A 111,689-nucleotide genomic window follows, 5' to 3' on the forward strand; every position below is an offset into this window, starting at 1 on the left:
AAAAGCCGTCGAGCAGCGGCCAGACCTCGGCCGCTTCCAGCGGCGTGCCGCATTCCTTGCGCTTCAGCGCGCCGGCGAAGCTCGTATCTTCCATGCGAAAGATCACGCCATGTTCCTCGTCGACCCACTGCGCGAACGGAACGACCATGTGCATCAGCACCTCGTCGCAATCGGTGATGACGAGCGGGCGGGTCATTGCATTGGTCCTTCCAGTCCTTCGAGGCGGCGCGCGGCGGCGGCCAAGGCTTCGGCGTCTATATCGAGTGCTTCGGCGCAGGCGACAAGGTCGGGTTCGTGCGCGGCGAGAAAGCCGAGGATCGCCGCCAGCGTTGCGCGATCGCCCAGCGCGGCGCGCAGCCTCTCGGGCGACAGGCCGGTCATTCCAAGCAGCCGTTCGGCCCGCGGCTCGTCGGTCAGGATCCAGCCGAGCGCGTGCAGCGCCAGCGCCGCGTCGCCGTCATTCACGCCGAAAATCCTTCCCTGCGAAGCAATTGTGTCGCGCCGCCGATTCGCCTAAACCGGCCGCGGACGCAAGCGGGGAAAGCTTCAACATCATGGGAAAGACCGTTCTGGTCGTCGAGGATAATGAGCTGAACCTGCGCCTGTTCTGTGACCTACTCAACGCCCATGGCTATAGCGCGCACCCGGTGCGCGACGGCCGCGATGCGCTCGCCAAGGCGCGCGAAATAGCGCCCGACCTCATCATCATGGACATTCAGTTGCCCCACGTCAGCGGGCTCGAATTGATCGGCCAGATGAAGGCCGACCTGACGCTGCGCGCGGTACCGATCATGGCCGTCACAGCCTATGCCGGGAAGGGCGACGAGGAACAGATTCGCGCCGCGGGTGCCGAGGCCTATGTCTCGAAACCGATTTCGGTCATCAAATTCATCGAAAGTGTCGGCGCTTTCGCCTGATCCTGGTGTCGTGGCACCTGCCAAGGTAGCTCAGCGATTCGGCGGTATGAACCCGGCCGATCGAGTCGGGCCCGCAAGATCGGCGATCGTTCGCTCGAGGCATAGCATGCGGGTGTAGCCGCGCGCTGACAGCCGCATCGCCTCTGTCGCATGCGCCAGCACCGGCCGCCCCGGTTCGCCTGGTGTCGCGACTGCTTCCAGCAGCTCACCCTCGATCGCGGCATTGGTGCCTCGTTCCCGTGCCTCTTTACAGCATACCAACCAGTTGGTATGTAGACGTTCATGACCGCGACTCACTCTTCGTCCGACCCGGCTGCGGCCCCTCGCGCACCGCGTGGCAGCGCGCGCGACAGGCTGATCGCCGCCGCGCATCAGGAGGTGCGGCGTCAGGGCTATGCCGCGACCACGGTCGACCAGATCTGCGCCGCCGCCGGCGTGACCAAGGGCGCCTTCTTCCATCATTTCGAATCGAAGGAGGCATTGGCGGTCGCCGCGGCCGAAGCCTGGACCGAACGGGCACGGCCGATGTTCGACATGCTGCCGCATACGAAACTGGACGATCCGCTCGACCGGCTGCTCGGCCATATCGATTTTCGCTTTTCGCTGCTGCACGGCCCGGTCGACGGCTTCACCTGCTTCGTCGGGACGATGGTGCAGGATGCCTATGCCACCAGCGAGCCGATCCGGCTGGCGTGCGAGGCGAGCATCGCCGCCTATTGCGAGGCGCTTGCCCCCGACATCGAAGCCGCGATGCAGGCCTATGGCGCACCCGCGGGGATGAGCGCGCTCGATCTCGCGCGGCATATCCAGTCGGTGCTGCAGGGCGGCTTCGTTCTGGCCAAAACCACCAACGACCCGGCGATTGCCCGGGAAAGTGTCGCGCATCTGACGCGTTATGTCCACATGCTGTTCGGGCGGACCTGACGAAAAATCCCCCCAGGAAGAGGAGTGCCGCCCATGTCCAAGATGATTTTCGTCAACCTGCCGGTTCGCGACCTCGCGAAATCCATGGCCTTCTATGAAGCGCTCGGCTTCACCAACGAACCGCGCTTCACCGACGAGACTGCGGCGGCGATGGTCTGGTCCGACAGCATTTTCGTGATGCTGCTGACGCACGAAAAGTGGAAAAGCTTCACCGATCGTCCGATCCCGCCGACGAGCGCCAGCGAGGTGTCCCTCGCGCTCGCGATGGAGGACCGCGAGGCGGTCGACGCGATGATAGCCGCCGCCGCGGCGCACGGCGGCACCGCCGACATCAACCCGGTGCAGGATCATGGCTTCATGTACGGCCGAGACCTCCTCGACCCCGACGGCCATGTCTGGGGGCCGTTCTGGATGGACCCCGCCGTCGCGAACGGCGAGGCGGCTGTCCAAGCCGCCGGCGCCTAGGCCGCGCGCGCGAGGAGAGAAGCGATGCCCGTCGATCCCGAAGCGCCGATTATCCTCTCGGTCTTTGAAGCTTCGCCAGACCGCGGGCGCGGTCTGGCGCGCGACATGCCCGTGAGATGGGCACTCGAAGAGGCGGGGCTCGCCTATCGCGTCCGTCCGCTGCCTTTCGCCGCCATGAAGCAGCCGGATCATGTCGCGCGTCAGCCATTCGGTCAGATTCCCGCCTATGAGGAGGACGGCCTCGTCCTGTTCGAATCGGGTGCGATCGTGCTGCATATCGCTACGCGGCATGCCGGCCTGCTGCCCGACGACACCCATGTCCGTGCGCGGGCCATCAGCTGGATGTTCGCGGCGTTGAGCACGGTCGAGCCGCCGATCGTCAACTATGCAATGGCGTCCTTGGTGGAACGCGACAGCGACTGGTACGAACGGCGGCTGCCGATGCTCGTCGATGCGGTCGACGCGCGGCTCGCCGCGCTCGCGATGCGGATAGGCGATGCCGAATGGCTCGAGGGAAATTTCACCGCTGGCGATCTCATGATGATCGCCGTGCTCCGCCGGCTCAAGGCGTCCGGGTTGCTCGATGGGCACCCCCGGCTCGCCGCCTATGTCGCGCGCGGCGAGGCGCGACCAGCCTTTCGGCGCGCCTTCGATGCGCAGTGGGCTCTATTCGCCGATCGGTCCGAAACAGAAGGAGTCTCGTCATGAGCTTTCAGGCCTATCTCGACAATGTCGAGGCCAGGACCGGCAAGTCGGCCGAGGCGCTGCGCGCGCTCGCCATCGAACGCGGCCTTGCCGACGCGGGCGGGCTTGCTGCGGGCGTCAAGGCCGGCGCGGTGGTCGACTGGTTGAAGCAGGATTTCGGGCTCGGCCATGGGCACGCCATGTCGATCGTCGCGTTCATCAAGGGCAAGAGGGAGTAGGGCAATGGGCGTCAAATCCGATGCGGCGATCGAAATCACCGCTTTCGACTGGGTACCCGATTTCGCGCGCGGCTTCGTCCGCGACCTGCGTCCGCGCTGGGCGTGCGAGGAAATGGGCGTCGATTATGCCGAGCGGCTGATCAGCGCGGTCAACCGGCCCGCGGATCATTTTCTCGACCAGCCGTGGGGGCAGGTGCCGGTGCTGCGCGACGGCGATGTCCGCCTGTTCGAAAGCGGCGCAATCCTGCTACATCTCGCCGAAAAGGACGCCGCGCTGCTGCCGCGCGACGCGCAAGGGCGCGCGACGGTGACGAGTTGGCTCTTCGCCGCCTACAACAGCGTCGAACCGCTGATGTTCGAACTGTCGAACATAGAGATTTTCGCGGCGGGCGAGGAATGGGCACGGCTGCGCCGTCCCGGCCTGCTCGAATTCATTCGCACCCGGCTCGGCAAGCTTGCCGAGGCGCTGGGCGACCGGCCGTATCTCGCGGGCGACTTCAGCGTCGCCGATATCGCGATGGCGACGGTGCTGCGCGAAGGCATAGAAGCGGGCGTCGTTGCCGAACATCCTCGGCTCGAAACCTATCTCGCGCGCTGCCTCGATCGCCCCGCCTTCGGCCGTGCGCTCGCGTCGCAGCTCGCAGCCTTCACCGAGGAGCCGAGCGCCGCATGACCTGATCCCCCTGGAAAGAAAAATGGAGAGAGACGATGACCTATGTCGAAGGCTTTGTGCTGGCGGTGCCTGCCAATGCGAAGGACGCCTATCGCGACCATGCCGCCGATGCGGTGGCGCTGTTCAAGGAATTCGGCGTCCGCCGCCATGTCGAATGCTGGGGCGATGACGTCCCCGTCGGCAAGGTCAACGACTTCCGCACCGCGGTGCAGGCAAAGGAAGGCGAGGAGATCGTCTTTTCCTGGTTCGAATATCCCGACCGCGCGGCGCGCGACGCCGCGACCGAAAAGATGATGAGCGATCCGCGCATGCAGGCGATGGGCGCGGCGATGCCCTTCGACGGCCAGCGCATGATCGTCGCGGGCTTCGCCTCGATCGTCGAGGAGGGGCTGGGCGGCCCGATGGGGTATACCGACGGCTTTCTGGTCGCGGTTCCGACCGCCAATCGCGACGCCTATCGCGCGCTCGCCGAAAAGGCCGCGGTCGTCTTTCTCGACCATGGCGCGACGCGCGTCCTCGAATGCTGGGGCGACGATGTGCCCGACGGCAAGGTCACCGACTATCGCCGCGCGGTCCACGCCGGAGCGGACGAAAATATCGTGTTCAGCTGGATCGAATGGCCCGACAGGGAAACGCGCGTCGCGGGTTGGGACAAGATCATGGCCGACGATCGCATGCGGCACGACCCGGCCGACCAGTGTTTCGACGGCAAGCGCATGATCTACGGCGGCTTCGCGCCGATTCTCGACGCCTGACCTCAGCGCCTTTCCTTCCCCAGATGTGAAACGGAGAATGATGATGACGAACCCCAAGGGCAGCTTCATCTGGTACGAACTGATGACCGGCGATCCCGACGGCGCGGCACGCTTCTATGGCGCCGTCGTCGGCTGGACGATTGCGGGCGCCGCCGATCCCGCGGCGCCCGGCGGGGTCGATTATCGCATGATCGGGCGCAGCGACGGCGGCAATGCCGGCGGCATGCTGGCGCTCAATGCCGATATGCTCGCGGGCGGTGCCCGCCCCGGCTGGCTCGGCTATCTCTACACGCCCGACGTCGATGCGGCGGTCGCCGCGATCGTCGCCGACGGCGGCGCGGTCCATATGCCCGCGACCGATCTTCCGGTCGGCCGCATCGCGATGGTCAGCGATCCGCAGGGCGCGCCCTTCTATGTCATGAACCCCGCTCCGCCGCCGGGCATGGAGGGCATGACGAGCGACGTCTTTTCGGTGACGGAAGCGCAGCATGTCCGCTGGAACGAGCTGTCGACCGACGACCCCGACGCCGCGATCGCCTTCTACCGCCGCCACTTCGGCTGGGGGCAGGAGGGCGCGATGGATATGGGCGCGATGGGCAGCTACCGCTTCCTGCAACTCGGCGACATCGGCATCGGCGCGGTCATGCCGCGCATGCCGCAGATGCCGGTATCCGCCTGGACCTATTATATCGGCGTCGACGACATCGACCGCGCGCTGACCGCCGTTGCCGCCGAGGGCGGGCAGCTGCTCAGTGGGCCGCATGAAATCCCCGGCGGCGAATTTTCCGCAACCGGGCTCGACCCGCAGGGCGCCGCCTTCGGCCTCGTCGGCCCGCGCCGCTGAACCCTAAAGAAGGGAGAGAGACGATGGAGAATCAAGGACCGACCGGCGGACTGACCCCGCATATCGCGATCGCCGACAAGCGCGCGAGCGAGGCGATCGAATTTTACAAACAGGCGTTCGGCGCCGTCGAACAGGTGCGCATGCCGGCCGAGGACGGTGTGCGGCTGATGCACGCGCATCTGCTGCTTAACGGATCGTCGCTGATGATGCACGACGATTTCCCCGAATATTCGGGCGAGGCGATGGCCGCGCCGTCGGGCGTGACGCTGCACCTGCAGGTCGACGATGCCGACCGCTGGTACGACCGCGCGATCGCGGCGGGCGCGACGTCGGTGATGGCGCCCGACAACATGTTCTGGGGCGACCGTTACGCGCAGGTGAAGGATCCCTTCGGCCACCTCTGGTCGATCGGCCATCCGCTGAAGGGAGACGAATGATGGGCAAGCCCCCCGTGACGCTGTGCCTCTGGTACGACAAGGACGCCGAGGAAGCGGCGCAATTTTACGCCGCGACCTTTCCCGACAGCGCGGTCGGACCGGTTCACCGCGCCCCCGGCGATTTTCCCGGCGGCAAGCAGGGCGATGCGCTGACGGTCGAGTTCACCGTTCTGGGCATCCCGTGCGTCGGGCTGAACGGCGGCCCGATCTTTCCGCACAGCGAGGCCTTTTCCTTTCAGGTGTCGACCGAAACGCAGGAAGAAACCGACCGCTATTGGAACGCGATCGTTGGCAATGGTGGCGCTGAAAGCGCGTGCGGATGGTGCAAGGACAAATGGGGCCTCAACTGGCAGATCACCCCGCGCGTTCTGATCGAAGCGACGACGAGCAGCGACAAGGGCGTGGCCAAACGCGCCTTTGATGCGATGATGACGATGAAAAAGATCGACATCGCGGCGATCGAGGCGGCGGTGCGGGGCGACGCCGTTGGCGCGGCGTAACCCCTTCCTCTTCGCCTGGGCGCTCTGCGGCACGCTCGACATCCTCTATGCTGCGGCGTGGAGCGTGCTGGCGGGCAGCGATCCCGGGCGGATGCTGCGCGGCGTCGCCAAGGGCCCCTTTGGCGACGGTGCTGCCGACTGGGGCGCGGCGGGGGCGCTCGCCGGGCTCGTCACCCATTACGCGATCATGGCGGCGATGGTCGGCGTCTGGTTCGCCGCGGCGGCGCGAATCCCCGCGCTGCGCAGGCTGTGGTGGCTCAGCGGCACACTTTACGGTGTCATCCTCTATCTGGTGATGAACGCTATCGTGCTGCCACTGCGTTTCGGAGCCCCGTTTCCGCCTGCCGATCTCGCCCGGGGCGCGATCGCATTGTTTCCGCATATCGCCTTCATCGGCCTGCCGCTCGCTTGGCTGTCGATGGAGCAGGAGAATGACCGATGATCCTATATGGCCACCCCTTTTCCTCCTATACGTGGAAGGCGCAGATCGCCTTTTACGAAAAGGAGGTCGCGCACGAATTTCGGGCGATCGAAACCGCGCCGCCCTTCACCAATTATGACGAACTGCGGGCGCATTGGCCGGTCGGGCAGTTTCCGCTGATCGTCGATGACGGGCGCCAGCTGTTCGAGGCGAGCATCATCGCCGAATATCTCGATCAGCGCTCCGACGCCGGCCCGCGGCTGATTCCCGCCGATCCGCGGGCGGCGCTCGAGGTGCGCTTCCTCGACCGGATATTCGACAATCATTTCCAGGCGCGCTTTCAGGCCGCGGTCGCCGAATATCTGCCCTTCATCACCGAAACGCCCGATCTGGCCCGCGTCGCCCGCGCGCGCGATCAGCTCGAACAGGTCTATGGCTGGCTCGAGGCGCGGCTCGGCGATGGCGACTGGGCGACGCCCTACGGCTTCACGCTGGCCGATTGCGCCGCGGCGCCAGCGCTCTTCTATGCCGACTGGGTGCATCCGATCGATCCCGCCCACGCCAAATTGCGCGCTTACCGCGCGCGCCTGCTCGCGCGGCCGTCGGTGGCGCGCTGCGTCGAGGACGCGCGGCCCTATCGAAGCTATTTCCCCCTCGGCGCCCCCGACCGCGACTGAGCCTCCGCGTTCCGAACTGACTGGGGGCGTCCCGATATGCGGTTAACGCCGCGCTGACGGTGCTGCTTTGCCATTTGGGAACGGCGCGCGCGCGAAGGCGGGTCGATGGTTTCGCCTGTCGCCCCCGCCGCGCTCGCCCGGACGCTTCTCGTCGCGTTGTTCGCGGCGCTGCTCGCCTTCGCGCCGCAGGCGCGGGCGCAGCAACTCGTGACGGTCACGACCACGGTGACGACCACCGTGACATGGATCGATGACAACGCGTCCGACGCCGGGAATGCGGGCGCCCAATTCGCCGACGATGCGGACGAATTCGCGGCTGACGACGACACCGCCGCCCTGCTCGGCGATACTGCGGTTGCCGGCGAGGCCGATCTGGGCGCGACGCGGCGTTATGCGCCCGGCGCCGGGCTGGCGACGCGCGGCCCGACGCAGGCGCGCTTTGGCCCCTTTGCGGTCGTCGACGGTACGACGGCGCGAATGAGCGGCGATGTCGACGGTGCGACACCGCGCCAGTTCGCTGCGATGCTCGCGGCCTTTCCCGGGGTGAGGCGGCTCGAGATGATCGACTGCCCCGGCAGCCTCGATGAAGAGGCCAATCTGATTCTCGCCCGCGCAATTCGCCGGGCGGGTCTGGAAACCGTCGTCCCGAGCGGCGGTTCGGTGCGGTCGGGTGCGGTCGAGCTCTGGCTCGCCGGTTCCACCCGCCGCGCCGCTCCCGACGCCGAATTCGGTGTCCACAGCTGGGCTGACGAATATGGACGCGAGGCAAAGGACTATCCCGCGAGCGATCCGGTTCACGCCGAATATATCGGCCTCTACCGCGAAATGGGCATGGACGACGCCCATGCGCGCGCCTTCTATGCGCTGACCAACGCCACCCCCTTCGATCAGGTGCGCTATCTGACCCGCGACGACATGGCGCGCTTCGTCCCGCTGAACTGAACGCCGATCAATTTAAATCGTTGCCACCGCCTTCGCGGGAACGACGTGTTTTAGTCTTGTAACCCACCCGCCCGCTCCCCACATCGCCCGGCATGGCAAAGCGCGGCTTATACCAGCGATTGCGATCGAACGCGCAGGTGCGCAGCGCGCTCTTCTGTCTCGGTGGGCTGCTGATGATCGTCGCGGTGCTTATCGGCCCGCTGCCCGGCCCCGGCTTCATCATCCTGTTTCCGGTCGGACTGATGCTTGTCTTGCAGAACAGCGCGTGGGCGAAACGCCGCTATGTCCGCTTCAAGCGGCGCCATCCGCGCTATGGCGCCTGGACCGACCGTGTCATGCGCCGGGTCAGCGCCGCGCGCCGCCGCGCCCGCGCCGCGCTTGAGGCGCTCGATGCGGATTGATCGCGATCGGGCATCGAGAGCGATTGACTTTCGCCCGACTCTCGCTTATCCGCGCCTCGATCAGCGGCCGCCCTCGCTTGGCGGCCCTTTTTCGTTGCACCGATTGAAGAGAATTTGGGGATACCGCGATGAAGCGCACCTATCAACCGAGCCGCCTCGTGCGCAAGCGCCGTCACGGCTTCCGCGCCCGCAAGGCGACCGTCGGCGGCCGCAAGGTTCTCGCCGCCCGCCGCGCGCGCGGCCGCAAGAAGCTGTCGGCCTAATCGCCGACGCTTCGCCGCCAGCCCAAAAGGAGCTGGGGCTGGTGCGATCGCTTTCCAAACGCAGCGAATTTCTGGCCGCCAACCGCGGCCTTCGCTTTCCCATGCCCGGCTTTGTCCTGCTCGTGCGTCCGCGCGGCGACGGCGACGATGCGCCGGGCATAGGCTTTACCGTCAGCAAGAAGGTTGGCAACGCCGTCACCCGCAACCGGATGAAGCGCCGTTTCCGCGCGCTCGCCCGCGCGGCGATCCCCGCGCGGGGAATCGCCGGCGCCGACCATGTGATGATCGGGCGGCCGGGCGGCAACGACATCGCTTTTGCCGAGCTGGGTGAGCATCTCGATTCGGCGCTGCAGCGCGCGGCAAGGAAGCTGGCGAAATGACCGGCTGTCCTACATTGTTGCGATGGCATAGCGTCCAGACATGATCCCGCCCGCGCCACACCGCAAACCGCGAATCGCGGATGAAGTTGCGCAGTTTTCTGCGGATATGCGCGCCGGGCCCCTTCCCGACGCGGGTCATGGCGCGGCAGTTGGTGCAATCGCGTGTGAAGTTGCTCAGTTTTCCGGGTGTTTCCAATGATTGCCCGCTTGCTCATCTTGATCGCCCGTGCCTGGCAATTAGGCCCGTCGCGCATCCTGCCGCCGACGTGCCGCTATGCGCCGTCGTGCAGCGAATATGCGATCATCGCGCTGAAACGCCATGGTGCGATCAAGGGTGGCTGGCTGGCGACAAAGCGGCTATTGCGCTGCCATCCTTGGGGCGGCCACGGCTACGACCCCGTACCTTGATGCGGCATTTCCCCACATTGACCAGAAGAGAGACCGAAGAGCGTGGACGACAAGCGTAACCTGATCGCGGCAATTTTACTGTCGGTGGCGATCCTGCTCGGCTGGAATTTCGTTTCGGAGAAATTCTTTCCCACCCCGGCAAAGCCCGACGTGACCAAGACCGTCGCTGGCGCGCCCGGTGCGACCCCCGCGGCGCCACAAGGCCAGCCCGCCAGCGCGCCCCCATCCGGCACGCCCGCGGGCGCGGCGCCGGTCGCCAAGACGACGATTCTGCCGGTCGAGGCGGCGCTTGCCACGGGCAATCGGGTGCCGATCGAAACCCCGTCGCTCGCGGGGTCGATCAACCTTGTGGGCGCACGCATCGACGACATCACGTTGACCAAATATCGCCAGACGATCGAAAAGAATGCGCCGCCGGTGCGTCTGTTCGCGCCGGGCAACAGCAAGGCCGCCTATTTTGCGAGCGTCGGCTGGTCGGCGCAGGGGATCGAGGTCCCGGGGCCGACGACGCTGTGGGCCGCCAGCGGCACGAAGCTGACCCCGGCGACCCCGGTGACGCTCAGCTGGTCGAATTCGACCGGCCAGACTTTCCGCGTCGAGTATAGCATCGACGACAAGTATCTGATCACCGCGAAGCAGACGATCGCGAACGCGGGCAGCGCGCCGGTCGCGGCAAGCAGCTTCGCGCTGATCGACCGCCTCGGCAAGCCGACCGACCCGCACGAAAAGGACAGCTGGACGATCCACGTTGGCCCGACCGGCTATTTGGACGGCAAGTCAGTGTTCGATGTCGATTACAAGAATCTCGATGAAAGCGGCGCCTTCAAATATAATTCGGCGGCGTGGCTTGGCTTCACCGACAAATATTGGCTCGCCGCGGTGATCCCGGCGAAGGGCGAGCGCGTCACCGCGTCGATCACCGCTCCGGCGGCGGACAATTATCAGACGCTGTTCGCGCGCGACTTCAAACAGGTGGCGCCGGGAACGCAGGTGTCGACGACCAGCCGTATCTTCGCCGGCGCGAAGGAAGTCAGCATCCTGTCGCATTATCAGGACCAGCAGGGCATCACGCGCCTGTCGAACGCGATCGACTGGGGCTGGTTCGAATTTTTCGAAGTGCCGATCTTCAAGCTGCTCGACTGGCTGTTCCGCCAGATCGGCAATTTCGGCGTCGCGATCATGCTGCTCACCGTCATCATTCGCGGTCTGATGTTCCCGATCGCGCAGCGTCAGTTCCATTCGATGGCGCAGATGCGCCTCGTCCAGCCGAAGATGAAGGCGCTGCAGGAACGCCACAAGGACGACAAGCCGAAGATGCAGCAGGAGCTGATGAAGCTCTATAAGGACGAAAAGATCAATCCGCTCGCGGGCTGTCTGCCGATCGTCATCCAGATTCCGATCTTCTATGCGCTCTACAAGGTGCTGATGCTGACGATCGAAATGCGGCACCAGCCCTTCGCATTGTGGATTCGCGACCTGTCGGCGCCCGATCCGCTGCACTTCCTGAACCTCTTCGGCCTGCTGCCCTTCACGCCGCCGTCGCTGCTCGCGCTCGGGCCGCTCGCGCTGCTCCTGGGCATCACCATGTTCCTGCAGTTCCGCCTCAATCCGCAGGCAACCGATCCGGTGCAGCAACAGGTGTTCAAGATCATGCCGTGGATGTTCATGTTCATCATGGCGCCCTTCGCGGCGGGCCTGCTGCTTTACTGGATCACCAACAACTGCCTGTCGATCGCGCAGCAGCAGTGGATGTATCGCAAATTCCCGCAACTCCGGGCGGCGCCGGTAAAGTGAGCGAGATCGATCCGGCGGCCGAAGATCGCGGCGAACGCGCCCGCAAGCTGTTTGCGGGTCCGATCGCCTTTCTGAAATCGGCGCCCGCACTCCAGCATCTGCCTGCGCCGAGCGTCCCGGAGATTGCCTTTGCCGGCCGCTCGAACGTCGGCAAATCGTCGCTGCTCAACGCGCTGACCAATCGCAACGGGCTTGCACGCACCTCGGTCACGCCCGGGCGCACGCAGGAACTCAACTATTTCAACGTCGGCAATCCGCTGGTGTTCCGCCTTGTCGACATGCCGGGCTACGGTTTTGCGAAGGCGCCCAAGGACGTCGTCAAGAAGTGGCGTTTTCTGGTCAACGACTATCTGCGTGGGCGCCAGGTGCTCAAGCGGACGCTGGTGCTGATCGACAGCCGGCACGGCTTCAAGGATGTCGACCGCGAGGTGCTCGAAATGCTCGACACCGCTGCGGTCAGCTACCGTGTCGTGCTGACCAAGGCCGACAAGATCAAGGCGAGCGAACTCGCCGCGGTCCACGCCGCCACCGAGGCCGAGGCCCGCAAACATCCCGCCGCGCACCCCGAGGTGATCGTGACGAGCAGCGAAAAGGGCATGGGCATCGCCGAGCTGCGCACCGCGGTGCTGGAGGCGGTGGAGAGTTGACGAAATGTTTCCCCTCCCGCAAGCGGGAGGGGCAGCGAGACTTGCGAGCTTGCTCGCTAGTCGCAGCGGGGTGGGTGATTTCGCGACCGAAGCTCGCTCCGCTCGCGCCCACCCCTGGCCCCTCCCGCAAGCGGGAGGGGAATATGGAGACCGCATGAAACTCTTCATCGGGAACAAGGCCTATTCGAGCTGGAGCCTGCGCGGCTGGCTCGCCGCCCGGCACAGCGGTCTGCCGTTCGAGGAAGTCACCGTTCCGCTCTATGACGAGGACTGGAATCGCCGCCGCGAGGGCGATGAATTCGCGCCGTCGGGCGGCAAGGTGCCGATCCTGTGGGACGGCAATGATATCGTCGTCTGGGACAGTCTGGCGATCATCGACTATCTCAACGAAAAAACGGACGGCGCCCGCGGCTATTGGCCCGCCGACATGGCGGCGCGCGCAATGGCGCGGTCGATGGCGGCCGAAATGCATGCCAGCTTCTCGGCGCTGCGCCGCCACCACAGCATGAACATCCGCCGCATCTACCCCGCCGCGGAGCTGTTGCCCGAGGTGCAGGCCGACGTCGTCCGCATCCTCCAGATCTGGGCCGAGGCGCGCGCGCGGTTCGGGGGCGAGGGCGATTATCTGTTCGGCGACTGGTCGGCCGCCGACATGATGTTCGCGCCGGTCGTGACGCGCTTCATCACCTATTCGATCCCTCTGCCGCGCTTTGCCCTGCCTTATTGCCAGGCGGTCGTCAGCCATCCGCATATGCAGGAATGGATCGGCGGCGCGCAGGCCGAAGACTGGGTCATCGAACAGTTCGAAGGCGCGCAGCAGGACTGACGCACCGACACAGCAGCGCGCTCAGAAACTCTGCTCGTCGTAGATTTTCGACAGGTCGTGATGCCAGGCACCCTCGTACCGGTCGAGCAGGTCGTGGGCGGGGGATTTGCCGCTCTTGGCGATACGCCGCAGCGGTTCGAGGAAGCCGACCTCGTTATCGCCCATCGAATTGACCTCGCCCCGCGCCGCCAGGCCTGCCGCCGCGATGGCGAGGACGCGGTGCGCGAGTTCGCCGAGCGTCCCGCCGCCGGGTGCCGGCGCGTCGAGGCCCTCGCTGGGCACCGCATCGCGCAGCGCCTGCTGTTCTTCAATGCTCCAGCCCTTGACCAGATCCCATGCGGCATCGAGCGCCTGGCTGTCGTAGAGCAGCCCGACCCAGAGTGCAGGCAAGGCGCAGATTCGGTTCCACGGGCCGCCGTCGGCGCCGCGCATTTCGAGGAAACTCTTCAAACGCACTTCGGGGAAGGCGGTCGAGAGATGGTCGTTCCAGTCGGAAAGCCGCGGCAGTTCGCCCGGCAGGACCGACAGCTCACCCTTCATGAAATCGCGGAAGCTGAGACCCGCGGCGTCGATATATTGGCCGTCGCGGAAGACGAAATACATCGGCACGTCGAGCATGTAATCGACATAGCGCTCATAGCCGAAGCCATCCTCGAACACGAAGGGCAGCATACCGGTGCGCGCCGGATCGGTGTCGGTCCAGATATGGCTTCGGTACGACATGAAGCCGTTGGGGCGGCCCTCGGTAAAGGGCGAGGAAGCAAAGAGTGCGGTCGCGAGCGGCTGAAGCGCCAGGCTCACCCGGAACTTCTGCACCATGTCAGCCTCGCTCGCATAGTCGAGGTTGGTCTGGATGGTGCAGGTGCGCAGCATCATGTCGAGCCCCATGCTGCCGACGCGCGGCATATGGTTCAGCATGATCTTGTAGCGGCCCTTGGGCATGATGGGCAGTTCGGCGCGCGTCTTGTCGGGCCACATGCCGACGCCGAGGAACCCGAGCCCGAGCTCGGCGCCAACTTCCTTGACCTGCTTCAAGTGCCGGCCGGTTTCGGCGCAGGTCTGGTGCAGATTTTCGAGCGGCGCGCCCGACAGTTCAAGCTGGCCCGCGGGTTCCAGGCTGACGGTGCCGTCGCTGCCCGCGAGCGCGATGACATGGCCGCCCTCGATCACCGGCTCCCAGCCGAAACGCGTGAGCGCCATCAGAAGGTCGCGGATGCCGCCCGGTTCGTCGTAGCTTGGCGCCCGGTGATCGCTGGTACGATAGACGAATTTCTCGTGCTCGGTGCCGATCCGCCACCGCTCCTTGGGCTTTTCGCCCTTGATCATGGGGGCCGCGAGCTGGTCGCGGCTTTCGATGATGGGATCGTTTTGATCTGAAACCTGCCGCGTGCTCATGGCAGCGCATGTAAGCGGCCTCGCGGCATCTTGGAAGGGGTCAGTTGACGGTTACGTCGAAGACCGTTGCAAAGGCGCTGCCGGGGCCAAGTGCCGCGGTCGAGGCCGACACCGTTGTCCCCGCGATCGCGGCGCCGAACGGGTCGCTTTCGTCTGCCCCCGTGGCATTGTCGTCTTCCACGGTCGTCGCTCCCGCGCAGCTCGTGCCGCTGCGCAGCGAACCGGGAACGAAGCTGGTCGTCGCGGGCAGCGGGTCAGCGACGTAGATCGCCGTCGCAGTCGCGCTGCCGCCGTTGGTCACCAGCAGGCAATAGCGCATGGTGGCGCCGGGAATCGCCTTGGGATTGGTCGTGCCGTTGACCGGGTCGCTGACGATGCTGCTCGTCTTCGCGATCAGCAGATTGGCGATCGGACGGCAGAAATTGATGTCGTGAATCGCCATGCCCTGCTGCCCCGGGTTCGCCGGGGCAAGGCTGTGGCTGCCATATTCGACGGTGATGGTGTCGACCGGCGCGGCAAAGGTGACGACGACATTGCCGTTGGCGCTGCCGTCGGCGGAGGTCGCGTCGCCATAGGCGCTGTTGCCGACGACATAATTGGCGACGCCGTTGGTCAGCGTTGGATAGACGGTGGTGCCGTTGAAGCTGCCGGTGACGGTCACGCGGTCGGCGAACTGGCCCGAGGCATAATCGATGTCGAACAGCGTGAACTGCGCGCCCGGCACCGCGGTCGGCAGGCTGATCGTCGACGTGACGGCGCCCGCCTGGCTTGTGAAGTCGACGATCTCGAAGATCGAATTTTGCGCAGGCGACAGCCCGCCGGTGACGACATTCTGCCGCGTCGGCGACTGGCCGCCATAGGTGGCGTTGCTCAGAAAGCTGCCGCCGCTGATCGCGATGTTGAAGTTCATCGTCCCGATGGCGGTCAGCGCATAGCTGCCGCTCGTCGTGCCGGCAGACCAGCTCACGCTGTCCCAATCGTGCAGCGTCGATCCGGCCGGGCAGATCAGCACCGGCGCCACGCCCGCGACGCGGCTGCCCGAGACGGTGAAACTGGCTGCGGCATAATCATCTTCGCCGGTCGCGCCATTGCCCGGCGTCGAATCGATGTCGGGCGCCGAGGAGGCGGTGATTTCGGCGCTGTTGAGGATCGTCGCACCCGATGTCGCGTTGACCGTGCCGCTGATCGTCAGCGTGCGGGTCGCACCCGGCGGGACGCTGCCGACCGTCCAGACGCCGGTCGTACTGTTATAGCTGCCGAATCCGGCCGCGCTCGTGAAGCTGAAGCCTGCGGGCAGCGTGTCGAGCACGGTGACGCCCGTCGCGGTCGCCAGCGATCCGCTCGCATTGGTGACAGCCAGCGTATAGCTGATGCTCGATCCCGTCGCCGGAGCCGCGCTGCTGACGCTCTTGGTCAGCGACAGATCGGCATAGTTGGCGGGCAGGCTGGTCAGATACAGGTCGGCGCGGACGAAATTGCCATTGTCCGCCTGCGGATATTGATCGCAAATCTCGAGCCGCCATGTACCTTGCGCATTTTCGCCGTTGAATGCCGACAGCGGCGAATTGGGGCTGAAGTCATTCTGGTAAGGCGGCGCGCTGGTCGAATGGGTTACGGTATTGCCGTCGGTGTTGACCGTTTGCGCGCCGCCGTCGTTCAGCCGCACGTTGAAATTGTCGCCCGAAATATTGTTGGGGTCGCCGTTGACAAGCTGGACCCGCGTGCCTGCCGGCGATTGCAATGTGATCCTGAGGTCGCCGCGCCACGTATGGGTTGCGAGGACGCCAAGATCGACGTCACCGACGATATAGCTTGTCGATACCGTGAAATTGCGGACGAGCGGCGACGAACAGGGGGTGCCGCTGTTGATCACGCCGCCCGTCGTGTTGCTGTATGTCGTGGTGGTCTGCGCATGGGCAGCGGGTGCAACGACGAGCGCCATCGCCAGCCACAGGAACATGGTCCATGCCCTGATTGGCAGCGTCCGCTGGCCCCCACGCCAGCGTCCTCGGCTTTGGTCCCGCCGTTGCATGGCGACCCTCTGCCCGCGACATCCCTAATTTGCAGTTAATAACTGCCAGTTTGGCAGCATTCTTGTTTCAGTATGAAACAGCTTTTAACCGCCGCGCCAGTCGCCATGCTGTGCCATCCATAGCGCCGTTGCTGCAATCGCGGCGGTTTCGGCCCGCAAAATACGCGGTCCAAGTGCGATACGCTTCACGGCATCATGGTCGATCAGCATCGCGCGTTCGCGGTCGGTGAAACCGCCTTCGGGGCCGGTCAGAATGGCAGCGGGGGCGGGCGCCGCGACCGCAGCGAGCGGAACCCCGCCGGCTTCGTCGGCGAAGAGTAGCGTGCGACCCACCGGCCAGTCTTTCAACAGCTGCGGCAGTTTGGCCGGATCGGCGAGGTCGGGGAGCGCGGTCCGGCCGCATTGTTCGCAGGCCTCGACAATCTGTGCAGCGAGCCGCTCCTGCTTCACGCGCTCGACGATCGTGCGTTCGGTGATGACGGGCTGGAGCCGCGCGACGCCGAGCTCGGTTGCCTTTTCGATGATCCAGTCGAGCCGCGCTTTTTTCACTGGCGCGAAGCAGAGCCAAAGATCGGGCACGCGTTCGATCGGGCGCATCTGGTGTTCGATGCGGATCGAAAGCGTCCGCCTCGACGCTTCGGCGACCGCGCCGAGCCACTCGCCGCTGCGATTGTCGAACAGTAGCAGCGGATCGCCCGGTTTCGCGCGCATGACGTTAAGCAGATAATGGGCCGCCGCTCCGTCGAGCGCCACCATCGCGCCGGCGGCAAGCGGCGTGTCGGTATAGATTCGGGGCGTGCTGGCGGGCGGCCATGCAGGTGTCGCGGGCATGGCTGGGCGATAGCAGAGGCACAATCTTCGCGCATCTTTTGCTTTGTACAGTGCCGATTGTTCCGTTTCGGGCCAGAATCCCCGAAAAACCGCCATTCCCGGTCAGGCCGATTAGCGATTTGGTAAGCAGTTTCCCCCTAGGTGCAAGGCTACCAGCCGCGCATCTGGTGGGTCGCGCGGCCGGGCCAAGAGGGGTTTTAGACCATGCGAGGGACCGTTTTCAGCCGCCTGCGGGCCGGCATCTCGACCATCTGCCGCGATACGCGCGGCAACACGATGATGCTGACGGCGGGCGCGCTCGTTCCGATCGTCGCGCTCGTGGGGTCGGGCGTCGATATCGGCCGCGCCTATATGGCCGAGCTTCGCCTGCAACAGGCGTGCGACGCGGGCGTGCTCGCGGGACGCCGCGCGATGCAGGGCGGCGACTATGATTCGAACGCCGAAGGCGAAGCGAACAAGATGTTCGCCTTCAACTTCCCGTCGGGCATGTACGCGAGCAGCGGCGTCGATTTCAAATCGAAGGCGCAGGGGACGTCGAACGTCGTCGGCGAAGCCAAGGTTACGCTGCCCACCGATATCATGAAGATATTCGGGACCAAGCAATTCGACCTTGCGGTCAACTGCACGGCGAAGCTCGAAATCTCGAACGCCGACATCATGATGGTGCTCGACGTTACCGGATCGATGGCGACGACCAATTCGGGCGACACGGTTAATCGCATCAGCGCGCTCAAGACCGCGACGATGAACTTCTTCGACACGCTGACCACCGCCGATATCGGCGATGGCCGCCTGCGTTTTGGCGTCGTGCCCTACAGCTCGAGCGCCAATGTCGGCCAGATTCTCTATGCAAAGAATCCCGACTGGCTTTCGAACAATGTGCTGCTGCCTTCGCGCACGCCGATCTTCAAGATCACCTACGGCAATGGCCAGACCGTCGAAAATGGCTCGTCGACCGGCAATGTCAGCTATGGCAGCTGGTCGAACGTCAGCACGGTGAGCGGTCAGAACAGCAGCAGCTGCGGCAATCTGGAGCCGCCGGCCGATACGACGCCGTCGCCAAGCGGGTCGCCGACCGTCAACCAGACCGGGCAGACCTTTGACAGCAACGGCAACCGCGTCACGACCAACAACAGCTCGCAGACCTATACCTATTATAATTACCAGTACACCTGGTCGAGCAACAGGTGCCGCCTGCAGCGCCGCGTGGCGACCTATACGCGCACCTCGACGACGACGACCACCGAAGAGCCGATCCAGACTTTCGATAATAAATATCGGTACGAAGATCGCGTTTTCGATGTCACGCAGGCGAAGGCGGGCTCGGCGATCGTCACCGACACGGGCGACAGCGGCACCAACTATTCGGCCACCTGGGGCGGATGCGTCATGGAGCGCGAAACCGTCGCCTTCGGTCCGACGCAGACCGCGCCGGCCGGCGCCCGCGACATGGATGTCGACAGCGCGCCGACGAGCGACGACGGGACCAAGTGGAAAGTGCTGATTCCCGAAATCGCCTTCCCGCGCGCCAAAAATCCGTCGACGTCGGGCACGACGAGTTCGCTCAACGTCAGCAGCAGCAGCGTGTCGAGCGACAGCACGTCGGGCGGCAGCTGGCAGCGTTACTCCAAATATTGGAGCAGCGGCTGGGGCGTCTGCCCCGCGCCGTCGATGAAGCTGACGACGATGACAGCGAGCGACCGTTCCAGCTTCAACACCTACATCAACGCCTTGCAGCCCGTCGGCGGCACCTATCATGATTCGGGCATGGTCTGGGGCATCCGCCTCCTGTCGCCCGACGGCATGTTCGCCGACGAAAATGCCGAAGCGCCGAACAAGCGCCCGATCAGCCGCCATATCGTCTTCATGACCGACGGCGACATGTCGGCGAATATGGGGAATCTGACCTTCCAGGGCTATGAATGGACGATGCAGCGTGTCGGCGGGACCAGCGACAGCAATCTGACCGACCGGCACAACAACCGCTTCCTCCAGCTCTGCGAAAAGGCAAAGGCGAAGAATATCACCATCTGGGTGGTCGGCTTCGGCACCTCGCTGAACTCGCAGCTCACGACCTGTGCGACGCCGGGCAAGGCCTATGAAGCCTCCAACGCTTCGCAGCTCAACGACAATTTCCAGGCGATCGCACGCCAGATTTCGAAGCTGAGGCTCTCGCAATGATCCGGATACCGTCGCTCCTCCGCCGCCTTCGCCGCCACCAGCGCGGCACCGCGATCCTGGAATTTGCGCTGATCGCGCCGGTCTTCATCCTGCTGTTGATGGGCCTGTTCGATTATACGTGGCAGATGTACGCCAAGCAGGTGCTGCAGGGCGCCGTCAGCAACGCGGCGCGGGCCTCGACGCTTGAATCGGCGGCATCCAACCAGACGCTCATCGACGCGGCGGTGCGCGATCAGGTTCAGAATGTCTTTCCCGGCGCCCCGGTGACCTTCACCCGCAAATCCTATGAAAGCTTCAACGACGTCGGCAAGCCCGAACCCTTCACCGATGCCAACAACAACAACCGGTATGATTCGGGCGAATGTTTCGAAGATCGCAACGGCAACAATAGTTGGGATGCCGATCAGGGCGCGAACGGCAACGGCGGCGCCGAGGATGTCGTGCTCTATACCGCGAAGATGAAATTCGAACGCATTTTGCCGGTGTGGCGCATGCTCGGCCAGCCCCCGGAAACCTATCTCTACGCGACGACCGTGCTCCGCAACCAGCCGTATAACGTCAACACCGTGACGAGTAAGGTGATATGCAACTGAACCGCATCCTTGCCCACGCCCGGCGCCGCACCGCCCGGCTGGTGCGCTTCGCGCGCGACGACAAGGCCGTCGTGCTCATCGAAACCGCCTTCACGATGCCGCTGCTCGTGTTTCTGGGCTTCGGGGGGCTGGAGATCGCCAATCTGACGCTGGCGAACACGCGCATCAGCCAGGTGGCGCTGAGCGCCGCCGATAACGCATCGCGTATCGCCTATGGCAGTGACCTGTCGCTGCCGCGGGTGCGCGAAGTCGATATCAACGAGGTTTTCGCAGGCGTCGAGGAGCAGTCGCGCGGGCTGGACTTCAAGGCCCACGGCCGCATCATCCTGTCGAGCCTTGAGCGCAATTCGAGCGGCGGCCAGTGGATCCACTGGCAACGCTGCTATGGGAATTATCCGGTGAATTCGGCCTATGGTCTGCAAGGGACCGGCAAGACGGGCACCGCCTTTAAAGGGATGGGGAAACCGGGCGCGGAAGTCACTGCGGCTACCGGGACCGCCGTGATGTTCGTCGAAGTCACTTACCAATATCAGCCGCTTGCCTTCGCCGCCTGGCTTGGGCCGCGCGTCATCCGCACGACCGCGGCCTTCAATATCCGCGAAGGTCGCGATCTGCAGGGTCCGGCGGGCGGCGACGGCGTCTATAATCCGTCCCCCGCGGCCACGAAAATGACCTGCACCTGATCGACCGGGGCGCGGCCGGACGCCGATGCCCCATTTATTGTCGCCGCGCCCCCTGCTATCGCGCGGGCGGCGATGACAGCGACGCATACCCCCGACAGCCAGCATCAGGGCTTTCTGGCGATCCTGCCCGCAGGCATGCGCCCCTATGCGCTGCTTGCGCGCTTCGACCGGCCGATCGGCTGGTGGCTGCTCTACTGGCCCTGCGCATGGGCGCTGGCGCTGGCGGGCGGGGCCTGGTCGCATTGGCCGCTGCTGCTGTGGATGCTGCTCGGCGCGATCGTGATGCGCGGCGCGGGCTGCGTCTATAACGACATCGTCGACCGCGATCTCGACGCGAAGGTGGCGCGCACCGCGGTGCGCCCGGTCGCGAGCGGCGAAGTGTCGGTGCGCAATGCCCTGATGTGGACATTGCTGCTGTCGATGATCGGGCTCGTCGTGCTGCTGCGTCTGCCCCTGCCGGCGCAGATCGTCGCGGTGGCCAGCCTCGCGCTGGTCGCCGCCTATCCTTTCATGAAGCGGATTACCTGGTGGCCGCAGGCATGGCTCGGTCTTGTCTTCAGTTGGGGGGCGCTCGTCGGCTGGATCGCGGTCGGCGGCGGCGCGAACGATCAAGGCGGGCTGGCGCTGCCCTTCCTCTATGCGGGAACGATCGCCTGGGTGATCGGCTATGATACCATCTATGCGCTTCAGGATATCGAGGATGACGCGCTCGTCGGCGTGAAATCGAGCGCGCGCGCGATGGGGCGGCATGTGAAGGTCGGCGTCGCGCTCTGCTACGTTGTGGCGCTCGGCGGCTGGGCGGGCGCGCTGTTGAATGTTCGTCCCGATGCCCTTGTGCTTGTCGCCCTGATCCCCGCCGCGCTGCATCTGACGGGGCAGGTCGTCACGCTCGATCCCGACAATGGCGCCGACGCGCTCGCCAAATTCCGCAGCAATCGTTTTGCGGGGCTGCTGGTCTTCGCGGCGATGCTGGTGGTCGGCAGCGCCCCCTGACGCGGGCGCCTATTCGGCCGCAAGCAGTTCTTCGGCGCCGCCGAGGTCGACTGAGACGAGGCGGCTGACGCCCTTCTCTACCATCGTCACTCCGAACAGGCGATGCATGCGCGCCATCGTCACCGCATTGTGGGTGACGATCAGATAGCGGGTCTTCGTCTCGCGCGTCATTCGGTCGAGCAGGTCGCAGAAGCGTTCGATATTGGCGTCATCGAGCGGCGCATCGACTTCGTCGAGGACGCAGATCGGCGCCGGATTGGTCAGGAAAAGGCCGAAGATCAGCGCGACGGCGGTCAGCGCCTGTTCGCCGCCCGAGAGCAAAGTCAGCGTGCCGAGGCGCTTGCCCGGCGGCTGCGCCATGATCTCCAGCCCGGCCTCGAGCGGATCGTCCGAATCGACGAGTTCGAGATGCGCCTGCCCGCCGTTGAACAGCGTGGTGAACAGGCGCTGGAAATGTTCGTTCACCGTCTCGAAGGCGGCGAGCAGGCGAACACGGCCCTCGCGGTTGAGGTTGCCGATCGAGCCGCGCAACCGGTTGACCGCTTGTTGCAGCTCCTCGATCTCGGCGGCGCTTCGTTCGCGTTCGACGTCGAGTTCGGCAAGCTCGTCGGCGGCGACGAGGTTGACCGGGCCCAACCGCTCGCGTTCGCCGATCAGCCGGTCGTGCGCGGCCGACTCGGCATTTGCATCGTCGACGCCATCACCCTCGAACCCGACCTTCTGCGGTAGCAAGGGGGGCGGACATTCGAAGCGCTCGCCCGACAGGCGCCCCATCTCGATGCGGCGCAGCTCGGCATTTTCGGAGCGTGCCACCGCGCCGGCGCGTGTCTCGCGCGCCGCGGCGACGCGCTCGCGGATCGTCGTTAGCGCCGCTTCGGCCTCGCGCAGCGCCGCTTCGGCTTCGCGCTCCTGCGCCTCGGCGGCGCCCAATTTACCCCGCACCTCCGTCTGCCGGGCCGCAGCAGCTTCGCTATCGGCGGCGAGCTTTTCGGGCAGGCCCGCAAGCTTCGCGGCTTCGGCTGTCAGCGCGTCGGCGCGCTTGTCCATGTCGGTCACGCGCCGTGCCGCTTCGCCCGCGCGCGCCTTCCAGCTCTTGATCTCGGCGCCGACGACCGCGTGCCGCTCGCTGAGGCCGGCAAGGGCGCGCTCATGATCGGCGAGCGCGTCGCGTGCGCCATTGGCGTCGCTGCGCGCGCGGTCGGTTGCACTTTCTTCACCCTCAAGCGCCGCGCGGGCGAGACTGTCGTCGGGGAGCGCGGCGAGCGCCGCCTCCTTCGCGGTGAGGTCCGCAGCGGCGTCGCTCCCGGCCGCCGCAATTTCGGCGAGCCGACGGTCGAACAGCGCGGCGGCGTCGCGGTGACGGTCGAGCGCGGCCTGCGCCTGATCGGCGGCACGCAGCGCAGTGCGGCGTGCCTCGTCGGCGCTCGCGAGCGCCTTGCGCGCCGCGGCGGCGGCGTCGGTTCGCTCGGCAAGCTGCGTTGCCGCAACATGGCGCCGATCCTGCAATTCCTGAACCCCGAGTTCGACTTGAGGACGCTGTGCGGCGAGCGCGTCGAGGCGATTCTGCCGTTGCAGCCGCTCGGTCGCCGTCGCGCCGTCGCCGCGCGTGACGAAGCCATCCCAGCGGCGCATCACGCCGTCCAGGGTGACGAGCCGCTGCCCGACCGCGAGCGGCTGGCCGGTGTCGCGATCGGCAACCGCGATCTGGGCGAGCCGCCGCACGAGCGCCGGGGGCGCCTGGACGAACGCCGCGAGCGGTTGCGTGCCTTCCGGCAGCGCCGGGTCGTTCTTGTCGGCATCGGCGGCGCCCCAACTGCGCGTGGCGGCGCGGTCGGTCCCGGCGTCGAGATCATCGCCGAGCGCGGCGGCGAGCGCCGCCTCGTGGCCCGGCGTCACGCGCAGCCGGTCGAGGATGCGGTCGTCGTCGGTGCGGGCGGCGGCGAGCGCGCGTTCGAGCGTTGCCGCCTCGCCGTCGAGCGCGGCGAGCGCGGCGCGTGCTTCGGCAAGACCGGCATCGATTGCGCCAAGATCGGCCGCGATCGCTTCGCGGTCGGCCTCGGCCTCGTGCAGCGCGCTTTCCGCGGAAATTATCGCCGCTTCGGCCTGTTGGGCGCCGCGGACGCTTTCGGCCTGCGTCGCGGCGAGGGCGGCGCTGTCGCCCAGCGCGGCGATTTCGGCCTCGACCCGCTGACGGTCGCCGGCGATACGCCGGACGGCGGCTTCGGCCGTGTCGCGCGCCGACACCGCGATGCGGCGATCGGCGGCTTCGCTCGCCGCCTTCGCCCGTGCCTGCGCGAGTGCGACCTCTGCATCGCGGAGGCGTGCCTGGGCCGCCTGATGCGCCTCGACCAGCGCCGCCTTTCCCGCGTCGTGCGCGGCAATGTCCTGTGTGAGACGCTTCGCCTCGGCGTCGAGCGCGGTCAGGGCGGCATGGGCGTCGCGCGCCAATTCGCCCTCGCGCGCCCGGTCCTCGGCGAGCCGCGCCTGCTGCGCCGCCAGATCGTCGAGCCGTTGCCGCGCGGCACGTTCCTCGCCCTGCAGTCGGACAAGCGTCGCGGTCGCCTCGGCGAGCGCATCGCGCTGTGCCTGCGCCTCGGCGCGCGCGCTACCGACGCGCGTCGCCACTTCGACCTGCGCGGCGGAAACGGTTTCGAGTTCGGTCTGCGCGGCCTTCACGGCGGCTTCGGCGGCATCGGCTTCGCGGCGCGCCTGATCGGCGGCGGCGGCGGCATCGCGCCAGCGCGCGTAGATCAGCCGGCCTTCGGCGATACGGATATCGTCGCTGAGCTTGCGATATTTTTCCGCCGCCCGCGCCTGACGGCGCAGCGCATTTGCTCGCACTTCCATGTCGGCGACGATTTCGGACAGGCGATTGAGGTTGGTTTCGGTCGCGCGCAGCTTTTGCTCGGCATCCTTGCGGCGGACGTGCAAACCAGCGATGCCCGCCGCTTCCTCCAGCATCGCGCGGCGGTCGGTCGGCTTGGCGGCTATGACGTTCGCGATCTTGCCCTGACTGACGAGGGCGGGGCTGTGCGCGCCGGTCGCGGCGTCGGCAAAGATCAGCGCGACATCCTTGGCGCGGACGTCGCGCCCGTTGGCGCGATAGGCGCTGCCCGCGCCGCGTTCGATACGGCGGATGATCTCGAGTTCATGCCCTTCGCTCGCGTCGGACAGGCCCGCGACGACATTGCCTTCGGTATCGCAATGGATGGCCACCTCGGCAAAATCGCGCGGCGGGCGCTGCGATGTGCCGGCGAAGATCACATCCTCCATCCCGCCGCCGCGCATGGATTTGGGGCTCGATTCGCCCATCACCCAGCGGATCGCTTCGAGCAGGTTCGATTTGCCGCAGCCGTTCGGACCGACGACGCCGGTCAGCCCGGGTTCGATCCGCAATTCGGTTGGCTCGACGAAGCTTTTGAAACCGGTCAGGCGCAGGCGTCTTATCTGCACGAGGCCACCTCGTGCAGGTCAGCGAATCGGAGCCGGTGCAACCTTGCTGTCACATATCCCCCTGGCACCGTCATGGCGCGTGGGCGGTCGAGTCGCAAGGGGTGCCGCCCTCCCCGCCGCGACGGGGAGGGCTATTGTCTTCAGCGGGCGCCCATGGTGCGCAGGCGGTCGCGCAGCGGGCCCCAAGTGGTGATGCCCTCGGCGACCTGGCCATTGATGACGAAGGTCGGCGTGCCCTGGATCTTGAACTGTTCGATGCCCTTGTTGGTCATCTGCTCAAGCTTGCTGATATTGTCGACGTTCGACAGGCAGGCATTGATCTGGTCGGCGGTTACGCCGCGCGACTGGAAGAATTCTTCGAGCTTCCAGGCTTTGGCGAGCGCGGGAAAGCGCTGCGCGGGGGGCAGCGCCATCGCGGCTTCGCCGCCCTTGGGATTGGCCTGCGCGCCGGCGAACAGTTCGGCTTGCGAGGCAAAGACATTTTCCTGCAGCGGGAAATAGCGATCGACCGGGCCGCAATGCACGACTGCCGCGGCCATCGCGTCGAGCGGGTCGCGGATGAAGTTGCGCACTTCCAGGCTGACACGGCCGCTGTCGATGAAGTCGCGCTTGATCTCTTCGTGGCTTTCCTTCGAGAAATCGGCGCAGTGCGAGCAGGTCAGCGACGCATATTCGATGATCTTGATCGGCGCGTCGGGGTTGCCCATCAGATAGCCGCCCTCGGCGGTCTTGGTGACCGTTGTCGACCATTGCTTGCCCGCAGGCGCCGCGACCTTGGCGACGACCGCCTGTTCCTTCGACTGGTCGGTAGTGCCCTTGCCGCAACCGGCGAGCGCAAGGGCGCCGATCGAAGCGAGAAGGATGGGGCGAAGGGGCAATCTGGTCATTGGGGATAGTCTCCGGATAATTCGCGTGAACGGGCTTTTACGAGGCCTTCAGCGCCGCGTCGAGTTGCGTTTTGATCGCGGACCAGACGGTCACGTCGGTGTGGCGTCCATTGATGAAAAAGGCCGGCGTGCCGCGCACATGGTCGGCACCCAGGCCGATATTGGTCATGCCTTCGAGTTCGGCGCGCGTGACCTCGCTATCGAAACAGGCGTTCATCTGCGCCTCGGTGTAGCCGCGTTTCGCCATCAGCGCGCCGAGGCCGGTGTCGGCCGCGATCTTGCGCGCGCGTTCGCTCTCGGTGCCGACATACCAGCTCTTGACCATGGCTTCGGGCGCCTTTTGCACCTTCGTCAGCCAGACCGGCTGCGCCATGAAGATGGCGTGGTGGTTGGCCGCGAAGGCCTTGGCGCCGCCGCAGCGCGCCAGCAGCGCTGCGGTCAGGTCGACCGGGTCGCGAACGAGGTTGCGATATTCGAAGACCACCAGCCCCTTGTCGATATATTGGGCCTTGAGCGGGACGTCGCCGTCGCGCGCAAATTCGCCGCAGTGGGTGCACGTATAGCTGAAATATTCGACCAGACGCACCTTGGCGGCGGGGTTTCCGACGATATAGGCACCGATCGCGCTGGTGCTGATCTTCGACGACCAGGCCGGCGCCGGAGCGGCGGGCGCGGCGGCGACCAGCGACAGCGCGGCGATCGACAGGGCGCCGATGGCGGTGCGGCGGGACAGGGTGCGACCGGATATCTTGGGCATGGACGTGCCGTCTTCCTTCAACTGATGCGCGGGAGTTTCGGCGCGCTGGCAAGCCCGGCGGCCATGCGTTCGAGCACGGTCCTGAGTTCCGGATCGCCGATGTCGCGCAGGCTATCCCCCAGTTCGGCGGGTACCGGCTTCAGCATTGCCGGCTGCTGAACGGGGGCGGGGGCGGGCGCGACCTGACCATGCGTCATGCGCACGCTCGCAATCGCGGCATAGCCGAAGAAGCGATTGACCGCCGCGACGATATCGGGGGCGACATGCTGCAGCATGGGTGCATGCGCGCCGCTGATCGTCAGATGCAGCGTTCCGCCCGCCTTTTGTCCGGCGGGAAAGCGGATCATCGCAGGCTGGGTGACATCGGCGAGCCGATCGCCGACGATTTCTCGCCAGCGGCTGACGACCGACGACTGGATGAAGCCGAATTTGCGAAAGGCGGTCCGGCCGATTTCGGGAACCATATCGGCGATCGCGCGCGCCTCGCCGCCGCGCGGCCGCTCATAGCTGCGCGCCGGCGGCTTTTTGGCAGCCTTCTTCGTGCGCGCTTTAGGGGACTTGTCGCCGTCGCTGGAGCCTGCTTTCGCCATCGCCGCCGCCATGCCATAGGCGGGGGGTGAGCGTCCAGATGCCAGACCCCGATATCGCGGCCGACGCGGATTTCGCGCCGCGGCTGCTCGCCTGGTACGACCATGCGGCGCGCATCCTCCCCTGGCGTATCGCGCCAGGGAGCGTGGTGACGCCCGATCCCTACCGCATCTGGCTCGCCGAAGTGATGCTGCAACAGACGACCGTTGCTGCTGTCGCAGGCTATTTCGCCCGTTTTACCGCACGTTGGCCGAACGTCGCCGATCTCGCGGCGGCCGACGACGCGGACGTAATGGCGGCGTGGGCGGGCCTTGGATATTATGCCCGCGCCCGCAACCTGCTCGCCTGCGCGCGGGCGGTGGTCGCCGATCATGACGGTCTTTTTCCGGACAGCGAGGCGGGCTTGCGTGCCTTGCCGGGCGTTGGCGATTACACCGCGGCGGCGGTCGCGGCGATCGCCTTTGGTCGCCCCGCGGTCGTTGTCGACGCCAATATCGAGCGGGTGATCGCGCGCCACCGGCTGATCACCACGCCGCTGCCGGCGGCAAAGCGCGCGATCCGTGCCGCGCTGGCGCCGCTCGTTCCGGGCGATCGCCCCGGCGACTTCGCGCAGGCTCTCATGGATCTGGGCGCAACGATCTGCACGCCGCGCAGCCCCGCCTGCACCCGCTGTCCTCTCGCCGCCGACTGCGCCGCATTTGCGGCCGGCACCGCCGAATCCCTTCCGGTCAAGCCGCCCAAAAAGGCGAAGCCGCAGCGCCACGGAAGCGCCTGGTGGATAGAATCGGATGCGCGGCTGTGGCTGGTACGGCGCCCCGACAAGGGGATGCTCGGCGGGATGCGGGCATTGCCCGGCGGTACGTGGGACGAACCGCCCGCATCCGGCGACGGAGCCGTCTCCGTGCGGCACGGCTTCACCCATTTCGACCTCACATTGACGCTCGTCCGGCGCGGAGTTGAGGATGCCGCAGGGGAAGGTGAGTGGTGGCCGATTTCGGCGCTTGACGCGGCCGGTCTGCCGACGCTGTATCGCAAACTGGTCGACAAGATGCGGGAGAGTGACCGATGACGATGATGATTTCGCGCCGCGCGCTGCTCGGCAGCCTGGCGCTGGGGGGCAGCGCGACGCTGTTGCCGCGCGCCGCCTTCGCCTGGACCAATGCCGAGGCGCTCTATCCGGCGACCTACGCCTTCATCAAGGGATTCGTGGACCGCCGCGAACTCGCCGGCGCTATCGCTGCGATAGGCAAGGATCAGGCGCCGCCCGACTATCTGGGCGCAGGCAAGCAGGCGATGGATTCGCAGCGCGCTGTGGCTCCGGACACGATCTGGCGCCTCTATTCGATGACCAAGCCGGTCACCGGCATGGCGGCCATGCTGCTGATCGAGGACGGCAAGATGACGCTGGATCAGCCGATCGCCGATTTCCTTCCGGCCTTTGCGGCGATGAAGGTGCAGAACACTCCCGACGGATCGATCACCGACGTGCACCCCGCGAAGGGGCCGATCACGGTCCGCCAGCTTCTCACCCACACCGCCGGGCTCGGCTATAATATTGTCCAGAAGGGGCCGCTCCGCGACGCCTATAACGAAGCGGGGATATTGGGCGGGCAGGTCAGCCGTCTGCCGATTCCAGGCTTCCCGCCGACCACCCCCGCGCCGAGCCTGGCGGTTTTCGCCGACCGGCTCGCGACGCTGCCGCTCGTCTATGAACCCGGCACCCGCTGGAGCTATTCGGTCGGGCTCGACCTGATGGGCCGCGTGATCGAGGTCGTCTCAGGTCAGCCCTTCGACGCCTTTCTGAAGGCGCGCATTTTCGATCCGCTCGGGATGGCGAGCACCGGTTTTCGCGTCACCGGCGACGAAGAAGCGCGGTTGTCGACCAACTATGCGCCGCTGGGCGGCGTGCTGCTGCCGATCGACCCCGCGACGAGCTCGATCTACCTCGACCCGCCGCCGATGCCCTATGGCGGCGGCGGTCTCGTTTCGACGGCGCGCGATTACGACCGGTTCCTCGCCATGCTGCTCGGCGAAGGTGAAACCGGCGGCGTGCGGATCATGAAGCCCGAAACCGCGCGGCTCGGCATGTCGAACCTGCTCGCCGATTCGGTTGATCGCAAGAATACGTTCATCGACGGTGAGGGCTTTGGCGCCGGCGGCCGCGTGTCGCTGGCCGGATCGCCGACCGGCGAAGGCGTTTATGGCTGGGGCGGTGCGGCCGGCACCATCGCCTTTGTCGATCGCCGCCGCGGCTATCGCGTCGGCGGCTATACCCAATATATGCCGTCGGAGGCGCTGCCCTTCCAACGCGACTTCGGCAAGGCCTTTTACAAGGATGTGATGGCCTGATGCCGCTGCCGCTCGGCTTTACCGGGGCGCGGCTCGACCGCGCCGACCGGCTCCGCACCGATCCCGATGCTTTCGCGGCGGCGATCGCCGATCCGCGCGCGACCTGCCTGCTGCTTGACGGCATCGATCCGGTGCCGGGCAGCGGCGGCGGGCTGATATGGGAAGCGCTTGATCCGGCCGACGAGCGTGCGCTGTTGCTGCTCGGGATCGACGATAGCGGCGCGCCCCGCTTCGTGCGCGAGGCGCATGCCGGAGGGCGCGTCGATGCGCGTTCGCGCACCGTGATGCGGCTGCTCCCGATGCTGTCGCCCGAAGAAGCGGCGCTCTACGGCGGCGCGCGCAGCCTCGTCGACTGGCACGCGCGGCACCGGTTCTGCGCCGTTTGCGGTTCACCGACCGAATTGTTCCGGGGCGGCTGGGGTCGCCGCTGCGCCTCTTGCGGGGCGGAACATTTCCCGCGCGTCGACCCCGTTGTCATCATGCTCGCCGAATATGATGGCCGCGTGCTGCTCGGCCGCCAGCCCGGCTTCCCGCCGGGCTTCTTTTCGGCTCTCGCGGGCTTCGTCGAGCCGGGTGAATCGCTTGAGGAAGCGGTGGCGCGCGAATTGTTCGAGGAAGCGGGCATCGCCGTGTCCGATGTATCCTATGTGGCGAGCCAGCCCTGGCCCTTCCCCTCGTCGCTGATGATCGGGTGCCGCGCGGTCGCGCGCGACGCCGCGTTGACGATCGACACCACCGAACTTGAAGCGGCGATGTGGGTCGACCGTGCGGAGGTGCGCGCGGCGCTCGCCGGCGACATGGGCGCGAGCTTCATGGCACCGCCGCCGCTGGCGATCGCGCGCTATCTGCTGGAGGATTGGGCGGCCTGAGCCTTAGAGGCGCTTGCCGGTGATGCGGCTGATTTCGCGCGCCACCATCGATTCGACCATGGCCGGCAGATTGGCGTCGAGCCATTGCTTGAGCATCGGCCGCATCGCGTCGACGACGACATCCTCGAGGCTGCGTCCCCCTGCGGGCACCGTCGCGGCGGCCGCGGCCGCGGCTGGCGCCATCGCGGCGGTGAGCGCTTCGAGCGACTGACGCGCGGCATCGGCGCTGGCAACCGACACCAGCTCTTCCTGCGCGGTCGCGGCGCCGCTGTCGTCAAGGGCCGATTCGGCGACGGCGTCTTCTTCCTCTTCGTTGAGGTCGAGAATATCCTCGCTCGGCACCGCCGCACGCTGCGCGCGCGCCCCAGGGGCCTCGTCACGCGCGATGACGCGCCGGATCGACGACAAAATGTCTTCCATCGATGGCTCCCGCGACATGTCGCCCATGCTTGCCCCCTAAGTTCGACCGGAAATACCGGTTAACCATGTTCATACCGGCGCGCGGGCGGGCTTGCCAAGTCTTATTGTTGGGGAAGCGGCTCCACGGCAGGCACGCTGGCATCGGCGGCGGGGACGCTGCGCGTATCGGTGGCCTGCTGCTGCGGCTTCGGATCGTCGGCCCAATCCCAGATCTGACCGCGAACACGGCGATAATTTACCGCCGGATCATAGAGCGCGCCGCCCTCGATCCCCAGGTCGCGCGCTTCGGCCTTGCCCATCGCGGCGAGGACCGAGAAAGCCGCGACATAGCTGTTGCGCTTCGCCGAGACGAGCTGGACCTGCGCGTTCAGATATTCTTGTTCGGCATTCAATATGTCGAGGATCGAGCGCGTGCCGACGCTGTTTTCGGCGCGCACCCCCTCGAGCGACAGGGCATTGGCGCCCACCGCCTGCTCGGTCGCGGCGATGACGCGCTCGTTCGCCTGCCACGCGGCATAGGCCCCGCGCGTCTGCGCGATCACGTCGCGTTCGGTGGCAACATAGGTTTCAATCGCCTGGCTGCTGCGCGATTGCGCCTGGCGCACCTGGGCCGACGGGCGGCCGCCCTGAAAGATCGGCAGCGTCAGCGACAGGCCGGCGGCGGCGCTCTTCGTCGTATTCTCGGCCACGGTGTTGCCGGCAGGAATCGAATGGAGATTATTGTTGTAGCCGCCCCCCAGCGTCGCCGACAGTTTGGGCATGCGGGCGGCCCGCGCAGCGCTGATGTCGGCGCGCGATGCGTTGATGCGCTGGTTTGCCGCTTCGATGTCGGGATTGTTGTTGAGCGCGATCGCGACCGCATCCTCAACCGATTGGGGGAGATTGGGTAGCGCCGGCGGCGGCTGGAGATCGACCGGCGCATCGCCGACCAGCTTCACATAATTTTCGCGGCTGCGAATCAGATTGGCTTCGGCGCCGCGCAGGTCGCCCTCGGCCAGCGCAAGCCGGGCCTGCGACTGGGCGACGTCGGTGCGCGTCAGATCGCCGATCTCGAAGCGGTCACTCGATGCCTGCAAATTGGTCTTGAGGACCGCCACATTCTTCTGATTGAGCTGGACGATCGCCTGGTCGCGGATCACGTCCATATAGGCGCCCACGACCTGCGAGAAAATGCTCGCTTCGGTTGCGCGCAGATCGGACTGCCCGGCCTCGACGCGATATTCGGCCGCCTTCACCGCGTTGCGCACCGCGCCCCCCTGATAGATCGGCACGCTGAGCTGGCTGCCTGCGGACAGGACGCGGCCCGGCGAAACGAAGCTGTTGCCCGGGATGACCAGATTTTCCTGATAATCGACGCTGGCACCGACCGAGGGCAGGCCCGATGCCTTCTGGATCGGAACATTCTCGTCATTCGCGCGCTGCCCGGCGCGCGCCGCCGTCAGCGTCGGATTATTCTCATAGGCTTTGGCGAGCGCGCCCTGCAGCGTCTCGGCCTGCGCCTGCGACGACAGCGCCAGCGCGCCGAGCGCCATGCCCGCCAGCCAGCGGGCGCGTCGTCCGGTCATTTTTGTGTCGATGTCGTGCATGATATGGTTCAGCCTGAAGGGAGGGAGGGCTCTCAGAAGCGAAAACCCTTGGGGGCCTCGAAACCCGGAAGCGCCGCGACATCCATGTCGGCAAAGGCGCGCAGCGCCAGCGTGCCGGCGGTCTTGACGCCCTGGACAAGCCGAGTGACGCTGCCTTCGCGCCGCGCGGCGACCAGCTTGCCGCCTTCGGCGAGCTGCGCTGCCAACGCGTCGGGAAGCTGTTCGATCGCGCCGTCGATCAGGATGCGGTCGACGGGCGCTTCGCCGGGGGCGCCTGCGGCCAGCGGACCCTCGACCCAGCGAATCGCGGGATTGTCGGTTGCGGCGCTGGCGGCGGTGAGCAGGTCGGCCTGCTCCTCGACCGCGACGACCGACGCACCGAGCGCCGCGAGCAGCGCGGCGGTGTAGCCCGTCGCCGCACCGATCAGCAGCACGCGCTGGCCCGGCCGGATATCGGCGGCGACCAGCAGGCGGCCGGTGACGAGCGGCGCGTTGAGCGCGCGGCCGTGACCCAGCGCGATCGCGCGGTCCATATAGGCGACGCTCGCCAACGCCGCGGGAACATGCGCCTCGCGCGCCACGCTGCCCATCGCCGCGACGACCGCCGGGTCGATCACGTCATTGGTTCTCAGCTGGCTATCGATCATCGCAGCCCGCATGTCCGCAGCAGTCACTTCGTTCAATTTCGTCGCCATCAGCCTGTTTTCCGATTCTGGGGCCCTGAAGCTTGGGGCCGTTCTAGCCGAACCGATGCTGTGTTGCAATACTAATACAGCATCGCGCGGCGCTGCGTCGCGCATAGCTGGCCGCGTTGATGGCGCCAACCCCGCATTGCGCGAAAATGCGTGCGAAATGGAGTGGGCCTTGGCGAATCCTTGACAAGCCCGCCAAAGCCCCGCACTAGCGGCGCCGTCCAACACCCGGCCCGGCCCGCGACATAGCGGCCGCGGCGTTCGGCGCGAGGCCCGATGGCGGAGTGGTGACGCAGCGGACTGCAAATCCGTATACGCCGGTTCGATTCCGGCTCGGGCCTCCAACCATATCTATTAAACCGACAGAAGCGCTATTGCCGCGCCGAAGGGGCGCAATTGCGCGCACGTCGTGCAGGCTCGAGCGTCGCTGCCTTCCCGCAGATTGACGATCGAGGCCGGCGAAGAAGAGGCATCGAAAGCCATCGAATTTGCGCTCGACCAGCACGCCGGCAGGATCCGGCATCACGCCAGCCCAGCGACCGGCCAGCATGCAGAGCTCGGTCGGCTTGGCCTTGGCAAAAGATCGAGGCGCGAGGGCGCTCACAGGTCAGGCTAGCTTTGCGAGCAGCTTAAGCGCAGCGTCGGGGTCCACGTCCACGATACCGAGCAGCGCGCGGGCAGGGCCTTCCGGGCTACGCCTGCCTTGCTCCCAATCGCGCAGGGTTGCGGCGCTGATGCGTAACCTCCCTGCGAACTCGGCCTGCGACAGCTTGGTCTTGCTGCGGATGGCCTTCACGTCTGGACCTGCCGCCACGCGGCCGCGCGCGACCTCGCCCTCAGCGAAGGCGATCGCGTCGTTTAGGCCAGCGGCGATCTTGTCGAATGCACCTTTTGCCATGTGAACCTCCTACAGCGTGCTCTTGAGCGTTTTCGTCAGGGCAGCGAGAGCATTGCGCTCGCCCTTCGATAGCGAAACCTTCTCGCCCTTCCCGAAGACGGTGAGAAGAAAGCAGGCACGTCCTCGCCTGCGAAATAGGTGATGACACGATAGCCGCCCGACTTTCCTTTGCCGGGCTTCGCAACGCGAAGTTTGCGGGCGCCGCCGCATCCCGGCATGATCTCTCCTACCTGAGGATCGGCGGCGATCAGATCGACAATCGCGTCGCGCTCATCTTCCCCCATGCCCGCATCCTTTGCTGCGGCAAGATAGGCATTGGTTTCGATGACCGTGTGCATGCCGAATATATACGGCAATGCCGTAAATCATTCAAGCGGAAAACATCCGGCAATGCCGTATAGCTCAGATCCAGCCGATTGCACGTTAAGCCACGGAATATATGCGGGAAAAATCGCGGGTCCTACCTGAGAGATTTCGAAAGGGAATGCGCTTGAAGACCCCTTTTTTGGCATCAGGGTCGGGTTTCGAAGCGTGGCTAAGTTTAAAGAGCCAGATTGTCTGTCAATGCAGCCCGGTGCGATTGGCGACGCGGCGCTTGCTGGGCTGGTGCTGGCTGGTGCGGAAAGCAATGGTATCGCGGTCGCTGCTCGTGCCTATTGGGGTGTCCTTCATTGTTGAAGGAGCTCAAAGTGAAACTCTCCCAGCCGTATTCTCGCCGCACGATCCGCATGCAGCTTTCGCGGCTGCCCACCGAATGCGAAGTGCCTATTGCCGATCAAACGCGAATTGCAAGCCGACGCCCTCGCATTCGAAAGCCTCGCAAAGCGCCGGCTGGCTGACGAGTATGACGCTGCACAGAAACGCGGCGAGGTCGCGACAGCCGGGGGCGACAAGAGCAAACTTCCGAACGAGAGTTTTGCTACCGTCGCTGGCATGGGCCTGACCCACAAGGACGTTCACGAAGCCCCCGCCGTGCGCGATGCCGAGGCTGCGTACCCCGGCGCCGCTCGGCGTGCGCTCGACAGGTTCGCCAAGCAGCCGGGGAGAGATTTAGGCGCAAGCGTCCGCTGGGACGCGCCGAGCTGCAATCGGGGTTATTGCTGGCCCGACGAGCCGGCGGCGTCGGCTGCCAGGGCGGCCGGTGTGACGGTCGGAACCGTCATCGGCGCCGCTGCGGCCGGCAGCTGAAGCGGGGCAGGCGCAGCATTAGCGAATGCCAGCTCCACGTCCTCATCGATGAACCCGCCGACCGTGCCACCCTTTGGAAGCGTGGCGCTTGTCCCGGTCACGAAGAACCCAGCGATCGGCACCAATGCGACGGCGCCGACAACGCCAGCGGTCCCGGTCACGCCCTTGTCATCGAAGGTCCCGGTCAATCGGATCTGGCGACCATTGACGCGCAGATACAGGATGCGCGCGTCGAGCTTGCCCGACTTCCCCCACATGCCCTTGTTGCGAACATTGGTGATCTCGCCCCAAGCGGGCGTGCCTGCCGGAATCACGGTCACGCTATTGACGACGACCGGCTCTGCGACTTCCATCATGAAGCGCTGGCCGACGCGCGCGGCTTTCTTCTTCGTCGTGACTTCTTCCATCAGGCGTAGCGCAACCGGCGTCCCAGCGCGCAGGACGGCGTTATTCGTCGCAGCTGGCGTGATAACAGCTGCCGTAGGCGCGACGGTGGCCGCAGGCGCCGTAGCGGCGTCCTGAGCGCAAGCAACGGACGCGCAGACGGAAAGAGCCGCCGTAGCGGCAACAAATGCGTATTTCATAGACCCACTCCCCCAAAAGGTGGCGAGACTATATCGGGACGGATCAATAGGCGTTCAGAATTTGCCTCCAATTTGAACCTAATAGCACAAAAAGGCCGACCCCGATGTCGCAGCCGGCCAGTGTGCCTGCGTGAATGCCGCCCCTTCTGAGCGCGCAGGGGTAGGGAAAGGGGCAGCCGGTCGCATCGAAGAACGACCGACTGCCCGAGCGCCGCGGCGGGAAACCAGAAAACCACCGCGGCGGCGGACCCGGGAGAAGGTGCCCCGGGCGACGAACTTATCCAGGGCCGCGCCGATGAGCCGAGGCGCGACCCCGGACCGGACTGGCGCAAAAGGAAAAGCCAGCCGGGATTCTGTCAGGGCGCAGTGATTTCGGTCGGCTTCGTCACGCGGACCGCCGGGCCTTTGTCGGAAAGCGCCTCGATCATGGCGACGATTTCCGGGCGAACGGGCAGGGTGCGATTATACCGAAGAAGCGCGCCACCGTCTGTCAACCCATCGACCACTTTCCGCGCGGCGCTTGCCTCGGTCGCCCCGCAGCGCATACCGACGGCGACAGCCTCGATGCTGGCGAATGCGTCGACGATCAACTTTGCGTGTTCGGAGGCTTCGGCCATCAGGCTGTCGAGCACAGCCTGCGCATCGGCGCGGATGGTGTGGAGGGAGCCGTCGCGGGCCGGTTGCAGGTCAAGGCGCAGCTCGCGCGCCTGCGCGTTGAGCACACCGATAAAAGCAAGGCAGAAAAAGCCATGGCGAAATATTGCAAGGACGCAAACGATGAGTGCGAGGCGGTGTCCTGGTCGTCCAACAGCAAGGTGGCACTATCGGTCGATGCGGGTGGTGGCCCGCATGTGACCTGGACGGCTTGGCCGAACGATCTCGAGAAGGCCGTCGCGAAGGACTGTGCTGCACAGTCCCTCGAATGCCGGATCGTGGCGAAAATCGATTCGCGCCTGCCGTCTACCGGGCGAACCGACGTGAAATAAGAAAGAGATCCTGGCCGGGATGCGGCAGCGGCGCAGACCGTCGGCTCAGCGCGCCGATTCGCAGATCGTTTCCATCGCGACGAAGGTCGAGGTGCTCGCGACATGCGGCAGGCTGGAGATTTTCTCGCCCAACACGATGCGATAGCGGCGGATGTCGAGGGTACGCACCTTCAGGAGATAGTCGAAGCTGCTCGCGATCATGTGGCATTCCTCGACCTCGGGAATCCGCCGCACCGCGTCGTTGAAGCGGCGTAGCGCCTCCTCGCGCGTGTCGGACAGCTTGACCTCGGTAAAGGCCACATGGTCGAGCCCCAGCTTGGCGGGGTCAACGATCGCGCGAAAGCCGGTGATCAGCCCGCAATCGACCAGTCGTTTGACGCGCTGCTGGCACGGCGTCTTCGACAGGCCGACGCGCTGCGCCAGTTCGGTGTAGGTCATCCGCCCGTCGCGGCCCAATATTGCGATGATCTTGCGATCAAATTCGTCCAGATCGACCATGATTTTCGAGTTTGCCATACTAATTGCCTAATATGACGCCGATAATAGGTCAAAAGATAAACGTAGGCGCGCGATTGAAGGCGGATTGCCTTTGCAGCGCATGCTATCATACGCCATGACCCAGCCGACCGACCGCGCCGCCATCCGCGCCCTCGCCCGCCGTTCCGAAGCCGACCTTGTCGCCGATCTGCGGACCCAGCTTGCCCGCTCGCCCGCCACCCTCGACGCGGTGACGCGGCGGGGGCTCGCGCTCATCCGCAAGGCGAAGGCCGAGGGTGAGCGCGAGACGCTCGTCGCGCAGCTCATGAATCGCTACCGCCTGTCGACCGAGGAAGGCGTCGTGCTGATGTGCCTTGCCGAAGCGCTGCTGCGCGTTCCCGACAGCGCGACCGCCAATGCGCTGATCCGCGACAAGATCGCCGGACGTCATTGGCGCGAGGGCGAGGATGAGGACAGCCCGCTGGTTGTCGCGTTGTCGGCGCGCGGCCTGTCGCTGGGCTCGGCGACGCTGATGCTCGGCGCGATGGGCAGCAAGGCGAACCCGCTCACCCTGCTCAAGTCGATGATCCGCCGCTCGGGCGAGCCGGTGATCCGCCAGGCGGCGCTCGCGGCGATGAAGCTGCTCGGCCAGCAGTTCGTGATGGGCGAAACGATCGACGCCGCGGTGCGGCGTGCCGACAAGGACAAGGGCGAACTCGCCAGCTTCGACATGCTCGGCGAAGCGGCGCGCACCGCAGAGGATGCGCGGCGCTATTATGACAGCTATGCCGCGGCGATCGCGCGCATCGGCCGCGATGCGAAGCCGGGCGACCCGTTTGCCAACCACGGCATTTCGATCAAGCTGTCGGCGCTCCACCCGCGTTACGAATATCTGCAGGCCGAGCGCGTTCGCGAAGAATTGATCCCCGATGTTATCGCGCTCGCCCGCGCCGCGCGCGGCGTCAACATTCCGCTGATGATCGATGCCGAGGAAAGCGACCGGCTCGAACCGCATCTCGACGTTTATGGCGCGCTGATCGACGCGGGGCTCGCCGACGGCTGGACCGGGCTCGGCATCGTGATCCAGGCCTATCAGAAGCGCGCGAGCGAGGCGATCCGCTGGGTTGCCGCCAAGGCGCGCGCGCGGGGCGTCATGCTGTCGATGCGGCTGGTCAAGGGCGCCTATTGGGATACCGAGATCAAGCGCGCGCAGACGATGGGGCTGGGCGATTTTCCGGTCTTCACCGCAAAGAACCACACCGACCTCAACTATATGGCGTGCGCGCAGATATTGCGCGAGCATCAGGATTGCATCTTCCCGGCCTTTGCGACGCATAATGCGATGACGCTGGCCTTCATCGCCGAACTGTTCGACGGCGCCGATTACGAACTGCAGCGGCTGCACGGCATGGGTGAAGGCGCGCATGATGCGATCGTTGCGCTGTCGCCGCCGCTGCGCCCGGTACGCGTCTATGCGCCCGTGGGCACCCACCGCGACCTGCTCGCCTATCTCGTCCGCCGCCTGCTCGAAAATGGCGCGAACAGCAGTTTCGTGCACCAGTTTTCGGACCCCGACGTGACCGCCGAAGAGCTGGCGGTCGACCCGCGCAGCATCGCGAGCGTGCCGTCGAAGCTCCCCACCGGGCTCCAGCTTTTCGATCCCGTCCGGCGCAATTCGCGCGGCTATGACCTTGGCGAACCCGGCGTGCCCGAGGCGCTGGCGGCCGCGATTGCCGGGGCGCGGGACAGCGGGCGCATCGCGGCGCCGATCGTCAGCGGCACGGCAGCGGCGGGCACCGCCGAAGCGGTGCGCAATCCCGCAACTGGCGCTGTCGTCGGTCATGTGATCGAGGCCGATGCCGATATGGTCGATGCGGCCGTCGCCGCCGCGCGCGCGGCGCAGGGCGACTGGAGTCTTGCCGGCGGCGCTTTCCGCGCCGAACGGCTCGAACGCGCGGCCGATCTGCTCGAGGAACGCGATGCTCTCTTTCTGGGGCTGGCGATCGACGAGGCGGGCAAGACGCTCGTCGATGCGGTGGCCGAAGTGCGCGAGGCGGTCGACTTCCTGCGCTATTATGCCGCCCAGGCGCGCGCCGATTTCACCTACCCCGTCGCGCTGCCCGGCCCGACCGGCGAGCGCAACGAACTGATCCTCGAAGGCAAGGGCGTCTTCGTTGCCATCAGCCCGTGGAATTTCCCGCTGGCGATCTTTCTGGGGCAGGTCTCGGCGGCGCTCGCCGCGGGCAACGCGGTGCTGGCGAAGCCCGCCGAACAGACGCCGCTGATCGCGCATGCCGCGATAGAATTGCTGCTCGAGGCTGGGGTGCCCGCCGATGTGTTGGCATTTCTCCCCGGTCGCGGCGAAACGGTGGGCGCAGCGCTGACCGGTCATGACGATATCATCGGCGTCGCCTTCACCGGATCGACCGAGGTTGCGCGCGCGATCAACCGCAGCCTCGCGGGGCGTGACGGTCCGATCGCGACGCTGATCGCCGAAACCGGCGGTGCCAACGCGATGATCGTCGATTCGACCGCGCTTCCCGAACAGGTCGCCCGTGACGCCGTCGCCAGCGCTTTCCAATCGGCGGGCCAGCGCTGTTCGGCGCTTCGCCTGCTTTGCGTGCAAGAGGATGTCGCCGAGACGATGATCGACATGGTCGCGGGCGCGATGGCCGAACTCAACATCGGCGACCCCGCTATCCTCGCGACCGATGTCGGTCCGATCATCGATGCCGAGGCGCAAGCGAACATCGCGGCTTATGTCGCGGATGCACGCGCCGCGGGCCGCGTGATCGCAGAGGCGGCGCGCACCGATTGGCCGGCGGGCGGTACCTTTGTACCGCCGACGATGATCCGCCTCGATCATGTCACCGATCTCAGGCGCGAGATTTTCGGACCGGTGCTGCATGTCGCGACATGGAAAGGCGGCGAGCTCGACGCGCTGATCGACGCGATCAACGCCTCGGGCTATGGCCTGACGCTGGGCGTCCACACACGGATCGACGGCGTCGCGGCGCATGTCGCGGCGCGCGCGGCGGTCGGCAATGTCTATGTCAACCGCAACCAGATCGGCGCGATCGTTGGATCGCAGCCCTTCGGCGGCCGCGGTCTGTCAGGCACGGGGCCGAAGGCCGGTGGCCCGCATTATCTGCACCGTTTCGCCGAGGAAAAATCGATCTCGACCGACATCACCGCCGCAGGCGGCAATGCGGCGCTGATGGCGGGTTAGGGCAGCTTTCGGGTCAGGGAGCGGCCTTCAACTGCATCGCTAAAGCGCGCGCGCGGCGCATCTGGACCGCCGCGTCGACGGGCGGCTTCGCCTCGTCATAGGCGTTAACCGACAGCAGCTTGCCTGCGACCGAGGTCAGGCAGGCCCCCGCGACTATGGGGAGCGTTTTTCCGTCGGTGGCCACGTTCAGCGAACCGCCAAGATAGGCGCAGCTCGTGTCGACGCCATGCGGGCGCAGGGCGCCGGATATCGCGATATCCGTCCCCAGCGCGCTGCTTACGTCCTTCGACGCATTTTTCAGCAACGCGTCCGAAGTTTCACCCGATCGCCATTCGGCCTTGCCAATCTAGGCCTCCATCAGCTTGAGGAATTCGGCGCGTTCCATAACGACGTCTATCGTCTCGCTCGCCGCCTTGATCAGGAAATAGTCGGCGCCGAATCCTTGCGGATGGTTTTGGCGATCGCACCGGATCAGCATGATCAAGGTGAAATTCTGCGTGTCACCCGTGGCAAGCAGATCGCTGGCTTCCTTGTCCCTGCCCTTGGGAACGCAATATCCTTCGGGCGCGAGTCCCGTCAGCTGTTCGCCGCCGATTTCCAGCACAAAGCTCTCGCGTGCGGCTGCGGTCGGTGCGGCGGGGCCATGGCCATTATACCGGCCAATATCATCACGGATTTCACGACTATCTCCCCCCTGCTAAAAAATCAGGTCCCCGGCACCCCGAGCATCTGCGCCTGCGCCTTCAGCCTTTGTGCCGCACCCGGATTGGCGGCGAGCGCGTCTTTCAGTGCCTGCGCCGCTTTTGCGGTTTCGCCGAGCGTCATCCGGCTGCGCATCAGCATGATCCAGCGGTCGACGTCCGCCGGATTTGCTTTCAGCTTGGCCTCCAGCCCGTCGACCATCCCCACGATCATCGCGTCCTGCTGCCCCTTGGGAAGCTGCGAGGCGGCTTCCATGTCGGCGCGGCTGGGGCCGGGGATTGCGCGCGCGGCGACGGGCATCTCGTCGGCCTTGAGCGCGCGCGGCTGCGTCGCGGCGAGGCGCGGGGCGACGTCAATCTTGTTGATCGCGCCGACCTGCTCGATCGTGCGGCGCAGGTCGGCCTCCCACGGAGCGCCCTGCGGCGTGTCGGCGAGCAGCGCGAACCATTCGTCGATCGCCCCCTTGTGATCGCCGGCGATATCCTTCTTCACTGCCATGAAATAGCGTGCGCGCGGATCTCTGGGATTGAGCGCGATCGCCTTGTCAAAGGCTTCGGCCGCGGCGGCGGGCATCGGATCGCGCGGACTTGCCATCACGCGCGCCTCGCCAAGCGCCGACCATAGCCCAGCCGACTCGGGCGCGATCGCGACCGATTTTTCATAAGCCGCGGCGGCGCCGGGATAATCGCCAAGGTCGAAACGCGCGGCACCGAGCGCCATCCACGCGTCGGCGCTTTGCGGTTCGCGCCGTGTCCGGTCCTCGATTGCGGCAAGCTGTGCATCGGGTGACGCTGCGGCCGTCGGCGCGGGCGCCGCGGCATAATTGGCGGAATCGCGCCAGATCGCGTAGCCGATCGCGCCGGCGAGCAGGAGGAAGGCGGCGATCAGGATCGCACGGTTCGTCGTCGACATGGCCTTGGTTTCGCTCATTCCATCCCCCGAATATTCGCCGCGGCGAAATCGCGCGCGACGGTGCCGCGCCATATTGCCTTTGGCGGGCAAAGGTGTAGCCTCTGTCGGGCGAGGTCGGTCAACGATAAAATCGTAAAACAGGGGGTCGCACCGGTTTTCCCAAGTCTTTGCGTGGGAGGGGTGCATGGCGGTAGCGGATCACGTCGATTTTCCGACGTTCATGGAAGGTGTGAAGCGGCGCAACCCGGGCCAGCCCGAGTTCGTCCAGGCGGTGCAGGAAGTCGCCGAGGATATTTTCGACTTCATCGCCGACAAGGAAGAATATCACGCGCAGCAGATATTGCGGCGCATTGCCGAACCCGACCGGGTCGTGTCCTTCCGCGTCTGCTGGGAGGACGACAACGGCAATATCCGCGTCCAGCGCGGCTGGCGGGTTCAGAACAACAATGCCATCGGCCCCTATAAGGGGGGCATCCGCTTTCACCCGAGCGTGACCGAAAGCGTCCTCAAATTCTTGGCGTTCGAACAAACGTTCAAAAATGCGCTCACCGGCCTGCCGATGGGCGGCGGCAAGGGCGGGTCTAACTTCAACCCGAAGGGCAAGAGCGTGCGCGAGATCATGCGCTTCTGCCAGAGCTTCATGACCGAGCTCTATCGCCACATCGGCGCCGACGTCGACGTGCCGGCGGGCGACATCGGCGTCGGCGGACGCGAAATCGGCTTCATGTTCGGCCAGTACAAGCGCATTACCAACGAATTTACCGGGGTGCTCACCGGCAAAGGCCTTGAATGGGGCGGCTCGCTGATCCGGACCGAGGCGACGGGCTATGGCGCTGTCTATTTCCTCGCAAACATGCTTGCGGCGAAGGGGCAGGATCTCGTCGGCAAGAGCGCGGTGATTTCGGGATCGGGCAATGTCGCGACGCACGCGGCGGAAAAGATCGTGCAGCTGGGCGGCAAGGTGCTCACCCTGTCCGATTCGGGCGGCTTCATCCACGATCCCGACGGCATCACCCAGGAAAAGATCGACTGGGTTAAGGCGCACAAGACGCACCGGCGCGGCCGGATCGAGGATTATTGCGCCGAGTTCAAGAGCGCCACCTTTACCGCGGGCAAAACGCCGTGGGCGGTGCCGTGCGACGTCGCGCTGCCGTGCGCGACGCAGAACGAGCTGAATGGCGATGATGCGAAAATGCTGGTGGCGAACGGCTGCATCGCGGTGAGCGAGGGCGCGAACATGCCGACCGACCTTGCCGGTGTTCATGTCTTCAAGGACGCAAAGATCATGTTCGCGCCCGGCAAGGCGGCCAACGCCGGCGGGGTTGCGGTTTCGGGCCTCGAAATGAGCCAGAACAGCGGCCGGCGCAGCTGGAGCGAAGCCGAGCTGCAACAGATGCTCAAGGATATCATGGCGGGCATCCACGAACGCTGCCTGACCTATGGCGATCAGGGCGGCGGCTATATCGATTATGTGAAGGGCGCGAACATCGCCGGCTTCAAGAAAGTCGCCGACGCGATGCTGGCGTTCGGGGTCGTTTAGGGTAAAAGGCCCTCAGGGCAAAAGGGGACTCGTGGGAATGACGACGCACGCTGGCATCGGGCGCGGCGATCGGTCGTGGGCGGCGGTGGCGGCACTGGCACTGCTGCTTGCCATGCTTGCGATCGCCGCGACGCTTTCGGCGCCTCCGGCGCGCTCGCAGGGCGAAAGCGGCGGGCGTTTTCTGGGTGTTGCGTCCTGCGCGGGATCGACCTGCCACGGCCGGATGGAGGGCGACGGCGTCGTTGTCCGTCAGGACGAGTTGATGCGCTGGCAGGAACCCTCGACCCCCGGCGGCGCGCATAGCCGCGCCTGGGCCGTGCTCAACACCAGCCGAAGCCAGTTCATTGCCCGCAACCTCGGCATCGGCGATCCGGCGCGCGCCTCGGTGTGCCTTGGGTGCCACAGCGATGCGGCAACAAGCCGCGGTGCCGCGCCGGTCGAGGACGGCGTCACCTGCGAATCCTGCCACGGTCCTGCAGGCAGCTGGATCGCGAGCCATTATGCCGGGGTCGGCGCCAACCCCAGCCCCGGCGGCGAAATGCGCGAGAAGCATCTCGCCAATCTGCGCGCCGGCTTGCGCCGGCTCGAGGATCCGGTGGTGCGCGCGGGCGTGTGCGTCGATTGCCATTTCGGGGCCGCGGGCGAGGGGCAGTTCGTCACCCACCGCATCATGGCGGCTGGGCATCCGCGCATTTCATTCGAGCTCGACCTCTTCTCCTCGCTCCAGGCGCATCATCAGGAAGATGCCGATTATGGCTGGCGCAAGTTCGGCGCGGCGGGCGCGCGCACCGACCATGTGCAGATGTGGGCGGTGGGGCAGGCGACCGCGCTCGAACGCAGCCTCGCGCTGTTCCAGTCGAAACGCGGGACCGAGGGGATGTTCCCCGAATTTTATTTCCTCGACTGTCACAGCTGCCACCGCCGGATCTACGATCAGGCGAAGCCGGTGAAGACCAGCGTCGACAATCCGGCGCGGCCGGGCATTCCCGAAGGCATGCCGCCCTATAATGACGAAAATCTGATCATGCTCTCGGCCGCTGCGCGCATGGCCTCGCCCGCGCTTGCCGAGCAGCTCGGCGCGCGCAGCGCCGCCTTCCACCGCGCGATCGCGACCGATCGTCCGGCCGCGGTTCGCGCCGCCGCTGATCTGGCGCAGACGGTCGCGGCGCTCAAAAGCGCCTTCGCCGCGCGCGCCTTTTCGGGCACCGACGCCTTTGCGATGGTCGATGCGATTGCGGGCAAGGCGGTCAATGACCGCTTCACCGACTATGCGGGGTCGTCGCAGGCGGTGATGGGGGTCGACACGCTGCTTAACGCGATGGTTTCGTCGGGGCGGATCACCATCGGCGCTGCGGCGGGCATCCGCGCCGACATCGACCGCGCCTATGCCTCGGTCAAGGATCCCAACGCCTATAAGCCCAGCGACTTCCAGGCCTCCTTCGGCAGCGCGGTGCGCGCGATTCAGGCGCTGCGGTAAGCCGATGCGGACCCGATCGCGCCTCTTTCGCACCGCCGCCCTTGTCGCCGGCCCGGCACTGCTCCTCGCCTCGTGCGGCGGTGGAGGCGGCGGCACGCCGACCCCCTCGCCAACGCCCACGCCGACGCCGACTCCCACTCCGACCGGCGGCCTCTACACGCCGCCCGCGAGCCAGTCGCTCAGCGTCGCCGACGTCCAGACCGTACTCGCCGGCGCAATCGCCGAGGCGCAGGCGCGCGGCCTTCCGTCGGTAATCGCGGTCACCGACCGCGTCGGCAATGTCCTCGGTGTCTTCCGCATGAACGGCGCGCGCGCCACCGCGACGACCTCGGCGGCGCCCAACGGCGACAATATCGACGCGCAGAACGTCACCTTCCCTGCAGAAGCGGGTGCGATCGCGAAGGCGATCACCGGCGCCTATCTGTCGAGCGGCGGCAACGCCTTTTCGACGCGCACCGCGAGCCAGATCGTCCAGGAGCATTTCCCGCCCGCGCCGACGACTGCGGGGCTGGAAAGCGGGCCGCTGTTCGGGGTGCAGTTCAGCCAGCTTCCGTGCAGCGATCTTGCCGCGCGCTTCGGCGCCATGGGCGGCGGCGCGCTGATCGGGCCAAAGCGCTCGCCGCTCGGCCTCGCGGCCGACCCGGGCGGCCTGCCGCTTTACAAGAATGGCGTGCTCGTCGGCGGCATCGGGGTGATGGGCGACGGCGTCTATGGCAGCGATTCCAACATTCTCGACATCGACAATGATGCCGAGGAGTTCATTGCGCTCGCCGGGACGCGCGGGTTCGAGGCGCCGGCGGCGATCACCGCCGACAAGATCACCGTCGACGGGACGACGCTGCGCTTTTCGGACGCCACTTATGGCGGCTTGCAGACGAGCGGCGGCGCGAGCTTCGCCAGCCTGAACGGCACGGCCGGCAATCTGGTCGCGGTCATCGGCTATGCCGCCGCGGCGATCGTCGCGGGCACCGCCTATGGCAGTGAAGCGTCGGGAATCCGCGCCTCGACCGCGGCCGAATTTTCCAACCGCGACGCCTTTGTCCTGACCAATGGCAGCGGCACCAACCGCTTTCCGATCCGCGCCGGCACCGATGCATCGACCAACAGCGCGCCGCTCACCCAGGCCGAGGTGCGCGCCGTGCTCGAAGACGCCTTTGCCGTGATGAGCCGCGCGCGCGCGCAGATTCGCCGCCCGCTCGACAGCCGGGCGCAGGTGACGATCAGTCTCGTCGATACGCATGGCGCCGTACTCGGCATCGTGCGCGCGCCCGACGCGCCGATTTTCGGCACCGACGTCTCGCTGCAAAAGGCGCGCACCGCGGCCTTTTTCTCGGGCGCCAACGCCGGGGCGGAACTCAGCGCCAACGCCAGCGCCGACGTGCAGCATTTCGTCCCCGCGGTGCGCAGCTTTCTGAACGATCCCAGCGCGCTGACCGGTACCTTCGCCTTCGCCGACCGGTCGGGGGGCAATCTCTCCCGCCCCTATTTCCCCGACGGCGAGGTCGGGCGGCCCAATGGCCCGCTGTCGCGCCCGATCGCGCAGTTCAATCCCTTTTCGACCGGGCTGCAATCGGCGCTCGTCATCGGCAATATCGGCGCGCACCTCGGCTTCGTATCCGGCGCCAGCGCGACCGACACGCCGCAGCGCTGCACGACCTTGCCCGACGTCGCCGCGGGACAGAACCGATTGCAGAACGGAATCCAGATTTTCCCGGGTTCGGTGCCCATCTATCGCGGGGCGCAGCTTGTCGGCGCGATCGGCGTGTCGGGCGACGGCATCGACCAGGACGATATGATCAGCTTCCTCGGAGCGCATAACGGCGGCGCGCGTGTCGGCACGATAGGCAACGCCCCGATCGACAAGCGTGCCGACAATATCGTCGTCACCCTGTCCGATGGAAAGACGGTGCGCCTGCGCTACATCAGCTGCCCCTTCGCGCCCTTCCTCGACACCAGCCAGCAGAATGTCTGCCAGGGGCTATAGGCGATGAGCGCGCTTGGAAGCAGCCTGCTGCCGATCATCGCGACGCTCGCGGCCCAGGGTGCACCCGCGGCGGGGCAGGCGTTGCCGCCGCCCCCGCCGCCGCCCGAACCGCCCGCGCCCGATGGCGCTGCGCACGGCGCGGCGCCGGCTGCGTTCCCGGCGCCTGACGGCGAAGCGCTGATCCCGCCGCCGCCGCCGGTCGACTGGAAGGATGTGCTGAAAGACGATCTGGTCACCCAGATTATCGAAGGCCGCCGCCGCCCCGGCTACACGCCCGATCTGCCCGAGCAGATGCGGCAGGACAATGTTGGCGCGCTGCGTCCGCCGCCGCCGCAGGCCTTTCCGGGGATCGAGGATCAACTGCCGGTGCCCGACCGCTGGCGCCTCATCGAATCGCTCGGCGTGGTCAAGGAACGCTGGTTCGATCCCTATCATCAGAATACGCTGAAGGGCGACCGGCCGATCGACCGGTCGAAGGTGCCGTGGCTCCCCATCCGGGGCGACGACTGGTTTTTCGTCGCCAGTGCGGTGTCAGACACGGTGTTCGAACCGCGCACCTTTCCGATTCCGGTCGGCGTCCAGACCACCGAGCGGCCGGGCAGCCTCGACGTGTTCGGCAAGAATCGCAGCTTCGTGCTGTCGCAGACGCTGATCGCGGGCGCCGCGCTCATCAAGGGGTCGACCGCCTTCAAGCCGCCCGACGTCGAATATCGCGTCACGCTGGCCTATAATTTCAACTATGTCGACGTGCCCGAACGGCGCGTGCTCGATGTGCGCCCGTCGCAGCCAAGCCATCGTTACGACAATTTCTTGGGGGTGCAGGAGTTGTTCGTCGACAAGCATCTGGGCAACGACAGCGACCGTTACGACTTCCATTCGATCCGCATCGGCATCCAGCCGTTCCAGAGCGATTTTCGCGGTTTCCTGTTCAACGACAGCCAACTCGGCATCCGCCTGTTCGGCAACCGCGACAACAACCGTTTTCAATATAATGTCGCGGCCTTCTGGCGGCTCGAAAAGGACACCAACAGCGGGCTCAACGACATCACGCAAAGCCCGCGCGACGATTTCATCTTCACCGCGAACCTCTATCGCCAGGATTTCCCGTTCGTCGGGCTGACGAGCCAGGTCAGCGTCACCTACAATCGCAACCGCGAAAAGAACGACATCCAGATCGACCACAACGGCTTTCCGGTGCGCCCGGCCCTCCTCGGCGATCTGCGCGGCCGCGAATATGACGTGACCTATCTTGGTTACAGCGCCGACGGACGTATCGGGCGGATCAATCTGACCGCCAGCTTCTATGCGGCACTGGGTGAGGACCGGAACAGTTTCTTCACCAGCAAGCCGGCAAAGATCCGCGCGGGCTTCGGCGCTGCCGAACTCAGCTACGATCACGACTGGATGCGCTTTCGCCTGTCGGGCCTTTACGCCACCGGCGACAGCGATCCCTATAACAATGTCGAGGGCGGTTTCGACGCGATCTTCGAAAATCCGATCTTCGGCGGCGCCGACACCAGCTACTGGATTCGTCAGACGATTCCCTTTGCGGGCGGCGGGCGCGTCATTTCGTTGAGCGGTCGCAACGGCATTCTCAATTCGCTGCGCTCTTCGAAGGAAGAGGGGCAGTCGAATTTCAACAACCCCGGCACCGTGTTCGTCGGCGCCGGTGCCGATTTCGACTTGTCGCCCGAAACACGCGTCAGCGTGAACGCCAATCATCTGTGGTTCGACAATACAGCGGGTTTGCAGGTGCTGCGCAGCGAAGGGTCGATCCCCAAGGATATCGGCTGGGATCTGTCGGTGGCAGGCATCTGGCGGCCCAAGGCGACGCAGAATATCGTCGGCCGCCTCAGCGCCGCGGTGCTGCTGCCCGGTGACGGATTCAAGGATCTGTTCGAGAATCGCGAGCGCGACCGGGCTTATGTCTCGGTCCTCGCCAATCTGATCGTGAGTTTCTAGACGATGATGCGCAGGCTGCTCGCCCTCCTGATCTTCCTATTGATGGCGATGACCGCCGGTATGCAGGGCGCGCGCGCGTCGGAAGGCGAAAAGCCGGTCGCCGTCACCTATCGCTTCACGCCGCCGGCGCCGCGCGAACAGAGCGAGGCCGACGTCGAGGCAAAGTCGAAGGGCTGTTACAGCTGCCACACCCAGACCGACCGGCCGTCGATGCACGCGACGCCTGCGGTGCGGCTGGGCTGTACCGACTGCCACGGCGGCGATTCGCAATCGCCCGCGGCGTTCGGGCGCCCCGAACTCGGCTACGACAATCCCTATAATCTGGCGGCGATGAAACTCGCGCATCCCCAGCCGACGCTGCCCGGGGCGTGGGGTGGCACATCGGCGAACCCGAAGCGCAGCTACACGCTGCTCAACAAGGAAGCGCCCGAATATATCCGCTTCGTCAACCCGAGCGACTACCGCGTCGCGCGCGAGGCGTGCGGGTCGTGCCACCTCGAGATTATCGAGGCGACCGAACGGTCGCTGATGTCCACGGCGGCGATGTTCTGGGGCGGCGCGGCCTATAACAACGGCATTGTTCCCTATAAGCAATATCTGTTCGGAGAGGCCTATACGCGGGATGGCGATCCAGCGTGCGTCCTCTCGCCCTCGTCGCAGCTGACGGCGGAGGAATATAAACAGGCCTGCAAACCCGACTTTCCGTCCGACAAGATATTGACGGCACCGGAGACCAAGCGGGGAGCGCTGGCGCGGCTCTATCCGCTGCCGCGCTGGAATGTCATGCCGCCTAGCGATGTGTTTCGCGTCTTTGAACGCGGCGGGCGCAATATCAACACGCAGTTTTCCGAAATCGGCCTGCCCAACCCGACGGGCAGCATCCAGCGCCTCGAGGAACCGGGACGCCCCGACCTCAAACAGTCGAACCGCGGCCCCGGCACCGGCCTGCGCGTCGCGATTGCGGTGCTCAATCTCCACAAGACGCGCCTCAACGACCCCTATATGTGGTTTATGGGAACCAACGACCAGCCGGGCGATTATCGCCAGTCGGGGTGCGCCGGCTGCCATGTCATCTATGCCAACGACCGCGAACCGCGGCACAGCCTGACCTATGCGCAATATGGCCGCGATGGCGAAAGCGCGACGATCGATCCGACGATCGCGGGGAAGAAATGGAAACCCGATGATGACGGGCATGGCGGCGGACATGGTGGGGGCGCCGGCGACGCGCATGGCGATGCGGAGAAACATGCGCCGTCGCCCGGTGGCCATGGCGCGCTGATCGACCCCGAAGCCGCAAAAGCCGGACCGCAAGCCGTACCCGCGAAGGACCGGCGCGAATCGGGGCATCCGATCACCCACGCCTTCACCCGCGCGATCCCGACGGCGCAGTGCATGAATTGCCACATGCACCAGCCCAATATCTTCCTGAACTCTTACCTCGGCTACACGATGTGGGATTATGAATCGGACGCGCCGCAGCTATGGCCCGGCCCCGACAACACCGCGCCGCGCCCACCGGGGATGAGCGACGAGGAATATCAGAAGAAATACAAGCAACAGCGCTATCCGACCGCCGCCGAAGTCCACAAGGTTCTCGAACGCAATCCCGAAGGTGCGAGCCCGCGCGGCCTGTGGGCCGACGTCGAGTTTCTGCGCGACGTCTATGACGTGAACGACAGCAACAAGGACACCCAGTTTGCCGACTATCACGGCCATGGCTGGAACTTCCGCGGCATCTTCAAGCGCGACCGCAGCGGCAATCTGCTCGACGCCGACGGCAATATGTCGACCTATGGCACCGACAAGGCGCATATCGTCGATCCCAAGGACCCCGAAAAATGGCGCAAGAGCTGCGCGAGCTACAGCGATCCGGCGCAGCGCGACCTGTGTCTCGCCAGCGCCGATCCCGCCAAGCCCGGTATCGAGGGCAAGTTCGTGCCGCCCGGCATCAATCCCGGCAAGGCGGTCCATATGATGGACATTCACGCCGAAAAGGGGATGCAGTGCGCCGACTGCCACTTCGCGCAGGACGCGCACGGCAATGGTTATATCCAGGGCGAGGTCGCGAACGCGGTCGAGATCGGGTGCAAGGATTGCCACGGCACCGCCGACGCCTATCCCAATCTGCTCACCTCGAACGTCGCGGCACGGCCGCAAGGGACCAATCTTGCGCTGCTCCGCAATTCGGACGGCCGGCGCCGGTTCGAATTCCAGTATGACGACAATGGCGAAATCACCGGGCTGATCCAGCGGTCGATCGTCGATCCGAAACTCCAGTGGCAGGTCAGCCTCGTCAAGCAGGCGGTGACTCCGGGACCGCATTTCAACGCGAAGGCGGCGCGCGCCAAACTGATGTCGCGCAGCGGCGCCGACGATGGCAGCTTTGCGTGGGGGCCGGGCGTGGCAAGGGAAGATCGCGCGCACGGCGACGACAAGATGGCCTGCTTCACCTGCCACCTGTCGTGGACGACGAGCTGCGGCGGCTGCCATTTGCCGATCGAGGCGAACTGGAAGACCAGCATGCACCATTTCGAAGGCGAGGAGACGCGCAACTTCGCAACCTACAACCCGCAGGTCGCGCGCGACGAAATGTTCCAGCTCGGCCGGCACATGCTGACCAAGCCCGGCGAGCCCGACGCCGACGGCAATCCGCGCGGGATCATCGCGCCGATCCGGTCGACATCGGCGCTGGTCTTGTCCTCGACGAACCTCAACCGCGAACGCATCTATATCCAGCAGCCGCCGATTTCGGCGGCGGGCTTCTCGAGCCAGGCCTTCGCGCCGCATTTCCCGCATACGGTGCGGCGTCAGGAAACCAAGCAGTGCACCGACTGCCATCTGTCGCAGGCGGACGATAACAATGCGATCATGTCGCAGCTGCTCCTGATGGGAACCAATTTCGTCAATTTCGTCGGGCTCAATGTCTGGTCGGGGCTGGAAGACGGCTTCCAGGCGACCCGCGTCACCGAATGGGACGAGCCGCAGGCGGTGATCGGCAGCTATCTGCAGAAATATGCCTATCCCGACTATTGGCGCCTGCATGTCGACCAGAATCATCGCGAGCTCAAAAATTGGGTGCGCGGCAAGACCTTCGACAAGAAGGGGTCAGGCGAAAGCCATGCGCTCGAGGAATTCGCGAATATCGTCCAGGGGACGAGCGGCCGGGTCAACTGCCTGCAACTGCGCGGCGAATATATGTATGTCGCCGAAGGCAGGGGCGGCTTTCGCGTCTATGACGTCGCATCGATCGGCAACAAGGGCTTCTCCGAACGCATCACCCGCGCGCCTTTTTCGCCGCTCGGGCACGATACGCATGTCAAAACGACGAACGCGACCTGCATGGCGATCGGCACGAACCAGCCGATCAGCATGGCCCGCAACGAGCATATCCGTAAGGATTTCCCCGAAAATCACGAACAGGCACTGCACCCGCTCTACCGCTATGCCGTCATCACCGACAGCGTCGAAGGCCTGATTCTGGTCGACATTGACACGATGGCGGACGGCGAATTCCGCAATAACAAGCTGAGCCGCGCGCTGACGTGGAATCCAGACAATGTGCTTGCCGGGGCCCGCCACGTGACGCTTGCGGGCGACTATGCCTATGTCACCACCGATGCCGGGCTCGTCGTGCTCGACCTGTCGACGCCGCTCGAACCGAAGGTGACGGCGCAGCTGCCGATGACCGATGCGCGCGCGAGTGCCGTGCAGTTCCGGTACCTGTGGGTCACTGACGCGGAGGGCGTGAAGCTGTTCGACATCACGCATATGGACCGGCCGGAACCGGTTCCGGCGGGAACGGTGCGGCTCGCCAACGCGCGCAAGATCTATCTCGCGCGCACCTTCATGTATGTCGCGGCCAAGCAGGATGGTCTGGTGATCGTCGACGTCACGCGGCCGATGGCGCCGGCCGCCTGGCCCGCGATGACCTTCGGGGGGGCGCTCAACGATGCCGAGGATGTAATCGTCGCATCGACCAACGCGTCGCTCTTCGCCTATGTCGCCGACGGACGGAACGGCATCAAGGTGCTTCAGCTTACCAGTCCGGACAATCCCGGCCTCTATGGCTTCTCGCCCGCGCCGACGCCCGAACTGATCGCCTGGGCCAAAACTCCTTCGCCGGCGCTCGCGCTGTCGAAGGGGCTCGACCGCGACCGGGCGGTCGACGAAACGGGGGGGCAGATGGCGGTGTTCGGCCGCGTCGGTTCGCGCCCCTTCACCCGGCCCGAAATGGAGAAGCTGTTCCTGAACAGCAAGGGGCTGGTCTACAAGGTCAGCGACACCGTCGATCAGGCGGCATGGCGACCGCCCCTGGCATACCCGAACTGACGTTTCGCTAGAGCCGCTCGGCCTGCACGACGCTGTCCGATGCGCGAAGGGCGGACAGGATACGCATGACATGCTGAACGTCGCGCACCTCGACGACCACGTCATAGGTGTGGAAATCGCCCTCCCGGTTCGACAGCCGCAGATTGGTGATATTCGCCGAATTGGCGGCGAGGATGCCCGACATTTCGGCGAGCGTACCGGTTTCGTTGAGGATTACGACGCACAGCCGGGCATTGCCGCCCTCGCTGTCCTCCTGCCACCTCAGGTCGATCCAGTCGGCGTCGATTCCGTCGGCCAGGCTGGGGCAATCGATCACATGAACCTCGATCCCCTCGCCGGGCCGTGCGAGGCCCACGATGCGGTCGCCGGGAACGGGGTGACAGCAGTCGGCAAGCTTGTAGGCGACGCCGGGGGTCAGCCCCTCGATCGACACCGCAGCGCCCTGGCGCAGCTTGCCCGGCTTCGATTTCATCTCGGCGGTGATGCCGGGGACGAGCGCTTCGAGAATCTGGTCGTCGGACAATCGCCGCCGCGCGATCGCGACATAGAGCGCGCTGTCATCCTCTAGCTTCAGCCGCTCGCGCGCGGCGGCGCGCGCCTTGTCGCCGACCTTGTTGGGCAGGCGGCGGGCGATCTCGTCGTACATCTTGCGGCCAAGGGCGGCGAGTTCGACCTTTTCCTTCGAGCGGACGTGGCGGCGGATGGCGGCGCGCGCCTTGCCCGTCACCGCAAAGCCCAGCCACGCGGGCTGCGGCGTCTGCTTTTCGGACGACAATATCTCGACGGTATCGCCGTTGACGAGCTGGGTGCGCAGCGGCACGAGCCGGCCGTTGACCTTGGCACCGACGGTGCGGTCGCCGAGCCCGGTGTGGACGGCATAAGCAAAATCAACCGGCGTCGCGCCCTTGGGAAGCTGGAACAGGCTGCCCTTCGGCGTGAAGGCGAAGATGCGGTCCTGATACATCGCAATGCGCGTATTCTCGAGCAGTTCGTCAGGATCGTGCGTCTGGTCCAGGATTTCGAGCAGGTCGCGAATCCATCCCGCCTGTCCGTCGGGTGAGCCGCCGCCCTGCTTGTAGGCCCAGTGCGCGGCAAAGCCGAATTCGGACTGCTGGTGCATCGCTTCGCTGCGGATCTGGATTTCGATCCGCATATTTTCATTGTGCATGATCGTCGTGTGCAGCGATTTGTAGCCGTTGCGCTTGGGGGTCGAGATATAATCCTTGAAGCGGCCGGGGACCATTTTCCACTTGCGGTGAAAGACGCCAAGCGCGGCATAGCAGTCGGCATCGCTGCGCGTGATGACGCGAAAGGCGATGATGTCGGTGACCTGTTCGAAGCTGACGTGGCGTTCCTGCATCTTGCGCCAGATCGAATAGGGATGCTTTTCGCGCCCCGACACGTCCGCCTCGATCCCGCTTTTCGCGAGCAGTTCCTTGAACTCGCGGCTGATCCCGGCGACCTTGTCCTTGCCGCCCGCGGTCAGTTTGGCGAGCCGGCCGGTGATCGTCGCATAGGCCTCGGGCTCGAGCTCGCGAAAGGCCAGAAGCTGCATTTCGCGCATATATTCATACATGCCGATCCGCTCGGCGAGCGGGGCATAGATGTCCATCGTCTCCTTGGCGATGCGGCGCCTTTTGTCCGGATTCTTGATGAAATGCAGCGTGCGCATATTGTGCAGCCGGTCGGCGAGCTTGACGAGCAGCACGCGGATATCGTCGGACATGGCGAGGAGGAATTTGCGCAGATTTTCGGCGGCGCGCTCATTCTCGGTCTGCGCCTCGATCTTGCTGAGCTTGGTGACGCCATCGACCAGTCGCCCGACGTCGGCGCCGAACAGCCGCTCGATCTCTTCGGGTGTGGTCAGCGTGTCTTCCAGCGTGTCGTGGAGCAGCGCGGTGACGATCGTCTCGCTGTCGAGATGCAGGTCGGTCAGAATGCCCGCGACCTCGACCGGATGGCTGAAATAAGGGTCGCCCGACGCGCGCTTCTGGCTCCCGTGCTTCTGTACGGTGAAGACATAGGCGCGGTTCAGCAGCGCCTCGTCGACGTCGGGATCATAAGCGCGCACGCGCTCGACAAGTTCATACTGCCTCAGCATCGCATCCAATGTCGTTCATGCGAGGCCAATTGCAATATATTTGTATCGGTGGAGCAGCGAAGCCACGAGGCTTCGCCAGGGCAAGAAAAGGGCCGCGCGGTGCAGGGGGAGAGCCGGCGCGGCCCTTGTTGCGGGCGAAGGGTCAGCCCTCGCCGTTGCAGCGCGCGAGGTCGGCGTTCTCGAGCGGCTTGCCATCGACGGTGAAGCTGGTAACCCGGCCCGCCTTCTTGGCGAGTGCGGCGCACATCATCAGCGGACGGCTGGTGCCGCGGCCTGCCGTGCAGGTCGTGCCCTCACAGACCCAGACGACATCGCGGGCGACGAAGCGCGCGGTCTTCGCCGCGTCGGCCAGTTCGGCGCGATAGAAAGGGCCGCCAGCGGCGGCGGCAGGAACAGCGGGGAGCGCCGCGGCGCCGATCGACAGCGCGCCCGCCAGGGCGAGCATCGGGGTGCCGGGGGAAAGCCGGAAATGGAACATGGGAGCCTCCTTTTTTTGACAACCGAAAGGTTGCGCTTCGCGATCTGGTGCGTCCGTTGCGAAATGCAACCGAGGCCGTATATTTTTTTGGCACGGCGGCGATTTTACGTTAGGGCATGGCCTATGGGAAAATTACGCGAAAAACTGAACGATCTTGATGGGGGCAATTGCGCCCTGCCGCTCGCGCTCGAGGCGATGGGCGAACGATGGTCCTTCATGATCCTTCGCGCCGCCTTCAACGGTGTCCATCATTTCGAAGAGTTCCAGCAGGAGCTCAATATCGCGCGCAACATCCTGTCAAACCGGCTGTCGAAGCTGGTCGATCATGGCATCATGGCGCGCGAAGTGATGGCCGAGGATCGTCGCAAGGTTCTGTATCAGCTTACCCAGAAGGGCGTCGAACTGCTGCCCGCGATGATCGCGCTGCGCCAGTGGGGCGAAAAATGGGGGGCGGGGGTTCCCTCGACCCCGGTGCTCGTCGATTCGCATGACGAACAGCCGATCGGCCCGGTGACGATCACCGCGCACGACGGCCGGCCGCTGGAATATGGCGAGCTTGTCTGGAAACATCGTTCGGAACTCCAGCCGCTCGGCCAGGCGCGCGTGCGGATGGCACCGGTCGCGGCCGAATGATCCCCACTTTGCGGACGACGCGCTCGTCCCCTGATTTCGGCGGCTGATATGGCAAGCCAGACTTCCCCGATTCCGTTGTTCGGCTTTTCCTCGCCCGGGCCGTTTTTCGGGAACAAGATCCGCGCCTTCTGGAATCTGCAGATCCTCGGCTGGCTCGGCTGGTTCGGGCTGCGCGTCGTGTCGGGGCTGGCGGGCGGCCAATCCTTCGATTTCCTTTTCCTCGTCGTCGTTTCCGCGGTTACGGGCTTTTCGCTGACACTGCTGCTTTCGGTTTGCTATCGCGCGCTGATCAACCGCCGCACGATCCTGATGTGGGGGGCAAGCTTCGGCCTCCTGGCCTTCGCCACCGCGGTCTGGGCCTTCATCGACGCCTGGCTGTTCCAGATATTGAAGCCCGACAGCGAGACGAGCTTTACTGGCCTGCTGCTGGTATCGATCTATATCGACGCGACGACGCTCGCCGCCTGGTCGGCGCTCTATTTCGCGATCAACTATTTCCTGCAGCTCGAGGAACAGAATGACCGCGTGCTGCGGCTCGAGGCGCAGGCCGCGTCGGCGCAGCTCGCGATGCTGCGCTACCAGCTCAACCCGCACTTCCTTTTCAACACGCTCAACAGCATCTCGACCCTTGTCCTTCTGAAACAGACCGAGCCCGCCAATGCGATGCTGTCGCGCCTGTCGGCCTTTCTGCGCTACACGCTCGCCAACGAACCGACCGCGCAGGTGACGCTGGCGCAGGAGGTCGAGACGCTGAAGCTCTACCTCGACATCGAGAAGATGCGTTTCGAGGACCGGCTGCGGCCGCATTTCCAGATTGATCCGGCGGCGCAGCGCGCCCGCCTGCCTTCGTTGCTGCTCCAGCCGCTGATCGAAAATGCGATCAAATATGCGGTGACACCGCAGGAAGAAGGAGCCGACATTACCCTGACGGCTCAGCTTGCCGGTCAAAATGTTCGGATTACCGTGTCCGACACCGGCACGGGATTGTCAGCCGATGGCGTCGACCCCACCACCGGGATTGCAACGGAATCGACCGGTGTGGGTTTAGCCAACATCAGGGACCGGCTGGCCCAGGCCTATGGCGACCAGCAACGGTTCGAGGTGCAATCGGGCACCGATGGCGGATTCACAGTGATTATCGAGATTCCGTTTCAGCCCGATGGACAAGCGACGATTGGAACCGAACGCACATGACGATCAGAACCATCCTGGTGGATGACGAGAAATTGGCGACCCAGGGCCTGCAACTGCGGCTTGAAGCGCATAGCGATGTCGAAGTCGTCGACACCGCGCAGAACGGCCGGGAGGCCATTCGCAAGATCAAGACGCACAAGCCCGACCTCGTCTTCCTCGATATCCAGATGCCCGGATTCGACGGTTTTTCGGTGATCCAGGGGCTGATGGAAGTCGAGCCGCCGCTCGTCGTCTTCGTCACCGCCTATTCGGATCATGCGATCCGCGCCTTCGAGGCGCAGGCGGTCGATTATCTGGTGAAGCCCGTCGAACCCGAGCGGCTCGCCGATGCGCTCGACCGCGTGCGCCAGCGCCTCACTGAAAAGCGTGGCGCGGCCGAGGTTGAGCGGCTGAAGACGGTGCTTGCCGAAGTCGCGCCCGACGCGGTCGAGGAATATGATGCCGAAACGGCGGCCGATGCGCCTGCCGCTGACCGCTACGAAAAGATGATCAACATCAAGGATCGCGGGCAGATTTTCCGCGTCGATGTCGACAGCATCGAACGCATCGACGCTGCCGGCGACTATATGTGCATCTACACCGCCGACAATTCGCTGATCCTGCGCGAAACGATGAAGGATCTCGAAAAGCGGCTCGACCCGCGCAATTTCCAGCGCGTGCATCGCTCGACCATCGTCAACCTCAGCCAGGTGAAGCAGGTCAAGCCCCACACCAACGGCGAGTGTTTCCTCGTGCTCGGCTCGGGCGCGCAGGTGAAGGTCAGCCGCAGCTACCGCGACGTGGTCGCGCGGTTCGTGCACTAAGCGCCAACACATATCGTCATTGCGAGGAGCGAAGCGACGCTGCAATCCAGAGCAGGCGTAAGCCGCTTTGGACTGCTTCGCTGCGCTCGCAATGGCGAGGCTCTACAATTGATGCCCCGTGCGGTCGCGCTTCGTCGCGAGATATTGCGCGTTATATTTGTTCGTCGGCAGCGCGAGCGGGATGCGTTCAACGACGTCGACGCCCTCCTTTTCCAGTCGCGCGACCTTTTCGGGATTGTTGGTCATCAGGCGGATGCGCGGGATGTTGAGCAGCGCGAGCATCTGGCCGGCGATCGCAAAATCGCGCGCCTCGACGGGGAAACCCAGCCGCAGATTGGCGTCGACTGTATCATAGCCCTGATCCTGCAGCGCATAGGCGCGCAGCTTATTGACGAGGCCGATGCCGCGGCCTTCCTGGCGCAGATAGAGCAACACCCCCCATGGCGCGTCGGCCATCGCGTGCAGCGCCGCATGCAGCTGCGGTCCGCAATCGCATTTGAGACTGCCGAGCACGTCGCCGGTCAGGCATTCGCTGTGCAGACGCACCACGGGCGGATTGCCGTCGCGCTTGCCGATAATCAGCGCGACATGGTCCGACGCTTCCTCGGGGCTGCGAAAGGCGACGATCTCGGCGGTTTCGCTCGCCGCGACAGGCAGGCGCGCGCGCGCCGCGATTTCGAGCCGCGCCGGGTCGAGCAGGGCGGCGACGTCGGCGGCGGAACAGACGGTTTCGGCTTCACCTCCGGCCGTGTGCACGAAAAAGGCGGGGAGCAGGCCCGCGTGGCGCGCCATTGTCATCGCAGTCGCCGCCGCCGCCTCGCCGCCGTTTGCGATCGTGCGAAACGGTCCTTTGAGCGGATTGGCAAGGTCGAGCGCCGGGTCGGCGATCGCCAGCGCCGCGGCGATGCTCGCGGCGCCATCCGCGAGCCGCACGGGCCCCGGCGTTGCGGCGGCGCGCTGGTTGGTAAGCTTCAGCGTGACCGCGCGCTCGCCCGAGATCAGCAGGTCGGCGCTGCCGAATTCGGCCAGCGCCGCATCGCGCGCGCTTTCGACGGCGAGCAGATCAAGAGCCCCGTCGGCGCCTTCGATCCGAAAGGGCCACCCGCGGCGCAGCGCGTCGATTGCGCGCGCGGCGCGGCGGGCGCCGCGGTCGCTACCCGCCGCGTCGCTCAAAATGCGAACTCCGTGACGAGGGGGATATGGTCGGACGGGCGTTCCCAGCTCCGCGCCGGCTGGACGACGCGGTGGCTCTGCGCCGCGTTCCGGATGTCCGGGGTAACCCACATATGGTCGAGCCGCCGACCGCGGTTCGACGCTTCCCAGTCCTTCGCGCGGTAACTCCACCAGGTGTAGAGCGGCGTCGGCGGCGCCACGAACTGGCGGCCGAGATCGATCCAGCCAGCCGCGGCCTGCAGGCGGGCGAGCGTATCGACCTCAACCGGCGTATGACTGACGACGTCGAGCAGCGCTTTATGGTTCCATACGTCGCTTTCGAGCGGCGCGACGTTGAAGTCGCCAGTCAGCACTGTGGGCGTATCGGCGAGCGCGCCCGCCCATTCGGTCATGCGCTCCAGAAAGTCGAGCTTCTGACCGAATTTGGGGTTTAGCGCGCGGTCGGGGATATCGCCGCCGGCGGGGATATAGACATTGTCCAGTCGCACGCCCGACGGCAGCGTCACGCCGACATGGCGTGCCTCGCCATTGGCCTGCCAATCATATTTGCGCACATCGGTGAGCGGCAGCTTGCTGACGATCGCGACCCCATGGTGCATCCGCTGGCCGTTGGTGACGATGTGACGATAGCCCAGATCCTCAAACATCTGCTTCGGAAACAGTCCGCATTCGACCTTCGTTTCCTGAAGGCAGAGGACGTCAGGCGCCTCTTCGCGCAGGAATTTCTCGACGATGCCAATGCGCGCACGCACGCTGTTGATGTTCCAGGAAGCAATGCTCGTTTGGGTCATGGGGTCCGGCTCTATCGGTGCGAAGCCTTCACTGCAATCGTTGCGGGCTGGTGCCGCCTGCAGCGACGCGCCGGACACGCCGCGCATAAACATAAACCCCCGTTCCAGGGGCGGTGGAACGGGGGTTCAAGGTCAGCGTTCGTCACGCTCTTGAATGAAGACACCTGGCAATCCGGTTGGGGCAACAGGGGGAAACCCAAAATCCGGAGGCCGTGTCGGCGCCTTCGAGAGTTGAAATAGCCCCTCTTCCCTGTCCCCAAGCTGAACGAAAATCGGCGGCTGTCGGCGACATTTGCAGTTCGTCGATGCCGAACGTCGGTTGGACGGAAAAAGGGCGCCGAATCCCATTGGGGAGACGGTGCCCTGTTCATAAAAGTCGTGCTGGCGTCAGACGCGGCCGCGCTGTTTGGGGCGGGGATCGGTCCAGCGGAAGGCCGAATCGGCGACCGGCACGTTGAAACGCTGGTTCGACAGATCGATCCGCGTCCGGTTGTTCTGCGAATCGAGCGCCACCCAGCCGCGCAGCCGCAATCCGCCCGGCGCCCCCGCATCGCGGATGAACACCATGGTGATCGTCCCATATTCGGGGCGCTTGGGATCCTTGACCTCGACGCTCAGCACATCGCTGTTTCCGGTCGGAACGACCTTCGCATATTTGGCGAGATCGCGATCGGGATCGAGCAGCGCGCCGAGCGGCGAATTTTTCACCGGCCAGCTTTGGACCTGCTTGACCTCATAATCGATCATCGTCAGGCGGCTGCCGTCGCCGACGATCAGCAGCGGGACGCCCTTCTGATACTGGAAGCGGATCTTGCCCGGACGCTTCAGCGTCAGCTGTCCGCTCAGCCGCTGACCGTTGCGATCGGTCTGCACGAAGTCGGCGGTCATCGAACTGGTCGACTTGAGGTGCGATTGCACCGCGGCGAGCGCGCTCGCCGATTGCGCGATGGCGGGCGCGGTCAGCGTCAGGCCGATGGCGGCGGCGGGCGCGAGCGCCAGCGCGGCGGCGCGGGTCAGGATATGGCGGTCGATCGTCAGGGTCATCGGGCTCTCTTGTATGTTTCGGTCGATACCGGCTTGTTGCAGGGCGGCATTGAACCCGCCCTGAACCCGGCCTTTAGACGCTGTTCAAGTCGTTGGCGTGGCGAAAGTTCCCTATCGCGGCTGCCCATATTGGTCGGTCAGCACGTCGCGGCGGCCGACATGGTTCGGCGGGCTGACCAGCCCTTCGTCCTCCATCCGCTCGATCAGGCGCGCCGCGCTATTATAGCCGATGCGCAGCTGGCGCTGCAGCCAGCTGGTCGATGCCTTCTGGCTTTCGACCACGATCTGGCAGGCCTTGGCATACATGCGGTCCTCGGCGCTGTCGCCGCCCGCAGGCGCGCCTTCCATCGCGAAACCGCCATCCTCGGGATCCTCGGTGACGCTCTCGACATAGTCGGGGCGTCCCTGGCCGCGCCAATGGTCGGCGACCGCGCGGACTTCGTCGTCGGACACGAAAGGACCGTGGATGCGCGTGATCTGCTTGCCGCCGGGAACGTAGAGCATGTCGCCCTTGCCCAGCAGTTGTTCGGCGCCGGCCTCGCCCAAAATGGTACGGCTGTCGATTTTCGACGTCACGTTGAAGCTGATGCGGGTCGGCAGGTTCGCCTTGATGACGCCGGTGATGACGTCGACCGACGGACGCTGCGTCGCAAGGATCAGATGGATGCCCGCCGCGCGCGCCTTTTGCGCAAGGCGCTGGATGAGGAATTCGACTTCCTTGCCCGCGGTCATCATCAGGTCGGCCAGCTCGTCGACGACGACGACGATCTGCGGCAGCGGCTGATAATCAAGCGTTTCTTCCTCATAGACCGGCTGGCCGGTCTCGGGATCATAGCCCGTCTGGACACGCCGCCCGAGCGACTTGCCCTTGGCGAGCGCGCCGCGCACCTTGTCATTGTAGGACGCGAGGTTGCGCACCGAGAGCGACGACATCATCCGGTAGCGATCCTCCATCTGCTCGACCGCCCATTTGAGCGCGCGCACCGCCTTCTTGGGTTCGGTCACCACCGGGGCAAGCAGGTGCGGGATGTCGTCATAGACGCTGAGTTCCAGCATCTTGGGATCGATCATGATCATCTTCACCTGATCGGGACCGAGGCGATAGAGCAGCGACAGGATCATCGCATTGAGGCCGACCGATTTACCCGACCCGGTGGTGCCGGCGATCAGCAGGTGCGGCATTGGCGCAAGATCGGCGATCACCGCGTCGCCGCTGATATTCTTGCCGAGGATGATGGGCAGCGCGCCGCTATGTTCCTGAAACAGCCCGCTGCCGATGATTTCGTGCAGCACGACGGCCTCGCGGTGCGCATTGGGCAATTCGATGCCGATGACGGTGCGCCCCGGAATCGGCGCGATGCGCGCCGACAGCGCCGACATGTTGCGCGCGATGTCGTCCGCGAGGTTCGACACGCGGCTCGCCTTGGTTCCGGGCGCGGGCTCAAGCTCGTACATGGTGACGACCGGACCGGGGCGGACCGCAGTGATCACGCCCTTGACCTGGAAATCCTCGAGCACCGATTCGAGCAAGCGCGCATTGCGTTCGAGCGCCGCCTTGTCGATCTGTCCCGCCGGCGTGTCGGGGGCCGGGGAAAGCAGGTCGATCGAGGGAAGCCGGTAATTGGTGAACAGCTCGGTCTGCGGCTTGGCGCGCGGCTTCGATGGCGCCGAGCGCTGCGCCGGGTCGGCAATCTCGGGCGGGGCGCGATCGCTCGGTTCGGCGCGCGGGCGCGGCCGGATCACGCGCTCGACCAGATTGGCGGGGCGCGGCGCATCGGCCGGGGCCGCGCGCGCCGGTTCGACGACCCGGTTTCCTTCGGCCGCCGGCAGTCTGAGCCGCCCGAGCCAGCCCTTTTCAAGCCGCAGCGAGCGCATCGCGAGCCAGAGGCCGACAAGGATGAGGAGCAGGATCGTGCCGAAGCGGATCAGCGCCGCGGCGGGGTCGCCTGCCAGCGCAAACAGCGGGGTGACCGCGCTCCCCGCGAGCAGAGCGAGCAGGCCGCCCCAACCCGCGGGCATCGGTGATCCCGACGCCGGCGACCAAAGCTCGGCGCCCATGCCGACGAGCAGGATGCCGGCAAAGCAATAGGTGAGCTGACGCAGCCAATAGGGCTGCGGCTCGGCCGCCCACAGCCGCCAGGCCATGATGCCGAACAGCGGGACGAGCAGCGCGACCGGCGCGCCGCCGACCGACAGGCCAAGGTCGGCGAACCAGGCCCCCGCATGGCCCATCCAGTTGGCGGCGCTGCCGCCCGCAGCGGTGTTGAGCGCTGCGTCGGTGCTGTCGTATGTGAGCAGGGCGAGCGCGAAAAACAGCGTGAAGGCGGCGAGCGCCAGTGCCGCGGCAATCACCAGCGATCGCGCGATGCTTTGTCTGAAAACGGTGCGCCAGTCGGCCTTCGCCGATGCGGGCTTGCGGCTTGCCATGCGGAATGCGGTCCTCGATCGATTAACCACGGCGATATGCGCATGGGGCGGACTCGTCGTCAAGCGGCGCCCGGCGCGCCGGCGATCCGGGTGCGCCTGCCCGCTTCCCAAGCGCGCCGGGCCAGAGTAGAGCGGCGGCATGAGCGAAATATTGCGCAGCGATGTCCTGATCTCCGGCGGCGGGCTTGTCGGCCAGGCTCTGGCGATCGCGCTTTCCCATCATGGTCTGTCGTCGCAGATCGTCGACCCCGCCGATCCGGTTGCGACGATCGCGCCAGGCTTCGATGGCCGCGCCTCGGCGATCGCCAGCGCGGTATGGCAGATGTTCGGCGTGCTCGGCCTTGCTGACCGGCTCGCACCCCACGGCTGCCCGATCCGCGCGATCAAGGTCAGCGACGGGGGACAGGCGGGCGAGCTCGATTTCGTCGCCGATGCGGACGCCCCCGCGCTCGGTACGATGGTCGAAAACCGCCAGCTTCGCGTCGCGCTCGCGGCGGCGCTTGCCGAGGCGCCGCTGGTGCGCCTGTTCATGCCGGCGAAGGTGGTCGCGCGCGATATCGACGCGCATGGTGTCACGCTGACCCTCGCCGATGGCACGCGGCTCGCGGCGCCACTGCTCATCGTCGCCGAAGGGCGCCGTTCGCCGACCCGCGATGCGGCCGGCTTCACGATCGCCAACTGGTCCTATCATCATCACGCGATGATTGGCGCGGTGGCGCATTCGCGTCCGCATGATCAGATCGCGCACGAAATCTTTTTCCCCTCGGGACCCTTCGCGCTGCTTCCGCTTGTCGACGATGGCGAGGGGCGGCATCGCTCGGCCTTCGTGTGGACCGTATCCGAACAGGACGGGCCGGGGTTCGCCAAGCTTGGCGACCGGGGCTTCCTTGCCGAACTCGGCAAGCGCGCGGGCGACATTCTCGGCACGATGGAGCTCGTCGCGCCGCGCATGACCTATCCGCTCGGCTTCCATCACAGCGCGCAGATCGTCGGCGACCGCATCGTCCTGGTCGGCGACGCTGCGCACGGCATCCATCCGATCGCGGGGCAGGGTCTCAACCTGGGGCTGCGCGATGCCGCGGCGCTGGCCGAGGTCCTCGTCGACGGCGCGCGGATCGGACTCGATCTTGGCGATGCGGCGCTGCTCGCGCGCTATCAGCGCTGGCGCGGGCTCGACAATCTGATGGTCAGCCTCGCGACCGACGGACTGACGCGGCTGTTCGGCATTCCGGGGCGCACCGCCTCCCTCGTCCGCCGTACCGGGCTCGGCGCGGTGCAGCGCATGCCGGCGCTCAAGCGCTTCTTCATGGACGAAGCGCGCGGCGAAGCGGGCGATCTGCCTCGGCTGCTGGCTGGCACCGAAATATAGCTAGTCCTGCTTGGGCGCCCCGTGCGACCGCGCTAACCATTGCGGCATAGCCTGATCCTGCGCGGCCATTTTGCCGCGGGGAACAGGGGACATAAGATGTCGGACAGGATCGAGGCACGGCGCACACCGCGGCAGAGGTGACGCCGGGTGCGCGGGCGCGGATCGATCGTGCCTTTGCGCGTCGCTGGCGCTCGCCGCACTAACGCTCTACTGCAGCGTCGCGCGTCCGTCGTCGCCGTCGAAGCGGCCGAAAAACTGCATCAACTGAATCACCAGTTCGGCGCGCGTTTCGAGCGGAGAGGTTTCAAGCAGCGCCTGCTTGGCCGCAGCGTCGAACGGTGCGACCTGCGCGATGCCGTTCACCAGTGTTTCGTCGTCGAGCTGACCGACCGAAGCCCAGTCGACGACATAGCCCTGCCGCTCGGCAAAGCGTTTCGCCTCGCGCTCAAGGCTCGCGCGCTCGATGCTCGACAGCGCTGCTTCATCCTCGACCTCGGCCTCTATTTCGGCCTCAACCTGGCGAAAGGGTGTCGTGACGTCGAGCTCGCGGCGGACGCGAAAGCGCGCGACGCCTTCCAGGACGATGTTGAACCGACCCTCGGCGAGCGCCTCGACGTCGATGATGCGCCCGACGCAGCCGACATCGTAAAGCGCGGGGGGCTCGCGATCCTCCTCGCCCGGGATCTGGCGCGGCTGGATCATCCCGATCTGGCGGTCGCGCGCCAGCACTTCCTGCACCATCGCCTTGTAGCGCGGCTCGAAAATGTGGAGCGGCAGGTGCAGTCCCGGAAACAGCACCGCCCCGGGCAGCGGAAAAATCGCGATCCGCTGAATGGTCAGGGGCGCGTCGGTCGACATCAGCCGAACAGGATCAGTGACAGGCGGCGGCGCTGGGCGGCGACCCACGGATCTTCCAGCCCCACCGCTTCGAACAGCGACAGCAGCTTCGCGCGCGCTGCCCCGTCGTTCCATTCGCGGTCGGCGGCGACGATGTAGAGCAGATTGTCGGCGGCGGCATCGCGCTGTCCCGCGCCGATTTGCGCCACGGCAAGATCAAAGCGCGCCTGATGGTCGTCGGGATGGGCGGCGGTCGCGGCTTCCAGCGCCGCGAGTTCGCCGGCGTCGGGCGCATCTGCGGCGAGTTCGAGCGCGCTTTTCGCCTGCGCGATCGCGGGATCGCCCGCAATGTCGGCGGGGACGGCGGCCAGCGCCAGCGCCGCACCTTCGCTATCGCCTGCGGCGAGCAGCGCGCGGATCAGCCCGCCGTGCGCGGCGGCGCTGTCGGGCGCCATTTCGGCGACCTGCGAAAAAATGCCGACCGCGCGCGGGCCGTCGCCTTCGGCCAGAACCGATTCGCCCATTTCGAGCAGCGGGGCGATCTCGACCGCGCGTGCTCCGGCGTCGCTTTCGACCGGCAATTGAGCGAGCAGCTGGTCGAGCATCGACTTGAGCTGGCTTTCGCTGCGCGCGTTTGTCAGATTGGCGACCGGCTGGCCTTGGAAGATCGCATAAACGGTCGGGATCGACTGGACCTGAAACTGGCTCGCGATGAAACCGTTCGTATCGACGTCGACCTTCGCCAGCACCACGCCCTTGTCGGCGTAATCGGCGGCGACCTTTTCGAGCACGGGGGCGAGCTGCTTGCACGGCCCGCACCATTCGGCCCAGAAATCGAGGATGACGAGCTTCGTCATCGACGGTTCGACGACGTCGCGGCGGAAGGCTTCGACGGCTTCCTTTTCCTGTGGGTTCAGCCCCAATGTCGCCACGCTCATGCTCCTTGCCGGTTGTTTCGCGCCATGGTGGCGGGCTGCAATGGCCCCGTGCCGACGCGAAAAGAATCTCCTCGCCGCGTTATGTGGGAATTATACGCCGGATGCCAACCCTTCGCCCGGCCCCTCTAAGAAAAGTACAAAGGGGGGCTTGCCGACTCCAAAAGCCGGTGCTAATCGCCCGCCTCACCCGCTGGCACCCACCGGTCGCCAGCCGCCAGAGCGGGCGTAGCTCAGGGGTAGAGCACAACCTTGCCAAGGTTGGGGTCGAGGGTTCGAATCCCTTCGCCCGCTCCAGTTTTCCAAAAAATTTCAATAACTTACGCCGATTAGCGGCGTAATATGCCCTGTTACGCGAGCCCGAATTTTGCCTCGCGTAATAAGGACGTAATATGATGGGGGCGAGCTGTCGGGTGCCTCTGGGCAAGGATCGGCGGCTCTGTTCGAACAGGTCCGAACATTCTTCCGCCGATCCGATAGGCCCCACAGCCTCTAGCCTTGCTGCTGTTTGGCTTCCTGCCGGGCGTCGCGAAGGATTTCGATCCCGCCCTTGATCGCGATCAGTGCAGTCGCAAACCCGACCAGAAGATCCGGCCAGTTCGTCCCGAGCCACCAGACGAGTACGCCCGCGATCAGGATGCCGCCGTTCGAGATGAAGTCGTTGTAGCTGAAGGTTGTCGCGGCTCTGAGGTTGACGTCCGGATCCTGAATGCGCTGCAAGAGCTTCAGGCAAGCATAGTTCACCACCGCAGCGACCGCCGACATGATCATCATCGTCGGACCGATCGGTTCGCTGCCTTCGAAATAGCGCCGTCCGACATCGAACAGGACGCCGGCCGCGAAGACCAGCAGCATGACGCCCGATGCCGTGGCAGCACGGGTTTTCCATTTCAGGCCATGGCTGAGCGCAACGAGGCTCAAGGCATAGACCGCAGCGTCGGACAGATTGTCGAGCCCGTTGGCGATGAGCGCGCTCGAATCGCCGAGTGCGCCGGTTAAAAGGAAGGCGATCGCGATCGCCGCGTTCAGGACGAGAACGATCTGGAGCGTTCGCTTTTCGCGTTCGCTCCCGGATGCTTTTTCATTCATTGCAAGCTCCTCAATCCTCACCATCCCTAAAAGGAGGCGGAACCCGCTTGGGTTCCGCCTCAGTCGGCACTCCCGGTTGCCGCCGACAGGGGGGAATGGCGGCTGACCGGGAGGGTCTCAGCCTGCGGGGCTGGCCGCGCCGCTCGGACGCGCCAACTCTTCCTCTTCGGCCTTCGCGGTCCGTCGGTGGACCAGGAGGTAGAGCGCAGGTAGCACCAGGAGCGTCAGGATCGTCGACGAGATGATCCCGCCGATGACGACGGTTGCCAGCGGCCGCTGCACCTCGGATCCCGCTCCGACATTGAGCGCCATCGGTATGAACCCTAGCGACGCCACCAGCGCGGTCATCATCACCGGTCTGAGTCGGGTGAGCGCCCCCTCGCGGATCGCATCTACGAGGCCTTTTCCGCGCTCGCGCAAATCCTTGATGAAGGAGAGCATCACTACGCCATTCAGCACCGCGACCCCGGACAATGCAATGAAGCCGACGCCCGCCGAGATCGAGAGCGGAATGTCGCGCAGCGCCAGCGCCGCGACCCCTCCCGTCAGAGCCAGCGGCACGCCCGAGAAGACGATCGCCGCATCGCGCACCGTGCCGAACAGCATGAACAGCAGGCCGAAGATCAGCAGCAGCACGAGCGGCACAACGATCTGGAGGCGCTCGGTTGCGGACTGAAGCTGTTCGAACGTCCCGCCATATTCGATGTAATAGCCATCGGGCAGCACGACCTCGGCTTCGACCTTTTGCGTGAGCTCGTCGATGAACGAACCCAGATCGCGCCCACGGACATTCGCCGTGATCACCGCGCGGCGCTTGCCATTTTCGCGGCTGATCTGGTTCGGCCCCGCCGCGAGCGATATCTCCGCCAGTTCCGAAAGCGGCACGAAGCCGCCCGCCGGAAGCGCAACGGGGAGATTGCCGAGCGACGCGAGATCGGTGCGAATGGCCTCGGGAAGCCGGACGATGACGTCGAAGCGGCGGTCACCCTCGAAGAGCTCGCCCGCCTGACGGCCCCCGGTTGCGGTCGAAACCGCGTCCTGGACCGTCTCCATGCTGACGCCGTAGCGCGCGAGCTTGTCGCGATCGGGCGTGACCGAGAGCATCGGCAGGCCGGTGACCTGCTCGAGCTTCACGTCCTGCGCGCCCGCAATCCCGCCGGCGACTTCCTCGATCGCCTGCCCCGATTCGAGCAATTGATCGAGATCGTCGCCGAACAGCTTGATCGCAACGTCGGCGCGGACGCCGGCGATCAGCTCGTTCATGCGCATCTTCACCGGCTGGGTGAACTCATAATTGTTCCCCGGCACCTCGTTCACCGCCTTGTTGAGTTCGGCAACGAGCTGGTCGCGCGTCTTTCTCGGATCGGGCCATTCCTTCCGGTCCTTGAGCATGATGAAATTGTCCGCGACCGATGGCGGCATCGGGTCGGTCGCGACCTCGGGCGTGCCGATCTTCGCGAACACCCGTTCGACTTCGGGGAACTGCCTGATCCTCTTCTCCAGCGCCTCCTGCATCGCGATCGACTGGGTCAGGCTCGTCCCCGGAATGCGCATCGCGTGCATCGCGATATCGCCTTCGTCGAGGTCCGGGATGAACTCGGACCCCAGACTGGATGCCGCCACGCCGCTGAGCGCCACGAGTAGCAGCGCGCTCGAAAGCGCAGCCTTCGGCCAATTGAGGACGCGGTCGAGCATCGGGCGATAGCCCTTGCCGAGACCGCGCATCAGCCAATTCTCCTTCTCTTCGACTTTGCCGGTGACGAAGAGCGCCACCGCGGCCGGAACCAAAGTGAGCGACAGCAGCAGAGCGGCGGTAAGCGCGAGGACGACGGTGATCGCCATTGGATGGAAAGTCTTTCCTTCGACGCCTTCGAGCGCGAAGATCGGCAGGTAGACGGCGGTAATGATGATGATGCCGAAGATGCTTGGCTTGATCACCTCTGCACTCGCCGAGGCGACGAGGCCGAAGCGTTCGTCGCGGTCGAGCAGGCGTCCGAGCCTGTGCTGTGCCTCGCCGAGCCGGCGGAGGCAGTTCTCGACGATGATGACGGCCCCGTCGACGATGAGGCCGAAGTCGAGGGCGCCAAGGCTCATGAGGTTGGCCGATGTTCGCGTCTGGAGCATGCCCGTCAGCGTCATCAGCATCGCAACGGGAATGACCGCCGCCGTGATCAGCGCCGCCCGGAAATTGCCGAGCAGCAGGAAGAGGATCACGATGACGAGGAGCGCGCCTTCAGCGAGGTTCTTCTGCACCGTCGAGATCGTCCGCTCGACGAGCGCGGTGCGATCATAGAGCGGCTTGGCAACGACACCCTTCGGCAGGGCGCGCGAGGCTTCGACGAGACGTTCGGCCGAGGCCTGCGCCACCACGCGCGGATTTTCCCCGATCAGCATTGAGACCGTTGCGAGGACGACTTCCTTGCCATTCTCGGTCGCGGCGCCCGTGCGCAGCCCCGAGCCGATCGCGACATCGGCGACGTCAGCGATCCGGATCGGAACCCCGCCGCGGGTGGTGACGATGATCTGCGACAGGTCGCGCTCGTTATTGGCCTGACCCGGCACGCGGATCAGAATCTGTTCGCCGCTGCGCTCGACATAGCCGGCGCCGCGATTGGCGTTATTGGCCTCCAATGCGGTGACGACATCGTTGAGCGAAAGGTTGAGCGAAGCGAGCGAGGCCGGGTTAGGGGTTACATGATATTGGCGTGCATAGCCGCCGATCGTGTTGATCTCGGCGACCCCCGGGATCGTGCGCATCTGCGGTCGGATAACCCAGTCGGACATCGTCCGGAGGTCTTCGGTCGTATAAGGCGTGCCGTCGGGCTTTCTTGCGCCCGGTTCGGCCTCGATCGAGAACATGAAGATTTCGCCGAGACCCGTCGAGATCGGGCCCATTTCGGGCTCCATCCCGGGCGGAAGCTGGCCGCGCGCGGCCTGGAGGCGCTCGCCCACCTGCTGGCGCGCGAAATAGATGTCGGTCCCGTCCTCGAAGACGACGGTGACCTGGCTGAGGCCATAGCGCGAGATCGACCTCGTATAGCTGAGGTTCGGGATGCCCGCGATCGCGGTCTCGATCGGATAGGTGATGCGCTGCTCGGATTCGAGCGGCGAATAGCCTTCCGCCTTGGTGTTGATCTGGACCTGGACGTTGGTGATGTCGGGGACGGCGTCGATGGGCAGCTTGGTCGCGCTCCATGCGCCGATCGCGCAAAGGAGCGCGACGACCGCGAGGACGAGCCACCGCTGCCGGATCGAAAAGCCTATGGTTCTGGCTAGCATATTATCCTGCCCCCCGATCAATGGTCGTGGCCCGCGCCGGACTTTTCGATGTCGGCGCGAACGAGGAAACTGCCCTTGGTGACATAGGCGGTGCCGGGCTTGATGCCCGACAGGACCTCGGTCCATTCGGGCGACGAACGGCCGAGCTTCAGCATGCGGACCTCATAGTCCTGCCCGAAATTGGCATAGACCACCTTGAAGTCGCGGAAGGGCTGGATCGCCTCGGTGCGCACCGCGAGTGGCACGGTGACGGGATTGACCATTACGCGGCCGCGCAAGGCCATGCCGGGCCGAAGCGTCCCCGAGCGGTTGGGGATCGTCGCGCGAATGAGCGCGATGCCCGCCTCGACATTGCCGTCGGGCAGGAACTGTCCGAGCGGCGCGGTCGCGATCGCGGCGCCATCCTGCGTCTCCACCGTCACCCGCATCCCCGGTCGGATGATCGCGAGGTCGCGGGGGAAGATGTTGAAGACGACCGTGGTCTGCGCCGGGTCGGTAACCACATAGAGTGCGCGCCCGTCGGTGACGTCACCGGGATTTGCGTTGCGCTCCGCGACCACGCCGCCGACCGTCGCATAGACCGGATAGACCTGGAGGCTCTCGCTCGACTCGATCCGCGCGAGAAGCTCTCCGCGGCGGACGCTGTCGCCCACCGCCTTGGTCACCGACACGACGCGGCCGGGGAACTGGCCGCGAATTTCGGAACGGGCGGTCGGAGACAATTGGACGGTGCCGTAGAGTTCGCGCATCTCGCCCACCGTCGCCGGACCGACGACAGCGGTTTCGATGCCTCCGGCCTTGGCGGCGTCCGTCGCGATCCGGGTGCGACCCTCGGGGTTCGCATATTTCCAGACGTGGCGTTTACCGCCCGTCACCGCGACGACTTCGACATCGAAGCTGTGCGGTTCGGTAACGACCCCCTGCCCTGCGAGGAACTTGCCTTGCGGGCGGAAGGTGAAGCGATCGACGTCGCCGCCTAGACGGGTGAGCGTGATCGCGAGCTGGACATCCTTGGGATCGACCGGCTTCCCGCCCCGCGTTGCGAAGACGCGGAATTGCGGTTCGGTGCCATTCTCGAAGATCGTCACCTCGACGGCGAAATCGCCATTCTTGAGCAATTTGCCGCCGTTCGGGCCTTTGGCATCTTCCTCGCCTTCGCCCTCGGCGTGGCTTTCGCCTTCTTCATGCTTGTCTTCGCCCTCGGCGCCGCCGCCGCCGCAGGCAGCGAGAGGCACGGCAAGAAACAGCGCCGCGGCAGCGGCGGGAAATGGAAACTTCTTCATGGAATATTCTCCGCAAGGGGAGCCGCATCGAAGCGGCCGGTCAGGCGATCGATCTCCGCGAGCAAATCGCGGTAGCGCGTCATGGCCTCGGCCCACTGACCCTGGATCTGGATGATGACGTCGGCGGCATCCTGCACGTCTGCGAACAGGAACCCGCCGCGGGCATAGCCCTCGCGCACCTGGGCGAGCGTCTTCACCGCCTTCGGATAGACGTCGTTCATGATGCCCTCGGCCCGGACCCGCGCGGCGTCGGCGTCGGCGCGAAGCGTGGCGAGGCGCCGCAGCCGCTCGAGCCGGCTCGCCTCGGACTGAAACTCGAGCTGCCGCCGTTCGGCCTGCGCCCGGGCGATATTGCCCTGGTTGCGGTCGAAGCGTCCGAGCGGGATCGAGATGCCGCCGAGAACGGCGACATCATTGGTCTCGCGAAGGAAACGCGTGCCGCCCGACACCGTATAGTCCTGGTGCGCGCGGCTTTGCTCGACGACCACTTGCGCCCGCGCGCGATCGACGGCCGCGTCGAAGACGGCCGCATCGGCCTCGGCGAGCGGTGGATCGCGCGGATCGGGCTTTTCGATCCCCTCGGCAATCACGAGGCTGTCGGGCGTGCCGCCCCAGAAGGAAGCGAGCAGAGCGCGCGCCGACTGGCGCTTCGCCTGGACTTCTTTCAGGGCCAGTTCGGCTTCGAGAATGCGGGCATCGGCGCGCGTCTCGACGAACAGCGGATCCTTGTAACCCCGCACGCGGCGGATCGCCTCGCTGCGTATCTCCTTCTCGAGCTTGACGCGGTCCTCGGCGACCCAGACCATCTGCTCGGCGATCTGGACGTCGATATAGGCGCGCTGCACTTCCTGGGCGATGTCGAGCCGGACGAGCCGCCACTGCGCCTCGGCGAGAACGACGCCGCGCTCGGCAAGTGCCATCCGCGCCTCCCGCTTTCCGCCGCGTTCGAGCGGCTGCGAGTAGGTGACGGTCAGTTCCGACTGTCGGAACAGGCCATAGCCGCCCGTTCCGACGCCATTTTCCAGATCGACCGAGACGGTCGGATTGGGACGAACGCGAGCTTGCAGCTGGTCGGCACGCGCGGCGTCGACCCCCGCTTCACCCGCTCTGAGCTCGGGCGATGCAGCGATGGCCCGCTCGACCGCCTGGTCGAGCGTTAGCGGCTGAGCCCACACGGGCCCGGCCAGCAGCGCAGCCCCGGCCAACAGGGCGGCGCGCATATGGATATGCATAAATGATCACTCCTGAACGGTTCGACTGAGCGCAGGCCGGGAAGGGCCGCGCGGCAGGCGTCGTTCAGGCGAGGGGAGGGTTCAGGGGAGGCGCGAGGGCGCGCGACGCGAGGCGCGTCGCGGGCAGCGCGAAGTGCAGGCCGCCGGAAAAGCAGGTCAGATCGCTGTTCCCCGAAAGCGCTTGATCGGACGCCACCGGACAATTGTGGTGGCTTCCGTGCAGATCGGCGTCCTGCTTGCCGTCTGCGTCGCTGTCCGGCGCTTGTGGCACGTCCGCATGGTGGGCGAGATGGGAATCGGTCGCGTGGTGCGACATGCCGGCAGCCGCGGGCGCAGCATTATGAAGCCCGCTCAGCAGCAGGACGAACAGCATCAAGAGGCGGAGCGGAGCGCCGGACATCCGCGCGCCCCTAACAGCGAATAGCCTGTTCCGAAAGCCCAAAACCGGCTCAGCCTGGACGGCCGTCGCGCGTTGCCGCCGACCGGGCCGCCTCGATCAGTACCGCCAGGCCCTCCGGCATCGGCATCGGATCGAAGGCGCTCACGCGCGCGCGGCCATTGTTCCCGGCGGGTAGCCGACCGGTCAGCGAGCCGAGCGGCACGAGCAGGAGCCGCATCGCCTGACCGGCGGCTTCCCGGCTATCACCCAGTTCGATCGCATAGCGCAGCATGTGCCAGTGCGAGGCCAGGTGCGCGACCATAAAGGGCTGGCTCAATATATGTTCCCATTCCAGCGCCCGCCACGCGGCGGCTTCATCGCCGATTCGGCTTGATTCGCGAAACAGGCGATATTGGTCGCGCAGGAGCGGCGCGGCGATGGCCCTGCTAGGCGGTTTTGCAGTCGACGTCGTCATGCCGGGTCCCCCTTTTTGTCCAGGGCAAGCTTTTGCACCCTGTAGTAGATACAGGGTCAAGCCCTCATGTTACCGCTCGGCGCCTCGGGGCGCGGCTCCCGATTTACCGCCCTGTCCACGACGAATCCCGCTGCCGGCGCTCGGCCCGGTACAAAGGAAGGCAAGGGCAATAGCGTAAGGCAGCAAATAAATGTGAAAGAAAATCGCAGAACTATTGTGCTTAATGCCGGATTGTCCGACCGATATCCTTTTCTTTCCGACGGATCTATAAGTATTCCTATGACCGATACATGGCTTCGCTGCGATAATGAGATAACATTACAGCATCCCTTCGAGGGTTCGAAGAGTGCTGCCGAAGTTGATTGAAAATCTTCTACTTTTCATCGCGCTGTTTCGATGCTAGGGGCCGGTTCCAATGCGACGGGTGATCCTCTTCCTCCTGACCCTTCTCCTTGCATCCGGAACGGTTGCGGGGTCGCTCGCGCATGCGACCGAGGATCGGGCCGAGGCGAGCCTTTTTGTCGCGGCGATCGAGGCGGGCTGCGTGAGTCCGCCGGCTGCCGAAAACGCCGAGCCCGACAAGGAAAAATCGTCGCCCGGCGAAAAGCAGCAGGTTCCAGCCGCCGCTCATGGTTGCCATGGCCACCATTCGGGCGTGCCGGCGGAAACCTTTTCAGCAGCGACCGAAACCCCTGCCCCTGAAGCGCATACGCGCATCCTGACGGCCGCCTTGCCGCCCGTCGCCTATATCGGGACGTTCCGCCCTCCAATCGCCTGACGCTCTAGGTCTGCGCGCGCCCTCCGCGTGCGCTTCTCCCTGGAAACGTCAGGAGTCTCTTTTTCATGAAATCCATAGTTGTCGCCGCGAGTCTCGCGGCGCTCGTTGCAGGCGCAAATTCCGTGCCCGCCGCTGCCCAGTCGGCAGCGACGGAGCTGGTGGGACCGCCTTCGTCCGATAGCGAGGCGGTGCGTACCGGCCCGCTTCCCGCCCGATTGTCCCTCGCACAGGCGATGGAGGAAGCCGATGCGCGCTCCCCGCGCGTGGTTGCCGCGCAGGCCGAAGTGGAGGCCGCCCGCGGCCGCCAGCGTCAGGCGGGCTATCGCTTCAACCCCATCCTCAACGTCGATGTCGAGAATTTCGCCGGCACCGGTCCCTATTCGGGCCTGAACGGCCTCGAAACGACGGTGTCGGTCAATCAGCGCCTCGATATCGGCGGTCGGCGCCGTGCGCGTATGACGCTCGCCGATGCCGAGTTTCTCGCGGCCCAATATCGGCTAGAGATTGCCCGCGCCGATCTCGCGCTCGAGGTTCGCAACCAGTTCGCAACCGCGCTCGCCGCCCGCGACAGTCTGACGCTCGCGCGCGAAAATGAAGCGCGCGCTCGTGAGCTCGTCCGCGTCGCACAGGCGATGGTCGACACCGGCAACGAGCCGCCGCTGCGCGCCTTCCGGGCCAATGCGGCGCTGGTTCAGGCAACCGCCGAACTGCGCGCCGCCGAGGCCGAGGAACGGACGGCACGCCGTTCGCTCGCGGCGCTTCTCGGCAGCTCGGTGGCACCGGCCGAACTGGTCGAAGGCGACCTGTGGGCGATGCCCGCCACGGTCGACTCGCTCGCCACGCTCGACGTCAGGCTTGCCGAGACCGATCGCCTGATCGCCGAAGCTCGCCTCCAGGGGCAGCGTGCCGACGGTCGTCTCGACCCCTCGGTCGGCTTCGGGGTGCGGCAGCTTCGCGACACCGGCGATCGCGCTCTGATCGCCAATGTCTCGGTGCCGCTGCCGATCTTCGATCGCAACCGCGGCAATATCTCGGCAGCCAAGTCCGACGTCGCTGCCGCCATCGCGCGGCGGGAAAATGCGGTCGTCAATGCCGAGGCACAGATCGCCAACGCGAAGGCCGAACTCGAAGCCGCCGAGGCCCGCCTCGCGGCGCTCGAAGGCAGCGGCATCGAACAGGCGCGCGAAGGCGTGCGGCTCGCCGAGCTCAGCTACCGCGCCGGCAAGTCGACGCTCGTCGAATATATCGACGCGCAGCAAGCCTATGCCGCGACGCAGGCCGAGCTGATCGCGGCCCGGCAGGCCCGCGCCGAGGCGCGCGCGATCCTCTCGCGCCAGGCTGCGGCCGACGGCGACGCGGATCACCAGCCATGAGCGCGCCGGTTCCAGCAAACAGCGGGGCCGTCCGCCCCGCCTTCCTTCTTAATCAACAGGGGTGCGCTGCCGGTCGGCGCGCGAACCGCATCAACAGCGGAGATAGAATATGATCACCAAGGACAAGCGCCTTCTCGGCACCGTCGCGGGCGCGATGGCGCTCGCCGCCGTCACGGGCTTCGGCGTCGCGCGCTGCACCGCCGATCCGGCGCCGGCCCCCGCGGCCGAAGGCGGCGAGGAAGCGGCGAGCGAAGCCCTTCCGAGCAGCCTCGCCATCACCCCCGAAGCGATCAAGGCCGCCGAGATCGGCGTCGAACCGATCAACGCGGGCGGGCTGGGCTCGGAAATCATCTCGCAGGCGACCGTCACCGCTGCACCGAGCGGCGAGGCGATCGTGACCGCGCGGGCGGGCGGTGCCGTCACGCGCCTGTTCAAGCGGCTCGGCGACCCGGTTCGCGCGGGCGAAACGATCGCGATCGTTCAGAGCCGTGACGCCGCGCAGATCGCGGCCGAACGGGTCGCGGCCGATGCGCGCTCGACCCTCGCGCAGAAGAATCTCCACCGCGAGAAGACCCTGCTCGACCAGAAGGTCTCGGCGCGGGTCGATTATGAGCGGGCGCAGGCGGAGGCGGCAGCTGCCGCGGCGGAGGCGCAGCGCGCCCGCGCCGCAGCCAGTGCCGCGCAGGTGACGCGCGATGGAAGCAGCGTGATTGTCGCGAGCCCGATCTCGGGTCGCATCACCGCCGAGAGCGCGAGCCTCGGGGCCTTCGTGCAGCCCGAGACCGAATTGTTCCGGGTGGCCGACCCGTCGCAGGTCCAGATCGAGGCGGCCGTCGGTCCCGCCGACGCGCAGCGTCTGAGCCCCGGCGACAGGGCGATCATCGAACTGCCCGATGGCCGGACGATCGATGCGCGCGTGCGCGCCGTTACCCCGGGCCTTTCGGGTGACACGCGTTCGGCAACCGCCGTCCTCGACGTGCCGGGGTCGCTGCAGCCGGGCCTCGCGGTGCGCGTTCGCCTGCTCCCGAGCCGGGGCGCCGAAGCCGGCGGTCCTGCCCGGATCGTCATCGCCGACGAGGCGCTGCAAACGCTCGAAGGCCGCGACGTGGTCTTCGTGCGGACCAAGGATGGTTTCCGTGCCCAGAATGTCACCGTCGGCCAGCGCAGCGCCGGCCGCATCGAGATCCTCTCGGGTCTGAAGCCCGGCCAGATCGTCGCGACCAAGAACGCTTTCCTGCTCAAGGCCGAACTCGGCAAGGGCGCGGGCGAGGAGGAATAAACCGTGATCGCGAAACTGATGGCGCTATCCGTCCGCGCGCGCTGGGCGGTGCTATTTCTCTTCCTCGTCGTCGCGGGTCTCGGCGTCTGGCAGCTCACCAAGCTGCCGATCGACGCCGTGCCCGACATCACCAACAAGCAGGTCCAGATCAACACCATCGACCCGCGTCTCTCGCCGGTCGAAATCGAAAAGCTCGTTACCTATCCGATCGAAATCTCGCTGGCAGGCATTCCGGGGCTCGAGACGACACGCTCGATCTCGCGTAACGGTTTCAGCCAGGTGACGGCGATCTTCACCGACGAAACCGACCTCTATTTCGCGCGCCAGCAAGTGGGTGAACGCCTGCTGCAGGCGGGTGAAAATCTGCCCGACGGGGTTCAGCCCCAGATCGGGCCGGTGACGACGGGCCTCGGCGAAGTCGTCATGTACACCGTCGGCTACAAGAACCCCGACGGTAAAGGCGCCAAGAAGGTCGCCAATCAGCCCGGATGGCAGCCCGATGGCAGCTATCTGACCCCCGAAGGCGACATCCTCACCGACGAGGTCGCCAAGGCCGGTTATCTGCGCACGGTCCAGGACTGGATCGTGAGCCCGCAATTGAAGTCGGTCGGCGGCGTTGCCGGCGTCGACTCGATCGGCGGCTATGCCAAGACCTTCGTCGTCGAGCCCGATCCGACGCGGCTCACCAGCTACGGGATTTCCTACAGCGAACTTGGTGAAGCGCTCGAACGCGCCAACCTCGCGGTCGGTGCCAACTATTACAACCGGGCGGGCGAGGCCTATCTCGTGCGCGTCGATGCGCGCGTGCGCTCGGTCGACGAAATCCGCAATGCGGTCGTTGCGACGCGCGGCGGGGTTCCGGTGACCGTGGGTCAGCTCGCCAATGTGAGGATCGGCGGCGACCTTCGCACCGGTGCGGGCAGCATGAACGGCAAGGAGGCGGTGATCGGCACCGTGCTCATGCTGATCGGTCAGAACAGCCGCACCGTGGCCGAGGATGTCTCGGCGAAGATCGCCCAGATTTCGAAGACCCTCCCGCCGGGCGTCGAGGTCAAGGTGGTGCTCGATCGCGCCAAGCTTGTGAACGCAACGGTCGGAACCGTCGAGAAGAACCTCACCGAGGGCGCGCTGCTCGTGGCGGCCGCGCTCTTCTTCCTGCTCGGCAACTGGCGCGCCGCGATCATCGCGGTGCTCGTCATTCCCTTCTCCTTCCTGATGATGGCGATGGGCATGAACGCGTTCCATGTTCCCGGTAACCTGATGAGCCTCGGCGCGCTCGACTTCGGCCTGATCGTCGACGGCGCGGTGATCATCATTGAAAACTGTCTGGCGAGGTTGGCGCACAGGCAGGAACATGAAGGGAGATTGCTCAATCTGCGCGAACGTCTCGAGGAGACGATGCGCGCCAGCCAGGAGATGATCAAACCGACCGTCTTCGGGCAGGCGATCATCCTGCTCGCCTTCGCGCCGCTGCTGATGTTCACGGGCGTCGAGGGCAAGACCTTTTCGCCGATGGCCATCACCATCATGCTCGCGCTCGTGGCCGCCTTCATCCTCGCGATCACGCTCGTTCCCGCGCTCGTCGCGCTGATGATCCGCGGCAAGGTGGCCGAGAAGGAAGTCTGGGCCATCCGGAAGACCAAGGAACGCTATCTGCCCTTGCTCGACAAGGCGATCGCGAAGCCATGGACTTTCATTGCGGGCGGTCTCGCCTTCTTCCTGCTGGCAATCCCGCCCTTCGGTCTGCTTGGCTCGGAATTCATTCCGCAGCTCGACGAGAAGAATATGGCGCTCGCCTCAACGCGCGTGCCATCGGTCAGCCTTGAGCAGTCGCTCACGATGCAGCGCAATGTCGAGAACGCGATCTCCAAATTGCCCGAAGTCGAGCTGATGTTCTCAAAAACGGGTACCGCCGAGGTGGCGACCGACCCGATGCCGCCGAACGTTTCCGACGGCTTCGTCATCCTGAAGCCGCAGGATCAGTGGCCGGCGGGTGTCGATAGCAAGGCCGACGTCGTTGAGAGGATCGAGAAGGCCTCGGGCGGTCAGCTCGGGCAGATGTTCGAAGTCAGCCAGCCGATCCAGCTCCGCTTCAACGAGCTGATCGCGGGTGTCCGCGGCGACGTGGCCATCAAGCTCTATGGTGACGATCTCGACAAGATGTCGCTCGCCGCGAACGAGATGGTCCGTGTGCTTCAGGGCATTCCGGGTGCGGGCAGCGTCAAGGCCGACCAGGTGGGCGGCGCTCCGACGCTCGATGTGAAGCTCGATCGCAATGCGATCGCGCGCTACGGGCTGTCGGTGCAGGAGGTTGCCGACACGGTGTCGGCGGCGCTCGGCGGCCGCGAATCCGGCCTGCTCTACGAAGGCGACCGGCGCTTCGACATCACGGTTCGCGTCCCCGATGCGACCCGGGTCAATCTCGACGACATCCGCGCGCTGCCCGTGCTTCTGCCTTCCGAGGGCGGCAACCGCGGACAGATTCCGCTCGCCCAGGTGGCACAGATCCGGCTGACCGAAGGGCTCAACCAGATCAGCCGCGAAAATGGCAAGCGGCGCGTCGTCGTCCAGGTGAACCTCGAAGGCCGCGATGCGGGCTCCTTCGTGGCCGAAGCGCAGGCGAAGATCGCCAATGTGAAGCTACCGGCGGGCTATTACATTGAATGGGGTGGTCAGTTCGAAAGCCTCCAGGCGGCGTCGAAGCGGCTCTCGATCGTGGTGCCGCTCTGCTTCGCGGGCATCTTCATCCTGCTTTACATGGCACTTGGTACCTTCGGGCGTGCAACTGCCGTGTTCCTTGCGGTGCCGCTCGGTCTCGCGGGGGGGGTGTTCACCCTGGCGCTAACGGGCATCAACTTCTCGGTGTCGGCGGCGGTGGGCTTCATCTGCCTTGCCGGCGTCGCGGTCCTCAACGGTCTCGTCGTCATGACGGCGATACGCGAGCGGCTCGAGGATGGAACGCCTCTCGTCGAGGCGATCCGCGAGGGCATGACCGAGAAGATGCGTGCGGTGATCATGACCGGCTTCGTGCCCGCGATCGGCTTCGTGCCGATGGCGCTCGCGACCGGGACGGGTGCCGAGGTGCAGAAGCCGCTCGCGACGACCGTCATCGGCGGTCTCATCGCGGCGACGATCCTGACGCTTCTGGTTCTTCCCGCCATCGCCAAGGTGGTGCTCGGATCGAACTGGCAGCCCGGCTTCATGAAACGCAAGTCCGAACCGGCCGAAGCGCCGGTCACGGAATAGGAGAGGAACATGCAAAAAGCATCCAAGCTCTTGCGCGTCTACACCGACGAATCTGCCTTTTTCGGTGACCAGCGCGTCTTCGAGTTCATTTCCGAACTCGCCCGCCAGCAAAAGCTGGCGGGGGTAACCGTCCTTGAAGCGGTTCTCGGTTTCGGCCGCTCGGCGCATCTTCACCGCAAGCATGCGCTGGAGAATGACCGGGCGGTCGTGATCGAGATCATCGACGACGAGCAGAAGCTGCGCGACTTCGCGGCGCAGCTCGCCGAAATACCGGACATCGGGCTCATCACGCTCGAAGCGGTGGATATCCTCGGCGGGAAATCCGCCGCGGAGTCCCCTGATGTCCAGAGCTGACCGGCACCTTGCCGGTCTACACCGCGGCGCAGGTCCCCGGCCTGCGTCGCGGACCAGCTTGCGCGAGCGAGGGGGCAGCCGATGTTCTCGGTAGGTACCTCGCTCCGCTTGCCGGTCCCGATCGGGCGTGTCTGGCGCCTGCTCGTCGATATCGAGCGATACGGCGACTGGCATCCGACGCTCCGCTTCACCGATCGTCCCGGTGATGAAGAGCGGCTCGACTATGTCTATTCGCCGCGCGGGGCGCGTGGACCCGAACTGTCGGCCGAGGGCCGGATCACCGGTCTCGACTGGCTTTCGGGTTTCTCATGGCGGACCGGTATGCGCGGTCTGCTCGTCATCGAGGAGAGTTACCGGCTCGAAAAGCTCGGTCAGGGCGTCGAGGTCACACACCGGCTCGACTGCCGCGGCGTCTTCTCCTGGCTCGGCTATCCCTTTCTGCGCCGCGCCTGCTCGGTGTTCCTGCGCCGCTCGAACGCGGCGCTCGAAAAGCATTTCGGCCGCACGACCGTCCAGTCGCGTTATGCGCGGCCGAGCGGACGGCGCGCATGATTTTGAGTTCGAAACCTGGCCGTCGGAGGCCCCTCTCATTCGCCCCCCTCACCACGGGCAGGGGTCTCCGGCGGTCAGGGAGGTGCGGGAGCCGGGTCGCATCCCGAGAAGGTTCCCGCACCTCATCCTGCCGTGCGTTTAACATGCGCCCGGACCGCAATGCCGATCGCCAAGTGAAAAGGATCGCATCATGAGTGACCAGTTGCGGCTCGATATTCCGCTGCTCCTCCCCGAAGTCGCCGATACCGCCGACCGCTGCGTCGCGCGCCTGATGAGCGAACTCGAAGGACGCGAAGGCGTCGACAAGGTCCATGTGGTCCGGTCGAGCGACGCTTCGCCGCCGCAGCTCTGCATCCATTACCGTCCGGACATTCTCCCGCTCGAACGCGTGCGGCAGCTCGCGCGAAGCGCCGGCGCGGAGCTCACCGGCCAATATCAGCATCTCTTCTGGGACGATCTCGAGGGCGTCGGCCACGCGCGGCGCGCGCGGACGATCGGCCTTCGGCTTCGCGAAATGCCGGGCGTGATCGAAGCCGAAGTCGGCGCGGCGGGGACGCTGCGCGCCGAGTTCCAGCGCTCGGAAACCTCCATCGAAGCGATCAGAAAGGTATTGTCGGATATGGGCGTCACCCGGAAATCGGCTGCCGTCGCCGCGGCTGTCCCGGCACAAGCTGGACATGTGCATGGTGACGATGGTCATGATCATGGCCCCGATCACACCCACGGACCCGACCATAAGCATGGCCATACGGGGCCGGACGATCATGATCATGGTCATGACCATGGCGGGATATTCGGCGAACGCACCGAGCTGATTTTCGCCCTCCTTTGCGGTCTCGTCCTCGGCATCGGTTTCGCGATCGAGAAGTTCGAGGTCGCTCCCGGGTGGGTGAGCTTCGGCCTCTATCTTGCTGCCTATGGTTTCGGCGGCTGGTTCACCGTCCGTGAAGCGATCGAGAATCTGAAGCTCAAGCGCTTCGAGATCGACACGCTGATGCTCGTCGCCGCAGCCGGCGCGGCAGCGCTGGGCGCTTGGGCCGAAGGCGCGCTGCTTCTCTTCCTCTTCAGCTTGGGCCATGCGCTAGAACATTACGCCATGGGCCGCGCCAAGCGCGCGATCGAGGCGCTCGCCGAACTGGCGCCTCAGACCGCCGTGGTGAAGAACGACGACGGCAGCACGCGCGAAGTGGCGGTCGAGCTTCTGCAGATCGGCGACACGGTCGTGGTCAAGCCCAACGAGCGGCTCCCGGCTGACGGTTTTGTCGTCGCTGGGCGAACGGCAGTAGATCAGGCGCCCGTGACGGGAGAAAGCGTTCCCGTCGACAAAGAGCCTGTGCCGAGCCGCTCAATCGCCGCAGCAAGTCCCGATGCTATCGATTCAAAAAATCGGGTCTTCGCGGGTACGATCAACGGCTATGGGGTTATCCACGTTGCAGTGACACGGCTTGCCGGCGACTCTGCTCTCGCCAAAGTCGTTCAGATGGTAAGTGAAGCCGAAACGCAAAAGTCTCCGACCCAGCGATTCACCGACCGCTTCGAAAGGATTTTTGTTCCCAGCGTGCTCGCGTTGGTTTTTCTACTGCTCTTTTCCTGGGTCATTATAGACGAACCATTTCGCGACAGCTTCTATCGGGCAATGGCGGTCTTGGTTGCCGCTAGTCCCTGCGCGCTCGCAATAGCCACGCCGAGTGCTGTCCTTTCAGGGGTAGCCCGCGCCGCCCGTGGCGGTGTGCTCGTAAAGGGAGGTGGGCCGCTCGAAAGCCTCGGTTCGCTCACTGCACTGGCATTTGACAAGACCGGCACGCTTACGGAGGGGGAGCCACGGATTGTGTCCGTAATCCCTTCAGTCGATGTAACGGGCGACGAACTATTACGGGTTGCAATTTCGGTTGAACAGCTGAGCGATCATCCGCTGGCTCGCGCCATAGCTCGTGATGGCCGAGAACTGCTGGCTTCCGGGAATATTCCGGAAGCGCAGGATTTTAGAAGCCGCACTGGTGAGGGTGTCTCCGCGACCGTTGACGGCGAAGACGTGCTGATCGGGAAATCCGAGATGTTCGGGCGTAATGGTACGCCCCCCCTAGGTCCCGAACTCCTAGCAGAGATTGAGCGCTTGCGCTTGAACGGTCGGACCACAATGGCCGTTCGGAAGGGGACGCGCGACCTTGGGGTGATCGGACTAATGGACCAGCCCCGAAAATCAGCGCCTTCCACGATCTCTAAACTACGACACCTCGGGATTCGCCGCATGATCATGGTTTCGGGCGACAACCAGCAGGTCGCGGAGGCTGTCGCTGGTGAAGTCGGTATCGACGAGGCATGGGGCGACCTCATGCCTGATCAGAAAGTTGACGCCATACGCGATCTGAAGGCCAGGCAACCTGTAGCGATGGTCGGCGATGGCGTCAACGATGCTCCCGCTATGGCAAATGCTACCGTCGGCATCGCTATGGGGGCGGCTGGATCAGATGTCGCTCTTGAAGCCGCCGACGTCGCTTTGATGGCAGACGATCTCGCGCATCTGCCCTTCGCGATCGGTCTTAGTCGCCAGACGCGGCGGATCATTCGCCAGAATCTGGTCGTGAGCCTCGGCGTGGTTGTTGTCCTCGTGCCGGCGACGATCTTCGGGCTCGGTATCGGTCCCGCAGTCGCGGCGCATGAAGGTTCGACGCTCGTTGTTGTCGCCAACGCGCTGCGCCTGCTCGCCTATCGCGACCGCGTCGCGGACTGAGCGGTGACCAGGTCGCCGACGGCCCGGACCGCGCGTGCGAAGGAGGAAAGGAGACGTGATGGAGTTCGAGCGGGAGCATGATCTCCCCTATAGTCCGGAGCAGATATGGGCGGTTCTCGGCGACTTCGAGAACCACCGGATCTGGAATCCCTATGTCCGCATCGAGCGTTTGACCGAGGACCCGATCGCGATCCGCTATTCGATGCGAATGGATCCCCACAAGCCCAAGTTTCTCGAGGTTCCCGCTGCGGTAACGTCAGCGCGCCCCGGGGAAGAACTGATACTCGACGTGAAGCCTAGCTTCATCCTCCAGTTCGAGGAAAGCTACATCGTGACGCCGACGGCAAGCGGGACGAAGTTCGTCCACCGCTACCGCTGCCGCGGGCCCTTTGCCTGGCTCCGGCTTCCCGGCATCAAGACCAGCTTCCAGAGAATGATCGGGTCGATCGACGGCATCCTGCTCAGCTATCTCAAGTCCAAGTATAGCAAGCCGCAATCGCCGCCCCGGCGAACCAAACCGAAGTTCAGAGGTGGCCGGCGATGACGAGCTTTCCGCTTCTCGCTCCGCACAAATGGCGTCCGCTCGGCGCGGCCTGGACGATTGCCCTCTTGTCGAGCCTCGCCGTCCTCTTCGTCGGCGAGGTCATGGGTCAGGCACCGTGCGATCTCTGCTGGTTTCAGCGCGCCTTCATGTTCCCGCTCGCGATCATTCTCGGCATCGCCGCGTTCAAGTCGGACCGCGCCGTCATTCCTTACGGGCTGGCGCTGGCCGCGGGAGGCAGCCTCGTCGCCCTCTATCATAGCCTGCTCTATGCCGGCGTCATTCCGGCCCCGATCGTCCCCTGCACCGGCGGTCCCTCCTGCTCGGGCGAGAGCATGGCGATCGGAGGCGTGCCGCTGCCCCTCCTGTCGCTCACCGCTTTCGCGATCATCCTTATCCTCTTGCTCAACTTCCAAAGGAGACTGAAATCATGAACAGACGTATCGGAGTGGTGGCCACGCTTGTCGTTTCGGCACTCGCCTTCACCGGCGGCGCGATGCTCTACAGCGGAACCGCCGAGGGCGAACCCACGAAGAAGGTCGTGGCGGGGCCCGTCGACAGCCTCATTCGCCCGCACTCGCCGATCATCGGCCCCAAGAATGCCCCGGTCACGATCGTCGAATTCTTCGACCCGTCGTGCGAGGCCTGCCGCGCCTTCTATCCGACGGTGAAGGGCATCGTCGCCAAATATCCCAAGGATGTGCGTCTTGTGATGCGCTACCTGCCGCTGCACCCCGGCTCGGCCGAGGCGATCGTGATCCTCGAAGCCGCGCGCGTGCAGGGCAAGCTTGTGCCGGTGACGGCGGCGCTGCTCGAGGCGCAGCCCGACTGGCATGACGGGAAGATGGACGGCGCCTGGGCCGCGGCCGAGAAGGCCGGCCTCAATGTCGCGAAAGCGCGCGCGATGCCGACCGCCGATGCGATGTCCTGGATGGAACAGGACATTGCCGACGCGCGCGCGGTCGGCGTCAAGGGCACCCCGACATTTTTTGTCAATGGCGAGATGCTCGTCCAGCCCAGCCCCGAACAGGTCGAGGCCCGAGTCCAGGCCGCCGTCGCGGCAAAGGGCAAATGAGGGCCGCACCCGCCCCGCTTCGTCCACGCGGGGCGGGTGCCCACCATCCGTCGCGACGCTGTCTCTCCCGCCATCGGCCTGTCGCATGGACACGCCGGGTCACCGGCCGATCGGCGGCGGTGGAGGAAATATTCACAGCGCATTCAAGCATGAAGGGGGATTTTGACCGCCACGAAAAGGAGAGACTGACATGCGAAAACTGATGACGATCGCGGCTGCGATGCTCGCCTTCGCGGTCCCCGGAACGGCGCTTGCCCAGCATCATGGCGATCGCGGCGGATATAGCCGCGGCCATGATGCGCCGCGTGGCCACGACCGCGACTATCGTTCGAACCGGCACGACCAGCCCTATTATGGCAATGACCGGGGCTATCGCGGCTACGACCCCTATTATCGCGGATACGATCGCCGCTACGAACGCCGCGACCGCTACGAGCGGCGCTATCAGAAGCGCCGGATGCACCACCACCATCGCGGGCGTCACTGGCGCGGGTGAGCCGGCAGGGACGTTGGCGCCGGGATAGTGCTCGTCTAGGAAGGGCCGCTTCTATGGGGGGATAGATGATGCGGCACCGATCCGAGACATGGCTTGCCTGGTTTTCGCTTTTCGCGACGACGATCCATTTCACCCTCGAAACCTGGTATCATATGGTCTGGGGGCAGCCGCTTCAGGCGTTGCTCGTCGACTATATCAGCGTGGCGCTGATGATTTTCGGGGCCGTGACATCGCTCCGCATCAGGCCGCGTAGTGCGGCCGGCCTGCTGGCCGCCGCCTGGACCTATAATCTCGGCTTCGGGTGGCGGAGCGCCTTTGGCAGATTGGAGGCGCTGGAGCGCGGCGCAGCGCCGGTCAACGGCGAGGCGTCCTTCGTCCTCCCGATCGTCGCGGCCTCTCTCATGATCGCGGCGATCGTGATGGTCTGGGCGCTCTTTCTCGCCTGGAGGCAGGCGTTGAGCCCTTCACCGGCGAACGGCTGACGGCGGGCGCGACACCCGGCTGATCGCTATCGCCGCGCGCGGTAGATCGAAATCGAGCCGGTCGGCGTCGGGATGACTTTCATCTCTTCGACCGCCTCGAAACCCGCGGCTTTAAGGATTCCCGGGACGCAGCCCTTCGCGTTGGGTTCAGTATATTCGAACCCGTCGAGCAGCTGGATCTGGCGAAAAAGCATGCGCATCAGCAGCGACCGCTGCTCGCCATAGTCGGCTATGAAAAGAGTCCCGCCCGGCCTCAGGAGCCTGAACATCTGCGCGGCAATCGCTTCCTTGACGGCCATCGGGCACTGGTGAAGGACAAGGCTTGATACGATCTTGTCGCATTGCCGGAGTGCGTCGATGCCGTCCAGCTCGTCGCCCATGGCCTCGAACCATCGAATCTCGGTATCGGCAACCTCAGCCTTGGCGCGCGCGATTTCCAGCACGGCGGGGTCGGGATCGACCGCCAGAACTATGCTTTCCGGCGCCGACTGCTTGAGGGCGATTGCAAATGTTCCCGTGCCGCACCCGATGTCGACGATCCGCTCGCCCGGCCGCGGTTCGGCGAAGCGCAGCAAGTCGCTTCGCCATCTTTTCTCTCTGGTCATGAGGGCTATGGCGGCATCGTAGCGGTCGAGCGATCCGCTCTTGCCGAGTGCCGGGACGAAGTCTCTTTGTGCGTCTGACATGATGCCCCTCTACTAGGCGTCATCACGCACCGGCTTGAACGGAGAGGCTATGATTCGATGAAAAGGTCGCTTGCCCGAATACCGAACATCGCCTTGATCGTGCGGGCGAAATGCGCGCTGTCGCTGAACCCGGCCATATGTGCGGCCTCGGTCGCGCTGCGGCGCATTCCCAATTCGTCGAAGGCGATAATCAACCGTCGCCAGAGCACAAAGCGCTGGAAGGGCATGCCGATCTCGGCGGCAAAGAGATGCCGGAAGCGGCCGAGCGAAAGGCGGCTCTCTTCCGCCACATCCGCGAGGCGGACAGAGCCCATGGGGATCAGGCGGTCAATCGAGGCGGCGGCGCGGGTGATGCGCGGATCGAGCGGGGGGCGGGTGCCTCGCATGAGCCAGTTTTTCCAGAAGGAACGCTGTCCCGGCATCTCGACATGAATCGGATCGGAGCAGATCAGCCGGTTTTTCAGTTCTACCGGCGGACCGAAGCCCACTGTCGGCTCGACGAACCATAATTCGGCCGCGGGAGCGGGGAGCAGCCGGTGCACGGTATCGGGTTCGATGAGCAAGCAACGCCCCGACAGGCGCGCGCCATCAGCAGTGACCACCGTAAGCGGCTCAGCACAGAATACTGCCTGCGCCGCAAAATGACGGTGCGCGGCGGCATCGCCAACCGAACCCGACCAGAGAGCATGATAGTCGCCGAGGCTAAGTCGGCCGTTCCAGTTGGACGTGTCGGGCATCGGGTCTCGATAGCAGGCCTAACTCATGTGCGTAACGGGCGCTGGGTTAGCTGTCTGGCTCGGAGGCTCTTTTCGGAAGCCGCCGCACGGCCAAGGAGAAGTGCGCCGACCCCGTGATGATTACCCTCATTGACCCTGCGTTGTCTCGACCCGGCGATGTTGCCGACTGTTGTGACGATAGCCGATCCAGAGGATTGCAAGCGCGAGAAGCTGGAGCAGCAACGGTTCGAGCGAAGGAAATATCCCCATCGTCGGGAAGCGAGGAAAATGAGCGAGCGGTGTGATGCCGAGGAGGCCGGCTTCCTGTAGCGCGCCCGCGCCCTTGCCGGCCAGGACAACCGCAAGGATGGCGATCAGTGCGGAGCTGTAGGCGAAAAATTTCCCGATCGGCAGGACCCGGCTGTAACGAAGCATGACCCATGCGATTGCTGCCAGGATCACCACTGCAGTTCCGGCTCCGGCAGCGATCGCGCTGCGGCTCCCTTGCGCGGCGAGAGCTGCGAAAAACAGGATGGTCTCAAAGACTTCCCGATAGACCACGAGGAAAGCGAGCCCGAACAGGAACCAGGCCGAGCGGCGCGAAAGCGCCTTGCCCATCGCTTCGCGGATATAGCGCTGCCAGCTCTCCGCGTGCGACTTTCCGTGCATCCAGATGCCGACCCAGACGAGCACGACTGCGGCGAAAAGCGAGCCAAATCCCTCTGTCAACTCGCGGTTCGCTCCGCTGATCGAGATTGCATAGGTCGCGACTGCCCAGGTTGCGCCGCCGGCAGCCAAGGCTGCGATCCAGCCGCCATGGACATAGGGTAGGATCTCAGGCCGTTCGGCCTTTCGCAAGAAAGCGATCATCGCCACGATGATCAGAAGCGCTTCGAGACCCTCGCGCAGCAAGATGGTAAGCGCCCCGACAAAGGTCGATGCGTCGCTGGCTGCATCGGGAGACAGTGCAGCTTCGGCATCGGCGAAAAGGGTTTCGACTGCGGCGGCTTTACCCGCGACCGCATCGACCGGCACACCTCGCGCGATGGACACGCGATAATCGGACATCGCGGATTCGATTTGCGCCATAAGGGCGGAATCGCGCGTCGTCAGGATCGGCTCAATCGGTTCGAAACCGTCGAGATAGGCGGACAGCGCGAGACGCTCTGCCTCGCTCCGGTTTCCCTTGCGGTATGCGGCAAGGCTTTGCGCCAATTTGTCACGCGCAACCGCAAGCGTCGCGGGCGAAGCGGTTGTCAATGCTTGGGGATCGGAACGCAAATAGGCGGTAAGCGCGTCGGCCTGCTCCGATCCCAGCCCACGACCAAGCACTTCCGGGCTGAGACTCGTGAAGGCTTGCAGGTCGGGGACCAGTTCGCGCGCCGCAGGGGTCTGGTTCCAGACACGCCGGCCGGCTGCGACGTCGCGAAATGCAAATCCACCGGCATAGGCTGCTACCGCCCAGCGGTCGTCGGAGGGCAAATGGGCAAAACTGGGCATGGACGTGCCTTCGAGCCCCTGTCCTATGACCTGATAGAGCGCGAACAGACTGCGCTTGCGAGCGCGTCCGGCGTCGGTGAAATCGATAGGTGCCGGGTCGAGCCCCTTGGCCTGATGTCCATTGCCATCGCCGCGCGCCCCATGACAGCTGGCGCAATTTTCCAGATAGACTTGGGCTCCGCGCCGGGGATCTGGAGCGTTGCGCGGCGCGAGGGGCACGGGGTAGGCGGCGAGGAGGTCCGCCGCGAGTCCGCGCGCCTGGCCAGCCACCTTGCCGGGGCTCGCCTTCGATGCGATCGCCGTCTGGAGTTGTCCCGCTTCACTGACAAGGCGAGCCCGCGCCGGGGATACCGGAAGCGCTTCGATCCCCTTGCGAACGGTGGCGGAAAACTCGGTCATCTCGGAATATTCGACCGTGCTCGTCACCACGCCATTCGAGACGGCTCCACCATAGTCGACCGCAACATAGTCCAGCAGGCGCCATATGGTCTGGACTTCGTCGGCATCAGTGCGGGCCTGTGCCGTCGGCACGACGAGGCCGCCGATTGCAGCAAGCGCGATCAGCAGAGAGAGAAAGCGGCGGGCGGGGGGCATTGGCCCTATTGTCCGGGCACAGTCGACAGTTCGCGCAATTCGGTCCGCGCGCTGCGAAGAATCTCATAGGCCGAATGCAGGAAAAGCGTGGCAATGATGGCGGCGACTGCAAGGTCGGGCCAGGCTTGCCCGGTCCATGCGACGAGGCCGGCGGCGATGATCACCGCCACATTGGCGATCGCGTCGTTGCGGCTGAACAGCCACACCGCCCGGACATTGGCGTCGCCTTCGCGGAACCGCGAGAGGACCGCGGCCGAGGTGAGGTTGACGAGGAGGGCGGCGGCGCCGATGCCGCCCATCAGCTCGGCTTCGGGCGGAACCGCGGTCAGGGCACGCCACAGCGCGACGCCGATGACCCCTATGCCGAGCGACAGCAGGAACAGGCCTTGGGCTAAGGCGATACGCGTGCGGGCGAGCGCAGTCCAGCCTATCGCGACGAGGCCGGCCAACGTGATCGTGCCGTCGCCGATAAAGTCGAGCGAGTCGGCTTTCAGCGCCTGGCTGTTGGCGATGAACCCGCCGACGATCTCGATCGCGCCGAAGCCGAGATTGAGAATTACGACGATCCACAAGGCCCTTCGATAGGCGGGATCGCGTTCGGCCCTGACGGTGTCGCCCGTGCAGCCGCAATTGCTGTCGTTGCTCATTCCCCTGTTCTACATTCTACAGTAACTGTAGAAGCAAGCTGAAATCGAAACGAGACTGAGAGGAAGGGAGATGGCGCGCGACACGCGGCTGCCGATCGGCGGCCTGGCGAAACGCACCGGCACCAAGGTAAACACGATCCGCTTCTATGAGGATATCGGATTGCTGCCTTGCGCAGCGCGCACAGCCTCTGGCCGGCGCACCTACGGGGATGAGGATGTCGGGCGCCTCGCATTCATCCGCAATGCCCGCGGCCTCGGCTTTTCGATCGATGAAATCCGGTCGTTGACGGCGCTGGCCTTGGGGCCGGGGCAGGACTGCGCCGAAATCCGCGCGCTTGCGGCGCGTCACCTGCTCGATGTCGATGAAAAGCTGGAACGGATGGCGCGGCTCCGTGCTGAACTTGCCCGTATCGTCCAGCTCTGCGATGGCGGGCCGGTGTCGGATTGCCGGGTCATCGAGGCCATCGCCGCCGGAAATGCCTAGCCGCCGCGCTATCGGGACTGTCGGCGGCTTGCGGCTCAGCCGCAGCAACTGCCCTTGCCGCCGTCAACCTGTATTGGCGGGCAGGGTACCGTGCCATAGGAACAGAAGACACAGCAGTCTCCTGGCAGCGGCTTGAGCAGCGCGCCGCATCCCTTGCAGTCGTAGAAATACTGACACGCATCGGTGGGCATGATTTCGTCGGCGATTTGACCGCAGAGCGGACACGTCAGCGTCGATTGCAGGACCGGCGAGGGATCAAGCATAGCGATAGCCAAGCCATAGGAGGACGGCGCCGAAGAGCAGGCCGACGAAGGTCACGACGCGCAGCGTCGCCGGCACGCATAGGCCATCGGCGCCGCAGCGCGCCGCGCGCATCTGCTGGCGCGCCAGCAGCACGCCACCGGCGACGAGCGAAATTGCGCCGAATGCGACGAACCAGAGCCGGTAGGGCGCGGCCGGGACCGCTATGCCGACGAGCCAGGCGGACCCGAGCCCCGCCGAGGCAAGCAGCATGGGAAGCGCGCAGCAGGTGGCTGCGAGAAAGCCCGATGCGATCCCGCCAAGCGCCAGCGAAATGGCCCCAAATCCTTTCGGACGCCTTGCATCTCCAGCCAAATTCTACCTCCTTGTTTCGCGGTATCGGCAAGTCTACCATCTGTAGTGACTACAGATGCAAGCGGAATCGCAATGGCCCCCTCAAGCACCATCCCCATCGGCGAGCTTTCTCGGCTTACCGGCTGCAATATCGAGACGATCCGCTATTATGAGCGCATCGGCATTCTGCCCGCGCCGGTCCGGTACGGGCGATTTCGCCGTTATGATTCAGCTGGTGTGCGGCGCCTTGCATTTGTGCGGCGCGCGCGCGAACTGGGTTTTCCCCTCGATACGGTCCGCACTTTGCTCCTTCTGGCCGAAGGCGGCAGCCATAGCTGCGATCAGGTGCGTCAAATGGCCGAGGGCCAGCTTGCCGAAGTCCTCGCCAAGCGCGCCGACCTCGACCGCATGGCCGCTGTCTTGGGCGATCTTGTCGAGGCGTGCGGCGCCGGCGATGCCGGGGGCTGCCCGCTTCTGGAGGCGCTGTCCGACTAGGTTTGAGTGCAGCCGTCTTCCGCCAACACCCCAAAGCAGCTATTGCGCGCGGCAGTTGGGCCGCCGCGCGCAATGGCGGCGCGTTACGGCGCCTTGTCGAGCTTGGTGATCGTCCCGGCCTTGCCGTCCCAGTCCAGTTCGAACGCGATCTTGTCGCCGACCTTGATATCCTTCAGCAGTTCGCCTTTCGCGGCGAAGCCCATCGTCATCGGCGGCCATTCGAGCTCGGCGATCGCACCATGATCGAGCGTGACCTGTCCTTTGGCGCTATCGATCGCGGTGACGGTAGCCGTGCCCTTGCCATGCTTGATTTCGGCCGGCGTCGCCATGGTTCCAACATCATCGGCCATGGCTGCCTTCTCTTCGGCTTTCGGCGCTTCGCCTTGCTTGTCGCAGCCGGCAAGCGCTGCGGCGAGCGCAAGGCCCAGCGCGATGATCGGCAGTTTCTTCATTTCGTTTCTCCTTTTGGTTGAGCTGGTTTTGCCGCTCGCCTGCGCATCAGCAGATAAGCGGCGGGAATGATGAACATCGACAGCAGCGGCGCGGTGAGCATGCCGCCAACCATCGGTGCGGCGATCCGGCTCATCACCTCGGAGCCGGTTCCGGTCCCAACGAGGATCGGGAACAGGCCTGCGAGGATGACCGCGACCGTCATCGCCTTGGGCCGGACGCGCAGCAGCGCACCGTCGCGCACCCCCGCCGCGACATCGCCGTCGCTGCGTGCAGCGAGCGCCTGCTTGAGGTAGATCAGCATCACCACACCGAACTCGGCCGACACCCCGGCGAGCGCGATAAAGCCGACGCCGCTCGCGACCGACTGGTTGTAGCCGAGCAGATAGAGCAGCCACAACCCGCCGGTGAGCGCGAACGGCAGGGTCCCCATGATGAGCAACGCCTCGTCGAGCCGCCGGAAGGTCAGATAGAGCAGCCCGAAGATGATCGCGAGCGTCACCGGGACGACTATCTTCATCCGCTCGGTCGCGCGCACCAGAAATTCGAACTGGCCGGTGTAGGAGACGCTGACCCCCGGCGGCAGCTTGACCTCGCGCGCGATCGCCGCCTGGATGTCGGCGACCAGCGTTTGCAAATCGCGCCCGCGGCCATCGACGTAAATCCAGGTCACCGGGCGGCCATTCTCGCTGCGCAGCATCGGCGGACCGTCGCTGATCCGCACTTCGGCGACGGTGCCGAGCGTGATCTGCTGGCGCGTCGGGGTCAGCACCGGCAGGTTGATGATTTCATCGAGGCTGTCGCGGATTTCGCGCGGATAGCGCACGCTGATCGGATAGCGCGCCAGCCCCTCGACCGTCTGCCCGATCGTCGCGCCGCCAATCGCGCCCGATACGATGGCTTGAACATCGGCGATGTTCATTCCATAGCGCGCCGCTGCACCGCGATCGATCTGGACATCGATGTAGCGCCCGCCGGTGAGCCGTTCGGCGAGCGCCGATGCGACGCCGGGCACCGTCTTGACGACATCCTCGATCCGCTTGGCGCTGGCGTCGATGGCCTTGAGGTCGGATCCCGCGACCTTGATCCCGATCGGGCTTTTGATCCCCGTCGCCAGCATATCGATCCGGTTGCGGATCGGCGGCACCCAGAAATTGGCGAGCCCCGGCACGCGCACCCGCGCGTCGAGTTCCTCGATCAGTTTTTCCGGTGTCATCCCCGCGCGCCATTCGCTCTTGGGTTTGAACTGGATCGTCGTTTCGAACATTTCGATCGGCGCCGGATCGGTCGCGGTGTCGGCGCGCCCCGCCTTGCCGAACACACGGCTAACCTCGGGGACCGTCTTGATCAGACGGTCGGTCTGCTGGAGCAATTTGCCCGCTTCGGCCACCGAAAGCCCGGGCAGCGCCGAGGGCATATAGAGGAGGTCGCCTTCGTTCATTTGCGGCATGAACTCGCCGCCAAGCCGCGCCATCGGCCACAGGCTGGTCGCAAAGACCAGTAGGGCGATGAACAACGCCTGTTTCGGACGCGCGAGCACCCAATCGAGCCCGGGGCGGTAGAGGCGGGTCAGCCAGCGATTGATCGGATTGGCATTCTCGCCGGGAATCTTGCCGCGAATGAGCCAGCCCATCAGCACCGGGACGAGCGTGATCGAAAGCAGGGCCGCCGCCGCCATCGCATAGGTTTTGGTGAAGGCGAGCGGCGCGAACAGCCGACCCTCCTGTCCTTGAAGCGCGAAAATCGGGATGAAGGAAAAAGTGATGATGAGCAGGCTGAGGAACAGTGCCGGGCCGACCTCGGCTGCCGCGCCGGTGATCGCGCGCCAGCGTTCGGTCCCTTCCAATTTCCGGTCGGGATTCTCGTGCGCCCAGCGTTCGATATGCTTGTGCGCATTTTCGATCATCACGACCGCTGCATCGACCATCGCTCCGATCGCGATCGCGATGCCGCCGAGCGACAATATATTGGCGTTCAGGCCTTGTGCGCGCATCGCGATGAAGGCGATGAGGATGCCGAGCGGCAGCGTCAGAATCGCCACCAGGGCCGATCGCGCGTGCCACAGGAACAGCGCACAGACGATCGCCACGACGATGAATTCCTCGACGAGCTTCGAGGTCAGATTATCGACCGCGCGGTCGATCAGCCCCGAGCGGTCATAGGTGGTGACGATCTCCACCCCCGGCGGAAGGCTGGCCTTTAGCGAATTCAGCTTGGCCCGGACATTCTCGATCACCTCGCGGGCGTTCTTGCCTTGCCGCATGACGATCACCCCGCCGGTGACTTCGCCTTCGCCATCAAGTTCAGCGATTCCGCGCCGCATCTCGGGACCGATTTGCACCGTCGCAATGTCGCCCACCGTCACCGGGACTCCGCCCGCGGCGGTGCGGATCGACACGGCGCGGAAATCGTCGAGGGTCTTCAGATAGCCGCTGGCGCGAACTATATATTCGGCCTCGGCCAGTTCGACCGTCGCGCCGCCGGTTTCCTGATTGGCGGCGGTCAGGGCGTCGCTGACTTCGCGCACGGTGACGCCATAGGATGCCAGTTTTTGGGGATCGAGGATGATCTGATATTGTTTGACCATCCCGCCGATGGTCGCGACCTCGGCGACGTCGGGGACGGCTTTCAATTCGTAACGCAGGAACCAGTCCTGGATCGAGCGCAGTTCGGCCAGATCATGCCGTCCGTTTTTGTCGACCAGCGCATATTCATAGATCCAGCCGACGCCGGTCGCATCGGGTCCGATCGACGCGGTCGCGCCGTCGGGCAATTTTCCCTGCACCTGGCTCAGATATTCGAGCACCCGGCTGCGCGCCCAATACAGGTCGGTGTCGTCGTCGAACAGCACATAGACGAAACTGTCGCCGACAAAGCTATAGCCGCGCACGACGCGCGCGCCCGGCACCGACAGCATCGTCGAACTGATCGGATAGGTCACCTGATCCTCGACGATCCGCGGCGCCTGCCCCGGATAGGTGGTGCGGATGATGACCTGAACGTCCGACAGATCGGGAATCGCATCGACTGGGGTCGTCCGCACTGCGGCGACACCGACGAGGGTCAGGATCAGTGCCGCGGCAACGACCAGTCCGCGTGCCGCGACCGAGGCGCGAATGATCCGCTCGATCATTTCGCGTCACCGAGCGGGCGGACGGCGATGCCGGTCAGGCTCGCCTCGGAATCGAGCAGGAACTGGCCCGATGCGACGACCCTCTCGCCCACCGCCAGCCCCTGCAGGATTTCGGTCTGGCCGCCGCCCTCGCGCCCTGTTTGCACTTCGGCGGGATGATAGCGCCCGTCGCCCGTCGCCAGCATGACGATGCTGCGCGTGCCGGTGCGGATGACCGCCTCGCTCGGCACCAGCAGCGCGGGTTTGGCGTTGCCGCCGAGCGTGACATTGGCGAACATGCCCGGGCGCAGCCGGCCGCCGCGATTGGCGAGTTCGATGCGCACGGTCAGCGTCCGGCTGTCGACCTGCGTCGTCGGCAGGATCGCGATGACGCGCCCGCCAAATGTTTCGCCGGGAAAGGCGGTGAGCGTCGCAACCGCGCGCTGGCCGACGCGCACCGCCCCGGCCTGAGCCTCGGGCAAGGAGGCGTTTAGCCAGACGGTGGCCAGCCCCGAGATTTCGGCGAGCGTCTGGCCCTGCGCCAGCGTAACGCCCGCCCGCGCGCTGAGGCTCTGCACGACGCCGCCGATCGGCGAACTGATCGTAACGGTTCCGCTTGTCCGCCCGGTCCGATCGACCCGGTTGATAACGGCGTCGGACATGCCGATCAGACGCAGCCGCTGCCGCGCCGCCGCTGTCAGCTCGGGCCGGCCGAGCTTCTTGACGCTCAGATATTCGGTCTGCGCGCCGCCCCAATCGGGCGACTGAACATCGGCGATCGGCGTCCCGGCGCCGATGACGTCGCCCGGGGCCAGCCGATAGACGCGCTCGACAAAGCCGTCCGAACGCGCCTGGACGATCGCGACGTCGCGTTCGTTGAAATCGACCGCGCCGGTGACGTCGAAGGTCGCCGCGAGGCTGCCCATCTCGGCGGCGACGACGCGCATTCCGAGATTTTGCATCGCCGACGGATCGATCGAAAAGCCCGGCGCGGCGTCGGCCCCGCCGCCTTCGTCGGCATATTTGGGTTCCAGCTCCATATCCATGAAGGGCGACTTGCCCGGCTTGTCGAACTTCTGGTTCGGGAACATCGGGTCGTAATAATAGAGGATCTTGCGCCCATCGCTTGTGGCGCCCGTCGGCACGTCGTCCGCGCCGCGCTGCCCGATCCAGTAACCGCCGCCGCCCGCGATCAGCACCGCGGCCAAAATCCCGGCGCGCCACCGCACCGCTGTCGTCGCTTCGGTCATCGCCCTGTCTCCCCATAGATATAATTGATCCGGATCGCGTCGCGCGCGACCTCGGCCTCGCGCGCCAGTACATCCACTTCGGCTTCGGCCAGCGCGAGCGTCGAGAGCAATGCGGTCCCGAGGTCGAGCTGGCCGGCGGCGTAGCTGGCGAGGTCAAGCTCGGCGCGCTTCTTCGCCAGTGGCACCAGCCGCGACTGCGCATTGCCGAGCTGTTCGTGATGCATGTGATGATCGGCGAGATCGGCGTCGAGGGCCGCGGCGATGTCGCGCTTTGCCGCTTCGCGATCGAGCCGCGCGCGCGTCGCCTCGCTCGCCCGCGCGGAGATCTTCGGGTCCTGCCGCTTCTTGGCGAAGAGCGGCAAGTCGATGGTGACGCCGAGCGTGACGAGGTCGCCATAATTGGGCTCGCGCCGCCCATAGGCCGCCGAGACGTTCCAGTCGGGCCGCTTGTCGGCGCGTGCGAGCCCGGTTTCGGCATCGGCCGCCAGCGCGCGCGCATCGAGCGCGCGCAGCCGCGGCAGCGCGTCGATTCCGGAGCGCAGCGCGCTTTCATCGACGACCGGCGGCGGCGGCGCGCCTGCCGTGTCGGCGGCGGCGTCGCCGGTGAAGCGCGCGAGCTGCGCGCGGGCGCGCGCAACCTCGGCGGCGAGCCCGCTGCGGCGATCCTGAATCTCGGCGCGGAGCTGTTCGGGTTCGAGCGCCTGCGCCGGCCGCGCCGCGCCGCTGGCCAACCGCGCGGTCACCGTCGCCTGCAAATCGTCGAGCTCGGCATCGAGCAATTCGAGCTTCTTGAGCCGTTTCTTGGCATAGAAAAGGTCGATCCAGGCGAGCGCCGTCGCCAGCCGGACGTCCTGCGCCGCGACCGCTTCGTCGGCGCGCGCGATCCCGATTTCGGCCAGCGCGCGCGTCGCACGCGCCCGGCGCTTGGCGGGATGGGTGAATTCCTGGCTGATACCGATCACCTGCATCGTGAAATTGTCGCGGTTGAGGCGGCCCGCGTCGGGGCCGGTGACCGGGAAATCCTTGATGGCCAGATCGAGTTTGGGATCGGGCAACCGGTCGGCCGCGATCGCCGCCGACTCGGCGGCGTCGATCCCCGCTTCGCGTCCGCGCAGTTCGGGCGCCTGGGTTTCGGCCAGCCGCAGCGCGGCGTCGAGTGTCAACGGCTCGGCATGAAGCGTCGCGGGCAGCGCGATCAGCATGGTCGCCGCAAAAAAATTGCGCATGATGTCCCCTTTTGTGGACCGGACAAGACCGCCCCCGACGCCTCTGTGCCGAGGGCGGAGAGCTTTACGCGCCGGGGTGTGGCATGGAGCCGCGGGACATTTTCTTCATGCAACCGGCCGGATCGGCCTTCATCATGTCGCAATCGCACTCGGCCATTTGCGCCGGTTTGTCCTTCACCCAGACGCGGACTCGCGACGTGGCATTGGACTTGTTCGGTCCCGGAACCTGGCGGGTCTGCCATTCATAACGGCCGCCCGATTGCACTTGGGCAAAAACGGGAGCGGCAAGCGTCGCTGCCGCGAGCGCGGCAACGGCAAAAAGCGGTTTCATGTTGAATTCCTCGGTTGAGAAAGCAAGAAAATGAGCGCCGAAACGGGTCGGCGGGCATCGTGCAATTCAGCCGAGAATTAGCGGTGGATTGGGTTCGGGCCCGAATGTCCGGCCATCCAGCGGCTGGATCGGTAGCGGGTCGAGCAGCCCTGTCATGTGAGTCGCCGCCACGATCAGCATGGGCGACGAAATGACGAGGGGCGGGAGCGCGCAACCCATCTTGGCAATGCAATCGAACGTCAGACCCTTGCAGGGCGCGTCGCCCTCGGATTTGTCCATTCCCATCATTTCGGCGCACTCGTCGCTCATCGACGTCGCCGCGGTTGTCGTATCGGACATCGGGATTGCCGGAGCAGACGCAAACGCGGCTTCCTGGCCGAGAAGGCCCAGCACAGCTCCGAAGAGAAGCAGCAGAGAAAGCCAACGTTTCACGGTCGAAGCATGTTCCTTGTCACTCCTGGCGTCAAACTGAAATTGCGGCGCCTGGACTGCTGCGTTGTTCGTGAGCAGCCCCTCCGCGGTTACACCCGGGCCAGATAATCCTTGCCCCGCCCGCCGCCATCAGGCCTTCGGCTTGCGCGAAGAACTGTGCAGGCTGATGATCCGCCATTTGCCGTCCGTCCACTTAAGCACGCTCGTCGCAACGCCATCACGTTCGACCGTTTCGCCGCTCGCGAGTATGATCGTGTAGGAATAGGTCTCGGTGGCGATCGCAACCTCGCCTTCGCCCCGCACCGAAACCTTATAGTCCTTGAAGGCGAAGGACCTGAACGCCTTGAGCTCGGGCGCGAGATGATGGTCGCGATAATGGGCGAAATTTCCTTCGACGCCGCCCGACTCGAAGATCTGGGCGTCGGGCGCGAACAGGGCTCCGACGCCCGACAGGTCGCGGCTCTCGATCGCCTGCTTATATTGCGCCAGCGTCGCGGCGGCCGCCTGATAATCCGGGGTTGCGGCCGCTTGGGCGGGAATCGCCATGGCCAGCGCCAGTCCGATCGCCGCTGCAATGAAACCTCTCATCCCCATTCTCCCTTTCTCAATACCCGCCGCCGAACGGCGCGGCGACGCTTCGATCAGATTTTCACGAACCGCAGCCGCAGCGAATTGGCGATCACGCTGACCGACGAGAGCGCCATCGCCGCGGCGGCGATGATCGGCGACAGGAGCAGCCCGAAGATCGGGTATAGCACGCCCGCCGCCACCGGAATGCCCGCGGCATTATAGGCGAAGGCGAAGAAGAGATTCTGGCGGATATTCGCCATTGTCGCATGGCTGAGATGCCGCGCCCGCACGATGCCGAGGAGGTCGCCGCGCAATAGTGTGACGCCCGCGCTTTCGATGGCGACGTCGGTTCCCGAACCCATGGCGATGCCGACATCGGCGGCGGCAAGCGCGGGGGCGTCGTTGACCCCGTCGCCGGCCATGGCGACGATCCCGCCCTCTTCGCGCAGCCGCTGGACGACGGCGCTCTTCTGGTCGGGGAGGACGTCGGCCTCGACATTGTCGATGCCGAGCCGCCGTGCGATCGCCTCGGCGGTGACGCGATTGTCGCCGGTGAGCATGATGACCTTGATTCCGGCTTCGCGCAGCGCCGCGAGTGCGTCGCTCGTCGTCTCCTTGACCGGATCTGCGATAGCGATGACGCCGGCCGCCTTGCCGTTGACCGCGATGTAGATCGCCGTCGCGCCGTCAGTGCGAAGGCGGTCGGCCGCCGCGGCGAGTGCGCCCAGATCGACGTCATATTCTTCGAGAAAGCTCGCATTGCCAAGGACGATCGCCTTGTCGTCGACCGCCCCGACGATGCCCTTGCCGACCGGCTGGTCGACTCCCGATGGCTCGACGAGCGCGAGGCCGCGGTCTTCCGCCGCTTTGACGATTGCGGCGGCCAATGGATGTTCGCTGCTGCGCTCGAGGCTCGCGGCAATCCGGAGGAGGTCGTTTTCCTCGAACCCTTCGGCGACTTCGATGGCGACGACCGAGGGTCTGCCTTCGGTCAGCGTCCCCGTCTTGTCGACGACGAGCGTGTCGACCTTCTCCATCCGCTCAAGCGCCTCGGCATTTTTGATCAGCACGCCGGCTTCGGCGCCGCGCCCCACGCCGACCATGATCGACATTGGCGTCGCGAGGCCGAGCGCGCAGGGACAGGCGATGATGAGCACCGAGACGGCGGCGATAAGGCCATAGGCCATGGCGGGCGCGGGGCCCAGAAGCGACCAGACAACGAAAGCGACAATGGCGACGACGATGACGCCGGGCACGAACCAGCCCGAAACGGTATCGGCGAGACGCTGGATCGGCGCCCGGCTGCGCTGCGCGTCGGCGACCATTTGTACGATCCGCGCGAGCATCGTGTCGCGCCCGACCTTCTCGCTGCGCATGAGCAGGCCGCCCGTCTGGTTGATCGTTCCGCCGATCAGCGCCGCGCCGGCCGCCTTGGTCACCGGCATCGATTCGCCCGTGACCATCGATTCGTCGACCGTGCCGCGGCCTTCTACGACGATGCCATCGACGGGGACTTTTTCGCCCGGACGGATGCGCAGCATGTCGCCGACCGCGACTTCCTCGAGCGCTACCTCCTCGTCGCTTCCATCGCTGCGGACGCGCCGGGCGAGCTTCGGTGTCAGGTCAAGGAGCGCGCGGATCGCGCCGCTCGTCGTCTCGCGGGCCCTGAGTTCGAGCACCTGCCCGAGTAGCACCAGCACCGTGATGACCGCGGCGGCCTCGAAATAGACCGCGACCGAGCCATCGGCGGCGCGGAAGGCTGCCGGGAAGATTTGCGGGAGAATCGCCGCGATCATGCTGTAGCCCCAGGCAACGCCCGTCCCCATCGCAATGAGGGTGAACATGTTGAGGCTCTTGTTGCGGATCGAGAGCCAGGCGCGCTCGAAGAAGGGCCAGCCCGCCCATAGAACGACGGGGGTCGCGAGCAGCATCTGGACCCAGTTGTTCGTCTGGCGGCCGACATATTGGTGGAGGCCTGTCAGATGGCCGCCCATCTCAAGTGCAAAGACTGGAAGGGCGAGAAGGAGGCCGACCCAGAAGCGACGCCGCATGTCGTGATATTCTTCGCTGGGGCCGTCCGACGCGGTTGGCATGACGGGCTCGAGTGCCATGCCGCAGATCGGGCAGCTTCCAGGGCCGGGGCGTTGGATCTCGGGATGCATCGGGCAGGTCCAGATGGCCCCCTCGGGTGCGTCGGCTGCGGTCGGCTCGCTTTTTGCGGCGTAAAGATCGGGATCGGCCTCGAATTTGGCGAGGCAGCCCGCGCTGCAAAAATGATGATGTTCGCCGTCGTGCGTCGCGATGTGCGGCGTGGTGGCCGGATCGACCGTCATGCCGCAGACCGGATCGGTGGTGCTCCCTCTGCCTTTTTCCGCGCCCTGATGATCGTGCATCGTCGCCGCTCCTGTACATGTAGGATGCCCGCTTGGTGGCGGGGCGTCCGAACGCCGCCGGCCGTGTTCGTCGTAGGCGGCTTTCCCTGACGGTTCCAGAATGAAGCCGCTCCTATCGATACGCAAGAAGAGCGGTTATCCCTCGGATTTTCTTTGCCCCGTGCAATCAGATCCGGGGTTTGTTGGCCTCGATGATCGCGATCGCACCGGTTGGCGTGCGAAACGTCTCAAGTTCGCGAACATCGCGAAAGCCGGCCTCTCTCATCAGCACCGGTAGCAATCCATCGGCGTTGGGTTGGGTGTCCTGGACGCCGTCGAGCTGCTGGATCGTCAGGCGGAACAGCAACCGCATGAGGCGGCTGCGCTGTTCCCCATAGTCCGCGACATAGAGTTTGCCGCCCGGCGCGAGCACCTGCCGGGCCTCGCGTAGCAGACGTGCCTTTTCCTCAAGCCCGACCTGATGAAGGACGAGGCAGATCGCAATCTTGGCAGGCGGGGGCCAGTCATCGATCGCCGAAGCCGCGAAAAAGCCAACTCGAAACTCCGGCGGTGGAACAATCTGCGCGGTCTTCGTTCGGGCAATTCGCGTCGCTGCCTCGTCGGGGTCGAAACCAAGATAGCGGACGTCCCGGCTATGGCGAGCGATCGCCAGCGCAAGATTTCCCGCACCCGAGCCGATATCGAGAATGACGTCACCCTCGCCGAGCGCCATATGGCGAACGAGACGGTCGCGCCACACGCGCTCGCGCGTTGTCACCGCGACGCCGAAATCATAAAAGGGCGTCAGGAAGTGATATCCTGCCGCTGGCGTGTAGGATCTTGCTACGGGTTTCGGGTCGGGCATGGCCGTCTCCTTTCGACGCTTTGGCTTGCCGCCGGATTGCGGCCGCAATCGCCGGTCTCGACGAGACGCTTAAGGGCAAACAGGCGCGGCAGTCTTGAATGTTTCGCCGGGGCGACGCGGTGCGAGGCGCATCCGGCTCAGGGCACGATTTCGAACGCGAAGGCACTAAGGCCGGCCGAAGGCGTCACGCCTAGCCATTGAGCGCAGCGGCGCGTGAAGTGCGACTGATCGGCGAAGCCTCCCGCCGCCGCGGCGTCGGCAAGACCTCCGCCGCCGACCAGCGTCCGCACGGCGCGTTGAAGCTGGAGCCATTGCAGCAATTTGGCCGGAGGCACGCCGAAGTCGCGGCTGACGATTTCGCGGAGGCGCGAGGGCGAAAGGCAGGCGACGTCGGCCAAGGCGCGCGCGGTCGACAAATCGTCAGGGGCCGCGAGCACTTCGGACAGGCGGGCATCCACCGGACGCGCCTGCGAGCGGTCGAGATAGTCGGACGCCCAGCGCTTCGCGTCCGCGCCGCTTGCGATGTCACCTAGTCCGGCTGTCTCTATCGGCGTCAACAGGACAGGCGCCGATCCGGCGGACAGCCGGGTGCCGGCACGAAAAAGCGGGTCGAGATAAAATGACCGCACGAGGGCGCCCGGCGGCCCGAGGCGGTGCCGGACATGCGACGCTATCGCAATGGCGTGTCCGGCGGGAACTATCAGGTCGGCATCACCGGAAATTTCGAGGTCGCGTTCGATGGCGAGGCTGATCTGGTGCGCCACATGGTTATGGGGACGGCTGCTCCCGATGCGCGCGTCAATGAGCGCCCAGCCGGTCCCGAGCATGATCGAACCCGACCAAGAGGCGGTGCTTGGGGTCAAACCGGATCGGCGGTGACGAAGGGTTCGAGCGTACCGAACCAGGCAACCAGCGCGAGTATGGCGAGCGCGGCCGACGCTTCGATGATGAGGCTTCTGCGCATGGCTGCAATCGCGAGGTCGGGGTCGGCGTCGACATTGTCGGTATCGGTCCCCGGGACGGCGGCCGCGAGCGCCGGGGTCAGCCGCCAGCGGTTCGCCGCCGCGAGCGCCAGCATCAGTCCGAACAGCGCAAGCTTGGCGAGAAGCAATTGTCCATAGGGCGAGCCGAGGGAACGGCCGAGATTCTCGGCGCCGACGATCATCTGGCTGTTGACGAGGCCGGTGGCGGCGATGACGAGGACGCAGATCGTACCGACGCGCGAGAATTGATCGAGGCTCCGCGCCGCAATTTGGAGTCCGCCCGGCCATTCGCGGACACGACGTGGTGAGATCAGGATCAGGAAGGCGCCGATCGCGCCGATCCAGACCGCCGCTGCAATCAGGTGCAAGATGTCGCTGATCCGGTGCACGGTGCCTGCGGCGCCTTCGGTCGCGCCGGCGTGGCCGGACCAGACCAGACTCGCGACGGCCACCGAGCCCGCGGCCGCGAGTACGGCGGCCGAAGTTGTCGGCCAGCGGACCATCCAGATCGCGACTCCCAGCGCGAGCAGCAGCGCTGCGCTCCGGTAGACCCAGGCTGTGCCGACCTCGGTCTCGCGAACAAGGTCCCAAAAAGGCTGGAGTTCCAGGGAGAGGAGCCCCACACCCTGCATCGAAGCCGCGAGCACGCCCATCCCCAAGATGGAGAGAAGCAGTCCGGCGGCGCAGAGCCATCGCTCTGCGCGCCAGATCGAGGCCATCATCGACTGCGGCGCAAGGCGTTCGCTCCGTGTCAGCGCAAAAAGCGGGAACGCAGCAAGGCCGGCGATGAGCATCAGGTCCGCATAAAGTGCGAACCTGATGCCGATCAGAACGGGGTCCCCCACCGTCTTTTACTTTACGGTGAAGCTGAATTCGCTGCCCATGCGGTGGGTATCAGCGCCCGCCGCCGACCATGTGACCTTGTAGGTTCCGGCTGTCAGCGGCCGCTTGAGCATCAGCATCGCCGACTTGCCCTCTTTGCCCATCATCGACGAGTAAGGCACCTTCATCGGGGCATGATTGGCCATGCCGGGCATGCCGGTCATGACCAGCTCGGTCTTGAGGGTCGAGGCGACGATCTTTTCGTTGAACTGAAGATTGACCGACGTGACCTTCGAAACGGTCGAATTGGCGGCGGGCGTCGAGCTGACGAGCTTGGTGTGCGCGCTTGCCGTGGCCGGCATGAGAAGCAGAGCGAAAGCCGCCGCTGCAGAGGGGAGAAGAGACTTGAACATGAACACCTCCAAATGCGTGTCTGTCCTGCTAATACGCAGGATATCGGCATGGCCCTCAAATATTCCGGAATAATATTCTGGTGTGAGGGGTGAGGCGCTTCGGCGCGTATGTACAATGATGGAAAGGTTTGAAGAGACGATCGATGGATAAGGAGCTTCGCATTTTGAACAGGATCGATCTGCCCGCAGCGCTCGATGCGCTCGATGATCGCATCATGGGCGCATTGGCGATCCGCCGGCGCGAAGCGGTAGCGATGCGCCGCCTGATGGCGCTCGCGGCCTTTGTCTCGCTCGGCGGCGGTGTCTTTGCGGGGAGTGCGATTTCCCAGCCGGCGGTCGCGGCAAGCCCCCTGACCCCATTCGGCCCGCCTAGCGCATTGGTGCCTTCCACCTTGCTGGATGTACAGTAGCGATGCCGTCGCGCCGTCTTCTTCTCTTGGGGCTCATTGCCTTCGCCGCGGCGATTGCCGGCGTGTTCATCGGCCGTCTGGTAGCCGATGCGCCCAAAGCCAGCGAAACCGAACTTCATGCGCTTCTCCACGGCCAACTCGACCTGACCCCGGAGCAGGAAAAGAAACTCGAGCGGATCGAAGCCGACTTCGCCGGTCGCCGCCAGGCGCTCGAACTCGAGATGCGCGCCGCCAATGTCCGGCTCGCGCAGGCGATCGAAGCCGAGCATGGCTATGGACCGCGCGTCACCGAGGCGATCGACGAGACGCATGAGGTGATGGGGACATTGCAGAAGGAAACGCTCCAGCATCTCTTCGCGATGCGCGGGGTTCTCAACCCCGATCAAGCGGAAATGTTCGACAAAAGCGTGGTCAAGGCGCTGACCGCCGATGCGCGGTGAGCGCCGACCTATCGCAATGTAGCGACCAGGATCTGGCGGCCTTTGCGCGCGCGCACCGCGAAGACGCCTATCGCGAGTTGCTGCGCCGTTACAAAACGGGCGTCTACCGGCTCATCGTAAAGCAGATCGGCGATGCCGACGAGGCGATGGATTTGACGCAGGAGACGTTCGTCTCCGGCTTTTCGGCGCTCGATCGCTATGATGGCGAACGCCCCTTCCGCACATGGATCGCCCGTATCGCGCTCAACAAATGTCGCGACTGGGCACGACGGCGAAAGGTGCGCGCCTTTTTCTCCCGCGCGCTCCCGCTCGAAAATGCGCATCACGTAGCAAGCGATGGTCCTGGGCCCGATTCCGCGGCGACCGACAGGCGAGAGCTCGCCAGGGTTCGCGGGGCGATCGATCAGCTGCCGCAGAATTTGCGCGAAGTGTTGCTCCTCCGCGGTGTCGACGAGGTCAGCCAGGCCGAAACAGCGGTCATTTTGCGGGTCAGCGAGAAAACAGTCGAAACGCGCCTCTATCGAGCGCGGACCAGGCTCCGGGAATTGCTCGCGGGAACATCTGCGAGCGCCGAGGGTTGAGGGTTCGACCGCTCGTTCAGGCGGCATCTCCTCATCGTCCGGCATTTTTATTGAGGGGCAGGCGTGCCGCCTGCGTATAGCTTTAGGAACAGTCAGTAACGGTCGGAAAGAATATGCAGATGGAAAGGCGTCGGTTCGTCAGTGGAGCTTTGGGTGGAGGGGCTGCTGCGGCGATGGCCGCATGGTTCCCGGCCTGGGCCCAGCCGGTGTCGTCCGGCATCACCGCGCCGCTTCCGACCGTATCCGGCAATGACATAACGCTGCGCATCGCGCGCCAGACGATGCGCATCGACGGCAAGGTCAGTCGCGCGATCGGGATCAACGGCACCGTGCCCGCGCCGCTCGTCCGGCTGAAGGAGGGACAAAACGCGCGCCTCACCGTCGTCAACGATCTCGACGAGGACAGCTCGATTCACTGGCACGGCCTGATCCTGCCGTTCCAGATGGACGGCGTGCCCGGCGTCAGCTTCCCCGGGATCAAGCCGCGCTCGAAGTTTGTCTATGAATTCCCGGTCGTTCAATCGGGGACCTATTGGTATCACAGCCATTCGGGGCTTCAGGAACAGCTCGGCCATTATGGCCCGATCGTCATCGATCCCGCGGGCGCCGACCCGATCGGCTACGACCGCGAGCATGTCGTCGTCCTGTCCGACCACAGTCAATTGTCGCCCGAGGCGATCTTCCGCAAGCTCAAGGTCAATCCCGGCCATTTCAACATGCAGCGCCAGACGCTGGCGGGCCTGCTTGCCGGCAAGGATCAACCGCTCAAGGAGCGGATCGATTGGGGCAAGATGCGGATGGACCCGACCGACGTCGCCGACGTCAATGGTTCGACCTACACCTTCCTCGTCAACGGCCATGGTCCGCGCGACAACTGGACCGCGCTCTTCAGCCCCGGCGAGCGGGTACGCCTGCGCATCGTCAATGCGTCGGCGATGACGATCTTCAACGTCCGTATCCCGGGCCTCAGGATGACCGTCGTCCAGGCTGATGGGCTCAATGTCGTGCCGACCGAAATCGACGAGTTCCAGATCGCGGTCGCCGAAACCTATGACGTCATCGTGACCCCGGTCGAGGACCGTGCTTATACGCTCGTTGCCGAGGCCAATGACCGCTCGGGCATGGGACGCGCGACGCTCGCACCGCGCGCTGGCATGGTCGCCGAGGTGCCGCCGCTCCGCGAACGGCCGCTCGCGACCATGAAGGACATGGGCATGGGCGACATGTCGGGCGGCGCGATGGCGGGTATGGACCATTCGGGCGGCGATATGGGCGCCATGCCCATGCCGGCGAGCGACCCTTCTTGTCCTCCCGAACATGCCAAGATGGGCCATTGTACGCCAGCGGGGGAAAGCGGCGCGATGGCGGGCATGGATCATGGATCTGGCGGAGGCATGCAGCACAGCATGCGCGACTTCAGTGTCGCGCCGCAGGTCAAGCGCGATCCCAGCGTTCAGACGATCTCGCCGATGCCGATGGATCGCATGGGCGAGCCGGGGCAGGGACTGGAGAATGTCGGGCACAAGGTGCTGACCTACCATGACCTTGTCGCGCTCGAGCGCAACCCCGATACCCGCGCCGCCTCGCGCTCGCTCGACATCCATCTGACCGGCAATATGGAACGCTTCATGTGGTCGTTCGACGGCATCAAGATGTCCGACTATCACGAGCCCATCCCCTTCATCGAGGGAGAGCGCGTGCGGATCAACCTCATCAACGATTCGATGATGAGCCACCCAATCCATCTGCATGGCCATTTCTTCGAACTGGTCACGGGGAAAGGCGATCATGCGCCGCGCAAGCATACGGTGCTCGTCCAGCCGGGCGGGATCGCGAGCTTCGACTTCACCGCCGACGCGCTCGGTGACTGGGCGTTCCACTGCCACCTTCTCTATCACATGCATGCCGGAATGATGCGCGTCGTGAGCGTCCGTCCGAAGGGAGACGGCGAATGACCCGGGTCGCGCTCCTCCTTGCCGGCATCGCACCCTTTGCGGTCGCCGTTCCGGCTGCTGCGCAGTCGATGGACCATTCGATGCACGGTTCGAAGCCTGCTTCGAAACCCGCTCCCGCGCCGGCGACTGAGCCGCCAGTTGAAGCGCCGATGGACCATGGCAACATGCAGGGCATGGACATGGCGCCTGAAGCTTCGACCTGTCCACCGGAACATGCCGCGATGGGTCATTGCACGGCTGGCGACAAGGCTTCCGAGAAGCTGGCTGCCGATATGGGCGCGATGGAGCCCGACACTGCGGCGCCTTCCGATGCCGACTGTCCCCCCGAACATGCCAAAATGGGCCACTGCACCCCGCAAGCCGGCCCCGCCGATACGACGTCCCCGCAGCCGGGGATGGAAAATATGCCGGGAATGGAGGCGATGCCGGGAATGGAAGCGATGCCTGGGATGGGCAGCGCGAGCGGAACGGACTTGCCGCCCGGCGATGCTACCGCTCCGGCGCCCCCCGGCGACTGGTATGCCGACCGCATCTACCCGAAAGCCGAAATGGAACATTCGCGGCATGACATGATGAAGGAAAATGGGGGGCAGACTGTCGGGTTCATCAGCTTCAACCTCGCGGAATATCAGGCGCGCAAGGGCCGTGACGGCTTTCGATGGGACGGTGAGGCCTGGTATGGTGGCGATATCAACCGGCTGACGCTGAAGAGCGAAGGCGAGGCCGTTTTCGGCGAAGGGATCGAGGGTGCCGAGGTTCAGGCGCTCTACAGCCGAACGATCGGACCCTATTTCAATGCGCAGGCAGGTATCAGACAAGATCTTGGGCCTGGCCCCGATCGCACCTATGCAACGGTCGGCTTCGAGGGTCTTGCTCCCTATTGGTTCGAGGTCGAGGGCGCGCTTTTCCTCTCCAACAAGGGGGATTTGCTCGGCCGTCTCGAAGGATATTACGACCAGCGTATCACGCAGAAACTGATTTTGCAGCCGAGGGCGGAGCTGAATTTCGCCCTGCAGGATGTTCCTGAAACCGGCGTCGGCTCGGGCCTGTCCGACGTCGAGCTGGGTCTTCGCCTGCGCTACGAGATCGTGAAGGAGTTCGCACCCTATTTGGGCGTCGAGTGGGCGCGAAAGCTCGGCGATACTGCGCGCTTCGCGCGCGCGGCCGGTGAGGATCCGGGTGGCGTCAGCTTTGTGATGGGCGTGCGCACCTGGTTCTAGAAGTATCGAGGAGTGGCAACACGTCGAGGAGATATGCCGTGAAACCAGCCTATCGCAGCCTTGCGCTGCAGACCATTGTCAGTGGCATCATCATGTATCTGGTGATGTTCGTGATGATCGACCGCCTCTCGAGCTTCTACAACAACCTCAACATGTTCTATATGACGCTGATGATGGTGTCGCCGATGGTCGTCATCATGATCGTCGCAATGCCGGGCATGTTTTCGTCCAAGCGCTTCAACACACTGTTGCTGCTCGGATCGGCTGTCGCCTTCTTCGGGAGCTTCGCGCTCATCCGGACCCAGACGACGATCGGCGACACCGCCTTTTTGCGC

At 65.3% G+C, this 111,689-nt stretch carries 111 protein-coding genes, 2 tRNA genes and 1 pseudogene (2 of these 114 cut by a window edge); 61 read left to right on the top strand and 53 right to left on the bottom strand.

All coding sequences use genetic code 11. From position 1 onward, the window contains the following. A protein-coding gene (locus MU856_RS17860) for an HAD family hydrolase (RefSeq protein ID WP_263588122.1) crosses the window boundary here: on the bottom strand, positions 1-196 show its start. Its footprint begins 446 nt before the window's first position; only the first 196 of its 642 coding nucleotides appear in the window; its start codon is at positions 194-196; its stop codon lies beyond the left edge, outside the window. Further along, complete coding sequence (locus MU856_RS17865) at positions 193-465, bottom strand: DUF3572 domain-containing protein (RefSeq protein ID WP_263588123.1); 273 nt, start codon at positions 463-465, stop codon at positions 193-195. The genes MU856_RS17860 and MU856_RS17865 overlap by 4 nt, the downstream gene beginning before the upstream one ends. Before the next feature lie 89 nt (positions 466-554). Here MU856_RS17865 and MU856_RS17870 point away from each other — a divergent pair, with 89 nt between their 5' ends. Then, a complete protein-coding gene (locus MU856_RS17870; RefSeq protein WP_003046733.1) occupies positions 555-917 on the top strand; it encodes a response regulator in 363 nt (120 codons plus the stop codon). Positions 918-947: 30 nt separating this feature from the next. Here MU856_RS17870 and MU856_RS17875 read toward each other — a convergent pair whose 3' ends face one another. Further along, entirely contained in the window at positions 948-1,289 is a 342-nt protein-coding gene (locus MU856_RS17875) for a hypothetical protein (protein WP_412072802.1), read from the bottom strand. Here MU856_RS17875 and MU856_RS17880 point away from each other — a divergent pair. The 20 genes and pseudogenes from MU856_RS17880 (at position 1,200) to MU856_RS17975 (ending at position 13,197) form a co-directional block, all read left to right on the top strand. Then, complete coding sequence (locus tag MU856_RS17880) at positions 1,200-1,841, top strand: TetR/AcrR family transcriptional regulator (RefSeq protein ID WP_263588124.1); 642 nt, start codon at positions 1,200-1,202, stop codon at positions 1,839-1,841. The genes MU856_RS17875 and MU856_RS17880 overlap by 90 nt on opposite strands. Positions 1,842-1,874: 33 nt before the next feature. Continuing rightward, the gene (locus MU856_RS17885) at positions 1,875-2,306 is read left to right on the top strand and encodes a VOC family protein (protein WP_062901249.1); all 432 of its coding nucleotides are present in this window, start codon (positions 1,875-1,877) and stop codon (positions 2,304-2,306) included. A 24-nt stretch (positions 2,307-2,330) separates the two neighbouring features. Beyond that, entirely contained in the window at positions 2,331-3,014 is a 684-nt protein-coding gene (locus MU856_RS17890) for a glutathione S-transferase family protein (protein WP_062901248.1), read from the top strand. Continuing rightward, positions 3,011-3,229 carry a DUF4287 domain-containing protein gene (locus MU856_RS17895; RefSeq protein WP_062901247.1) on the top strand — a complete coding sequence of 73 codons (219 nt, stop codon included), beginning with the start codon at positions 3,011-3,013 and terminating at the stop codon, positions 3,227-3,229. The genes MU856_RS17890 and MU856_RS17895 overlap by 4 nt, the downstream gene beginning before the upstream one ends. A 4-nt stretch (positions 3,230-3,233) precedes the next feature. Next, a complete protein-coding gene (locus MU856_RS17900) occupies positions 3,234-3,902 on the top strand; it encodes a glutathione S-transferase family protein (protein ID WP_062901246.1) in 669 nt (222 codons plus the stop codon). Between the two features lie 35 nt (positions 3,903-3,937). Next, positions 3,938-4,234 (top strand): annotated as a pseudogene (locus MU856_RS17905) (DUF1428 domain-containing protein); the annotation flags it as partial. Between the two features lie 69 nt (positions 4,235-4,303). After that, on the top strand, positions 4,304-4,657 hold the full coding sequence (locus MU856_RS17910; protein ID WP_234179376.1) for a DUF1428 domain-containing protein: 354 nt from the start codon (positions 4,304-4,306) through the stop codon (positions 4,655-4,657). 43 nt (positions 4,658-4,700) lie between these two features. Next, on the top strand, positions 4,701-5,501 hold the full coding sequence (locus MU856_RS17915; protein WP_062903049.1) for a VOC family protein: 801 nt from the start codon (positions 4,701-4,703) through the stop codon (positions 5,499-5,501). Positions 5,502-5,524: 23 nt separating this feature from the next. Beyond that, a complete protein-coding gene (locus MU856_RS17920) occupies positions 5,525-5,938 on the top strand; it encodes a VOC family protein (RefSeq protein ID WP_062901245.1) in 414 nt (137 codons plus the stop codon). Further along, positions 5,935-6,438: a VOC family protein gene (locus MU856_RS17925; RefSeq protein WP_263588125.1), complete on the top strand. Its 504-nt coding sequence runs from the start codon at positions 5,935-5,937 to the stop codon at positions 6,436-6,438. The genes MU856_RS17920 and MU856_RS17925 overlap by 4 nt, the downstream gene beginning before the upstream one ends. Beyond that, entirely contained in the window at positions 6,425-6,880 is a 456-nt protein-coding gene (locus tag MU856_RS17930; RefSeq protein WP_062901243.1) for a hypothetical protein, read from the top strand. The genes MU856_RS17925 and MU856_RS17930 overlap by 14 nt, the downstream gene beginning before the upstream one ends. Then, on the top strand, positions 6,877-7,536 hold the full coding sequence (locus MU856_RS17935) for a glutathione S-transferase family protein (protein WP_263588126.1): 660 nt from the start codon (positions 6,877-6,879) through the stop codon (positions 7,534-7,536). Before MU856_RS17930 ends, MU856_RS17935 begins: the two co-directional genes overlap by 4 nt. 105 nt (positions 7,537-7,641) lie before the next feature. Continuing rightward, positions 7,642-8,478, top strand: a complete 837-nt coding sequence (locus MU856_RS17940) for a hypothetical protein (RefSeq protein ID WP_062901241.1) — start codon at positions 7,642-7,644, stop codon at positions 8,476-8,478. Positions 8,479-8,570: 92 nt separating this feature from the next. Next, positions 8,571-8,879, top strand: a complete 309-nt coding sequence (locus tag MU856_RS17945; RefSeq protein ID WP_051066415.1) for a PGPGW domain-containing protein — start codon at positions 8,571-8,573, stop codon at positions 8,877-8,879. 128 nt (positions 8,880-9,007) lie between these two features. Beyond that, complete coding sequence (gene rpmH, locus MU856_RS17950; protein WP_003046693.1) at positions 9,008-9,142, top strand: 50S ribosomal protein L34; 135 nt, start codon at positions 9,008-9,010, stop codon at positions 9,140-9,142. Positions 9,143-9,183: 41 nt separating this feature from the next. Continuing rightward, a complete protein-coding gene (gene rnpA, locus MU856_RS17955; protein ID WP_062901240.1) occupies positions 9,184-9,522 on the top strand; it encodes a ribonuclease P protein component in 339 nt (112 codons plus the stop codon). A gap of 195 nt (positions 9,523-9,717) precedes the next feature. Next, on the top strand, positions 9,718-9,930 hold the full coding sequence (gene yidD, locus MU856_RS17960; RefSeq protein WP_003046687.1) for a membrane protein insertion efficiency factor YidD: 213 nt from the start codon (positions 9,718-9,720) through the stop codon (positions 9,928-9,930). Between the two features lie 42 nt (positions 9,931-9,972). Then, entirely contained in the window at positions 9,973-11,724 is a 1,752-nt protein-coding gene (yidC, locus tag MU856_RS17965) for a membrane protein insertase YidC (RefSeq protein ID WP_062901239.1), read from the top strand. Then, complete coding sequence (gene yihA, locus MU856_RS17970) at positions 11,721-12,371, top strand: ribosome biogenesis GTP-binding protein YihA/YsxC (RefSeq protein WP_263588127.1); 651 nt, start codon at positions 11,721-11,723, stop codon at positions 12,369-12,371. The genes yidC and yihA overlap by 4 nt, the downstream gene beginning before the upstream one ends. 154 nt (positions 12,372-12,525) lie before the next feature. After that, the gene (locus tag MU856_RS17975) at positions 12,526-13,197 is read left to right on the top strand and encodes a glutathione S-transferase family protein (protein ID WP_062901238.1); all 672 of its coding nucleotides are present in this window, start codon (positions 12,526-12,528) and stop codon (positions 13,195-13,197) included. Positions 13,198-13,218: 21 nt separating this feature from the next. Here MU856_RS17975 and MU856_RS17980 read toward each other — a convergent pair whose 3' ends face one another. The 3 genes from MU856_RS17980 to MU856_RS17990 form a co-directional block, all read right to left on the bottom strand. Then, the gene (locus MU856_RS17980) at positions 13,219-14,592 is read right to left on the bottom strand and encodes a glutamate--cysteine ligase (RefSeq protein ID WP_263588128.1); all 1,374 of its coding nucleotides are present in this window, start codon (positions 14,590-14,592) and stop codon (positions 13,219-13,221) included. Positions 14,593-14,632: 40 nt separating this feature from the next. Continuing rightward, positions 14,633-16,552: a proprotein convertase P-domain-containing protein gene (locus MU856_RS17985; protein WP_263588129.1), complete on the bottom strand. Its 1,920-nt coding sequence runs from the start codon at positions 16,550-16,552 to the stop codon at positions 14,633-14,635. A gap of 156 nt (positions 16,553-16,708) precedes the next feature. Continuing rightward, positions 16,709-17,455 (bottom strand): 16S rRNA (uracil(1498)-N(3))-methyltransferase, encoded by a 747-nt coding sequence (locus MU856_RS17990; protein WP_263588130.1) that lies wholly within the window; start codon positions 17,453-17,455, stop codon positions 16,709-16,711. A gap of 204 nt (positions 17,456-17,659) precedes the next feature. On the opposite strand from MU856_RS17990, the gene MU856_RS17995 reads away from it, so the two are divergent. The 4 genes from MU856_RS17995 to ubiA all read left to right on the top strand — a co-directional run bounded on the left by MU856_RS17995 (position 17,660) and on the right by ubiA (position 21,905). Then, positions 17,660-19,636, top strand: coding sequence for a pilus assembly protein (locus tag MU856_RS17995; RefSeq protein WP_062901234.1), 1,977 nt, complete (start codon positions 17,660-17,662; stop codon positions 19,634-19,636). Beyond that, complete coding sequence (locus MU856_RS18000; protein ID WP_062901233.1) at positions 19,633-20,229, top strand: TadE/TadG family type IV pilus assembly protein; 597 nt, start codon at positions 19,633-19,635, stop codon at positions 20,227-20,229. The genes MU856_RS17995 and MU856_RS18000 overlap by 4 nt, the downstream gene beginning before the upstream one ends. After that, positions 20,220-20,912, top strand: a complete 693-nt coding sequence (locus tag MU856_RS18005; protein ID WP_062901232.1) for a TadE/TadG family type IV pilus assembly protein — start codon at positions 20,220-20,222, stop codon at positions 20,910-20,912. Before MU856_RS18000 ends, MU856_RS18005 begins: the two co-directional genes overlap by 10 nt. Before the next feature lie 72 nt (positions 20,913-20,984). Then, positions 20,985-21,905, top strand: a complete 921-nt coding sequence (ubiA, locus tag MU856_RS18010; protein ID WP_263588131.1) for a 4-hydroxybenzoate octaprenyltransferase — start codon at positions 20,985-20,987, stop codon at positions 21,903-21,905. Positions 21,906-21,914: 9 nt separating this feature from the next. Here ubiA and smc read toward each other — a convergent pair whose 3' ends face one another. The 4 genes from smc to MU856_RS18030 all read right to left on the bottom strand — a co-directional run bounded on the left by smc (position 21,915) and on the right by MU856_RS18030 (position 27,592). Further along, the gene (smc, locus tag MU856_RS18015) at positions 21,915-25,358 is read right to left on the bottom strand and encodes a chromosome segregation protein SMC (RefSeq protein WP_263588132.1); all 3,444 of its coding nucleotides are present in this window, start codon (positions 25,356-25,358) and stop codon (positions 21,915-21,917) included. 140 nt (positions 25,359-25,498) lie between these two features. Next, positions 25,499-26,245 (bottom strand): thioredoxin domain-containing protein, encoded by a 747-nt coding sequence (locus tag MU856_RS18020; RefSeq protein WP_062901229.1) that lies wholly within the window; start codon positions 26,243-26,245, stop codon positions 25,499-25,501. Between the two features lie 37 nt (positions 26,246-26,282). Next, positions 26,283-27,002 (bottom strand): DsbA family protein, encoded by a 720-nt coding sequence (locus MU856_RS18025; protein ID WP_263588133.1) that lies wholly within the window; start codon positions 27,000-27,002, stop codon positions 26,283-26,285. A gap of 17 nt (positions 27,003-27,019) precedes the next feature. Beyond that, positions 27,020-27,592: a DUF721 domain-containing protein gene (locus tag MU856_RS18030; RefSeq protein ID WP_062903048.1), complete on the bottom strand. Its 573-nt coding sequence runs from the start codon at positions 27,590-27,592 to the stop codon at positions 27,020-27,022. 38 nt (positions 27,593-27,630) lie between these two features. Between MU856_RS18030 and MU856_RS18035 the strand changes: the two genes are divergently transcribed. From MU856_RS18035 to nudC, 3 genes are read left to right on the top strand one after another with little or no spacing between them, the layout of a single operon-like run. Then, complete coding sequence (locus MU856_RS18035) at positions 27,631-28,659, top strand: A/G-specific adenine glycosylase (protein WP_062903047.1); 1,029 nt, start codon at positions 27,631-27,633, stop codon at positions 28,657-28,659. Then, positions 28,656-29,939: a serine hydrolase domain-containing protein gene (locus MU856_RS18040; RefSeq protein ID WP_062901227.1), complete on the top strand. Its 1,284-nt coding sequence runs from the start codon at positions 28,656-28,658 to the stop codon at positions 29,937-29,939. Before MU856_RS18035 ends, MU856_RS18040 begins: the two co-directional genes overlap by 4 nt. Next, positions 29,939-30,808 (top strand): NAD(+) diphosphatase, encoded by an 870-nt coding sequence (gene nudC / locus MU856_RS18045; protein ID WP_062901226.1) that lies wholly within the window; start codon positions 29,939-29,941, stop codon positions 30,806-30,808. Before MU856_RS18040 ends, nudC begins: the two co-directional genes overlap by 1 nt. Positions 30,809-30,811: 3 nt before the next feature. On the opposite strand, the gene MU856_RS18050 is transcribed toward nudC, so the two are convergent. The 3 genes from MU856_RS18050 to MU856_RS18060 all read right to left on the bottom strand — a co-directional run bounded on the left by MU856_RS18050 (position 30,812) and on the right by MU856_RS18060 (position 33,509). Beyond that, positions 30,812-31,255, bottom strand: a complete 444-nt coding sequence (locus MU856_RS18050; RefSeq protein ID WP_062901225.1) for a DUF2497 domain-containing protein — start codon at positions 31,253-31,255, stop codon at positions 30,812-30,814. 74 nt (positions 31,256-31,329) lie between these two features. After that, positions 31,330-32,814 carry a TolC family outer membrane protein gene (locus MU856_RS18055; RefSeq protein WP_412072803.1) on the bottom strand — a complete coding sequence of 495 codons (1,485 nt, stop codon included), beginning with the start codon at positions 32,812-32,814 and terminating at the stop codon, positions 31,330-31,332. A 32-nt stretch (positions 32,815-32,846) separates the two neighbouring features. Continuing rightward, positions 32,847-33,509, bottom strand: coding sequence for a protein-L-isoaspartate O-methyltransferase family protein (locus MU856_RS18060; RefSeq protein ID WP_263588135.1), 663 nt, complete (start codon positions 33,507-33,509; stop codon positions 32,847-32,849). 267 nt (positions 33,510-33,776) lie between these two features. Between MU856_RS18060 and MU856_RS18065 the strand changes: the two genes are divergently transcribed. Next, a tRNA-Cys gene (locus tag MU856_RS18065) sits at positions 33,777-33,850 on the top strand. A 263-nt stretch (positions 33,851-34,113) separates the two neighbouring features. On the opposite strand, the gene MU856_RS18070 is transcribed toward MU856_RS18065, so the two are convergent. From MU856_RS18070 to MU856_RS18085, 4 genes are all read right to left on the bottom strand, one after another. Beyond that, positions 34,114-34,404 carry a helix-turn-helix domain-containing protein gene (locus MU856_RS18070; RefSeq protein ID WP_234179325.1) on the bottom strand — a complete coding sequence of 97 codons (291 nt, stop codon included), beginning with the start codon at positions 34,402-34,404 and terminating at the stop codon, positions 34,114-34,116. 35 nt (positions 34,405-34,439) lie between these two features. Beyond that, positions 34,440-34,742 carry a type II toxin-antitoxin system RelE/ParE family toxin gene (locus MU856_RS18075; RefSeq protein ID WP_234179323.1) on the bottom strand — a complete coding sequence of 101 codons (303 nt, stop codon included), beginning with the start codon at positions 34,740-34,742 and terminating at the stop codon, positions 34,440-34,442. A 756-nt stretch (positions 34,743-35,498) separates the two neighbouring features. Further along, positions 35,499-36,176, bottom strand: coding sequence for a hypothetical protein (locus MU856_RS18080; protein ID WP_263588136.1), 678 nt, complete (start codon positions 36,174-36,176; stop codon positions 35,499-35,501). Positions 36,177-36,532: 356 nt separating this feature from the next. Further along, positions 36,533-36,793: a hypothetical protein gene (locus MU856_RS18085; RefSeq protein WP_263588137.1), complete on the bottom strand. Its 261-nt coding sequence runs from the start codon at positions 36,791-36,793 to the stop codon at positions 36,533-36,535. On the opposite strand from MU856_RS18085, the gene MU856_RS18090 reads away from it, so the two are divergent. After that, positions 36,773-37,162 (top strand): DUF4189 domain-containing protein, encoded by a 390-nt coding sequence (locus tag MU856_RS18090; RefSeq protein ID WP_263588138.1) that lies wholly within the window; start codon positions 36,773-36,775, stop codon positions 37,160-37,162. The two genes, MU856_RS18085 and MU856_RS18090, sit on opposite strands and share 21 nt — an antisense overlap. A gap of 45 nt (positions 37,163-37,207) precedes the next feature. On the opposite strand, the gene MU856_RS18095 is transcribed toward MU856_RS18090, so the two are convergent. Continuing rightward, the gene (locus tag MU856_RS18095) at positions 37,208-37,678 is read right to left on the bottom strand and encodes an Lrp/AsnC family transcriptional regulator (protein ID WP_234179318.1); all 471 of its coding nucleotides are present in this window, start codon (positions 37,676-37,678) and stop codon (positions 37,208-37,210) included. Positions 37,679-37,775: 97 nt separating this feature from the next. Here MU856_RS18095 and putA point away from each other — a divergent pair, with 97 nt between their 5' ends. Beyond that, a complete protein-coding gene (gene putA / locus MU856_RS18100; RefSeq protein WP_263588139.1) occupies positions 37,776-40,868 on the top strand; it encodes a bifunctional proline dehydrogenase/L-glutamate gamma-semialdehyde dehydrogenase PutA in 3,093 nt (1,030 codons plus the stop codon). A 13-nt stretch (positions 40,869-40,881) separates the two neighbouring features. Here the strand turns inward: putA and MU856_RS18105 are convergent, their stop codons facing one another. The 3 genes from MU856_RS18105 to MU856_RS18115 all read right to left on the bottom strand — a co-directional run bounded on the left by MU856_RS18105 (position 40,882) and on the right by MU856_RS18115 (position 42,500). Next, positions 40,882-41,172 (bottom strand): hypothetical protein, encoded by a 291-nt coding sequence (locus MU856_RS18105; RefSeq protein WP_263588140.1) that lies wholly within the window; start codon positions 41,170-41,172, stop codon positions 40,882-40,884. A gap of 42 nt (positions 41,173-41,214) precedes the next feature. Next, positions 41,215-41,472 (bottom strand): hypothetical protein, encoded by a 258-nt coding sequence (locus MU856_RS18110; protein WP_263588141.1) that lies wholly within the window; start codon positions 41,470-41,472, stop codon positions 41,215-41,217. Positions 41,473-41,573: 101 nt separating this feature from the next. Further along, on the bottom strand, positions 41,574-42,500 hold the full coding sequence (locus tag MU856_RS18115; RefSeq protein ID WP_234179314.1) for a tetratricopeptide repeat protein: 927 nt from the start codon (positions 42,498-42,500) through the stop codon (positions 41,574-41,576). Between the two features lie 166 nt (positions 42,501-42,666). Here MU856_RS18115 and gdhA point away from each other — a divergent pair, with 166 nt between their 5' ends. From gdhA to MU856_RS18140, 5 genes are read left to right on the top strand one after another with little or no spacing between them, the layout of a single operon-like run. Beyond that, complete coding sequence (gdhA, locus tag MU856_RS18120; RefSeq protein ID WP_003046570.1) at positions 42,667-44,022, top strand: NADP-specific glutamate dehydrogenase; 1,356 nt, start codon at positions 42,667-42,669, stop codon at positions 44,020-44,022. 37 nt (positions 44,023-44,059) lie between these two features. Continuing rightward, a complete protein-coding gene (locus tag MU856_RS18125) occupies positions 44,060-45,499 on the top strand; it encodes a cytochrome c family protein (protein ID WP_263588142.1) in 1,440 nt (479 codons plus the stop codon). Between the two features lie 4 nt (positions 45,500-45,503). Then, positions 45,504-47,483: a heme-binding protein gene (locus MU856_RS18130; protein WP_186401330.1), complete on the top strand. Its 1,980-nt coding sequence runs from the start codon at positions 45,504-45,506 to the stop codon at positions 47,481-47,483. A gap of 3 nt (positions 47,484-47,486) precedes the next feature. Beyond that, the gene (locus tag MU856_RS18135) at positions 47,487-49,445 is read left to right on the top strand and encodes a hypothetical protein (protein WP_263588143.1); all 1,959 of its coding nucleotides are present in this window, start codon (positions 47,487-47,489) and stop codon (positions 49,443-49,445) included. A gap of 3 nt (positions 49,446-49,448) precedes the next feature. Then, positions 49,449-53,777, top strand: coding sequence for a hypothetical protein (locus tag MU856_RS18140; protein WP_412072804.1), 4,329 nt, complete (start codon positions 49,449-49,451; stop codon positions 53,775-53,777). 7 nt (positions 53,778-53,784) lie between these two features. Here the strand turns inward: MU856_RS18140 and MU856_RS18145 are convergent, their stop codons facing one another. Together MU856_RS18145 and MU856_RS18150 are read right to left on the bottom strand one after the other, a co-directional pair. Beyond that, a complete protein-coding gene (locus MU856_RS18145) occupies positions 53,785-55,878 on the bottom strand; it encodes a RelA/SpoT family protein (RefSeq protein ID WP_058811283.1) in 2,094 nt (697 codons plus the stop codon). A gap of 142 nt (positions 55,879-56,020) precedes the next feature. Next, the gene (locus tag MU856_RS18150) at positions 56,021-56,356 is read right to left on the bottom strand and encodes a CC_3452 family protein (RefSeq protein ID WP_263588144.1); all 336 of its coding nucleotides are present in this window, start codon (positions 56,354-56,356) and stop codon (positions 56,021-56,023) included. A gap of 123 nt (positions 56,357-56,479) precedes the next feature. Between MU856_RS18150 and MU856_RS18155 the strand changes: the two genes are divergently transcribed. Genes MU856_RS18155 through MU856_RS18165 form a run of 3 tightly spaced genes read left to right on the top strand, consistent with a single transcriptional unit; the run spans position 56,480 to position 58,986 of the window. Next, on the top strand, positions 56,480-56,989 hold the full coding sequence (locus MU856_RS18155; RefSeq protein WP_003046553.1) for a winged helix-turn-helix transcriptional regulator: 510 nt from the start codon (positions 56,480-56,482) through the stop codon (positions 56,987-56,989). A gap of 48 nt (positions 56,990-57,037) precedes the next feature. After that, a complete protein-coding gene (locus tag MU856_RS18160; RefSeq protein WP_186401328.1) occupies positions 57,038-58,183 on the top strand; it encodes a sensor histidine kinase in 1,146 nt (381 codons plus the stop codon). Next, complete coding sequence (locus MU856_RS18165; RefSeq protein WP_186401327.1) at positions 58,180-58,986, top strand: LytR/AlgR family response regulator transcription factor; 807 nt, start codon at positions 58,180-58,182, stop codon at positions 58,984-58,986. Before MU856_RS18160 ends, MU856_RS18165 begins: the two co-directional genes overlap by 4 nt. A 102-nt stretch (positions 58,987-59,088) precedes the next feature. Here the strand turns inward: MU856_RS18165 and ribA are convergent, their stop codons facing one another. The 4 genes from ribA to MU856_RS18185 form a co-directional block, all read right to left on the bottom strand. Continuing rightward, complete coding sequence (gene ribA, locus MU856_RS18170; protein ID WP_186401326.1) at positions 59,089-60,159, bottom strand: GTP cyclohydrolase II; 1,071 nt, start codon at positions 60,157-60,159, stop codon at positions 59,089-59,091. Further along, entirely contained in the window at positions 60,156-60,950 is a 795-nt protein-coding gene (locus MU856_RS18175; protein ID WP_062901212.1) for an exodeoxyribonuclease III, read from the bottom strand. The genes ribA and MU856_RS18175 overlap by 4 nt, the downstream gene beginning before the upstream one ends. A gap of 387 nt (positions 60,951-61,337) precedes the next feature. Beyond that, entirely contained in the window at positions 61,338-61,994 is a 657-nt protein-coding gene (locus MU856_RS18180) for a LolA family protein (RefSeq protein ID WP_062901211.1), read from the bottom strand. Between the two features lie 111 nt (positions 61,995-62,105). After that, the gene (locus tag MU856_RS18185; RefSeq protein ID WP_062901210.1) at positions 62,106-64,421 is read right to left on the bottom strand and encodes an FtsK/SpoIIIE family DNA translocase; all 2,316 of its coding nucleotides are present in this window, start codon (positions 64,419-64,421) and stop codon (positions 62,106-62,108) included. A 139-nt stretch (positions 64,422-64,560) separates the two neighbouring features. Between MU856_RS18185 and MU856_RS18190 the strand changes: the two genes are divergently transcribed. Next, entirely contained in the window at positions 64,561-65,790 is a 1,230-nt protein-coding gene (locus MU856_RS18190; protein ID WP_062901209.1) for an FAD-dependent monooxygenase, read from the top strand. A 207-nt stretch (positions 65,791-65,997) separates the two neighbouring features. On the opposite strand, the gene MU856_RS18195 is transcribed toward MU856_RS18190, so the two are convergent. Beyond that, a complete protein-coding gene (locus MU856_RS18195) occupies positions 65,998-66,648 on the bottom strand; it encodes an LON peptidase substrate-binding domain-containing protein (RefSeq protein WP_082819847.1) in 651 nt (216 codons plus the stop codon). Beyond that, entirely contained in the window at positions 66,648-67,559 is a 912-nt protein-coding gene (locus MU856_RS18200; protein WP_263588145.1) for a tetratricopeptide repeat protein, read from the bottom strand. The genes MU856_RS18195 and MU856_RS18200 overlap by 1 nt, the downstream gene beginning before the upstream one ends. Before the next feature lie 225 nt (positions 67,560-67,784). Here MU856_RS18200 and MU856_RS18205 point away from each other — a divergent pair. Next, positions 67,785-67,859, top strand: a tRNA-Gly gene (locus tag MU856_RS18205). Positions 67,860-68,054: 195 nt separating this feature from the next. Here the strand turns inward: MU856_RS18205 and MU856_RS18210 are convergent. From MU856_RS18210 to MU856_RS18235, 6 genes are all read right to left on the bottom strand, one after another. Next, positions 68,055-68,651: a cation transporter gene (locus tag MU856_RS18210; protein WP_186401321.1), complete on the bottom strand. Its 597-nt coding sequence runs from the start codon at positions 68,649-68,651 to the stop codon at positions 68,055-68,057. A gap of 117 nt (positions 68,652-68,768) precedes the next feature. Further along, entirely contained in the window at positions 68,769-71,930 is a 3,162-nt protein-coding gene (locus MU856_RS18215) for an efflux RND transporter permease subunit (RefSeq protein ID WP_186401320.1), read from the bottom strand. Between the two features lie 17 nt (positions 71,931-71,947). Next, positions 71,948-73,213, bottom strand: coding sequence for an efflux RND transporter periplasmic adaptor subunit (locus MU856_RS18220; RefSeq protein ID WP_186401319.1), 1,266 nt, complete (start codon positions 73,211-73,213; stop codon positions 71,948-71,950). Further along, positions 73,210-74,445 carry a TolC family protein gene (locus tag MU856_RS18225; protein WP_186401318.1) on the bottom strand — a complete coding sequence of 412 codons (1,236 nt, stop codon included), beginning with the start codon at positions 74,443-74,445 and terminating at the stop codon, positions 73,210-73,212. The genes MU856_RS18220 and MU856_RS18225 overlap by 4 nt, the downstream gene beginning before the upstream one ends. A gap of 64 nt (positions 74,446-74,509) precedes the next feature. Continuing rightward, on the bottom strand, positions 74,510-74,845 hold the full coding sequence (locus MU856_RS18230) for a hypothetical protein (RefSeq protein WP_186401317.1): 336 nt from the start codon (positions 74,843-74,845) through the stop codon (positions 74,510-74,512). 49 nt (positions 74,846-74,894) lie between these two features. Next, positions 74,895-75,299, bottom strand: a complete 405-nt coding sequence (locus tag MU856_RS18235; protein ID WP_186401316.1) for a DUF3703 domain-containing protein — start codon at positions 75,297-75,299, stop codon at positions 74,895-74,897. A gap of 415 nt (positions 75,300-75,714) precedes the next feature. Here MU856_RS18235 and MU856_RS18240 point away from each other — a divergent pair, with 415 nt between their 5' ends. From MU856_RS18240 to MU856_RS18295, 12 genes are all read left to right on the top strand, one after another. Then, positions 75,715-76,077, top strand: a complete 363-nt coding sequence (locus MU856_RS18240; RefSeq protein WP_186401315.1) for a hypothetical protein — start codon at positions 75,715-75,717, stop codon at positions 76,075-76,077. Positions 76,078-76,142: 65 nt separating this feature from the next. Beyond that, the gene (locus tag MU856_RS18245; RefSeq protein WP_186401314.1) at positions 76,143-77,450 is read left to right on the top strand and encodes a TolC family protein; all 1,308 of its coding nucleotides are present in this window, start codon (positions 76,143-76,145) and stop codon (positions 77,448-77,450) included. 109 nt (positions 77,451-77,559) lie between these two features. Beyond that, positions 77,560-78,729, top strand: a complete 1,170-nt coding sequence (locus tag MU856_RS18250; protein ID WP_186401313.1) for an efflux RND transporter periplasmic adaptor subunit — start codon at positions 77,560-77,562, stop codon at positions 78,727-78,729. A 3-nt stretch (positions 78,730-78,732) separates the two neighbouring features. After that, positions 78,733-81,975, top strand: a complete 3,243-nt coding sequence (locus MU856_RS18255) for an efflux RND transporter permease subunit (RefSeq protein ID WP_186401312.1) — start codon at positions 78,733-78,735, stop codon at positions 81,973-81,975. 9 nt (positions 81,976-81,984) lie between these two features. Then, complete coding sequence (locus tag MU856_RS18260) at positions 81,985-82,329, top strand: DUF190 domain-containing protein (protein ID WP_186401311.1); 345 nt, start codon at positions 81,985-81,987, stop codon at positions 82,327-82,329. 81 nt (positions 82,330-82,410) lie between these two features. Further along, positions 82,411-82,881, top strand: a complete 471-nt coding sequence (locus MU856_RS18265; protein ID WP_186401310.1) for an SRPBCC family protein — start codon at positions 82,411-82,413, stop codon at positions 82,879-82,881. 190 nt (positions 82,882-83,071) lie between these two features. Then, on the top strand, positions 83,072-85,612 hold the full coding sequence (locus tag MU856_RS18270) for a heavy metal translocating P-type ATPase (RefSeq protein ID WP_186401309.1): 2,541 nt from the start codon (positions 83,072-83,074) through the stop codon (positions 85,610-85,612). Positions 85,613-85,670: 58 nt separating this feature from the next. Next, a complete protein-coding gene (locus MU856_RS18275; RefSeq protein WP_217372999.1) occupies positions 85,671-86,156 on the top strand; it encodes an SRPBCC family protein in 486 nt (161 codons plus the stop codon). Then, positions 86,153-86,587, top strand: a complete 435-nt coding sequence (locus tag MU856_RS18280) for a disulfide bond formation protein B (RefSeq protein WP_186401307.1) — start codon at positions 86,153-86,155, stop codon at positions 86,585-86,587. The genes MU856_RS18275 and MU856_RS18280 overlap by 4 nt, the downstream gene beginning before the upstream one ends. Further along, complete coding sequence (locus MU856_RS18285) at positions 86,584-87,228, top strand: DsbA family protein (RefSeq protein ID WP_186401306.1); 645 nt, start codon at positions 86,584-86,586, stop codon at positions 87,226-87,228. The genes MU856_RS18280 and MU856_RS18285 overlap by 4 nt, the downstream gene beginning before the upstream one ends. A 190-nt stretch (positions 87,229-87,418) precedes the next feature. Continuing rightward, complete coding sequence (locus MU856_RS18290) at positions 87,419-87,724, top strand: hypothetical protein (protein WP_186401305.1); 306 nt, start codon at positions 87,419-87,421, stop codon at positions 87,722-87,724. Positions 87,725-87,789: 65 nt separating this feature from the next. Next, positions 87,790-88,206, top strand: coding sequence for a hypothetical protein (locus MU856_RS18295; RefSeq protein ID WP_186401304.1), 417 nt, complete (start codon positions 87,790-87,792; stop codon positions 88,204-88,206). 26 nt (positions 88,207-88,232) lie between these two features. Here the strand turns inward: MU856_RS18295 and MU856_RS18300 are convergent, their stop codons facing one another. From MU856_RS18300 to MU856_RS18315, 4 genes are all read right to left on the bottom strand, one after another. After that, positions 88,233-88,892, bottom strand: a complete 660-nt coding sequence (locus MU856_RS18300; protein WP_186401303.1) for a class I SAM-dependent methyltransferase — start codon at positions 88,890-88,892, stop codon at positions 88,233-88,235. Between the two features lie 47 nt (positions 88,893-88,939). Further along, entirely contained in the window at positions 88,940-89,455 is a 516-nt protein-coding gene (locus MU856_RS18305) for a helix-turn-helix domain-containing protein (protein ID WP_217373000.1), read from the bottom strand. 300 nt (positions 89,456-89,755) lie between these two features. Beyond that, positions 89,756-91,702 (bottom strand): cytochrome c/FTR1 family iron permease, encoded by a 1,947-nt coding sequence (locus tag MU856_RS18310; protein ID WP_263588146.1) that lies wholly within the window; start codon positions 91,700-91,702, stop codon positions 89,756-89,758. A 5-nt stretch (positions 91,703-91,707) separates the two neighbouring features. After that, entirely contained in the window at positions 91,708-92,349 is a 642-nt protein-coding gene (locus MU856_RS18315) for a cation transporter (RefSeq protein WP_037553278.1), read from the bottom strand. A 70-nt stretch (positions 92,350-92,419) separates the two neighbouring features. On the opposite strand from MU856_RS18315, the gene MU856_RS18320 reads away from it, so the two are divergent. Continuing rightward, positions 92,420-92,833, top strand: coding sequence for a MerR family transcriptional regulator (locus MU856_RS18320; RefSeq protein ID WP_186401300.1), 414 nt, complete (start codon positions 92,420-92,422; stop codon positions 92,831-92,833). Positions 92,834-92,868: 35 nt separating this feature from the next. Here MU856_RS18320 and MU856_RS18325 read toward each other — a convergent pair whose 3' ends face one another. Continuing rightward, complete coding sequence (locus tag MU856_RS18325) at positions 92,869-93,096, bottom strand: GDCCVxC domain-containing (seleno)protein (protein WP_081611194.1); 228 nt, start codon at positions 93,094-93,096, stop codon at positions 92,869-92,871. After that, a complete protein-coding gene (locus MU856_RS18330; RefSeq protein ID WP_254535760.1) occupies positions 93,089-93,448 on the bottom strand; it encodes a mercuric ion transport protein, MerT in 360 nt (119 codons plus the stop codon). Before MU856_RS18330 ends, MU856_RS18325 begins: the two co-directional genes overlap by 8 nt. Positions 93,449-93,520: 72 nt before the next feature. On the opposite strand from MU856_RS18330, the gene MU856_RS18335 reads away from it, so the two are divergent. Beyond that, positions 93,521-93,922 (top strand): MerR family transcriptional regulator, encoded by a 402-nt coding sequence (locus MU856_RS18335; RefSeq protein WP_186401299.1) that lies wholly within the window; start codon positions 93,521-93,523, stop codon positions 93,920-93,922. Between the two features lie 83 nt (positions 93,923-94,005). Here the strand turns inward: MU856_RS18335 and MU856_RS18340 are convergent, their stop codons facing one another. From MU856_RS18340 to copC, 12 genes are all read right to left on the bottom strand, one after another. Next, positions 94,006-94,374, bottom strand: coding sequence for a copper-binding protein (locus MU856_RS18340; protein WP_186401298.1), 369 nt, complete (start codon positions 94,372-94,374; stop codon positions 94,006-94,008). Further along, positions 94,371-97,505: an efflux RND transporter permease subunit gene (locus tag MU856_RS18345; RefSeq protein ID WP_186401297.1), complete on the bottom strand. Its 3,135-nt coding sequence runs from the start codon at positions 97,503-97,505 to the stop codon at positions 94,371-94,373. Before MU856_RS18345 ends, MU856_RS18340 begins: the two co-directional genes overlap by 4 nt. Next, positions 97,502-98,734 (bottom strand): efflux RND transporter periplasmic adaptor subunit, encoded by a 1,233-nt coding sequence (locus tag MU856_RS18350; RefSeq protein WP_186401296.1) that lies wholly within the window; start codon positions 98,732-98,734, stop codon positions 97,502-97,504. Before MU856_RS18350 ends, MU856_RS18345 begins: the two co-directional genes overlap by 4 nt. Further along, positions 98,731-99,960, bottom strand: a complete 1,230-nt coding sequence (locus MU856_RS18355; protein WP_186401295.1) for a TolC family protein — start codon at positions 99,958-99,960, stop codon at positions 98,731-98,733. Before MU856_RS18355 ends, MU856_RS18350 begins: the two co-directional genes overlap by 4 nt. Positions 99,961-100,024: 64 nt before the next feature. After that, positions 100,025-100,291: a hypothetical protein gene (locus MU856_RS18360; RefSeq protein ID WP_186401294.1), complete on the bottom strand. Its 267-nt coding sequence runs from the start codon at positions 100,289-100,291 to the stop codon at positions 100,025-100,027. Positions 100,292-100,357: 66 nt separating this feature from the next. Beyond that, positions 100,358-100,723, bottom strand: a complete 366-nt coding sequence (locus MU856_RS18365; protein WP_186401293.1) for a hypothetical protein — start codon at positions 100,721-100,723, stop codon at positions 100,358-100,360. A gap of 129 nt (positions 100,724-100,852) precedes the next feature. Next, the gene (locus tag MU856_RS18370; RefSeq protein ID WP_186401292.1) at positions 100,853-101,311 is read right to left on the bottom strand and encodes a YybH family protein; all 459 of its coding nucleotides are present in this window, start codon (positions 101,309-101,311) and stop codon (positions 100,853-100,855) included. 53 nt (positions 101,312-101,364) lie between these two features. Then, positions 101,365-103,686: a heavy metal translocating P-type ATPase gene (locus tag MU856_RS18375; RefSeq protein WP_186401291.1), complete on the bottom strand. Its 2,322-nt coding sequence runs from the start codon at positions 103,684-103,686 to the stop codon at positions 101,365-101,367. Positions 103,687-103,852: 166 nt separating this feature from the next. Continuing rightward, positions 103,853-104,530, bottom strand: a complete 678-nt coding sequence (locus MU856_RS18380; RefSeq protein WP_186401290.1) for a class I SAM-dependent methyltransferase — start codon at positions 104,528-104,530, stop codon at positions 103,853-103,855. Positions 104,531-104,667: 137 nt separating this feature from the next. Further along, complete coding sequence (locus MU856_RS18385) at positions 104,668-105,357, bottom strand: helix-turn-helix domain-containing protein (protein WP_003046411.1); 690 nt, start codon at positions 105,355-105,357, stop codon at positions 104,668-104,670. Positions 105,358-105,389: 32 nt separating this feature from the next. Next, a complete protein-coding gene (copD, locus tag MU856_RS18390) occupies positions 105,390-106,358 on the bottom strand; it encodes a copper homeostasis membrane protein CopD (protein ID WP_003046408.1) in 969 nt (322 codons plus the stop codon). A 6-nt stretch (positions 106,359-106,364) separates the two neighbouring features. Continuing rightward, the gene (gene copC, locus MU856_RS18395; RefSeq protein WP_011542702.1) at positions 106,365-106,748 is read right to left on the bottom strand and encodes a copper homeostasis periplasmic binding protein CopC; all 384 of its coding nucleotides are present in this window, start codon (positions 106,746-106,748) and stop codon (positions 106,365-106,367) included. A 164-nt stretch (positions 106,749-106,912) separates the two neighbouring features. Here copC and MU856_RS18400 point away from each other — a divergent pair, with 164 nt between their 5' ends. From MU856_RS18400 to MU856_RS18425, 6 genes are all read left to right on the top strand, one after another. Further along, positions 106,913-107,158 (top strand): hypothetical protein, encoded by a 246-nt coding sequence (locus MU856_RS18400; protein ID WP_137870392.1) that lies wholly within the window; start codon positions 106,913-106,915, stop codon positions 107,156-107,158. Positions 107,159-107,160: 2 nt separating this feature from the next. After that, positions 107,161-107,598, top strand: a complete 438-nt coding sequence (locus MU856_RS18405; RefSeq protein WP_003046401.1) for a periplasmic heavy metal sensor — start codon at positions 107,161-107,163, stop codon at positions 107,596-107,598. After that, complete coding sequence (locus MU856_RS18410; RefSeq protein WP_003046398.1) at positions 107,595-108,179, top strand: RNA polymerase sigma factor; 585 nt, start codon at positions 107,595-107,597, stop codon at positions 108,177-108,179. Before MU856_RS18405 ends, MU856_RS18410 begins: the two co-directional genes overlap by 4 nt. A 119-nt stretch (positions 108,180-108,298) precedes the next feature. After that, positions 108,299-110,134, top strand: coding sequence for a copper resistance system multicopper oxidase (locus tag MU856_RS18415; RefSeq protein ID WP_371830021.1), 1,836 nt, complete (start codon positions 108,299-108,301; stop codon positions 110,132-110,134). Continuing rightward, on the top strand, positions 110,131-111,354 hold the full coding sequence (locus MU856_RS18420) for a copper resistance protein B (RefSeq protein WP_186401288.1): 1,224 nt from the start codon (positions 110,131-110,133) through the stop codon (positions 111,352-111,354). The genes MU856_RS18415 and MU856_RS18420 overlap by 4 nt, the downstream gene beginning before the upstream one ends. Before the next feature lie 92 nt (positions 111,355-111,446). Then, on the top strand, positions 111,447-111,689 hold the 5' portion of the coding sequence (locus tag MU856_RS18425) for a DUF305 domain-containing protein (protein WP_260833915.1). It continues 147 nt past the right edge of the window; only the first 243 of its 390 coding nucleotides appear in the window; the start codon lies at positions 111,447-111,449; its stop codon lies off the right edge, out of view.

This window comes from Sphingopyxis sp. GC21, from assembly GCF_025727575.1.
Classification (GTDB): Bacteria; Pseudomonadota; Alphaproteobacteria; order Sphingomonadales; family Sphingomonadaceae; genus Sphingopyxis; species Sphingopyxis terrae_A.

What these genes read in the sequence shown, in the direction of transcription:
- nudC (WP_062901226.1), top strand. Translation starts at nt 29,939, where the DNA reads ATGCCGCTGCCGCTCGGCTTTACCGGGGCGCGGCTCGACCGCGCCGAC.
- MU856_RS18085 (WP_263588137.1), bottom strand. Translation starts at nt 36,793, where the DNA reads ATGGCCGAAGCCTCCGAACACGCAAAGTTGATCGTCGACGCATTCGCC.
- MU856_RS18285 (WP_186401306.1), top strand. Translation starts at nt 86,584, where the DNA reads ATGAACAGACGTATCGGAGTGGTGGCCACGCTTGTCGTTTCGGCACTC.
- ubiA (WP_263588131.1), top strand. Translation starts at nt 20,985, where the DNA reads ATGACAGCGACGCATACCCCCGACAGCCAGCATCAGGGCTTTCTGGCG.
- MU856_RS18000 (WP_062901233.1), top strand. Translation starts at nt 19,633, where the DNA reads ATGATCCGGATACCGTCGCTCCTCCGCCGCCTTCGCCGCCACCAGCGC.
- MU856_RS18415 (WP_371830021.1), top strand. Translation starts at nt 108,299, where the DNA reads ATGGAAAGGCGTCGGTTCGTCAGTGGAGCTTTGGGTGGAGGGGCTGCT.
- MU856_RS18150 (WP_263588144.1), bottom strand. Translation starts at nt 56,356, where the DNA reads ATGTTCCATTTCCGGCTTTCCCCCGGCACCCCGATGCTCGCCCTGGCG.
- MU856_RS18025 (WP_263588133.1), bottom strand. Translation starts at nt 27,002, where the DNA reads ATGCCCAAGATATCCGGTCGCACCCTGTCCCGCCGCACCGCCATCGGC.
- MU856_RS18145 (WP_058811283.1), bottom strand. Translation starts at nt 55,878, where the DNA reads ATGCTGAGGCAGTATGAACTTGTCGAGCGCGTGCGCGCTTATGATCCC.
- MU856_RS18190 (WP_062901209.1), top strand. Translation starts at nt 64,561, where the DNA reads ATGAGCGAAATATTGCGCAGCGATGTCCTGATCTCCGGCGGCGGGCTT.
- MU856_RS18155 (WP_003046553.1), top strand. Translation starts at nt 56,480, where the DNA reads ATGGGAAAATTACGCGAAAAACTGAACGATCTTGATGGGGGCAATTGC.
- MU856_RS17990 (WP_263588130.1), bottom strand. Translation starts at nt 17,455, where the DNA reads ATGCCCGCGACACCTGCATGGCCGCCCGCCAGCACGCCCCGAATCTAT.
- MU856_RS17980 (WP_263588128.1), bottom strand. Translation starts at nt 14,592, where the DNA reads ATGAGCACGCGGCAGGTTTCAGATCAAAACGATCCCATCATCGAAAGC.
- MU856_RS18220 (WP_186401319.1), bottom strand. Translation starts at nt 73,213, where the DNA reads ATGAAGAAGTTTCCATTTCCCGCCGCTGCCGCGGCGCTGTTTCTTGCC.
- MU856_RS18235 (WP_186401316.1), bottom strand. Translation starts at nt 75,299, where the DNA reads ATGACGACGTCGACTGCAAAACCGCCTAGCAGGGCCATCGCCGCGCCG.
- MU856_RS18230 (WP_186401317.1), bottom strand. Translation starts at nt 74,845, where the DNA reads ATGTCCGGCGCTCCGCTCCGCCTCTTGATGCTGTTCGTCCTGCTGCTG.
- MU856_RS17875 (WP_412072802.1), bottom strand. Translation starts at nt 1,289, where the DNA reads ATGCGCGGCGGCGATCAGCCTGTCGCGCGCGCTGCCACGCGGTGCGCG.
- MU856_RS18240 (WP_186401315.1), top strand. Translation starts at nt 75,715, where the DNA reads ATGCGACGGGTGATCCTCTTCCTCCTGACCCTTCTCCTTGCATCCGGA.
- MU856_RS18185 (WP_062901210.1), bottom strand. Translation starts at nt 64,421, where the DNA reads ATGGCAAGCCGCAAGCCCGCATCGGCGAAGGCCGACTGGCGCACCGTT.
- MU856_RS17925 (WP_263588125.1), top strand. Translation starts at nt 5,935, where the DNA reads ATGATGGGCAAGCCCCCCGTGACGCTGTGCCTCTGGTACGACAAGGAC.
- MU856_RS18040 (WP_062901227.1), top strand. Translation starts at nt 28,656, where the DNA reads ATGACGATGATGATTTCGCGCCGCGCGCTGCTCGGCAGCCTGGCGCTG.
- putA (WP_263588139.1), top strand. Translation starts at nt 37,776, where the DNA reads ATGACCCAGCCGACCGACCGCGCCGCCATCCGCGCCCTCGCCCGCCGT.
- MU856_RS18195 (WP_082819847.1), bottom strand. Translation starts at nt 66,648, where the DNA reads ATGTCGACCGACGCGCCCCTGACCATTCAGCGGATCGCGATTTTTCCG.
- MU856_RS18125 (WP_263588142.1), top strand. Translation starts at nt 44,060, where the DNA reads ATGACGACGCACGCTGGCATCGGGCGCGGCGATCGGTCGTGGGCGGCG.
- MU856_RS17900 (WP_062901246.1), top strand. Translation starts at nt 3,234, where the DNA reads ATGGGCGTCAAATCCGATGCGGCGATCGAAATCACCGCTTTCGACTGG.
- MU856_RS18405 (WP_003046401.1), top strand. Translation starts at nt 107,161, where the DNA reads ATGCCGTCGCGCCGTCTTCTTCTCTTGGGGCTCATTGCCTTCGCCGCG.
- MU856_RS18270 (WP_186401309.1), top strand. Translation starts at nt 83,072, where the DNA reads ATGAGTGACCAGTTGCGGCTCGATATTCCGCTGCTCCTCCCCGAAGTC.
- rpmH (WP_003046693.1), top strand. Translation starts at nt 9,008, where the DNA reads ATGAAGCGCACCTATCAACCGAGCCGCCTCGTGCGCAAGCGCCGTCAC.
- MU856_RS18290 (WP_186401305.1), top strand. Translation starts at nt 87,419, where the DNA reads ATGCGAAAACTGATGACGATCGCGGCTGCGATGCTCGCCTTCGCGGTC.
- MU856_RS18355 (WP_186401295.1), bottom strand. Translation starts at nt 99,960, where the DNA reads ATGCGCAATTTTTTTGCGGCGACCATGCTGATCGCGCTGCCCGCGACG.
- MU856_RS18130 (WP_186401330.1), top strand. Translation starts at nt 45,504, where the DNA reads ATGCGGACCCGATCGCGCCTCTTTCGCACCGCCGCCCTTGTCGCCGGC.
- MU856_RS17940 (WP_062901241.1), top strand. Translation starts at nt 7,642, where the DNA reads ATGGTTTCGCCTGTCGCCCCCGCCGCGCTCGCCCGGACGCTTCTCGTC.
- MU856_RS18335 (WP_186401299.1), top strand. Translation starts at nt 93,521, where the DNA reads ATGGCCCCCTCAAGCACCATCCCCATCGGCGAGCTTTCTCGGCTTACC.
- MU856_RS18385 (WP_003046411.1), bottom strand. Translation starts at nt 105,357, where the DNA reads ATGCTCGGGACCGGCTGGGCGCTCATTGACGCGCGCATCGGGAGCAGC.
- MU856_RS17895 (WP_062901247.1), top strand. Translation starts at nt 3,011, where the DNA reads ATGAGCTTTCAGGCCTATCTCGACAATGTCGAGGCCAGGACCGGCAAG.
- MU856_RS18350 (WP_186401296.1), bottom strand. Translation starts at nt 98,734, where the DNA reads ATGACCGAAGCGACGACAGCGGTGCGGTGGCGCGCCGGGATTTTGGCC.
- MU856_RS17920 (WP_062901245.1), top strand. Translation starts at nt 5,525, where the DNA reads ATGGAGAATCAAGGACCGACCGGCGGACTGACCCCGCATATCGCGATC.
- MU856_RS18325 (WP_081611194.1), bottom strand. Translation starts at nt 93,096, where the DNA reads ATGCTTGATCCCTCGCCGGTCCTGCAATCGACGCTGACGTGTCCGCTC.
- MU856_RS18005 (WP_062901232.1), top strand. Translation starts at nt 20,220, where the DNA reads ATGCAACTGAACCGCATCCTTGCCCACGCCCGGCGCCGCACCGCCCGG.
- MU856_RS17910 (WP_234179376.1), top strand. Translation starts at nt 4,304, where the DNA reads ATGGGGTATACCGACGGCTTTCTGGTCGCGGTTCCGACCGCCAATCGC.
- MU856_RS18075 (WP_234179323.1), bottom strand. Translation starts at nt 34,742, where the DNA reads ATGCACACGGTCATCGAAACCAATGCCTATCTTGCCGCAGCAAAGGAT.
- MU856_RS17915 (WP_062903049.1), top strand. Translation starts at nt 4,701, where the DNA reads ATGACGAACCCCAAGGGCAGCTTCATCTGGTACGAACTGATGACCGGC.
- MU856_RS18360 (WP_186401294.1), bottom strand. Translation starts at nt 100,291, where the DNA reads ATGAAACCGCTTTTTGCCGTTGCCGCGCTCGCGGCAGCGACGCTTGCC.
- MU856_RS18250 (WP_186401313.1), top strand. Translation starts at nt 77,560, where the DNA reads ATGATCACCAAGGACAAGCGCCTTCTCGGCACCGTCGCGGGCGCGATG.
- copC (WP_011542702.1), bottom strand. Translation starts at nt 106,748, where the DNA reads ATGTTCAAGTCTCTTCTCCCCTCTGCAGCGGCGGCTTTCGCTCTGCTT.
- MU856_RS18345 (WP_186401297.1), bottom strand. Translation starts at nt 97,505, where the DNA reads ATGATCGAGCGGATCATTCGCGCCTCGGTCGCGGCACGCGGACTGGTC.
- MU856_RS17935 (WP_263588126.1), top strand. Translation starts at nt 6,877, where the DNA reads ATGATCCTATATGGCCACCCCTTTTCCTCCTATACGTGGAAGGCGCAG.
- MU856_RS18245 (WP_186401314.1), top strand. Translation starts at nt 76,143, where the DNA reads ATGAAATCCATAGTTGTCGCCGCGAGTCTCGCGGCGCTCGTTGCAGGC.
- MU856_RS18340 (WP_186401298.1), bottom strand. Translation starts at nt 94,374, where the DNA reads ATGAAGAAACTGCCGATCATCGCGCTGGGCCTTGCGCTCGCCGCAGCG.
- MU856_RS18300 (WP_186401303.1), bottom strand. Translation starts at nt 88,892, where the DNA reads ATGTCAGACGCACAAAGAGACTTCGTCCCGGCACTCGGCAAGAGCGGA.
- MU856_RS18275 (WP_217372999.1), top strand. Translation starts at nt 85,671, where the DNA reads ATGGAGTTCGAGCGGGAGCATGATCTCCCCTATAGTCCGGAGCAGATA.
- MU856_RS17890 (WP_062901248.1), top strand. Translation starts at nt 2,331, where the DNA reads ATGCCCGTCGATCCCGAAGCGCCGATTATCCTCTCGGTCTTTGAAGCT.
- MU856_RS18280 (WP_186401307.1), top strand. Translation starts at nt 86,153, where the DNA reads ATGACGAGCTTTCCGCTTCTCGCTCCGCACAAATGGCGTCCGCTCGGC.
- MU856_RS18215 (WP_186401320.1), bottom strand. Translation starts at nt 71,930, where the DNA reads ATGCTAGCCAGAACCATAGGCTTTTCGATCCGGCAGCGGTGGCTCGTC.
- MU856_RS18310 (WP_263588146.1), bottom strand. Translation starts at nt 91,702, where the DNA reads ATGCCCCCCGCCCGCCGCTTTCTCTCTCTGCTGATCGCGCTTGCTGCA.
- MU856_RS17885 (WP_062901249.1), top strand. Translation starts at nt 1,875, where the DNA reads ATGTCCAAGATGATTTTCGTCAACCTGCCGGTTCGCGACCTCGCGAAA.
- MU856_RS18295 (WP_186401304.1), top strand. Translation starts at nt 87,790, where the DNA reads ATGATGCGGCACCGATCCGAGACATGGCTTGCCTGGTTTTCGCTTTTC.
- MU856_RS18225 (WP_186401318.1), bottom strand. Translation starts at nt 74,445, where the DNA reads ATGCATATCCATATGCGCGCCGCCCTGTTGGCCGGGGCTGCGCTGCTG.
- MU856_RS18055 (WP_412072803.1), bottom strand. Translation starts at nt 32,814, where the DNA reads ATGCACGACATCGACACAAAAATGACCGGACGACGCGCCCGCTGGCTG.
- MU856_RS18260 (WP_186401311.1), top strand. Translation starts at nt 81,985, where the DNA reads ATGCAAAAAGCATCCAAGCTCTTGCGCGTCTACACCGACGAATCTGCC.
- MU856_RS17985 (WP_263588129.1), bottom strand. Translation starts at nt 16,552, where the DNA reads ATGTTCCTGTGGCTGGCGATGGCGCTCGTCGTTGCACCCGCTGCCCAT.
- yidD (WP_003046687.1), top strand. Translation starts at nt 9,718, where the DNA reads ATGATTGCCCGCTTGCTCATCTTGATCGCCCGTGCCTGGCAATTAGGC.
- MU856_RS18135 (WP_263588143.1), top strand. Translation starts at nt 47,487, where the DNA reads ATGAGCGCGCTTGGAAGCAGCCTGCTGCCGATCATCGCGACGCTCGCG.
- MU856_RS18370 (WP_186401292.1), bottom strand. Translation starts at nt 101,311, where the DNA reads ATGAGAGGTTTCATTGCAGCGGCGATCGGACTGGCGCTGGCCATGGCG.
- MU856_RS18315 (WP_037553278.1), bottom strand. Translation starts at nt 92,349, where the DNA reads ATGAGCAACGACAGCAATTGCGGCTGCACGGGCGACACCGTCAGGGCC.
- MU856_RS17975 (WP_062901238.1), top strand. Translation starts at nt 12,526, where the DNA reads ATGAAACTCTTCATCGGGAACAAGGCCTATTCGAGCTGGAGCCTGCGC.
- MU856_RS18020 (WP_062901229.1), bottom strand. Translation starts at nt 26,245, where the DNA reads ATGACCAGATTGCCCCTTCGCCCCATCCTTCTCGCTTCGATCGGCGCC.
- MU856_RS18320 (WP_186401300.1), top strand. Translation starts at nt 92,420, where the DNA reads ATGGCGCGCGACACGCGGCTGCCGATCGGCGGCCTGGCGAAACGCACC.
- MU856_RS18165 (WP_186401327.1), top strand. Translation starts at nt 58,180, where the DNA reads ATGACGATCAGAACCATCCTGGTGGATGACGAGAAATTGGCGACCCAG.
- MU856_RS18095 (WP_234179318.1), bottom strand. Translation starts at nt 37,678, where the DNA reads ATGGCAAACTCGAAAATCATGGTCGATCTGGACGAATTTGATCGCAAG.
- MU856_RS18115 (WP_234179314.1), bottom strand. Translation starts at nt 42,500, where the DNA reads ATGAGCGAAACCAAGGCCATGTCGACGACGAACCGTGCGATCCTGATC.
- MU856_RS18380 (WP_186401290.1), bottom strand. Translation starts at nt 104,530, where the DNA reads ATGCCCGACCCGAAACCCGTAGCAAGATCCTACACGCCAGCGGCAGGA.
- MU856_RS17880 (WP_263588124.1), top strand. Translation starts at nt 1,200, where the DNA reads ATGACCGCGACTCACTCTTCGTCCGACCCGGCTGCGGCCCCTCGCGCA.
- MU856_RS18080 (WP_263588136.1), bottom strand. Translation starts at nt 36,176, where the DNA reads ATGAAATACGCATTTGTTGCCGCTACGGCGGCTCTTTCCGTCTGCGCG.
- MU856_RS18035 (WP_062903047.1), top strand. Translation starts at nt 27,631, where the DNA reads ATGCCAGACCCCGATATCGCGGCCGACGCGGATTTCGCGCCGCGGCTG.
- MU856_RS17870 (WP_003046733.1), top strand. Translation starts at nt 555, where the DNA reads ATGGGAAAGACCGTTCTGGTCGTCGAGGATAATGAGCTGAACCTGCGC.
- MU856_RS17945 (WP_051066415.1), top strand. Translation starts at nt 8,571, where the DNA reads ATGGCAAAGCGCGGCTTATACCAGCGATTGCGATCGAACGCGCAGGTG.
- MU856_RS18140 (WP_412072804.1), top strand. Translation starts at nt 49,449, where the DNA reads ATGATGCGCAGGCTGCTCGCCCTCCTGATCTTCCTATTGATGGCGATG.
- MU856_RS18210 (WP_186401321.1), bottom strand. Translation starts at nt 68,651, where the DNA reads ATGAATGAAAAAGCATCCGGGAGCGAACGCGAAAAGCGAACGCTCCAG.
- MU856_RS18180 (WP_062901211.1), bottom strand. Translation starts at nt 61,994, where the DNA reads ATGACCCTGACGATCGACCGCCATATCCTGACCCGCGCCGCCGCGCTG.
- MU856_RS18375 (WP_186401291.1), bottom strand. Translation starts at nt 103,686, where the DNA reads ATGCACGATCATCAGGGCGCGGAAAAAGGCAGAGGGAGCACCACCGAT.
- MU856_RS18265 (WP_186401310.1), top strand. Translation starts at nt 82,411, where the DNA reads ATGTTCTCGGTAGGTACCTCGCTCCGCTTGCCGGTCCCGATCGGGCGT.
- MU856_RS18175 (WP_062901212.1), bottom strand. Translation starts at nt 60,950, where the DNA reads ATGACCCAAACGAGCATTGCTTCCTGGAACATCAACAGCGTGCGTGCG.
- gdhA (WP_003046570.1), top strand. Translation starts at nt 42,667, where the DNA reads ATGGCGGTAGCGGATCACGTCGATTTTCCGACGTTCATGGAAGGTGTG.
- MU856_RS18420 (WP_186401288.1), top strand. Translation starts at nt 110,131, where the DNA reads ATGACCCGGGTCGCGCTCCTCCTTGCCGGCATCGCACCCTTTGCGGTC.
- MU856_RS17995 (WP_062901234.1), top strand. Translation starts at nt 17,660, where the DNA reads ATGCGAGGGACCGTTTTCAGCCGCCTGCGGGCCGGCATCTCGACCATC.
- MU856_RS18070 (WP_234179325.1), bottom strand. Translation starts at nt 34,404, where the DNA reads ATGGCAAAAGGTGCATTCGACAAGATCGCCGCTGGCCTAAACGACGCG.
- MU856_RS18030 (WP_062903048.1), bottom strand. Translation starts at nt 27,592, where the DNA reads ATGGCGAAAGCAGGCTCCAGCGACGGCGACAAGTCCCCTAAAGCGCGC.
- MU856_RS18050 (WP_062901225.1), bottom strand. Translation starts at nt 31,255, where the DNA reads ATGGGCGACATGTCGCGGGAGCCATCGATGGAAGACATTTTGTCGTCG.
- MU856_RS18160 (WP_186401328.1), top strand. Translation starts at nt 57,038, where the DNA reads ATGGCAAGCCAGACTTCCCCGATTCCGTTGTTCGGCTTTTCCTCGCCC.
- MU856_RS18060 (WP_263588135.1), bottom strand. Translation starts at nt 33,509, where the DNA reads ATGGCGACGAAATTGAACGAAGTGACTGCTGCGGACATGCGGGCTGCG.